Below are 115,343 nucleotides of genomic sequence, written 5' to 3' on the forward strand. Positions count from 1 at the left end.
GAACCATTGCTGGAAACGGTGGAACCTCATACCGGCAAAGCGCAGCATTGCACCGAAGGGAATCCGCCTTTTGACCAAGGTACGCTGAATAAATTGATCGTCGCCCAGGCTATGCCTTATGTAGAAAACGCGCAAAGCAAAACGTTCTATTTTGATATCCAAAATACCGACCGCTCTGTTGGCGCCTCCCTCTCTGGTGAGATTGCGGCTCGGTATGGCGATCAAGGGCGCGCTGCCGATCCGATCAAGCTACATTTCAATGGAACAGCCGGGCAAAGTTTTGGCGTCTGGAATGCTGCCGGTGTCGAACTGACGTTAATCGGTGATGCCAATGATTATGTTGGCAAGGGTATGGCTGGCGGCTGTATTACCATCCTTCCTCCTGCCGGCTCCGCATTTAAAAGTCACGAAGCCACTATTATCGGCAATACCTGCCTTTATGGGGCAACAGGTGGGAAACTTTTTGCTGCCGGACGCGCCGGTGAACGCTTCGCAGTACGTAATTCAGGTGCCATCAGCGTTATTGAGGGGATCGGTGACAATGGCTGTGAATATATGACTGGCGGGATCGTCTGTGTCCTGGGTAGCACGGGCGTAAATTTTGGTGCAGGTATGACAGGTGGATTTGCTTACGTCCTTGATGAATTTGATGACTTCCGCAAACGCGTCAATCCAGAACTGGTAGAAGTTCTCTCAATGGATACCCTTGCCATTCATAAAGAACATCTGCGGGGATTAATCACCGAACATGTCCGTCTGACAAACTCTCAACACGGTGAAAGCCTATTGGAAAATTGGTCTCAATGGGTCAATAAGTTTGCTTTGGTTAAACCTAAATCCAGTGATGTCAGTGCGTTGTTGGGACACCGTAGCCGTTCTTCTGCCGAATTGCGAGTTCAGGCACAGTAAGGAGTTAAGAATGAGTCAGAATGTTTATCAATTTATCGACTTACAACGTGTCGATCCACCTAAGAAATTATTGAAAATCAGAAAAATAGAATTTGTTGAGATTTATGAACCCTTTTCTGAAATTCAGGCACAGGCACAAGCAGATCGCTGCCTCTCTTGTGGTAATCCATATTGTGAATGGAAGTGTCCCGTACATAACTACATTCCAAATTGGCTGAAACTTGCCAATGAAGGACGCATCATCGAAGCAGCGGAATTATCACACCAGACCAACAGCTTGCCAGAAGTCTGTGGTCGGGTCTGTCCACAAGATCGCCTGTGTGAAGGCGCTTGTACCCTGAATGATGACTTCGGTGCTGTCACTATCGGCAACATTGAACGCTATATCAATGACACAGCTATCGCGATGGGCTGGAAACCAGATATGTCGCATGTCATCCCAACAGGTAAACGGGTTGCTGTGGTTGGGGCGGGGCCAGCAGGATTAGCTTGTGCAGATGTCCTGACGCGTAATGGCGTACAAGCGGTGGTTTACGATCGCCATCCTGAAATTGGTGGTTTGCTTACATTTGGCATTCCCGCCTTTAAACTGGAAAAAGAGGTAATCATTCGCCGCCGTAAAATATTTGCCGAGATGGGGATTGAATTCCGCCTCAACACAGAAATAGGACAAGATATCACTCTGGCTGAACTCACCAAAGAATTTGATGCCGTATTTCTTGGGGTGGGTACCTATCAATCCATCCGTGGTGGACTGGAGAACGAAAACGCTGACGGGGTCTATGACGCCTTACCCTTTTTAATTGCTAACACCCGTCATTTGATGGGTTACCCATCTCTGCCTGAGCAGCCTTATGTTGATATGAAGGGTAAACGTGTTCTGGTGCTGGGCGGCGGTGATACAGCAATGGACTGCGTCCGTACTTCGATTCGTCAGGGTGCAGCTCATGTTATCTGCGCCTATCGGCGAGATGAGGAAAATATGCCTGGCTCCCGCCGTGAAGTAAAAAATGCGAAAGAAGAAGGTGCAGAATTTCGTTTTAATCTGCAACCCATTAGCATTGAGATTAATGGTGCGGGACGGGTTTGTGGCGTCAAAGTGGTGAAGACACAACTAAGCGCCCTGGATGAAAAAGGCCGTCGTCAGGCTGAGATTATTCAAGGTTCCGAGTTTTTGATAGAAGCCGATGCAGTCATTATGGCCTTTGGTTTCAAGCCTCACACTATGAGCTGGCTGGATGAACATCAAGTCAAGATCGATCAAAAAGGCCGCATTATCGCGCCTGCATCCAGTGACCTGCCTTTCCAGACCAGTAATCCTAAAATATTCGCCGGCGGGGATGCCGTACGTGGTTCTGACTTAGTAGTAACCGCCATTGATGAAGGCAGAAAAGCCGCTTTCAGCATCCTCGACTATTTTGAAGTCTAAACTCTATTCTTTTTTAATGACTTCTCCGACCTCTTAGTCGGAGAAGTTCTCAAAGATAAAAATCTCATCATTTTTTTATTTTCTTTTACTTCCAGATTAGTTGTATTTTTGGGATTTATGCGACTATTCTTATATTCTAAAGTCAAATATATCGATTTAATCTCCTGCTCATTATAGCAATACAGCAATAGTGCAATACCGTAATACGGCAATAAGATCTATTTTTTTTGCTAAGAAAATTGCTTAACAGAACTGATTAAATAGATATGAAATAAAAAATTATTAAAGTGATAATAATAGGTAGAAATATATGCGCTTACTTTCCCAGATACTCTTCTTCTCTTTTATCTCCTTAGCAAGCTTGCCTTCACTTGCCAAATTCTCTACTCCCGCCGAAATTATGAAGCAAGTACAAGAAAGAGGAATAAATTCTGTTGTGGCAGAGATAAACGCAGAATATAAACAAGACAAAATTATCCAGAATATTGCGACTGGTGATAAACAATGGCTGCAAGTTGCCTTTAAGCTATACCCTAATATCCATCCAGAATTTTCCCGACAAATTATTAATGCTTTATCAGTTGCTTTAATTGAAAATCCTGTAGAGGTATTATCACTGACAAAAACACACCGCACTCTCTCATTCATTGATATATGCAATATGCCGTCAACAATCAAAGGCCTGAACCAACAAAAATTATTTATCAAGAGAATAATAAATAGCCTAAGAGCAACGGAACAATCTAATAAAGGAAAAGACCAATACAATATCGAAGCCTGTATATGGGAATTTGAGAGAGCACTTAGTTACATGTAGCTCTAACTTGCTATACCAATCGCCTTTCAAGATGCGTCTTATATCTCCCCGCTATGCGGGGAGATATAAACAATCACATTGATTTACAAGCTGCAACTTGAAGTTAGATTGGTATAAAATAAAGGAGATCAATGTCTCCTTTATTTCTCACGAAACCCCTTCGACTGCCAAGCTGCGGCCTTATTGACTGCAACTTGAATCTACTATTGGGTATGAGCTTTGAAAGGTTATTTTACGACGCGCAAAGTTGGGCGACCTTTTGTCGGTTGAGGTGGTTCGTCATCTGGCGAATCATCATCATGAGATGCTTTTTTACTATGCTTACTATTGTGGATATGCACCAGATTATCCGCTGCTGGCATATCCGTTTCTACTGACTCAGCACTATCCGCGTCATAGGCAAGTTCTGGCTCAAACATCATTCCTGCGCCATTTTCACGGGCATAAACGGCAATCACAGCTGCCATTGGAACAGCTACCTGACGACCAACACCACCAAATCGGGCATTAAATCTCACTTCATCGTTCGTCAATTGCAAATTGCCAACCGCTCTCGGCGAGATATTCAAGATAATTTGCCCATTTTGTGCATATTCCATCGGGACGTTAACGCCATAACAGTTAACATCCACAACAATATGCGGGGTCATGTCATTATCCAACAGCCATTCATAATGTGCCCGCAGTAGATAGGGGCGGCGTGGAGACATTTGAGTCATCTCCATATATTAACTCCGTGATTGTAAACGCATTTCACGTTCTGCTTCCGTCAACGAGGCCAGGAATGCATCACGTTCAAATACACGCTGCATATAGATTTGAAGATCTTTGGCGCCTGGTCCTGACAACTCAACACCCAAGACAGGCAAACGCCACAGAAGTGGAGATAAGTAACAATCCACCAGGCTGAACTCTTCACTCATAAAGAAGGGCATTTCTCTGAAAATTGGCCCAATCGCCAGTAATTCTTCAGCAAGCTGTTTACGTGCAGCATTCGCTTCCTGCACGCCACCTTCCTGAATTGTGTACATCAGGGAATACCAGTCTTTTTCAATTCTATGCATCATCAGACGGCTGGAGCCTCGTGCGACAGGATACACAGGCATGAGGGGAGGATGCGGAAAACGTTCATCCAGATATTCCATAATGATGCGAGAATCATACAGGGTCAGTTCACGATCAACGAGGGTAGGAACAGATTGATAAGGATTCAAGTCAATCAAATCCTGAGGCAAATTACCCGCTTCAACGTGTTCAATCTCTACGCTGACCCCTTTTTCCGCCAGTACAATTCTCACTTGATGGCTAAAAATGTCGGTCGGGCCGGAAAACAGAGTCATTACCGAACGTTTGTTGGCAGCGACAGCCATGAAAACCTCCAAGTTTATCTAAAAAAAGGAACGAACAGCCCTTCAATGAACAGCGGCTATTCTCGCTCATATTCTCATCCTGTTTCGCACTTATTATCCGAGGTATCCCCCTATCTTCCAGTGACTGCTCTATTGGCTGTAACAAGAAAATATTTTGGAGTATATTTTACCTCTGCCAAATCAGGCAAACTCATGGATAAGGCAAAAAATTGTTACTAGTCTACCAGATTTTGCACATTTTGTGGGGAAGTACATTGAGAATTAATGATGAAATATTAGAGTCTGGGAATTATTTTGCCAAAAATGTTCTTTTTCCGCCAAAAAGAGAGAATTATCGAAGAGTGAAAAATCGGCAAGAAAAAAAACCCGCCATAAAAATGACGGGTTTTTAACTTTAACCCACTGCCACAGTTGTGGCAATAAATTAACGTTTGGAGAACTGTGGACGACGACGTGCTTTGCGCAGACCCACTTTTTTACGTTCAACTTCACGAGCATCGCGAGTAACGAAGCCAGCTTTGCGAAGTTCAGAACGCAGAGTCTCGTCATAAGCCATCAGTGCACGGGTGATACCGTGACGGATTGCGCCTGCCTGACCAGAAATACCACCACCTTTAACAGTGATGTACAGATCCAGTTTGTTCAGCATATCAACCAGCTCAAGTGGTTGACGAACAACCATGCGCGCAGTTTCACGACCGAAGTAAACTTCGAGGCTGCGTTGGTTGATTACGATGTTACCGCTACCTGGCTTAATGAAGACACGAGCGGAAGAGCTTTTGCGGCGACCAGTGCCGTAGTATTGATTTTCAGCCATTGCCTATAATCCCGATTAAATGTCCAGAACTTGTGGTTGCTGTGCCGCGTGGTTGTGCTCGCTGCCCGCGTAAACTTTCAGTTTACGGTACATTGCACGACCCAGTGGCCCTTTTGGCAGCATGCCTTTAACCGCGATTTCAATGACACGCTCAGGACGGCGGGCAATCATCTCTTCAAAGGTCGCTTGCTTGATACCACCGATGTGGCCAGTGTGGTGATAATAAATTTTGTCAGCACGTTTGTTGCCGGTTACAGCAACTTTTTCTGCGTTAACAATAATGATGTAATCACCAGTATCAACGTGCGGAGTGTATTCCGCTTTGTGCTTGCCGCGCAGGCGACGAGCTACTTCAGTTGCAAGACGGCCCAAAGTTTTGCCGTCTGCGTCAACAACATACCAGTCGCGTTTTACGGTTTCTGGTTTAGCTGTAAAAGTTTTCATTAAAGCTTACCCAATTATAAGTTACACGTTGGTGAACACTCGATGTTCAGAAACTGTTTTTGAGGTTCACACGACTCATGTCCAGCAAACCTACCCCTTCGAATAGCCTATGCCGGCACTAATGCAAGTTTTTTGGGAAATAAAAAATCCTGCTGTAACGTGGGGTCGCAAGATTATAGAGAACTCATCATAAAAAATCGACCCCAAATTCAATAATTATCCCAAAGGATAAAGGAATCAGGGTAAATGTGGAAGTTTTAAGTATTCCTCACTTTGCATTTCCTGCAAGCGAGACAGGCAACGTTGATATTCAAACGCCAACAACTCCCCCTGATAAATCTGTTCCATCGGCGCGTCGGCATTAATGATAAGTTTTACCTGGCGCTCATAGAATTCATCCACCAGGGCAATGAAACGTCGGGCGGCATTTTCATTTAATGCCGTCATAATCGGCATATCGTGCAACAAAACCGAATGATAAAGCTTTGACAAAGCAATATAGTCCAGCTGGCTACGCGGATCTTCACACAATGTTTTGAAATGGATTGCCAATACCCCATCAACACTACTGATTGCGGGCATATTACGGTGATTGATCTCCAATATTGGATTCGGCTCTCCTTCTCGTCCAGCCAAGCGCTGGAACATATGACGCATCTCCTGTCGATTTTCCTCTGACAATGGCGTCAGATAGAGATGAGCCTGTGTTAATGTCCGTAGGCGATAGTCGATACCGGCATCGACATTCATCACATCACAATATTTTTTGATCAGTTCAATGGCTGGCAGAAATCGTGCGCGCTGCAATCCATTTCGGTATAACTCATCAGGCGGGATATTGGATGTCGCTACCAAGGCAATTCCCCGTGCAAATAAAGCTTCCAGCAAGGTACCGAGGAGCATAGCATCCGTAATATCGGACACAAAAAACTCATCAAAACAGAGTACATCCGTCTGTGCCTTGAAACCATCAGCAATTATCTCTAAAGGATCTTCATGGCCTTGTAACGTTGTTAATTCTTCATGTACCCGTAACATGAAACGGTGGAAATGGAGACGCAGTTTTCGCTCAGTGGGTAAACTTTGGTAAAACATATCCATCAGCCACGTTTTACCACGCCCGACACCGCCCCACATATAAAGTCCCTGAACAGGGTGGAATTGGGCAGAAATTTGCCGACCAAACAACTTACCCAATATGCCTTTCAGTCCACTTGCTTTTGGAATATGGCGCAGTTGAGCATTGATGAGGTCGCGATGAATAAGATCAAGGCGTTCAACCGTCTTGCGCTGTACTTCGTCAGGTTGATACTGCCCCTCAGACAAGGCTGATTGATAGAGAGATGAAGGTGTAATCGGTGACATGAAAATAACAATCCTTAAAGTTTTTTATTCTCAATACGTATATACGCATTAAACTTCAAGTTGCAATTTACAACATGATATGAAACCTGATTTCCCCCGCATCGCGGGGAGAAACCACACGCATCTTGAAGTTAGATTGGTATAATAATTTACCAATAAGAACTATACGCATTAAACTTCAAGCTGCAATTTACAACACGATATGAAACCTGATTTCTCCCCGCTTCGCGGGGAGAAATTACATTCATCTTGAAGTGAGATTGGTATATACCAATGCCCACTACTGTGAATTGAGGGATATGATTTTGCCTACCTACTTTGGGAAATCTGTATAAAATTAATATATTAAATTACAAATAAATGAATTAATTAATAATCAATATTCCACTCTGACTAAATTAACGGTTATAGTGGTCACCATGAACCAAGAGCCTATCCCAATTAGTTGTATATCCTTGCAAACAGAACTGCCTAATGGGATAACGCTCTAAGAACATTGCAGAAACGATATTGCAGAATTAACGCTGTTACTAAAGGAGTTGCCATGACTTGGGAATATGCCCTGATCGGATTAATCATCGGTTTTATCGTCGGCGCACTGGCTGTCCGCTTTGGCAGCTCAAAGCTACGCCAACAAAATACCCTACAGGCTGAATTGGAGAAAAATCGGGCGGAATTGGAAGAATACCGCAAAGAGCTGGTCAGCCATTTCGCCCGTAGTGCTGAATTACTTGACAATATGGCACGCGATTACCGCCAGTTGTATCAACACATGGCGAAAAGTTCCAATGAACTGATGCCCAATATGCCTGTGCAGGATAATCCTTTCAATTATCGTCTAAGCGAATCCGAAACTGAGAAAAATAAAGTGACTGCTAATACGCCGCCACGGGATTATTCTGAGGGTGCATCTGGCCTATTCCGTCCGATTCAAGATAAGTAATTAATGCACTTTGCCGTGGTAATAATCGCTACCACGGCCCCCTTTCATCCCCTCCATCCTATGGAAAGATTTTTGTTTTTTATTTTTGATTCACGTAAATACCTGTAAAGAAACGCATTGAAACGACTTTATTAGTGAACTTTGCTGAATAATTGAGAGTCATAACAACATTGAAACTATGTTGCTTAAGACCTATATAACTCCCAGGAATAAGTGATTTCTCAGGTAGTAACACCTTGACAGGACAGGTCTCTTAAGCACAATTTCCTTTTCTAGCTTAGGTATTAAGAGAACGTATTCATGAAAAGAAAAAATACATTACTCAGCGCACTCGCTATTAGTATCGGATTATCTTTAGCTTCAGTTCCAATGGTAAGTAATGCAGCCTTACCTGCTGTGTCTGCTCAAGAATTACCCAGTCTCGCTCCCATGCTGGAAAAAGTGCTGCCTTCTGTTGTCACTGTTCATGTTTCAGGTACAGAAGTACAAAGCCAGCAGCTCCAGTTACCTGACGATTTTCAGTTCTTCTTCGGACCTGCATTCCCTCCGCAAGAACCAAGAAAACGTCCATTCACTGGATTAGGCTCTGGGGTAATTATTGATGCTAATAAAGGTTATGTCCTGACCAATAGTCATGTCATTAATAATGCAAACAAAATACGCGTTCAATTAAATGATGGCCGTGAATATTCAGCAAAACTCCTTGGACGTGATCCACAGACCGACATCGCTCTTTTACAATTGAAAGATGCCAAAAATCTGACTGCCATCAAGTTCGCTGACTCAGACCAACTGCGCGTCGGAGATTATGCCATTGCCATCGGTAACCCATTTGGCTTGGGGCAAACCGTCACATCTGGGATCATTTCTGCTCTTGGCCGTAGCGGTCTGAATCTGGAAGGTTTGGAAAACTTTATCCAGACCGACGCCCCGATTAACCGCGGTAACTCTGGTGGTGCATTGATTAATCTGAAAGGGGAACTGATCGGTATTAACACTGCTATCCTCGCACCAAGCGGGGGTAACGTCGGTATCGGTTTTGCCATCCCAAGTAATATGGCTAAGGTCCTTTCCGCTCAGCTTATTTCCCACGGCGAAGTCAAACGCGGCATACTCGGTATCAAAGGCACCGAGATGACAGCAGACATTGCCAAAGCACTCAATGTTGAAGCACAGCAAGGGACATTTGTCAGCGAAGTTCTGCCTAAATCGGCCGCAGCTAAAGCCGGTATCAAACCAGGGGATGTCCTAATCTCCTTTGATGGCAAGAAAATTAATAGCTTTGCTGAGCTACGCGCGAAGGTTGGTACAACAGTTCCAGGTAAAGAAGTCACAATTGGTCTGTTGCGCAAAGGGAAACCACTTGAAGTCACCGTTACACTGGATAACAGTGATGGAGAGCCAACGAAAGCAGAAAACTTGAGTATTGCCCTGCAAGGCGCAACCCTGAGTAATGCCGTTGTCAAAAATACCCAAGGCATCAAAGTAGATTCGATTACGCCGAACTCACCTGCTGCAATATCAGGCTTGCAGAAGGATGACTTAATTGTTGGTGCCAACAATGTGCGTGTACGAAATATCAGCGAATTACGTAAAATCACTGAACAGAAGCCAGCCATTATCGCATTGAACGTCTTACGTGGTGACGATAATGTTTATCTCTTACTACGTAATTAATCGATACGCATTAAACTTCAAGTTGCAATTGACAACACGATGTGAAACCTGATCTCTCCCCGTTTCGCGGGATGAGATCACACGCATCTTGAAGTGAGATTGCTATATATCCACCACAGACGCAGTATGATTGCTGCGTCTGTCCACTTCTATGCTATTCTTCTTTCAATCAATTACTAGGCTGAATAATGTCATGCTGATCAAGTTATTGCGCTCTATACTCATAGGCTTATTGATTGCCGCTATTTTGCTGGTCGCTATACCGTCCCTGCGTCCCAGCGGCTTAAAAAATTTCCTGAGCGATAACAACAGCAACGATACAATATCCAGTTTCAGCAAAGCAGTCCGTCGGGCTGCGCCTGCGGTAGTCAATATTTACAGCAGCAGCATGGGCAGTTTTTCCCATGAAAGTCGGGAGCTCCTTCCCTTGGGTTCCGGCGTGATTATGAGTGAACAGGGCTACATTCTCACAAATCGGCATGTTATCAATAAGGCAGCGTCCATTATTGTCGCTTTGCAAGATGGACACTTTTATGAAGCCCTGCTCGTCGGCTCAGATGGTCCAACCGATCTGGCCGTTTTAAAAATCAACGCCACAAACCTGCCTGTGATCCCAATTAATCCTAAACGTGTGGCCCACGTAGGCGATATCGTATTAGCTATCGGCAATCCGTACAATTTGGGACAAACCATTACACAAGGCATTGTCAGTGCAACCGGACGTGTCGGTCTTAGCCCAACGCGTCGCCAGAATTTCCTGCAAACTGATGCATCAATTAACCAAGGCAACTCCGGTGGCGCTTTGGTCAATACGCTGGGAGAATTAGTGGGTATCAATACGTTGACATTCGATAAGTCTGAGTTTGGTTCAACACCAGAAGGATTAGGATTTGCCATTCCAACAAAACTGGCTACAACCATTATGCAGAAATTGATCCGTGATGGCCGAGTTATCAGGGGATATATAGGCATCACCGCCAGAGAATTGCCCTATATTCGCTCATCAGGCAGTAATATCAATCAAATTCAGGGGTTACGCGTTTTCCAAATCGCACCCAATGGCCCTGCTGAAAAAGCGGGGATCAAAGTGGGAGATATCATTACCCGCGTTAATCACCAACCGGCCATATCACCAATGGAAACAATGGACCAAGTCGCGGAAATTCGGCCGGGCAGTGTCGTTCCTGTCACTGTGCTACGCGATGGAACTTCCCTCACATTTAACGTCACAATCGATGAGTTTGATGGCTACTAATCTTTTCTTTCTCGCCCACTCTTTTTTCACCGACAACGTGGCGGGCGAGAAAGAATATTTAATTCCGTTTAGCCAATTGTCTTAATGCGTTCAATATTTGCCCCAAGACCACGCAGCTTATCTTCAATATGTTCGTAACCGCGGTCAATATGATAAATACGGTCCACGACGGTCGTTCCTTCGGCAATGCAACCCGCTAATACTAAACTCGCAGAAGCACGCAAATCCGTTGCCATTACCTGAGCGCCAGACAATTTGTCAACACCATGACACAGCACGGTATTGCTCTCAATTTCAGCCCGCGCACCCATACGAATCAGTTCAGGAATATGCATGAAGCGATTTTCAAAAATGGTTTCGGTGATCATACCTGCACCATCCGCAACCATATTCAACAGGCTAAATTGCGCCTGCATATCAGTTGGGAAACCTGGATGCGGTGCCGTGCGGAATGTCACTGATTTCGGCCGTTGACCATGCATATCAAGGCTAACCCAATCCTCTCCCACGTTGATATCCGCCCCGGCTTCACGCAGTTTGGCTAAAACAGCATCCAAGGTATCAGGTTTCGCATGACGGCAAACCACCTTACCACGCGAAACCGCCGCAGCGACCAGGAAGGTGCCAGTTTCGATACGATCAGGCAGTATACGATGAACCCCTCCGCCCAAACGCTCAACGCCTTCAATCACAATGCGATCGGTGCCTGCACCTTTGATTTTGGCTCCCAGCATATTGAGAAAATTAGCCGTATCTTCAATTTCAGGTTCGCGTGCAGCGTTTTCAATGACAGTGGTGCCTTCTGCCAAGGTTGCCGCGGTCATAATCGTAACCGTTGCTCCAACACTGACTTTATCCATCACAATGCTGGCACCTTTCAAACGTCCATCCACAGTGGCTCTGACATACCCTTCATCCAGCACGATTTTCGCACCAAGTTGCTCCAGGCCAGAAATATGAAGATCAACAGGACGCGCTCCAATGGCACAACCGCCTGGCAAAGAGACTTGCCCCTGACCGAAACGCGCTACCAACGGCCCCAATGCCCAGATGGACGCTCGCATGGTTTTAACCAGTTCATAAGGGGCGCAATATTCATTGACTCCACTCGCATCAATAAAAACAGAACCATTACGTTCCACTTTTGTCCCCAAACGATTAAGCAATTTGATCGTGGTATCAATATCTCTCAATTCAGGCACATTCTGTAATTCAACCGGCTCTTCTGCCAGTAACGCTGCGAACATAATTGGTAAGGCGGCATTTTTTGCCCCGGAAATGGTCACCTCTCCCGACAGGCAGGTAGGCCCTTTCACACGAAATTTATCCATCTGTCACGATTCTCTTATTTAATTCAAAATGCGCTGTTCGAAACAGCCTTAAAGTCCCTGAAGCTTACGGTCACGCTGCCACTGTGCCGGTGTATAGGCTTTGATTGACAACGCGTGAATGCGGTTATCAGCGATATATTCCATCAAAGGAGCATAAACAGCCTGCTGTTGTTTAACTCGGCTCAGGCCATCAAAAAATGCGCCAACGGCAATAACCTGAAAATGGCTGCCATCACCGCTGACGATGACTTCATCAAGTGCCAATTTTTCCATCAGCACTTTTTTAATTTCATTCGTATCCATAGTTCTGCTCACACTTGTCTTTAGAAAATAATAATAGTAAATGCCTATCCTAATGGAATACAGGCAACTCTTAAACCAAGAAAAACGCCCCTGTAAGTTGATGGCTTACAAGGGCGCTGATGATCAAAAAAAGGAATTACGTCTTGGGCTGACTATCATCAAGAAGAGCTTGCAGGCCATATAGCGTTACCAACGTGTTCAACTGTTCCCCTATACCTGACAAGGTCAGTGCCTTGCCACGTTTCTGGCATTCTCCTTTAAATTGGACAAACAGAGCCAACCCCGTAGAATCCACACGGCTTAACTGGGAGACATCAATATTGTCAATGCCCGCCAGAACCTGCTCTTTTTGTTGCCAAAGGGGTAACAAACTATCACGATCCAATGTGCCTTGCAGAAACAATGTATTACCGGCCTTTTCCCAGCTAACCGTTCCCTGATTGACGTTTTCGTTAATCATCATAGCGTTATCAACCGTCGCTTTTTCCATATCACTTTTTCTTTTCTAAAGTGATCGGTGCTTTTGCACTGATGGCTAATTGTTCAGTCAAGCCATCAATACCTTTCTGACGCAGGATATCCGCCCATTCGTTCTGCTTGGTCGTGATCATACTCACGCCTTCTGCAATCATATCGTAAGCCTGCCAATAACCGGTCTTACTGTTTTTACGCCATTGGAAATCTAAACGAACTGGCGGCTGCCCGTTAGGATCGGTGATCGTGACACGAATAGCCACTATCGTCTTATCACCCAACGGCTGTTCTGGGGCAATCTGATAATCTTGTCCGTGATACATCGCCAAAGCCTGGCCATATGCCTGTTCCAGATAGGATTCAAACGCCTTGAAATAAGCATCACGCTGCTCCGGTGTCGCTTGTTTGTAGTAAGGCCCCAGAACCAGTGCTCCTGCATATTTTATCTGTACATAAGGCAGCAATTCTTGACGCACAATCTGGCGCAAGATGTCTGGATTGGCCTGAATCTGTGGTTGATCACTCTTCAAACGGCTAAACGTTTTTGCCGCCGCATCTTTCATCAATGCGTAAGGGTTAGTTTGATCTGTAGCGCTGGCCAATGGTGCAACCACCAGCAACGCAATCATAAGTAATTGCTTAAACATAAGTGTTATTTCTCCTGAGCAGTGGGCTGCTAACTTAGTGTGCTTGTTCCGGTGATTTTTCCTGACTTCCGCTACTACTCTTATACAGGAACTGACCAATCAAATCTTCAAGTACCATTGCAGGCTTGGTATCTTCAATACGATCGCCATCTTTCAACATGGCAGTGCCTAAATCAGGATCATCAAACCCAATATTGAGGGCAACATATTGTTCCCCCAGTAACCCTGAAGTTCGGATAGAAAGCGAACTGGTATTGGGAATATTGTCGTATTGCGTGAAAATATCCAATTCAACTTGCGGCGTATACGTTTTGTGATCCAACCAGATTTTCTCCACGCGACCAACAACAACTCCGCCAACTTTCACCGGTGAACGTACTTTCAGGCCACCAATATTGTCAAATGCGGCATATACACGATAAGTTGGCTGACTGCCGAAAGATCGGATATCTGCAACTTTGAGGCATAAAAATATGATTGCGGCCAGCGCAATCAAGACAAAAGCTCCCACCCAAATTTCATTTTTCTTGCTTTGCATCGACTTAGTTCCCAAACATCAGTGCTGTCAGCACAAAATCCAAACCTAATACCGCCAACGACGCATGAACTACCGTGCGCGTCGTCGCCCTGCTGATCCCTTCCGATGTTGGGATAGCGTCATAACCATTGAACAGTGCAATCCAGGTTACCGTAATAGCAAAAACGACACTCTTGAGAAAACAGTTGAGCAGATCTTTTTGCCATTCCACCGCAGATTGCATAGATGACCAGAAGAAGCCACCATCAATGCCTTTCCAATCCACACCCACTATTGCACCGCCTAAGATCCCCACAGCAACAAAGATCAAGGAAAGCAAGGGCATACTGATAAAACCAGCCCAAAAACGCGGGGCAATAACACGGCGCAGCGGATCAACCGCCATCATTTCCAGACTGGAAATCTGTTCAGTCGTTTTCATCAAACCAATTTCTGCGGTCAACGCTGAGCCAGCTCGCCCTGCAAACAGTAATGCCGTCACCACAGGCCCCAATTCACGCAGCAGTGATAACGCCACCATCATGCCAAGGCTGCCTTCCGCACTAAATGTGGTCAACACCAGATAGCCCTGCAAGGCCAACACCATGCCAATAAACAGCCCTGAAACCACGATGATCAAAAGAGATTGAACACCTACGCTATACAGTTGCTGACGCAATAGTGTCCATTGTTTGGCAGTTTCTGGCTTACCAATGATTGCATTAAACAGCATAAAGCCCGCACGACCGAATGAAGCCGTAACCTCAATCGTACGTCGGCCCATTGCTGCTAATGCCCGTGTTAACATTAACATTCCATCATCCTAATAACTCAGTTTTGTAATCCCCAGCAGGGAAACGGAAAGGCACAGGCCCATCAGCGATACCATCAAGAAACTGCCGTACCCGTTGATCCTGATTCATTCTCAGTTGATCTGGAGTACCTTCTGCGATCACTTTCTTCTCAGCCACGATATAAGCATAATCGGCAATACTCAGCACTTCAGGCACATCGTGGGAAACCACGACACACGTGACACCAAGTGCATGATTTAGCTCATCAATCAGCTTCACCAAAACGCCCATCGTGATGGGATCTTGACCGACAAAAGGTTCATCAAACATGATCAAGTCGGGATCGAGTGCAATCGCCCTTGCTAATGCTGCTCGCCTTGCCATACCGCCAGAGAGTTCCGATGGCATCAAGTGCGCAGCGCCACGCAACCCTACCGCTTCCAGCTTCATCATCACGGTTGTGTGAATCAATGCTTCTGGCAGTTGGGTATGCTCACGCAAGGGAAAAGCCACATTGTCAAAAACATTCAGATCAGTGAACAAGGCACCAGACTGAAATAACATGCTCATTTTTTTGCGGGCAGCATACAGGCGTGGACGGGACAATGCCGGAATATTATCACCATCAAACCAAATTTCACCGCGCTCAGGGCGAATTTGCCCCCCGATCAGACGCAGCAACGTGGTTTTTCCGATACCAGAAGGTCCCATAATGGCGGTAATTTTTCCTTTCGGAACGGTCAGATTAATATCAGCAAAAATCGGGCGTTGGCCTCGGGTGAAATGCATTCCGCAGATCTCAATAAGATTTGCTGTTTGTTGACTCATTGTTGATAGCCCCTAACCGTTAATAGAACTGTATTCATGACTGTATTTAAATAATTAATCATGCATACTACAAAAAATTGCCCAATTTTGCGTTAGCAAAGTTGTGACAAATTTTACTTTTTATCGCTTGATCGTCAGAATGTATAAGTCTAGCTGAATAAACATTCCATGTTTAAAAATCAACCATTATTAGCATTATGCTCGGAATAAAACTTATTTAAGGGACACTCCATGTTTCTGACAATTGTACTGCTCATTACCGGGTTGATTTTACTGGTGTATGGTTCCGATAGATTAGTTTATGGTGCGGCTGTTTTTGCCCGCGCCATGAAAATTCCCCCTTTTATTGTCGGCCTGGTTATTATGGGAATAGGAACCTCGCTGCCAGAACTGATGGTCTCTGTCACAGCAATTTTAGACGGACAGCCAGACATGGCCATAGGCAATGCCATCGGCTCCAATATTACTAACCTGTTGCTCATTGCGGGAGCAGCAGCTTTCATTCGTCCAATCAGGGTAAAGTCAGAAATTCTGCGACAAGAAGTTCCCCTAATGTTGGCGATCACGGCATTTGCAGGGTATTTGCTATCCAATGGCTACCTGAGCCGGCTGGATGGTATTCTTTTAGTGCTTTCAGCCCTCTTCTTTATCTCCCTAATGATAAAGATGACCGCTTTTTCTCAACACAATAGGGCTGATAGCTATACCCAGGAACGAGATGCCGAATTGCCGCTCGAAGGCAACAAAGGAATTGCACTACTTTGGGTGGTTCTGGGGTTAATGATTCTTCCCATTTCTACCCGCATGGTGATTGATAATGCAACCGTCATTGCACGTATTTATGGTGTCAGCGAACTGGTGATTGGCCTGACAATGCTTGCCGTGGGAACCAGTTTACCTGAGCTTGCCACTGCTATTGCTGCGGCCATAAAAGGTGAGAACGACATGGCAATGGGCAATATTGTTGGCTCGAACGTATTCAATGCCACTCTTGTCTTGGGTATCCCCGCCATACTTTCCCCTAGTGCCTTTTCACCTCAAGCATTTTCCCGAGATTTTTGGGTCATGATGGCAGCGAGTATACTATTCACGGTATTTTGTCTGGGAAAAAAGCATCGATTGAACCGATTGAACGGCATCTTGCTACTGGGCTGTTTTATCGCTTATTTTGTCGTACTTTTTGTTTCTAATTATTACGGTACTGAGTAATTGCCGATTGAATGGGAAAAGAGTGGGAAGTAAAAATGCCTAAAATCGATTTTCAGCAAGCAGGTAAGCAAGTATTACATATTGAACTTGAAGGGCTGGTTGGCCTGGAACAATACATTAATGACGATTTCAGCCAAGCCTGTGAACTCATGTTTAGTTGTGAAGGAAAAGTCATTGTGATGGGGATGGGCAAATCTGGTCATATTGGGCGAAAAATCGCTGCGACATTTGCCAGCACCGGTACACCTTCGTTCTTTGTCCATCCTGGCGAAGCCAGCCATGGCGATCTCGGCATGGTAACCGCAAAAGATATCGTGCTGGCAATTTCCAATTCTGGTGAATCAAATGAAATTCTGGCATTAATTCCTGTACTCAAGCGACAAAAAGTCCCGCTCATCTGCATGACAAATAATCGCAACAGCAACATGGGCAAAGCCGCAGACATCCACTTGTGCATCAAAGTTCCACAAGAAGCCTGTCCATTGGGATTAGCCCCTACCACCAGCACTACCGCCACACTCGTCATGGGTGATGCATTAGCCCTTGCACTCTTGCAAGCGCGTGGCTTTACTGCTGAAGACTTCGCCCTTTCCCATCCAGGTGGAGCACTCGGACGCAAACTTCTGCTGTTGACCAGTGATTTAATGACCACCGGTGGTGATATTCCCCGTGTTCCCCGCACAGCGACTCTGCGTGAAGCGTTGGTGGAAATCACCCGCAAAAAATTGGGCATGACGGTTATTTGTGATGATGACATGCAGATCTGTGGTATTTTTACCGATGGCGATTTACGCCGTGTTTTCGATATGGGCATTGATTTAAACAATGCAAAAATCTCTGATGTCATGACTGCCGGCGGCATTCGTATTAAACCCAATGCACTGGCAGTTGATGCCTTAAATCTGATGCAATCACGCCATATTACCTCACTATTGGTCACAGAAGGTGACAAATTACTTGGTGTGCTACACATGCACGATCTTTTGCAGGCCGGTGTTGTGTAGGCCGGTCTTCTATAAAACAAGTAAACTGATACAAACAAGCATGATATAAATCTTAAGAGAATTTCTTAATGAGTCAAAAAGCGTACCTGGACACCTGTTATGGCCCAGTTAATAAAACAATTATCGAAAAAGCCCATCGAATCCGTTTGCTGATTTGTGATGTTGATGGCGTGATGTCTGATGGGCTTATCTACATGGGCAATGAAGGCGAAGAGCTGAAAGCCTTTAACGTTCGTGATGGTTATGGCATCCGTTGTTTAATCACCTCCGGTATTGAAGTTGCCATCATTACTGGCCGCAAAGCAAAACTGCTGGAAAATCGGGCAAAAACACTCGGCATTACACATCTTTACCAAGGACAAAACGATAAGGTTTTGGCGTATAAGGAACTGTTGGATAAACTAGCGTTGCAGCCAGAGCAAGTCGCCTATATTGGCGATGACCTTATTGACTGGCCTGTCATGGCACAAGTTGGTTTATCCGTTGCAGTTGCTGATGCCCATCCTTTACTGTTGCCAAAAGCAGATTATGTGACTCAGATTGCCGGCGGACGCGGTGCAGTCAGGGAACTTTGTGATTTGGTGCTCTTCGCTCAGAACAAGCTCGAAGATGCCAAAGGGTTATCCATATAAATTAAAATTGAAAAAAGAATGAGCAAAATTCAATCCTGGCTGATCGCAATACTGGCACTGATCGCGCTTGCGCTGATTGGCTGGAATTTCTCGAATGTCAATGATGATGCCTCATCAGCCATTGTGGATGATGGTTATCCGACTTACCAAACACAGGAAGCCATTACTTTTGTCTATGATCCGGAAGGTAAGTTGACTTACAAGCTGGTTGCTGACGATGTTAAAAACTATACGGAAACCAAATTGACCTGGTTTACCAACCCCGTATTGACAACATTTGCCCCCAATAGCCTCCCTGGCACCCCGATAGCGACATGGACAGTGCGTGCTAACAAAGCCAAACTGACCAAAGATAAAATGCTTTATCTGTACGGGGATGTCCAAGTGGATAGCCTGAACGATGCGTCACAATTGCAGCGGATCACAACAGATAATGCGATCGTCAATCTGACAACCCAAGATGTCGCATCCGATGACCGAGTCACGCTTATTGGTGTCGGTCTGAAATCTGTTGGCATGAAAATGCGCGGCAATCTGCGAAACAAAACTGCTGAACTGATTGAAAAGGTGACCACTCAATATGAGATTCCACATGAACAACCTAATCCGTAATTCCGTTATTGCCAGTACACTTTTTGCCGTCAGCCTGCCCGTACTGGCCTTAAAAGATGATACAAAAAAACCCATTACTATCGACTCAGCAAGACAGTCATTAGATTTAACGGGAAACATTGCCACCTTTACGGATAATGTCACCGTAAAGCAAGGTTCGATCGACATTCATGCAGATAAGGTCGTTGTTACCCGCCCGGATGGGAATTCTGACAAGACAGTGATTGAAGCATTCGGTAATCCTGCCACTTTTTACCAATTACAAGATGATGGTAAGCCCATCAAAGGTCATGCATCAAAGATGCGCTATGAGATGGATAGAGAGCTGGTCACCCTGACAGGGAACGCCTATCTTGAACAGCTAGACAGCAATATCAAAGGCGATAAAATCACTTATCTGGTACCAACACAACAAATGGAAGCATTTAGTGATAAAGGTAAACATGTCACCACCGTCCTGTTACCTGCCCAGCTACAAGAAAAAGGCCCTGGTATTAACGGTGCTGACGCTCAGAAAAAGGGTAAATAACGACTGATGGCAATATTAAACGCAGAAAATCTGGCGAAAGCCTATAAAGGCCGTAAGGTCGTTGAGAACGTCAGCCTAAATGTGAAATCAGGGGAGATTGTTGGCTTGCTTGGCCCCAATGGAGCGGGCAAAACCACGACTTTCTATATGGTAGTCGGCATTGTTCCACGTGATGCTGGCTCTATCACCATTGATGAAGAAGATATCAGCCTGCTGCCCCTGCATGAACGTGCACGCCGTGGAATAGGTTACTTACCTCAGGAAGCTTCCATCTTCCGTCGTTTGAGTGTATTCGACAATTTGATGGCAGTACTGGAGATCCGCAAGGATCTGACCCAAGAGCAGAGAAAAGTGCGTGCCGAAGAGTTGATGGAAGAATTTCACATCTCTCACCTGCGTGATAACCTTGGCCAATCACTTTCCGGTGGTGAGCGCCGTCGGGTGGAGATTGCCCGTGCATTGGCTGCCAATCCCAAATTCATTCTGTTGGATGAGCCTTTTGCCGGCGTTGATCCCATTTCCGTACTGGATATTAAAAAGATCATTCAACATCTGCGGGATTACGGGTTGGGTGTACTGATTACTGACCACAATGTGCGTGAAACACTGGATGTCTGTGTACGTGCCTATATCGTCAGCCAAGGCCATTTGATTGCCCACGGTACGCCGAATGACATCCTGAATAACGAGCAAGTCAAACGCGTCTATTTGGGTGAAGGTTTCCGCCTTTAACTTTTATCCTTCTGTCAGGCGCGATTCAAGGAACTCTTCAAGCTAGGTTAAGGAGAAAGTGGTAACGCTATGAAGCAAAGTTTGCAACTCAGGCTCAGTCAGCAATTGACGATGACGCCACAACTCCAGCAAGCCATCCGTTTGTTGCAACTGTCTACGCTTGAACTTCAGCAAGAGATCCAGCAAGCATTGGAAACCAACCCACTGCTTGAGCAAGATGATCTGCATCAGGAAGTGGAGAACCTGGCCCTTTCTGATGCCGACACTGAAGTCATGGATACCCGTGAAGCACTTGAACAGAGGGATATGCCTGAAGAGCTACCGTTAGATGCCAGTTGGGATGAAATTTACACCGCTGGCACGCCTTCAGGAACTCACAGTGATTATAGCGCTGATGATTTCCCCGTATATCAGGGAGAAACCACCCAAACTTTGCAAGATTACCTCATGTGGCAGGCAGGATTAACGCCATTTACCGAAACGGACGCTGCCATTGCCACTTCAATCATTGACGCCATTGATGACACCGGATATCTGACCATTTCTATCGAAGAGATCCTTGCCAGTATTGGTGATGATGAACTGACTTTGGCAGAGGTCGAAACCGTTCTCAAACGCATACAACATTTTGATCCGATTGGCGTTGCTGCCCGTGACTTACGCGAATGCTTGCTTATCCAGCTTGCAATGCTGCCGCCAAAGACGCCCTATCTGAATGATGCCAAACTTATTGTCAGTAACTACCTGGCACTACTGGGTAATCGAGACTTCCGTAATTTATTACGTCAGAGCAAATTAAAAGAGAGTACCCTGAAGGGGGCAATTGATATCATCCAATCACTGGAACCAAAACCTGGCCTGGTAGTCAATACTGGTGAATCCGAGTATGTTATTCCCGATGTATTGGCACAGAGAGAAAATGGACGCTGGCAAGTCAGGCTAAATACCGATAGCATCCCTCGTCTGCGCATCAACCAACACTACGCAGCACTGGGACAACGGGCCAACAATGAGAGTGACAGCCTGTTCATACGCAATAACTTGCAAGAGGCCAAATGGCTGCTCAAGAGCCTCGAAAGCCGTAATGAAACATTGCTGAAAGTCGCCCGCTGTATTGTTGAACGACAACAAGACTTTTTTGAATATGGTGAGGAACACATGAAACCACTGGTATTGGCTGATATCGCCTATCAGATTGACATGCATGAGTCCACCATTTCCCGCGTGACAACCCAGAAATACCTGTATAGCCCACGAGGGATTTTTGAACTTAAGTATTTTTTCTCCAGTCACGTCAACACCGACAGTGGTGGTGAAGCTTCTTCTACCGCGATACGTGCTCTGGTGAAAAAACTGGTCGCGGCAGAGAATCCGGCTAAGCCACTGAGTGACAGTAAATTGACCAGCATACTCGCTGAGCAAGGTATTCAAGTGGCTCGCCGGACTGTCGCAAAATATAGAGAGTCGTTATCCATCCCGCCTTCAAACCAACGTAAAAAATTGGTTTGAACAACACAGAGAAGGAAAACACCTATGCAACTCAAAACCATGCAACTCAATGTTACAGGCCACAATATTGAAATTACCGATGCACTTCGCAACATTGTGAACACCAAATGCGGCAAATTGAATCAATACTTCGATAAAATTAACCTCATTCAGGTCATCCTCCGGGTGGAAAAGGTGCAACGGATCGCCGAAGCTACAGTGTATGTTAATGGAGGTGAGTTGCATGCAAGCTCAGAACATGAAGACATGTATGCGGCAATTGATGTACTGGTAGATAAGCTAGCGCGTCAATTGACCAAACACAAAAGTAAATTGAGACAACATTAATCGCTTTTAGGCAACGGGGCTGTCATAAAATTATCACTGTTCTATCTATAACACCGTCTATAACGCCCTGTACTTAGTGCGATCTGTAGATCGGTTTTAGAGCGGCAGTGCATTAATACCGGATGCCTTATCAGGCATCTGGTATAACAAGGCCCTAAGTGAATAAAGAAATGAACAACGAAACAGATTTACCACTAAGCTCTGTGCTTTCACCCGCATGTACACGCAACAACGTACCTTGTTCGAGTAAAAAGCGCGCCTTAGAGATTATCAGTGAGCTGGCATCAAAACAGCTTGAAGTGCCGGAAAATGCCGTCTTCGAGGCTATTCTTTCGCGCGAAAAAGTCGGTACAACAGGAATTGGCAACGGGATTGCAATCCCTCACGGCAAATTGGATAAAGAGTGTTCGGATAATGCCGTAGGGGTATTTTTACACCTGGAACAACCCATTACCTTTGACGCCATCGATAATCAACCTGTTGACTTGCTGTTTGCTTTATTGGTGCCGTCAGACCAATGTCAGACTCATTTACACTCACTATCATTGATTGCAAAGCGCCTTGCAGATAAAAATCTCTGCCGTCGCCTGCGCTCAGCGCAGAGTGATGAAGAACTGTATAAAATTATTACTGAATAAATAGCGATTATAATTATAAACATTTAGGGGGAGTCGCCTCATGGTGCTGATGATAGTCAGTGGTCGTTCAGGTTCTGGGAAATCCGTTGCTTTGCGGGCACTGGAAGATATGGGCTTCTATTGCGTGGATAACCTACCCGTTGTGTTGCTGCCAGAATTGGCAAGCACACTGGCCGAACGTGATATCTCGGCGGCGGTTAGCATTGATGTCAGAAACATGCCGGAATCGCCAGAAATTTTTGAAGAAGCCCTGACGCAATTGCCTGATAGTTTTTCACCACAATTACTGTTTCTTGATGCGGATCGTAATACCCTGATCCGCCGCTACAGTGACACACGCCGTCTGCACCCACTCTCCAGCAAAAATCTGTCACTGGAAAGTGCCATTGACCAAGAAAGCGATTTGCTTGAACCCCTGCGCTCACGTGCTGACTTGATCATTGATACCTCTGAAATGTCTGTTCATGAACTGGCGGAAATGCTCAGGACACGTCTATTAGGCAAACGGGAACGAGAATTGACGATGGTGTTTGAATCCTTTGGGTTCAAACATGGTATCCCTATCGACGCAGACTATGTTTTTGATGTGCGTTTCCTGCCAAACCCTCACTGGGACCCGAAACTGCGCCCAATGACGGGTTTGGATCGTCCTGTGGCCGCGTTTTTGGATCGCCATACAGAAGTTCATAATTTTATTTATCAAACCCGTAGCTATCTTGAGCTTTGGCTACCTATGCTGGAAACCAATAATCGCAGTTATCTGACCGTCGCTATTGGTTGCACAGGCGGAAAACATCGTTCAGTCTATGTGGCAGAACAGTTGGCTGATTATTTTCGTTCCCGTGGCAAAAACGTGCAATCACGCCACCGCACACTGGAAAAACGCAAATAATATGAATAACACAAGCCATGACAGTCAAACAACGACTTGAAATTAAAAATCGGCTCGGAATGCACGCTCGGCCTGCGATGAAACTGCATGATCTGGTACAACAGTTTCAATCAGAAGTGATTCTGCGTAACAGCAGTAACTTACAGGCCGAGGCCCGCAGCGTCATTGCCATGCTGATGCTGGATTCTGAACAAGGCAGCCATATTGACGTTGAAGTCAATGGGCCGGATGAACAACAAGCACTGGCGGCCATTATCGAACTCTTCAATGCCGGGTTTGACGAAGAGTAACACGCCCATTTTATATGTTATAGATAGGCCAATCACTTTTCATATATACCAATCCAACTTCAAGATGCGTGTGATGTCTTCCCGCGAAGACATCAAGTTTCATATGGTGTTGTCAATTGCAGAGAGTGCCGCCGATGGGTTCGGGCTGACTATACAGAGCAAACCATTAGGGAGCGCTTCGGTGTGGCCTCTTGCCAAGATAAACGCAAAATCAGTTATTAAAACTGACCAAAGGTAAAAAATCATTAATATAAACTATTTGTTAAATTCTCACAAAGAGTAAAAACAAGACGTTTTAGTTATTAACTTAGTTAATTAATCTAATTATTTATAAATAGTACAATATAGATAATAAATGTTAGCTTTCAATAAGTTAACCATGTGAAATTAAATTAGAAAAAACTTATTATTAAAACGCAATTACACGAAGAACATTATGCATACAGTTCCTAAAATGGAGATTTACTTCATGCGTTTTAATAAAACCACACTGGCAATTCTTCTTGGTTTGAGTCTGTCTCAAGGTATTGCCCAAGCAGCGCCTGTGCTCTCTTTAGATAACACCCATGCAGAAAGCATCGCAGCAACCAATAACGCTTGGGTTGAAATCAATACCACGACTTTCGAAAATAATATTCACACTCTGCAAAAGAAACTGAATAAAGGCACCAAAATGTGCGCGGTTTTGAAAGGCGATGCTTACGGTCATGGTATTGATCTGCTGATGCCCTCCATCATCAAAACTGGCGTGCCTTGTGTAGGGATCACCAGTAATGAAGAAGCCCGCATCGTGCGTGAAAGCGGCTTTAAAGGGCAACTGATACGTGTCCGTACGGCTGACATCGCTGAAATCGAAAGCACATTGGGCTATGACATGGAAGAGATGACCGGCGATTTGGAACACGCCCAAGCGATTGATGCTCTGGCACAAAAACATGGCAAAGCTATTCACGTTCACCTGATGCTGAACACTGGTCTTATGAGCCGCAACGGTTTGGAAATGAAAACTGAGCAGGGCAAACAAGACGCTTTGAAAATCGCTCAATTATCTAATCTGAAACTGGTTGGTATGATGAGCCACCATGCATTCACCGATCTGGATGCAATCCGTGACAGCATTAAAAACTTCAAAGAACAAACTTCCTGGCTGATCAAAACAGCAAATCTGAACAGGGACGAAATCACACTGCACGCATCAAGCTCTTTTGCATCACTCAGCATTCCTGAAGCGCAGTTCGATATGGCACGCGTTGGCAGTGCGCTGTACGGCATTCTGACCACCAGCCACCCAGAATTCAAACCCTTGATTCAAATGAAAACCCGCGTTGCTTCTGTTAAAACATATCCTAAAGGTAATGGTGTCGGTTACGACAACACTTTCATCCTGAAACGCGATTCCAAACTCGCTAACTTGCCGGTTGGTTTCTCTGATGGCTTTAGTTCTGCCCTATCAAACAAAGCTTACGTTCTGATCAATGGTCACCGTGCCCCTGTTGTCGGTAGCGTGTCCATGAACACCGTGATGGTCGATGTGACTGACTTACCAGAAGTGAAGAGCGGCGATGAAGTGGTCATTTTTGGTAAACAAGGTAACGACGAAATCACTCAGTCTGATATCCAAAAATGGGGAGGAATGCATGTTGTTGAGCTTTCTTCCATTTGGGGTGAAACCAACCCACGTATCGTAACCACCGGCTTATAATCTGTGGATCAAAATGATGGCAGACTGTTCTTTTTTCCATTACGAATAGGCTCTGTTTCATTAGCAATGCAAAACAGTTCGTGATCATGATCTCTTTATTTTCGCGGCAGAACAGCCTAATATCATTTTAATGACTTTGAAAATAACACCCCCCTCCTTGCGATGTGGGGTGTTATTTTGTATTGAGCCTAATTTGGAGTGTGGTATGAAAAAACCTAAAATCATTATCAATGAATTGGATGCCGAACGTTTAGATTCCCTGTTGGAACAACCTGCTTTTGCCAATACCCGCATCGCAGATGCCTTGAATGAAGAATTGGATAGAGCAGAAATAGTGGCACCGGTAGATATCCCAGCAGATGTTGTCACCATGAACAGTGAAGTTCGCTTTATTGATCAGGGTAGCAATGAAGAGCGTGTTCGTACGCTGGTCTACCCTGCTTCCCTGCAAGACAGCACCAAACATCTGTCCGTTATGGCGCCTTTGGGTGCTGCTCTTCTGGGCTTGCGGGTGAATGATGAAATCACATGGACATTGCCAAACGGTGAAAAAACCCGCATAAAAGTACTAGAAATACTTTATCAGCCAGAAGCCGCAGGCGAATATCACCGCTAATTTCCAGCCAGCTCAGTGATGCCGAACTGGCTGCTGTTAATTGAGTATCCCTATTGACCGGCGATACTCATTTCCGGCAGCAACACCGAACCACACTGAATATTGCTACGTGTTTCGATATCATTACCAATTGTTACCATATTCGCCCACATATCTTTCAAATTGCCGGCAATGGTGATCTCACTGACAGGATATTGAATCTCACCATTCTCAACCCAAAAGCCGGATGCGCCGCGAGAATAATCCCCCGTCACCGCGCTAACGCCCTGTCCCATCAGTTCAGTGACGATCAGGCCAGTGCCCATTTCACGCAACAAGCCAGCAAAGTCCAGCCCCTGGCCTGCAATACGCCAGTTATGAATTCCTCCTGCATGGCCCGTGTTCACCATTCCCAATTTACGGGCAGAATAGGAAGTCAGTAACCAAGTCTGCAAAACCCCCTCTTTAACAATATCACGTGGTATCGTACGCACACCTTCGCTGTCGAATGGCGTTGAAGCTAACCCACGCAATAAATGCGGTTGTTCTTCAATCGTCAGCCATGAAGGCAAGATCGGTTTACCCAGGCTATCCAACAAGAAAGAAGATTTACGATAAATACTGCTACCGCTGATCGCGCCAACCAAATGACCGAACAACCCTGTAGCCACCTCCGCAGCAAAGATCACTGGCGCTTTCATGGTTGGTAACTTACGCGCCCCCAGACGAGAAAGCGTACGACGCGCGCACTCTTGCCCCACCCATTCAGGCGATTTCAACTCGTCAAAATGGCGACTCACGGTATAAGCATAATCGCGTTCCATATTGCCATCTTGCTCGGCAATCACACAGCTTGACATAGAATGACGACTTGAGCAGTAGCTTTGCAGCATACCGTGGCTATTACCAAATACCCGAATACCATAATGGCTGTTGAAACTTCCGCCTTCCGTATTAGTAATGCGCCCATCTGCCTGCAATGACGCTTGTTCAGCGCGGGCTGCCAACTCAATGGCTTTATCTGCATCTAAATCTGCGGGATGGAAAAGATCTAATTCAGGCGCTTCAAATGCCAATAACGCTTTATCGGCCGGGCCAGCATAAGGATCAGGCGAGGTATAACGCGCAATATCAATGGCGGCCTGCACAGTACGAGCAATCGCTTCTGGGCTGAGATCTGTTGATGAAGCACTACCTTTGCGTTGCTGGTGATAAACCGTGATCCCCAATGCGCCGTCACTGTTAAACTCAACATTTTCGACTTCACTAAAACGGGTACTGACGCTAATTCCCGTCGTTTTATTGACCGCGACTTCCGCAGCATCACAACCGGATTTAGCCAATTCCAGCGCATGGGCAACCGCTTCTTCCAGCAGTTTACGCTGCTCCGCGATTTGTTGATTGGTGACTATCATTAATTAACGTAATCCATTGAATTAAAGAGAGAATTCGTCAGAAAAAATGCCTGCTTCCGGTTCATGACACGAATGTCGAGTGGTAATCCGGCAATTTTCCCAGTTACAATACACAATATTAGGATGTTAACACCCACCGGACGATAGGTCATGCTCCAAAACGCACCTTATCCGGCCTTTTTAGAAGGAAAACAATTATGGCAAAGCAGCCTGAAGATTGGCTCGACAATTATCCTGCTGAAGAGGAAGAAGAAGAGATAATCTGGGTCAGTAAAAGTGAAATCAAGCGAGATGCAGAAATTCTGAAAAAATTGGGCGCAGAACTGGTTGAACTGAGTAAAAGCCAACTGGAGCGCATTCCACTGGATGAAGATTTGCGGGCAGCCATTGAGTTGGCACAGAAAATCAAGCGTGAAGGACGTCGCCGTCAATTGCAGCTCATTGGCAAACTGTTGCGTGCCCGTGATCCTGAGCCAATTACCACGGCGTTGGATAAACTGAAAAACCGTCACAACCAGCAAGTCATTGTTTTACATAAACTGGAAGAACTACGTGACAAATTGCTTGAAAATGATGATGCCTTTGAAGAAGTCATCACATTGTATCCACATACTGATCGCCAGCAACTTCGCACATTGGTTCGTAATGCGAAAAAGGAGAAGGCAGCTAACAAGCCACCTAAATCTTACCGTCAAATTTTCCAATATTTGAAAGAGTTATCGGAATCCGCTTAATCCATCTTCACCGCCATTTCATTAAGAATTGGCGGTCATTTCCGGCTTTATTCAGTCCCAAATGGGAAAGATCATAATCGCAATTCAATACAGTACGGCGATGGAATGCTGCCCCTATTTTTATCTAAATTTCTTATTAAAAACGGTCGACATCCCCATATTTCGCCAAAATCAGCTGAAAATTGAATCTAATTAGTTAATTAATTTGACCTATAGACATGTACAATAAACGTGCTTTGCTGATCGATCTCGCATTTTATCTCACTGATATTCAGCATGACACCGAAACCCTATTGATAAAACATAAGTCAAATTCAATGAAAAACGAAAAGGAATCGCTTTATCTAAAAGAACGCGCTTACCTGCGAGAGCTGGCTGAGCACATTGCGAAAGAGTCGCCGCATCTGGCTGAATTTCTGGTTTCCTCTCATGATCCCGATATTGTCCGTGTTTTCGAAACCTTTGCGTTTTTGATTGCCAACCTGCGGGATAAGCTGGAGGATAATTTTCCCGAAATTGTTCACGGTATTCTCTCCCGTATCTGGCCGTTAGCCCTGTCTCCAATCCCACCGACAACGATAGTGCAATTTACACCCACGGATGATGAACATCAGGGTACGGCTGAGATCCCTATCGGTACATCGGTGTCTGCCAGCCTTAACGGGCAGTTGCTCGACTTTAAAACCTGCCGTTCTTTGCATATTGAACCCTTGATTGTGCAGGAACGCGCCGTCAGGAAAACGGGTACCCACAGTGAAATTATCCTGACACTATGCCAAACCGGTTCGGCGTCTTCTTTCTGGCAAAGCGGAGCCTTATCTTTTTTCCTTGGCACCGATACGAAACGCGCCGCCCAGCTCAGCCTGTGGCTGGATCAGCATATCTGTGATATCAGCCTGAACACACAGGGCGAGCGGCGAACAATTAAACATTTCCCTTATGGCTGGCATGGACTGCTTGACGAACCGTTGCTGCCCACCGCCAAAAGTCCCTATTCCGGCCTGCAACCGTTGGTGGAATATTATGCGTTGCCGGTGCTTTATAACTTTGTCACGCTGGATATCAGCCGCAGTTGCTCAAAAGTTTCGCTGAATGACGAGGGCACGTTTGAGCTAATTTTGCGTTTCGAGGGTGAATTGCCGTTGGATGATGTCGAGGGGGCGTTTTTGCTGGGTTGTGTTCCGGCGATTCATCTGGAAAACCAAACCAGCCCGCCTGTCCGGTTGGAAGCCGGTAATCACCGCTATCCGCTGCCATTGGGGGGATCGGTGTGCCTGTACCGGCTGCGGGAGGTTCAGGTGGTGGTGCAGCCCGAAGACAGCGAGCAACGAGGCACACCTTATCACTGGCTGCCGATTGAGCAGTTTGTTCCCGCCGGCCGTGTTTTCGATGACGATGAGCAGCCCGCCACGTTTTACTACCAGCTTCAGACTGAGTCTGATTTTCTGGGCAGAATCCGGCACTGGCTGTGCTTTTTTGATTTGACCGGCAACCCGGCAAACAACCTGCCGGAGATTGCTGTCTCGTGCTCTTTCATCGGCTACCATAAGCAGGCACTGACGCTGGAACAAGGCGCCATTACCGTGACGCCGGAAAGTGCACCGTCTCATCTTAATGTGCAGAATATTATTCCGGTGATGGCCGATTATCCACCCTTGTTACAGGAAAATAACAGCTGGCCGCTGCTCTCCTGCCTCTCCAGCCCACCGATGATGTTATTTACCACCCACAGCCTGAAACAGTTTCTCCGTCTGTTTGACCCACATAGCGAGACCAACCGTCCGCTGAGCCGCCAGTTCCAGCAACACATTGACGGTATTGTGCAGGTAAAAGAACGCCTGACTGACCGCTTAAGGCGTGGGCAACCGGTTCGGGGGTATGTGTTATCGCTCACATTGAATCCCGATTGTTACCGCACACCCGGCGAAATGTACCGCTTCAGCCGGTTAATCAATCAGGCGATGGCCTGTTTTATCAGCCAATCCACGTTCGTCATGCTGGAAATTTTTACGCCGGACAACAGTGAAGTGCTGTGGCAGTTCTGGCACGTCGATGGATTACGCCCGGCCCTGTAAGGTATTCATGTCATAAACGATAAGGAATAAAAATGAAAAGTGGATTACGTTTTACCTGCCGTATCGCGGGTGTGCCGGAAGACACCTTTGTGGTCGGCGATTTTTCTTTGCAAGAACACCTCTCTGAGCTGTTTACCCTCAATCTGACGCTGGTCAGGGCCGGTAACGCGAACCCCTTTAAGCCGCAGGCGGAGATTGATTTGGCTTCACTGCTGATGCAGGAAGCGGTGTTGCAGGTTTTTTATGGTGAAACAGAACAGCGCAAAATCACCGGGATTGTCTCTCACGCTAATTGGGTAGGCACCGATGGTAACAAGACGCTTTATACTATGACAGTTCGCCCTGCCTGCTGGCGGTTGACACTGAATCAGGACAGCCGGATTTACCATCAGCAAAATGCCCCGACGATATTAAACCGCCTGCTGAAAAAACACCGGGTAAAAGCCGATTCAAAACTTTACGATGCGCATCAGGATCGGGAATACGTCACCCAGAAACGCGAATCCGATTATGCTTTTTTCAGCCGGTTAGCCGCGGAAGAGGGGATCAGTTTCTGGTTTGAGGATGAAACGCTGTTTTTCAGTGACAGTCATCTCGGTATGACCGCCGGTCTGCCATTACAATACCAGCCCCAGCCGGAAACGGCACACGGAGTCGATACGCTTTATCAGGTGCAGTTGGGCGTCGGGATGAGCCCGCAGCGCAGTTTCCACAAAGATTTCAACCCGGAAAAACCGCGCTATCACCTCTCCCATATGCACAGCAGCGAAGGCTTCCGCGACTTCGGCAGCCAGACCCCTTACACCGTGTTTGAAAGTTACGGGCGATTCCAGAAAGATGCGGCCGCCATCCCGTTTTTGAAATACCGGCAGGAAGCGCTGGATAATCAAAAACAGACCGGAACTGGCAACAGTAACTGCATCAAACTCAGGCCGGGCAAAATTTTCGAGATAAAAAATCACCCGCACAAGCCGCTGAATGTGCGCTGGCAGATTGTCGGTATCAGCCACCACGGGCACTGCCCGCAGGCACTGGGTGACAGCAGTGGCACCGGCACGACACTCAGCAACACGTTCAGTTTTATCGACGGCCTTGCCGACTGGCGGCCACCATTCCACTACAAACCGTTAGCCGATGGCGATGAAACGGCGATAGTCGTTGGCCCGGAAGGGGAAGAAATTTTCGTCAATAAAGACGGCGCAATTAAAGTGCATTTTCACTGGAACCGCTATGACGAGGTGGATGACAGCGCTTCATGCTGGGTACGGGTGGCACAGGGCTGGAACGGCAACGGCTATGGCTTTATGGCGATACCGCGCATCGGGCAGGAAGTGATTATTTCTTACCTCAATGGGGATATTGACCGTCCGATTGTCACCGGTTGTGTCTACAACGGCCTGAACCGTCCGCCGCTGGATTTGCCGGCAGCCAAAACCCGAACTACGTTCAAGACCAAAACCCACAAAGGTAAAGGCTTTAACGAACTGCGCTTTGAGGATGCGAAAGGCAGTGAAGAAATCTATTTTCACGGCCAGAAAGATTTTACTGCGCATATCGAAAATGATGCGTACTGGTATATCAAACATGACCAGAAGAGCCGCATCGATAACAACCGTTACCACGATATTCGCGCCGATGACCATCATCAGGTTGCCGGTTCACGCAAAATCACCACCGAAGGGGATGTTTCCCACCAGATTGCCGGCAGCCAGCATACCCAGACCGGCGACGCCACCGTGATTGACAGCGGGCAGGAAATCCACCTGAAAAGTGGCGGCAAGGTCGTACTGGAAGCGGCAGCAGAAATCACCCTGAAAGTGGGTGGTAGTTTTCTGAAAGTCACACCGGGCGGCATCTTATCTTCACCGATAAGTGTCGGGCAGGGTTCGGCAGGCAGTGGACGCGGGCTGACACTGCAATTGCCGGAAGGTGTGGCGCCATTGCCAATGGTGGAATTTCCGGCGAAACCGCCTTGCGCCATTCTAGCGCAGCAAGAAGAAAACTGGATTATCACTGGAGCAGAAGAAGCATGATGGAACCGACTGATTGGAAAAACTGGCTATCACATCAGGACAGAGGCAATTGCTATTTTTTGGTTAACAGCCTAGCTGAGCCGAATCCCGTCCAAACCTTTTACCTTAACGGCTGGACAGCGCAGGCGTTTCCGCTCTACAGCGGTACACCAATGAATGCCATGCTGGAACAAAGCCCGTGGCTGATTCAACCTAAAGCCAATAGCCTGCCAGAACTGGCTTTGCTGCTGGATAAACACGAACTCAGCGATACCAGTTGGGGCTGGGGATATCGCAGCACCTTACCGTGGTCATTTCAGTTAGAGCACTGGCGGTTGCATCAACAGGTGTTGCTGCGGGGTCAGGTTGTGGTGTTGCGGCTGATGGATAACCGTATTTTCGCACCGTTGTTGCCCGCTCTAAAACCGGGGGACTGGCGTGAACTGTTAACACCGGTTAATGAGCTGATGATCGATACACCTGACCCGATTTGCTATTACCGACCAAAAAATTGCCCTCAGGAACTGAATACGAGTTTGTTTGTGTTGGGTGATCATCTGATTGAAGCCCGTTACTCAACTAATACGACTCTCAAGAATCTAGCTTACACGTTAAGTTGTCAACTTTGGGAAGAAGATCCCGAATTTGCATTGAAACTGGATGAACCAGCAGGGCAATTGCAGATCAGCCTTGTAACGTGGCTGCAACAGACGAGAGGTGAAAAACGCAAACTGGACAAGTTAACAATTGATCATTTTATTACCGATAACCAACAGGTTGCTCTCAACGCACGCATTGACGGATAAATAAAATATAAGGAAGACAAAAATGAAACGGTTAGATCCAACAGATTGCATTGATTGCCAGAAGATACTGAAAAACTGGATTGAATTTCAGCTTGTGGATGAGCAGGGTAAGCCACTGATAGGGATACCTTATAAGCTGAAAAGCAGGGGAAACAAAAGCATTGTGCGGGCGGGTACCACGGATGGAAAAGGAATATTGCGTGAAGAAGATCTTCCTCCCATGCCTGTGACACTCTCTGTTTCAGCACAGCCTCTTGCTGATAAAGTGACACAAAGCCTTCCTCGCCGAGATACTGGCCGTAGAGGTAATCTATATGTTAGAAAGAATAGCTTCGTCAATAAATATGAATATCAGTACATTACGTTAGGAGAGATCAGCGATAGTTTTCCTAAAGTAAAAGGCTGGCAAGACAAGAAACTAAAAACATCTGTACACTTTAAAGACTCGACATTAAAAGGATTCACTGCTCACCCCCTTAATCGGCGGTATGTACTAGAGATCCAAGCAATAGAAAGTGGTATCAATTTGACCATTGGTGTCTTTTTTGATGGGACGGGAAATAATGTGGATAATACCGATGAACGTCTCTGTGCCAAAGAAAAGAATGATCTCACTCCAGAACAACTTGATAAATTTATCTGTTCATTTAACAAATATGGTGAACCTGGTGATGTCTCACGGCTGAGTTACGACAACTACTATACCAATGTGCTTTTTTTATATAAGATATATTCAACAGATGAAATTAGTGAGGGAAATCATCAGATTAAAGTATATATTGAGGGAGTTGGAACAATGTCAGGCGAATCTGACAGTGTTTGGGGTTATGGAACAGGAAGATGGCTTACCGGAGTTATAACCAAAACTGACATCGCTATCCAAAGAATAAAAACCGCATTGTCAGAATACTTAAAAGGAACAAAGGATAATATCAGATCTCTCCAGTTCGATATTATTGGCTTTAGCCGAGGTGCTGCATCATCCCGCCATTTTGCTAACCGTGTCTTAAAGCAAGATGCAGACTTATTAAACGTAATTAATGAATGTTTCTCCAATCATCGATATCTGGCAAAATCACGCTACCCCACGGGGTACACCCGCCTTCTAGGCATTTATGATACAGTTACCGCGATTGCTGAACCAAACAATGCTCTTAATCCCCACGATTCTTCCGTAACAGGTCCAGCCAATATCTTTTTATCGAATAATATTGCAAAACATGTTTTCCATATTACTGCCAAAAACGAATGCCGATATAACTTTTCCTTAAATAGCGTTAAACCTTCGTGGCCAGAACTCGAACTCCCAGGTGCTCACGCCGATGTTGGTGGAGGCTATGACCCAATGACTATAGAAACATTATGTATTACCCGCCCTAAGGTCACAATAGTGGAAACCTCAATCCCAGATCACACTACTAACGTTTATAAAGATGCTCAGGATGAATTATCCAAAATGAAAAAATCTCCAACGATTGGCTCATTACTTACAGACAAAGATGTCAAATTAGTTACATGGAGTGAATATAAACCTAACGTCCAATATCCTAAACCTATTAAAAATGTCGCAGCTGCTGCCGTACTTTCCCGTACAATATTTAATGATTGGTCTAAAGTCGGGATGCTAGTTATGCTCGATTTTGCCAAAGAAGTTGGAGCAATTTTTGACAAACCTGATGATAATGATAAAAATTATCAACTCCCAGCAGAACTTCAACCACTGTCAGAAAAAGCCATTACACAGGGACGAGCCATTAGGCAGGGACAACCATTGATACCTTTTACACCTGAAGAGCTTGCCTTAATACAGTCAAAATACGTCCATTTTTCAGCTCACTGGAATGGCGTAAAAACAGTAAATAATAAAATTCATGGGGATACTTATCCCGCTGCGATTTTTTACGCTAACCGACCTTGTGATGATTGGCTCAGAGTAATTTTTGACATCAACGGTAAGGAGATCTAAAAATGAAAAGAAAGTCATTAACCTTACTGCTAGTGTTAAGTCTGGTGATATTGCTGCTAGGCTACTTCGGTTGGGCGTATATAAAAACTTTTGCACGCGCCTTTTCTACTGGTTCACATAACATTAAAACTGTGACTTATAAACCGATTGAACACAAAAATGAATTATTGCCTTATGAAATGTGGGAATTTCAATTTACCACCGCCAAAGAACTCCCTGTTCGCATTAACTTGATTCATTTTCTTGATGAAAATAACCATATTGTGCAGACATTTACACCTACTCAATTTTATGCAGATCACGGGGCTGTAGAAAGGGATGCTACCATTAAAAATCATGATAAAATTTTGCCTTACACATTGATAATCTGTTGGAATTCAATAGCTGAGAAGAGAGATATCCAAACAAACTTCCTTTTTAAACAACAAATTCAGGAATTTATTAGAAACCCTGTTACCAATTCCAGTGATGAAACGCAATCATCTGATTACCGAAATAATATTGATATTATGTTGTTATCATGGGGAAGTTCCCTCGCTAAGTTACACATTATTGATAAAAATAATCAGGATCCTATCTTGGTCGCCACCGGTGAATCGATTTATGGCGATAAAATGACTTTATGTCAGGACAAAAACCATCCTGAGAAATATTCTGAGAGCAGAAAAACCTTTATCAAGGGAAAAGAATACCGTTAAGGGGAATTCTTGAAGTTATTTCAAATTAAAGGAGAAATTAATGGAACATATACAGTTATTTCACAGGGAGCAATACTCTCAGGTTTCACATATAAAAATAAAGAAGGTAAAGAAATTGAGTTTAATGAAAATTGACATGCTTATGATGAAAAAATAGGTGATTGCATCTGGAAATAGGAGCTTGTATGTATTAGTTCAGACTAGATCTGACACTTCGGTTTGAAAAGAAGAGAGTTACCGACTTTGATTAAAGGTGATGAATCCATAATCAAAGACTAAGAGGTAACTCTCATGCTTTATACTAGCAATCCAATCATCAAACACAAGGCGGGTCTGCTTAATCTCGCTGAAGAACTCAGTCATGTCTCAAGAGCCTGTAAAGTGATGGGGGTATCCAGAGATACGTTTTATCGTTATCAGGAACTCGTTGAAACAGGCGGGATTGATGCGTTAATCAACCAAAGCAGAAAAACCCCTAATTTGAAGAACCGTGTGGATGCGGAGACTGAACACACCGTTATCAACTCGGCCATCGAATTCCCGGCCTATGGGCAAGCCAGAACAAGTAATGAACTCAGAAAAGCAGGCATCTTTGTGTCTGCCAGTGGTGTCCGTTCTATCTGGCTCAGACATCATCTTGAGAACTTCAAAAAGCGTCTGGCAGCCCTTGAAAAGAAAGTGGCTGACGAAGGCATTATCCTGACTGACGAGCAGGTTGCCGCCCTTGAACGTAAGCAGCATGATGACGAAGCTTGTGGCGAAATTGAAACCGCTCATCCTGGCTATTTAGGGTCGCAAGATACCTTTTATGTCGGTAATCTTAAAGGCGTGGGACGCTTGTACCAACAAACTTTCGTCGAGACTTACAGTAAAGTGGCTTTCGCGAAACTCTATACGAGTAAAACGCCCATTACGGCGGCGGATTTACTGAATGACCGTGTGCTGCCGTTCTTCAGCGCTCATAGATTGCCGATGTTACGTATTCTGACAGACAGAGGCATCGAATATTGCGGGCGTGTTGAGCACCATGATGACCAACTGTATCTGGCTGTCAATGATATCGACCATACCAAGACAAAGGCGATGTCACCGCAAACCAATGGCATCTGTGAACGGTTTCACAAAACCATCCTGAATGAATTTTACCAAGTGACGTTCAGAAAGAAATTGTATGGCTCATTGGATGAGTGACAAAAAGATCTGGACAAATGGATGGACAATTACAACAATCACCGCACTCATCAAGGAAAAATGTGTTGCGGCCGGACACCAATAGAAACCCTTCAGGATGGGAAATCTATTTGGGCAGAAAAAAATCTGACCCAAATATAATCTGACAGTCGCCGATAACAAAGTGGGTAACTGTCATATATGGACGTCCCATAATATTCAACTTTTTTAGTGACTCAGTGTATTGCTAATTTCGGTTCACGGTCATATATCCGGCGTCTGGCAATCATTTAAATTTGCTGCGCCATGGTGAAGTCCGAACCTTGCCTCCTCATCAGATCAACGGATTAAAAATCCTCGACAGTCTCAGGTTTTTGCAAGGCCGGATAACCGTTTAGCTCATCAACTGTAGTCAACTCTATTGAAAATGAAACCGGTTTATTTAAGCAAAGGCTTTGCTCATCTGGAACGCATCTTTATTAACCATAATTGACCAGCATATCCTGGCACATTTATTGGCATAAGCGACACACGCCTTATTAAATCCCCGTCGGTTAACCAAAGACTGCATCCAATCACCGAGGGCATCATGCCGTAACGCTCTGCGTTGTATAGCAGCTCTGGCGCCATGAATTAAAATCCCGCGTAGGTACCGATTACCCTTTTTAGTGATTTTGCCTAATTGTGTTTTCCCACCACTGCTGGCCTGTCGAGGAACGAGTCCTAACCAAGCGGCCATTTGCCTGCCGTTATTAAATTGTTTTCCATCACCAATATACGCGACCATTGCGGAGGCAATCAGGGGGCCAATACCGGGAATAGATTGGAGTTGCTGCCACTGAGCCGTTTGCGATGATAGCGACTTGAGGGTTTCTTCTATTTCTTCTGTCTGCTGGATCAGCTTCAGCCATTCTTCATAGAGTTGTTTCAGAACCCTGCGTGCAATCATCGTTAATCCATTATCGGCATCTTCAAGTGCCTCGTACAGTGACTCTCTAAGAGCCGCAGAGCGTTGCGGAAAAATAATGCCATATTCTGCTGCCAGTCCTCTGATTTGATTAGAGAGAGCAACGCGTTTTTGAACTAATGACTGCCGGACATTATGGAGAACACAGAGGTCTTGTTGATACAGATTTTTGACCGGAACAAAATGCATACCCGGCCGATTCGCAGCTTCACATGTTGCCAACGCATCATTGGCATCATTTTTATGGTGTTTAACGAAAGCTTTCACATGCTGAGGGGGAATAAGGCAAACTTTAAAACCTAGATTTTCAATCGTTCGTGCCCAATAGTGGGCGGTACTACAAGCCTCCATAGCAATCAAAGTCCCGGATTCCATTTGTCTAACAGCATCCAGTAATCGACTTCGGGTCATTTTTTTATTAAATATAATGTGATTATCGTTAAGCAAACAAAGCTGAAAAACAGATTTAGCGAGATCAATACCGAGAATTTTATGATACATGATGGACGCTCCCATAAAATGAATATGCTTATTTCATTTTGGTACAATTGACGCCATACGGGACGTCCATCTCATCAGATTAAATTCGGAACGCCTAAGCTAATAGCTTCAATAGGGTCATTTGATGAAATAATACATCATAACGATGTCTATCTGAATTATTGAAACGCGCTCTTGAGCAATATAAGGAAAACACCCATGAAATCTCTATGCAATAAAAGCGTATTATCCTCCCTACTTGCTGTGTTTTTCATACAAGGGTGCGCCCAAAGCGAATCATTTTCACCACCGATTAATGGAGAGAATATTCATTTTATGGCAACGATTCCTGATGAGTTGGATGCCTTACCCATCTCAGCCATGTATCGTTCTGAAATTTGCCGCAAAGAACGCCGAACCGCGAATATGAAGTCGTATTCTGTTCCGGGTTTTCATCGTGCCACCTACCCGCTCTCAATTGGTCTGGCAAATCAAGTTGAAGTCAGTGTCCCTAAGGAGGGAGGAGGGCAGTGTGATTGGAAACTGAGTAATATTACTTTTGAAGTCAACCTGAAAGATACGTCAACAATTGCACCTCTTATTAAAAATAATTTTGGATTTAGAACGACATTTGTTATTGATAGTAATGCCCCCCAAGAGTTCGATGGTGGGTATATAAAAAAAACAGGTAATTTAAATGAAGAAATTACTCTATTTCCTTTACTAAGAGAAAGGTTCTTAGGAGGGGGAAGTAAATCATTTTATTTGGTAGGAAAATATGATGTTATGACATATAAAATGGATAATGGTAAAAAAATTCATCTTAATGTCTTATATGAAAAAAACTTTTTAACTCATTGGCAGGGAAGAAAAAATCAGGGTGCAGATACATCAATGACTTACCCTGACGGAACAATAATATACAATGGTGATGTAACACCAGACTTTGATAAATTAATGCGTATTCTTGAATCAAGAAACAGCAAAAAACCTAAGATGTAGTCATTCAGACTTAATCTGGCAGTCGCTCACTTTGATTTAGTGCCTGTCAGATTAAATTCGGAACGCCTAAGCTAATAGCTTCAATAGGGTCATTTGATGAAATAATGCATCATAACGATGTCTATCTGAATTATTGAAACGCGCTCTTGAGCGATACAAGGAAAACACCCATGAAATCTCTATGCAATAAAAGCATATTATCCTCCCTACTTGCTGTGTTTTTCATACAAGGATGTGCGCAAAGCGAATCATTTTCTCCCCCTGTTAATAGAGAGAATATTCATTTTATGGCAACGATTCCTGATGAGTTGGATGCCTTACCCCTTTCAGCCATGTATCGTTCTGAAATTTGCCGCAAAGAACGCCGAACCGCGAATATGAAGTCGTATTCTGTTCCGGGTTTTCATCGTGCCACCTACCCGCTCTCAATTGGTCAGTCAAATCAAGTTGAGGTCAGTGTCCCTAAGGAGGGGGGAGGGAGGTGTGATTGGAAACTGAGTAATATCACTTTTGAAGTGAAGCTGAAAGATACGTCAAAAATTGATCCTCTTATTAACAAAAGCTTTGGATTTAAAACGACATTTGTTATTGATGGTAATGCACCACAAGAATTTGATGGCGGTTATTTAAAAATAAACGGGGATTTACATGAAAAAATAATTTTATTTCCCCTTCTAACAAAACTATTTTTAAATGGCAAGGAGTTTTCATTTGACCTTATAGGGAAACACGATCCGTTAACGTATAAAACAGGAACAGCTAAAAACATTAACCTAAATTACATATATATAAAACAAATGCTTTCAGTTTGGACTGATAGAAAGAATAATGACAGGCCATTTATGACATATCCTAATGGCGATATTGTTTATGGCGAGGTTAGACCTGAATATAAAAAGTTAATGGGCATTCTTGAATCCAGAAACAGCAAACAGACTAAAATGTAGTCATTCAGACTTAATCTGGCAGTCGCCCACTTTGATTTAGTGCCTGTCAGATTAAATTCGGAACGCCTAAGCTAATAGCTTCAATAGGGTCATTTGATGAAATAATACATCATAACGATGTCTATCTGAATTATTGAAATATGCTCTTGAGCGATACAAGGAAAACACCCATGAAATCTCTATGCAATAAAAGCGTATTATCCTCCCTACTTGCTGTGTTTTTCATACAAGGATGCGCGCAAAGTGAATCATTTTCTCCCCCAGTTAATGGAGAGAATATTCATTTTATGGCAACGATTCCTGATGAGTTGGATGCCTTACCCCTTTCAGCCATGTATCGTTCTGAAATTTGCCGCAAAGAACGCCGAACCGCGAATATGAAGTCGTATTCTGTTCCGGGTTTTCATCGTGCCACCTACCCGTTCTCAATTGGTCAGTCAAATCAAGTTGAGGTCAGTGTCCCTAAGGAGGGGGGAGGGAGGTGTGATTGGAAACTGAGTAATATCACTTTTGAAGTGAAGCTGAAAGATACGTCAACAATTGCGCCTCTTATTGACGATAATATTGGATTTAAAACGACATTTGTTATTGATGATAATGCACCAGCAGTATTTGATAGCGGTTATTTAAAAATAAACGGGGATTTACATGAAAAAATAATTTTATTTCCCCTTATAACAAAAAGCTTTTTAAATGGCAATGAGAATACATTTTATCTTATAGGGAAAGGAAGTCCGTTAACGTATAAAATAGGAACGGCTAAAAACATTAACCTAAATTACATATATATAAAACAAATGCTTTCAGTTTGGACTGGTAGAAAGAACAATGACATGCCATTTATGACATATCCTAATGGTGATATTGTTTCTGGCGAGGTTAGACCTGAATATAAAAAGTTAATGGGCATTCTTGAATCCAGAAACAGCAAATATCACTGACGCGCTGCGCTTGCCTTCTCCGATTGATCGTTCTAATACATTAACCCGATCAATCGGAAAGCTGAAAAACACCTGCCAGAAAAAACCTTTTTGATTATCCTTCTATTAAAGAATTAGGGATAAAACTGTTCACCTTTAAGCATTTTTATTTAATTAATTTACTTTAGTAGACCATATTATACCAACGTGACTGCTCCCCGCCCTGTCGAGGGTTTACGGCGGATTTTGCTAACTTCAAGATGCATGTGACTTCTCCCCGCGTCGCGGGGAGAAGTCACGTTTCATATCGTGCTGTAAATTGCAACATGAAGTTTAATGCGTATAGATTTCAGTTTTATACCTCCCATCTGCACAAAACCAGCGTCCTAATTTACTTGGTTCATTGTAATGTGCGGTCAGATTAACCGTTACCTGATAACACCCCCAGGAACGAAACTCTCGCTGCACTTCCATTTTCCATCCCCGCTGTATGGCAGTTTCTTCTGCTGCTTTCTGCAAATCAATCTGACCTGACAAACGTTCATACTGTTCCAACTGATTATGAGCATATCGTACTGCCTTAAGCTGCCCCCAATATTGTTGGAAATTAGCTGACAGTGCTTGATGGTAACGCATTAAACCCAATAAAGAGATCGCAAATACGGCTGACGCAATCATGACCTCCGGTAAGCTCATCCCCTCTTGTCGTTTGGTTTTCATAAACAAAACTCGACTTGAGCAACAGGGCAAAAATCCAACCAACCGCTTTCAATAGGAATAAGTGTCTCTTGATTTAACGGTTTCACCTGTTTCATCCATTGATAAAGTTCGAGCTTTTCTCCTGATGCAAATTGAGCAATACCTTTTAATAAAAAAAGATTGTCTGAATAGTGTTTGAGACAACTTTGCAAATGAAATTCAGTATGTTGAAGACAAACCCAAGCACCCATTTCTGGCTGATTGATCTGCCATGATTGCGCCTTTCCCCATATCAATGATGATTCAGCACGCCAAAAAGCCTGCAAATAATTTTGTTCATCCATCATCATAAGCATCGCATTTTCCTGGTGGTAATGGAGCGCTTTCAGCATCATCAAACTCAACGCCAAGAGCATCATTATCGATATCAGCAGAATATTTCCCCGTTGTTTATCTGCCATCTATTTTCTTTTCCCAATATCTTTATTTTCGGATATTACGCAGCCGGATTGTGGCTTGGTGGCGGTACACAATAGACGGGGATTTCAACCAATGGGCATCAATAGACAAAGTGACAAAAATCACCCCACCTTTTGCTTGTGATTTCTCAAGATGAAAAGCATCAATGGCAATCTCTTTTGGATCAAATAACCTTTCCCAACCACTTTCCTGACAATCGCCTGCCCCTCTCCCCCACTCAAGAGCTCGGTTATTTAAGCGATAACCAAAAAATTCAGATTCAATGTGTCCCGATTTTTCCCATTGATTATTTAAATTGAGATCAAAAGCAACAATAAAACAGGAGTTGGTCATTTCTGTATTTTTATTGCTAATTATCAATGGATCACCTTTGCATTTTTCTCTATCCCGACAATAACCTGCTCGCCTAATATCTTTCTCCAGCAAATGGGCCGTTCTGTTTACCAAATAATGCAATCTATATTTACGATAGAGATCGAGAATTTGGCCTGATAAAACCGGATACGTTTTTGTCATGGTAATAAAAATTACGCTACTGATTAGCAGAGCTACCATTATTTCTAATAAAGAAAATCCTGCTTGTGTTTTTTTGTGGCAAAAGTTAGTCAGAATCATGGGGTTTTATTCCCTCACAATTGGGAAATGAGTTAATTGTATTGCTGCATGTTCTAATTCTCCCACGTCCAGAAACAATGACACTAACTTCACCTGCCGAATTTGCCAGCGTGAAACTGGCTGGCATTGCGGTATTTCTGATCCCGTAAAAATCAATGCGATCAATCGTAGAAAATGACACAAACACATCTTCGTGAGGAGAATCAACGCGTTCCCCATCGCCTTCATCACAAGCAACGATTTTGGTGACAGACGATATTAAACACCAAGGCTGACCTATCACTAACCATAAGGTACGATCCCGATTTAAATAATTTGCTAACGCCTGCTGTCTTTCCATAAAAGACAACACATTATGTACTGCCGATTGCAAACGCTGGCGACTTTGATATTTCCCCCAATGATATAATCCCCAGGATAAGCTAATCGAAATAATGAGTATTGCTATCATAAGTTCTAATAAGGTAAATCCATTGTGATTGTTAATATTTTTATATTCCATTATTTTCTGGCGTCTATATTCAGCTCAATTTTATTCAAGGGGAATATCGACGATTAGGAACTAAATGAACAGTGTCACGATTTAATTATGCGAAGCGCTTTGAAAGGAAAATAGATATTTTATTTTGTTGCATTTTAATTGCGAGATGCTTCACAAAATTAATAAGGTGAACTATTGATTCGGATTAAATTAATTTTCCATCCCCAAATTTGAGGATGGAAAAAGAGGATTAAATGGCAACGGGGGCTTTAATACCGGGATGCGGATCGTAATCCACAATTTCAAAGTCTTCGAATTGATAATCAAACAATGAGTCTGGCTTGCGCTTAATAACTAATTTAGGTAACGCACGTGGCTCACGGCTTAATTGCAGTTTGGTCTGTTCCAAATGGTTGCTGTAAAGGTGAGTATCTCCCCCCGTCCAAACAAAATCACCGACTTCAAGATCACATTGTTGAGCCATCATATGTACCAATAAAGCATAGCTGGCAATATTGAATGGCAACCCTAAGAACACGTCACAAGAGCGCTGGTAAAGCTGGCAGGAAAGTTTTCCGTCCGCCACGTAGAACTGGAAAAAAGCATGGCATGGCGCCAACGCCATTTTATCCAACTCCCCAACGTTCCATGCAGAAACGATGATCCGACGTGAATCAGGATCACTTTTCAACTGCTCAATAACCTGGGTTAATTGATCGATTTGACGACCATCCGCAGAACCCCAGGCTCGCCATTGTTTACCATAAACAGGCCCCAAATCGCCATTTTCGTCAGCCCATTCATCCCAAATAGACACACCGTTATCATGCAGGTATTTAATGTTGGTGTCGCCATTCAAGAACCACAGCAACTCATGGATAATAGAACGAATGTGGCAACGCTTGGTTGTTACCAACGGAAAACCTTCTTGCAAATTGAAACGCATCTGATGACCAAAGATAGACAGGGTTCCTGTCCCCGTGCGGTCGTCTTTTGCCGTACCCTCTTCCAGCACTTTTTTCATTAAATCCAGATACTGTTTCATTTTGCCTCTTGTACCTTGTTATTACGAGTTTTATTGCCAGGGCATTTATACGCCCATATCATCAAAAGTATTCCCGCTAAAATCATGGGGACAGAAAGGATTTGCCCCATACTTATCCCTTCAAACAGCCCAAGCTGTGCGTCAGGCTGGCGGAAAAATTCGACTATTATGCGAAATGCACCGTAACCAATCAGGAATAAACCTGAAACACTCCCCATCGGGCGCGGTTTACGGATAAATAAGTTGAGGATGATAAATAATACGATGCCTTCCAACACCATTTCATAAAGCTGTGATGGATGGCGGGGCAAAACACCATATTTTTCCAGAATTGGCCATAGCGAAGGGTTGGTGGTAGCCATTGCGATATCTTCACTGCGAGAACCTGGGAATAACATCGCCCACGGTGTATCAAGCGTAACACGCCCCCACAATTCTCCATTGATAAAGTTACCGATGCGCCCCATTCCCAAACCAAAGGGAACTAATGGCGCAATGAAATCTGCGACTTGCAAGAAGTGACGCTTGGTGCGGCGCGCAAACCACCACATGGCGCAGATAACGCCTATCAATCCACCGTGGAAAGACATTCCGCCATCCCAAACTTTAAACAGATAAAGCGGGTTATCAAGGAACATTGGGAGATTATAAAACAGGACATAACCGAGGCGCCCACCGACGAAAACCCCGACAAACCCTGCATACAGTAGGTTCTCAACTTCAGTTTTGTTCCAGCCACTGTTTGGTTTTGCCGCACGGCGATTTGCCAGCCACATGGCAAAAACAAAGCCAACCAGATACATAAAACCGTACCAGTGGAGGGATACAGGCCCGATTGAAAATATGACTGGGTCAATATTAGGAAATGCCAGATAGCTAGTGCTCATCGTTCCCCACTAAAAATATGTTATGTGAATGAATGATCTTGTGCGAATAAATTATATGACTTGAACGGGTTAAGACAAATAATCGCAGATAATAACACAGGCAAGTGATTTGCTCCCACCATTAGACCACAAGTGACTGTCGTGGCACTTCTTATGAACCTTGGTAGAGACTACAAACTCGGTTAAGGGTCATGCTCCCAATGATTAGATGTTGTGGTAATCCGAAGAGATGCACGATAAAGTGATAGGAACGTTTATTGAGCGTGAATTCTATCTCAGGTAATAAATCTAACTATTGGGAGCATGATCTGGTTTTTATATGCTTTATACCAATCTAACTTCAAGATGCGTGTGATATCTCCCCGCGAAGCGGGGAGATATCAGGTTTCATATTGTGTTGCAAATTACAACTTGAAGTTGCATGGGTATAAACACTATTTAGCATTATGAAAAACAATAAAAAAGCCCCTGACATTCAGAGGCTAAACTTGCGAAAACACGAGGACAGAATATTTACAAACTTTTTCATTTACACAGTGATAAATCTTTTACATAGGTGGTTGGTGACATCCACGATAATTTATCGCATGTCAGATAACCATCACTTTTTAACTTATAATCAACATAAAAAGAGATAGGAAAACCAATTATAAATGATGCAATCATCAACCTACTAAGATATTTAACAACTATCTTGTTAAATTTAGGTAGTCTATCAAAGATAAAGAAAAAAACAGAGCCTGATAACGAATATAATAATAGAGGTGAAGACATAACAACCATGACAACAGTGGCAGAAAATCTTATTTCATCTTTCATTAATATTAATGAAATAGCATCGTCAATAATGAAAGCAACTATAAATGTCATTAACAATGATAATATCAGCACACCTAATGCTTTAAGGTATTTACTATTCACCTAAACCTTCCTAATTCATTAAAAAAATGCTGTAAATCCGCTTCCGGTGTTCTTGGTTTTCTTTTCATTTCTTCTTTTATGAGTGCTATTAATTTTTCACTTATCCCATATTGCTTATCAAGAGCATCTAAAATATAAGCCACTGCAAAACCAGCAAGTAGAACTATTCCCGCAACAGCAATTATACTGCCACCTAAAGCGGCTGTAGCAATTAAAGTTGAACCGACAGCCCAAGAGGCTGTCGCGATAATAGCAGTTTTAGCCATATCCATGGTTACATTTCCAAGAAAATCGGCTAGCGTATATTCATCCTTAAAAATACTTTCTATTACTCGATATCCAATAGAAAAAATGATGGAGAATCTAACTCCTTGAACAACGCTTGCATTAAGACCCTGCTGCCCAATTCCCATTCCAAGCATTTGGGGATTTTGGGCACGATATCGTGTCCCCATGATACGACTCCGAAGACCTGCATGCCCTGATATGTGAATATACCTTTCCCCATTTTTTCCTACATGTTCTGCCGCTTTAATGCCTAAGCTCTTAAATTCTCGAACAACATCATGGAATCCACGTGAATCATAGATATTTCCTGCGTAGGTAGATATGGGATCAGTGACAGAAAATACACGCGCCATAGGATTTTTTTTCTTGTTTCCTGCGTCCATACCTCTTGCAAATGCTTCTCCATGATTTGGACTTTGTGGACGGCGGGGACTGATATCCTCAATAATGCTTTGAGCTTCTGATAATGTGAGAACAAAGTGATACTGGGTATTATCCCTCAATACTTTTTCTAGACCAATAGCATCAAAAAATTCATGTTGAGGCTTTAGCTGATTAATTCCCACATTCCCCCTTAAAACATCCCCCATATAGCCATCCCAAGTGGGATTATATTTCTTATGTATCATTCCTCAATTCTCCATAATATTCGTCATGAATAATTTCATTAATTACTATTAATGACATGTGACAATCAAGTGATTTGTGTCACGATTTCCATATAGCATCAATTAAACAGGATATAACAGTAAGCCTTATCTATTCCAGCATAAATAAAAGATCACCAGAAAAATTGTAATTAACCTCTCTTCTTAAATAAAGTCAGATAATTACCTAATTTAAATTTCAGATAGTACCCTAATAAAAAAACAAATTGATACACTAAATTTAGCTTCTTAGATTCATCTGGCTTTTATTTACCTGCCAGAAGATACCCCCCTGAAAATCTTTTTGTCCCTCTCAATTACGATTGCCTGCCTGAGGAAAAACACCTCACAGGAAAGAAATTTACCCAACGCATCGAGAGAACTAATCTTACCCTACGTATTCGCATCAAAAGACTGAATCGAAAAACGATAGGTGACTCCAAATCCGAAGAGATGCACAATAAAGTGATAGGAACTTTTATTGAGCGTGAATTCTATCTCAGGTAATAAATCTAACTATTGGGAGCATGACCCTCGAATCAAGCCCCCCAAACCTCGTGATTCCATAAATTCGGCTGACAATGCTTTTACTTCATGGCTGGTTTCAACTTGCAATGCCAACTCAATAAAACGCTCAAGTTCTTTGGCATCCAAATGGCGCAATAAATACTTAATACGCGGAATACTGTGACCACTCATGCTCAGGCTACGGTAACCTAAGCCGAGCAATATGAGTGTCCCCATTGGTAAGCCTGCCATTTCTCCGCATATGCTAATCGGGAGATTAAGACGCTGACATTCATCAAAGGCGAGTTTCAAGGCCCTAATCACCGCAGGATGCAAATTATCATATAGCGAAGCAACGTGTGTATTATTGCGATCCACCGCAAGCAAATACTGGGTTAAATCATTCGTGCCAATAGAAACAAAATCAATCCGTTGCTTTAATTGGGGCAGCAAAAAAAGGGCAGAAGGAACTTCAAGCATAATACCAATCTGAGGCATTGTGATTGTCTCAGCTAACGTCTGCTCTACTTCAATTTTCGCTCTCTCAATCAGTTTTCGGGCTTCATCAATCTCTTCAATACTGGTTACCATCGGCAAGAGTATTTTTAAATTGCCCGTCTGTGCATTGGCTTTTAGCATCGCACGAAGCTGAATCAGGAATATTTCCGGTTGATCCAGTGTGATACGAATTCCCCGCCAGCCCAGACAAGGGTTTTCTTCATTGATGGGCATATAGGGAAGTTGTTTATCAGCGCCAATATCCAGTGTTCTCAATACCACTGGCTTATCAGGAAAAAGTTCCAGTATCTCTTGATAGCGATTTTTCTGCTCATCTTCTGATGGAAAACCGCTATGCAACATAAAAGGAATTTCTGTGCGGTACAGCCCGATGCCATCAATATTGTCTTCCATCTGCCGTTCATGTTTCAAACTCAAGCCCGCGTTGAGCTGTACCAGAACCCGTTCTCCACTTTTTAACCGCGCTTGCTTCTGCTGTTCATATTCAGCCAGCTTGCTGAGAACCTGTTCCTCCTCGATGATTTGTTGGTATTCCTGGGTAATCAGAGGCTCTGGCTCAATAAAAATTTCTCCACGATAACCATCCAGGATGAGTGTCCGATTGTGTAATAACTCAGGCTGGATATCCGCCCCCATGATCGCGGGGATCCCCATCGCACGGACCAATATTGCAGAATGAGAATGAGTCGCGCCATCTCGTACAATCACACCAACCAATTGATCTTGTGGCAATTCAGCCAACAAATTAGCACTAAGCTCATCAGCAACCAGTATAAAGCGCTCCGGCCACTGCCTGCTCCCCGTGGAAGAACCAATCAGATGAAACAGCACCCGCTGACCGAGCGCGCGCAAATCAGATGCCCTCTCGCGCATATAAAGATCTTGCAAACGGGCAAACTGCTCAGCATATTTTTCAATCACCGTTTTAATTGCCCATTCCGCCACAAAACCGTTATCAACGGCACAAAACAGATCCCGCTTAAGCTGAGGATCATTTAATAGATGGGAATAGAGATCAAAAATAGCGGCGCTTTCTTTCTGTGAATTGGCAGTAAAGCGTTTGCTGATACGACGGCATTCAGCGGTTGTTTCTTCAAGAGCCAAAGTTAGCCTGGAACGTTCAGCCTGACAATCCAGCGTCAATGCTTCAGTCACTTGTTCCAACAGAGGTTGGGAGCGATCTTGCCATCCCTGCGCCATCACAATGCCATTAGAAATGGCAAGCGCCTTAATACGAGTTTGTCGATATCGACCGAATAACCCTTTGGTTTGCGCCTGAGCGAGAACGGCAGCAAGCTGCATCGCCAGTGTCACCATGAAAGATTCTTCACTTTCATTAAATAACCGTCGTTCATATTGCTGGACAACGAGTATTCCCTGCAATTGGCGACGATAAATAATCGGTACACCTAAAAAAGCCCGCAAACTTTCTTCTCTTACTTGGGGAATATATTTAAAACTGGGATGTTCACGGACATCAGCGAGATTAATTAATTCGGACAGACGCCCAACTTGCCCCACAACGCCTTCATCAAAGGAGAGACTAATTGCTTGCCCCCTAGGTTTTCTCAACCCTTTGGTTGCCATCAGGTAATAACATTGCCGCTGATGATCCGCCAAATAAATAGAGCAAACATCCGTGTTCATTGCCAGGCACGTTTCATTGACCAATAACTCAAGCGCTTCAGATAAATTAACGGCCATCGCAACCTTTTCGACAATTTCCCGTAAGCGCATGAGCATAACAATGACCTAACTTTTTCTACGACGATGTAAATAAGGTGAATGGAATAATGAAGCTGGCTCCTGCGTTGACATTACAATAGAAGAGAATTCTTTCATCACGCGTCGATAGACATCTCGTTTAAAAGAAACAACCTGCCGGACAGGATACCAATAACTCACCCAACGCCAACCATCAAACTCCGGAGTCTTACTGCGCTGCACATTAATATCCGCTTCATTACACAATAACTGCAATAAAAACCAACGTTGCTTTTGCCCAATACAAACAGGCTTTGTATCCCAACGCACCAAACGCTTGGGTAATTTGTAACGCAACCAACTCCGGGTTGAGGCAAGAACCCGTACATCTTTGCGACTTAAACCAACTTCTTCGAACAACTCGCGATACATCGCTTGCTCTGGTGATTCCCCTGGATTGATACCCCCTTGAGGAAACTGCCAGGAATGCTGCCCATAACGGCGGGCCCACAGAACCTGCCCTTGGCGATTACAAATTACAATTCCTACATTCGGGCGGTAGCCATCATCATCGATCACCAGACTACCTCTCGATATAACAAATTTAAAAAGATAGCTAATTGTTTCACACTCATCTCAAGCGGTAAACCTCTATGATGAGACTTTGCAGACGTAGCCGAAGTCTCTACAATACCGCTATCTCAACGGGGTGCGGCTGTCGCAAAACAGTGCTGCTGAGAACAAACCCGTCGAACCTGAACCGGTTAGTACCGTCGTAGGGATTTGAGACGCTACTCATTGATATAATAGATGTCATTTTCATTTAGCACCTTCTCAGATCCTTTGCTGTCTGCTAATAACAAATATTAAGTAACTGATATATATACCAATCCAACTTCAAGTTGTAGCTTGCAAATCAAAGACGCATCTTGAAAGGCAATTGGTATACAACTATCAATATTTTTAACTATTGATATATGCAACTACAGGAGAGCAAAGTGTTTACTAAATTATTTTCCCGCTTTATGGCTATCAGCCTACTGTCTGTTTCTGCCAGTGTTTTTGCTCAGTCAGGCCAGGCAAAACCTACCCTGACAGTTTATACTTATGATTCATTTGCCTCTGAATGGGGACCAGGACCTGCTATCAAAAAAGCCTTTGAGGCAGAATGTGACTGTGAACTGAAACTGGTTGCGTTGGAAGATGGCGTCTCCTTGCTGAACCGTTTGAGAATGGAAGGCAAAAAAACACCCGCAGATATTGTATTGGGGTTAGATAACAACCTGATTCAAGCCGCTCAGCAAACCGGATTATTCACACCAAGTCACGTCGATACCTCAAAACTGAAATTACCCATTGCATGGCACAACACGACGTTTATTCCTTACGATTACGGTTATTTTGCCTTTATTTACAACAAAAATACCCTGCCTCATCCCCCCAAAAGTATGGACGAATTAATCAATAGCCACCAGAATTGGAAGATTATTTACCAAGATCCACGTACCAGCACACCAGGTTTAGGGTTACTGCTCTGGATACAGGAACTCTATGGCGACAACGCCGCTCAGGAGTGGCAAAAAGTGGCCCAAAAGACACTCACCGTCACTAAAGGCTGGAGTGAAGCCTATGGCCTGTTTCTGAAAGGTGAAGGTGATATGGTGCTGAGCTATACCACATCACCTGGCTATCACATTATGTCAGAGAAAAAAGATAACTACGCCGCCGCTATCTTCAAGGAAGGACACTACTTGCAAATTGAAGTGGCTGCTCAGTTGGCCTCAAGCAAACAACCAGAACTGGCACAGAAGTTTATGAATTTCATGCTCTCTCCGGCATTTCAGCAAGTCATTCCAACAACCCAATGGATGTATCCTGTCATTGATATCCCTTTACCCGACGTTTTCAAACAACTTCCTGTTCCTGAGAAATCCCTGCTATTCAACGCAGATGATGTGGCAAAACACCGTACAAAATGGATACGTACATGGCAAAGCGCAGTCAGCCGTTAATCGCGGGTTGGTTATTGCCGGGGGTTATTGCCTCTGGCCTGTTAATTATAGTTGCCCTGTCAGCATTCGGGACGCTGTGGTTCAATGCACCTGAAAGCCATTGGCAGGAATTCTTGCATGACAGTTATCTCTGGCATGTCATTAGATTCACCTTCTGGCAGGCATTTCTCTCTGCCGTCTTATCGGTAATCCCCGCTATTTTTCTGGCTCGGGCACTTTATCGGCGCCGTTTTCCCGGAAAGACACTCTTTCTGCGCTTATGCGCCATGACATTGATTCTTCCTGTTTTGGTTGCTCTATTTGGCATTCTTACTGTTTATGGTCAGACCGGCTGGCTGGCTAATATTTCCCAATGGATAGGCGTTGAATATCGTTTTACACCATATGGACTACAAGGGATTTTGCTGGCACATATTTTCTTTAATATGCCAATGGCAACACGGTTATTGCTGCAATCTCTGGAGAGTATTGCTATTGAACAGCGCCAGCTTGCCGCCCAGCTCGGTATGAATGAATGGCAACATTTTCGTTTTATTGAGTGGCCTTATTTGCGCCGCCAAATTTTACCGACGGGTGCGCTGATTTTCATGCTGTGCTTTGCCAGCTTCGCAACGGTTCTTGCCCTCGGCGGTGGCCCAGCCGCAACGACCATTGAACTTGCCATTTATCAGGCGCTTAGTTACGACTACGATCTTGGTCATGCCGCCCTACTTGCCTTGATACAACTTTTTTGCTGCCTCGGTTTGGTGCTCCTTAGCCAAAAATTGAAAGGCGCACTTGCTGTTGGTTATGGACATCAACAACAATGGCGTAATCCACAGGATTCATGGCTGCAAAAATTATCTGATGGTTTACTGATTAGCATCGCGTTACTGCTGTTACTTCCCCCTTTATTAGCAGTCATCGTGGATGGCCTGAAGCGTGATATTTTTGCTGTCTTAAGCCAGCCCGCTTTATGGCAAGCCTTTACGACATCTGTCGTTATTGCAGTAGGAGCAGGATTGCTGTGTGTTATTTTCACCATGATGTTGCTATGGAGCAGCCGCGAATTACGCTTACGCCATTCCCCGCGTTGGGGACAGGCAATGGAAACCAGCGGGTTGTTGATCCTTGCTATGCCGGGGATCGTCCTCGCCACAGGCTTTTTTCTCTTGCTGAACACAACCATAGGTATACCTCAATCACCTTACGGGTTAGTTATCTTGACCAACGCATTGATGGCGATCCCCTACGCGCTAAAAGTATTGGAAAACCCAATGCGCGATCTGGCAGAGCGTTATAATCCCCTATGCCGTTCCCTCAATATTCAAGGAATGCACCGCCTGTATTGGATCGAGCTTAAGGCATTAAAAATTCCATTGGCACAAGCATTGGCTTTCGCCTGTGTATTATCCATTGGCGATTTTGGTGTGATCGCCTTATTTGGCAATGAAGATTTCCGCACTTTGCCTTATTACCTTTCCCAACAAATTGGGGCATATCGCAGTCAGGATGGTGCCGTGACCGCATTTCTGTTACTCCTACTGTGTTTTGTTTTATTCACTGTGATTGAACGCTTACCGAGCCGACACCATGATTAAACTTGAGAATGTCATTTATACTTATGAACACCTTGCCATGCATTTTAATGTGAGCGTCAAAGCCGGAGAACGTATTGCAATCCTCGGCCCTAGCGGGGCAGGTAAAAGCACCTTGTTAAGTTTGATGGCGGGTTTCCAGTTTCCAGCACAAGGTAATATTTGGCTGGATGGTGAGAATCATACGCATACCTCACCTTCCAAGCGGCCGGTTTCGATGCTGTTTCAGGAAAACAACCTGTTTTCCCATTTAACCATCGCACAAAATATTGCTTTGGGATTACACCCTGGCTTGCGGTTAAATGCTGAACAAAAGAAAACGCTGCAACAAATTGCTTCCCAGGTGTCATTAGAAGCGTGTTTATCACGCCTGCCCGCTCAACTTTCTGGCGGACAACGCCAGCGGGCAGCGTTGGCACGTTGTTTAGTCCGCCATCAACCAATTTTATTACTGGATGAGCCATTTTCAGCACTTGATCCGGCTTTACGCAATGAAATGCTGGAATTATTGGATCAAATATGCAGCGAACGACAAATCACTTTACTTATGGTGTCCCATAATCTTGATGATGCCGCCAAAATCGCCCCACGCTCTTTGCTGATTGTGGATGGAAAAATTTATTATGATGGTGCAACGGCGAAGTTGGTGAGTGGGGAAGCCGCTGAGTCAGTGGTTTTGGGGATAATCGCTTAAATAGAGCTTGTTATGATCTAAATTGGAGAATCGAAAATAACTTCTATACTGCCCGCACAATAGCGGGCTTTTTTATATTTAACGTATCATACCTTCTGTATTATCCATCCCCACTTTCTTATAAACAACTAAATTCTCTTTATTGCGAGTTGGCCTATGTCCATGCCAAAATAGCGCCATTCCCTTGGGAGCAGGTTCTATCTCTTCGGATAATACAATCAACCAATCACATTTTTCAGGAACCTCAAATTTACGCTGTTGTTGATGCAGAACCTGAGCAAAGTAATAAAGCATTGGCGCTTCCGATTCTCCAATATAATACGATGCCATACAGTCGTTCTCTTTATACACTCCCGCCAACTGCTGTTTTAGGTCAAGAAACGCCTCTTTATATCCTTTAGTGTAATCAATCCAGCCAACAAATAATGTAAATACTAATCCCCAAACCGTAGCAATACCCAAAACCCAATTTTGGGCAGCACGCAAGTCTGGTGATTTAGAGAGAAACCTATTTTTAGCAATCCATATCGCAGTGATAAAAGCAGCGGCAACAACGATAAATCCCGAAAAATGCATTTGATAACTCATTGGCAGCCATCGGCTAAATGGCATTAACCAATGTTTGTAATCAGGGGAAAGGGATAAAAAATAACAAGACCATAAAAATATAATCAGGACAGACCAAAACAGAGAAGAAAATAGGGTTAAATATTTATAGATGAGTTGCGGTATTTTAATAAAAACCCCTGTAGCCAGGATCGCCATGGGTGCAATAAAAGGCAGCAAATATAATGCTCGGCCAGAGGCTGATATTTGCAATAGAACAACCCCTAATACAACAAAGGCAGCACACAAGAAATAATGCTTATCCGATAAAATCTTAATTGGGTTAGTTAATATAAAGAGAAAAGCCAATATTCCTGATGGCAAGGCAAACAACAGCACCGCTTCAGGGATCATGGTCAAATTCCCCCTTGCCCCAAGATCTTCAACAGAAAAACCTAAGAAGCGACCAATATTGTTATCCCAAATCCAGATCTTAAATAAATCAGGATGTTCAATAAGCAACATAATTGGCCACGGCAAGATTAGAACCAGTGCAATGATGCCTGACAACAAAGCCCTTAGCCAATATTGTTTGGTTCGGCAATGTTTAAGGAACACGGGAGCTAAAACAAGGCAAATCCATAATAGCCCCGGAATAAATACTCCTTTTGATAAGAGTGTTACAGCCGTACCGATAATCAACCATAAACAGGAGTAATTTGTCTTTTCGTTTTTGATTAATCCCAGTAAGCCATATAATCCGATAGTTGTTCCTGTTATCAATGCGGTATCAGTAAACATATCGTGGCTGTGGCGAACTAATCCAGGTGCACTTGCATACAACGCAAAAGCTATCCATATTCGACTGTCGGTAAAGTTTTTGACATCAAATACACGCCGCGCCAATAGAATAAAAAAGGAAAAATTGATCACCGAAAAGAATAAAGAGGCGGTTCTGGCTGCATCATACATCGGCAGCCAATGGGATAACAAATGAATAAATAAAGTGGCTGTCCAATAATATAAGGGAGGCTTTTCCATAAAAGGTTGTCCGGCATTTATGGTTACCAACCAATTCCCTGTTTCATACATGGTATGAATAATGCCAAAACTGTAATTTTCATCTTGTTTCCAGGGTGTATGTCCATAAACGCCCGGCAACAAATACAGCAGAGTAAAAGCAATAAATAATAGTAAGGCTTTGATATCTGTTTGAGTCAATTTATTGGGATTATTCATCAATATTTACCAGATTCAATTAATGTTTCATTTTTTCAGTAAAAAATCGATAGAATATTACTCAATTAATAATAACAACAAAAGTGACTAAAATATAAAAAACAATTTATCTTTCTGATAATTTAAAATAGTTAATATTTCTCTGGTGAAAATTCATTTATTATATTTGGGTTAGATGAATAAGTGCAATTTCTAAGAAAGGCAGTCAATTGCTATAGTAAACATCTTTTTCGCCAACACTATGGTTTATACGCATTAAACTTCAAGTTGCCATTGACAACACTCTATGAAACCTGATTTCTCCCTGCTTCGCGGGGAGGAATCACACCATCGACTGACAGTTTTTATGCCTAACATGATTCTGAGCTTAACCCCCGATAACAGCCAGCATCTCTTCAACTTCCTCATCCATACCTACTTCAACGAAACCCAAGCTAGCATAAAGATTTTTCGCAACGAGATTATTTGGATTATAACTGATTGCTATTGCTTTCAACGGATCTGAGCATCTAATTTCATTAATTGCCAGCGATAGTGCTTTACGCCCAATCCCCTTATTTTGATGATTTTTATCCACCATAAACCGCCAAATTGTTATTCTTTGGTCATCATCGGGCACCCACATGAAAAAACCAACAGGTTCTCCATCCAGACAAATAGCCCGTGTTTGGTATGAAGGAAAAAATTTGGATTGGGCAATGGAGTACGCATTTTCTGCAATATAGTCAAGTTGGTCATCAGCAACTGATAGTTCGCAGACAGCGTCATAATTGTTCTTATTGACGTCAGTTAAGGTAATCAACATACATCGCTCCTTAGTGATGCACAATATTGGATTTGCAAGCCGTTTTTTATCACAAATCGGATGTTTTCCGATAATTATCTGACATAATAAGCTATTAATGCTGAACGGAGAAGTTATACCCAAAATGGAGAGCTGTATTCCATTGGCCTGGCTGGATATGACGAAAGCTATTGTTTCTATCTCTGCGACTTTAGTAGTAGGAAAAATTATATCTACTGCTTATGTAATTACAGGTGTTAGTGTCATCGGTGTTGCGATAGGATTATTTGTTTTTGGTTTTGTTATTGCAGGAGTTTTGTACTATCTTGACGATAAATATCAATTAAGTTCGAAGCTTATAGAGGTCTTAAGAGATGAGGGAGCGAAAAAAAGAAAACAAAATACATGTAACTTTATGGAATAAAGTTTTTTGCGTTGTCATGTCAGTTTTTTTCTTGTTTATTACGACATTGTTTTTATATTTTTCCTGGAATGATATGTTGTCATTAATTAACATGAAGGAGACAATATACTTTTCTTGGCGGGTATTTGTTGCATGTTTTGGTTTGCCAATAGTTTATCATATTTTTATTTTAGCAATCAAAAATTGTTTGATAAATACGCCATCTCCATTTAGTGGTTTTTTGGTAAATTTGTTTGTGTTGATTTTTTTATTTTCTTTTGTATTTAGTTTTCCTGTGTCTATTTATGTTGATTTTAAGTTAAAAAATGCCGGGTATGTTAAATGTTATAGAACGTCGTTTGTTGCTCCAAATAAGTATGTTAAAGATATAAATTTGTGTCGCTAAACATATACCAATCTCACCTCAAGATGCGTATAAATAGTTTTCAAAATAGTAGATCACTTGGAGGGAACCCAGTCCAATTTTTGCGATCTGATTAATCGCCAAATCAAAAAAATCCCAAAATGGACTGAGTCTTGCGAATCATAGCACCAATCCCCCGAAGTGAACGACGCCAGATGAAAAAATTTATTCATAGAGTGTATCGTTATTATGAAAGCTTATTTAGCTATAGAAAATAATCCAACACAAAATACTGTATAAATAACCATAACTGATGCTATGATTGAAATGCCCCTGTAAAGCTAAATATGGTTGGTTTCTCATAAGAGAAAAATTATGCAGATAAATCACGTTGAACAAGGCTTTATCCTGACCCGTCACTGGAAAGATACACCAACGGGTATCGAATTGGTGTATTGGCTGGCGACGGAAGCAGGCGCACGCCGCATAACTATTCCTCACCAAAACGCGGTTGCCTTTGTCCCTCAACATGATCTGCCTAAAGTAAAACCTTTACTCACACAAGAGCGAAACTGTGAATTAACAGCATTGCCATTGAAAGATTTCAATCGCCAACCTGTTGCTGCGCTGTATTGCCGGCATTACCGCCAATTGCAACACTTAGAGCACATTTTCAAGGAACAGAATATTTCTCTCTACGAAACCGATATCCGCCCACCCGACAGGTTTATGATGGAGCGCTTTATTACCGCTCCCGTTTGGTTCAACCAGAAACCCGACGGCAGTTATCAGATGAAACCCAATCCCGCTTATCGGCCTAATTTGAAATGGGTGTCACTGGATATCGAAACCAGCCAACATGGAGAGCTATACTCCATTGGCCTGGCTGGATGCGGCGAGAAAACCGTATTTATGTTAGGGCCAGAAAAGGGTCACCAACAATCTCTCGATTTCAAATTAGAGTATGTTGCCAGTCGTCCAATGATGCTGGAGAAACTCAATGCATGGCTGGCACATTATGATCCTGATGCCATTATTGGCTGGAATCTGGTTCAGTTTGATTTAAAGGTGTTACAGCAACATGCTGAGCGCTATAACGTGCCATTAAAATTTGGGCGCAATCAGACTTTGCTCGAATGGCGAGAACACGGTTTCAAACCAGAGCACTTTTTCGCCTCAGCAGAAGGCCGTTTGATTATTGACGGCATTGACGCACTAAAAACCGCAACCTGGAATTTTCCTTCTTTCAGCCTTGAATATGTTGCACAAGAACTTCTGGGAGAAGGAAAAGCTATCGATAATCCTTATGATCGCATGGATGAGATCAACCGCCGCTTTCAGCAAGATAAACCTGCCCTCGCCCACTATAATTTGCAAGATTGTATTCTGGTTAATCGTATCTTTGAGAAAGCAGATTTGATGGCCTTCTTATTGGAACGTGCCACGGTAACAGGGTTAGCGGTAGATCGCAGCGGTGGATCTGTAGCGGCATTCACGCATCTTTATTTGCCCAAAATGCATCGGATTGGCTATGTTGCGCCCATCCAGCCAACATACTTCGATGATAACAGCCCCGGCGGTTTTGTGATGGATTCATTTCCGGGGTTATACGATTCAGTGTTGGTACTGGATTACAAGAGCCTCTATCCTTCGATTATTCGCACGTTTTTGATTGATCCAGTCGGGATGGTTGAAGGCCTTGCCAATCCAGACAGTGAATACGCCGTCCCTGGCTTTCGTCAGGCATTTTTTTCCCGTACACAACATTGCCTACCGGATATCGTCACACAAATCTGGCAGGCGCGCGATAAGGCCAAACAACAACAGAATGCCCCCCTTTCCCAAGCCCTGAAAATTATTATGAATGCCTTTTATGGTGTGCTCGGTGCCTCTGGCTGTCATTTTTTTGATCCTCGCCTGACTTCATCAATTACAATGCGCGGCCACAAAATCATGCACCAAACCCGTAAGCTCATCGAATCACAAGGCTATCAGGTTATTTATGGCGATACGGATTCCACGTTTGTCTGGCTAAAGCGCTCCCATTCAGAGAAAGAAGCCTGCCAAATCGGGCATTCTTTAGTGCAATTTGTCAACCAATGGTGGCGAGATCATCTCAAAACCGAATTCAATCTTGAAAGCACGCTGGAGCTGGAATTTGAGACACATTATCGACGTTTTCTGATGCCAACAGTACGCGGGGCAGAGCAAGGCAGTAAAAAACGTTATGCCGGATTAAGCGGTGATAAGGTAATTTTCAAAGGGCTGGAAACGGTAAGGAGTGACTGGACGCCGCTGGCACAAATATTCCAGAAAGAATTATATACTTTGATTTTTCAGCAACAACCGCATCAAAATTATATTCGTGAATATCTTGCCAGGACGCTGGCGGGTGAATTTGATGATCGTCTGGTTTATCGCAAACGACTACGCCGTAAGTTGTCTGATTATCAGCGCAATGTCCCGCCCCACGTTCGGGCAGCACGTTTAGCAGATGAGTATAATCAATTACATAATCGTCCACTACAATATCAAAATGGTGGCTGGATCAATTATATCATCACTCAAGCAGGCCCTGAGCCACTAGAGAACCAAACCTCTCCTCCCGATTATGAACACTATCTCAATAAGCAATTGAAGCCGATTGCTGACGCTATCTTGCCATTTGTTCAAGATGACTTTATGCCTCTGCTGACAGGGCAAATGAGCATCTCTTTCGAATAATGGATATTTTTGCAGGTGACGGCTTGCTCGGCTTCAATTAACATATCGCCCCTCTAATGGGCCATTGTACTTTTACGATCCTTTTATCAAAAAACAGGGGTTGTAAAATGCAATTGAAAACTATCCCTATCGATAATCAATAACGATCGATATCCAACAAAAGCAGCCATCCTGCAACCATAAATAATATTGTCTAACAGAAAACTGAGCCAAAATTTATGCCATTTACTCTTGGTCAACGCTGGATAAGCGATACAGAAAGCGAACTTGGATTAGGAACAGTCGTGGCGCTTGATGCGCGCATGGTAACGTTGCTCTTCCCTGCCAGCGGAGAAAACCGCCTTTACGCACGCAATGATTCCCCCATCACCCGCGTTATGTTTAATGTGGACGATACCGTAACCAGTCACGAAGGCTGGAAACTCAAGATTAATGATGTCCAACAAGATAATGGCCTGCTGATCTATGTTGGTACACGTCTGGATACGGAAGAAGAAAATATCTGCTTGCGGGAAGTTTTTCTGGATAGCAAGCTGACGTTTAACAAACCACAGGATCGCTTGTTTGCAGGTCAAATTGACCGCATGGATCGCTTTGCGTTGCGTTTTCGCGCCCGTAAGCACCAAAGCGAGCAGTTCCGTCTGGCGGAAAGTGGGCTGCGTGGTATCCGTGCCAGTTTGATCCCTCACCAGTTACACATCGCCAATGAAGTGGGTAAACGCCACGCACCACGTGTATTACTGGCAGATGAAGTCGGCCTGGGGAAAACCATTGAAGCCGGGATGATTATCCATCAGCAATTAATGGCCGGACGGGCTGAACGTGTGTTAGTTATTGTGCCAGATAGCCTGCAACACCAATGGCTGGTGGAAATGCTGCGCCGTTTCAATCTGCGTTTTTCGCTGTTTGATGATGACCGCTATAGCGAAGCACTGCATGACAGCGATAATCCATTCGAAACCGAACAGTTGATTATCTGTTCCTTAGATTTTGTTCGCCGCAATAAGCAACGTTTTGAGCTTCTGCTGGAAGCAAGCTGGGATTTGATGGTGGTGGATGAAGCTCACCATCTGGCGTGGAGTGAAAAATCGCCAAGCCGCGAATATCAAGTTATCGAACAATTGGCAGAACAAATCCCGTCCGTCCTATTGTTAACGGCAACACCAGAGCAGTTGGGGCAAGAAAGCCACTTTGCCCGCCTGCGCCTGCTGGACCCAAATCGTTTCCACGATTATCAGGCTTTTCTTGATGAACAACAGAAATACCGCCCTGTCGCAGATGCTGTGACGTTGCTGTTATCCGGTGACACCCTAAACAATGACCAGCAAAATGCCATTGTCGAACTGATCAGCGAACAGGATATCGAACCTCTGCTGAAAGCCGCAAACAGCAATCAGGATGGGGAGAGCGAAGATGCGCGCCGCGAACTGATCACTATGTTGATGGATCGTCACGGCACCAGCCGCCTGCTTTTCCGTAACACCCGTGGTGGTGTGAAAGGTTTCCCACATCGTGAATTGCACGAGATCAAGTTACCATTGCCGGCCCAATATCAGACGGCAATCAAGGTTTCTGAAATCATGGGTGCCAAAAAGACAGTGGAGTCTCGCGCCAAAGATATGCTCTATCCTGAGCGGATTTATCAGGAATTCGAAGGGGAAAATGCCACATGGTGGAATTTCGATCCCCGCGTAGAATGGCTGATGGGTTTCTTGATGGCAAACCGCGATGAGAAAGTGCTGGTGATCTGTGCCAAAGCAGAAACGGCACTGCAACTGGAACAAGTTTTGCGTGAACGCGAAGGCATCCGCAGTGCTGTGTTCCACGAAGGTTTGTCTTTGCTGGAGCGTGACCGTGCCGCCGCTTACTTCGCTTCTGAGGAAGAAGGCGCACAAGTGCTGCTTTGTTCTGAAATTGGCTCAGAAGGACGTAACTTCCAGTTTGCCAACCAGCTTGTCATGTTTGATTTGCCATTCAACCCTGATTTGCTGGAACAGCGTATCGGTCGTCTGGATCGTATCGGGCAAAATCGCAATATCAAAATCAGTGTGCCTTATCTGGAAAATACAGCGCAATCCATTCTCCTGCGCTGGTATCACGAAGGGCTGGATGCCTTTGAGCATACTTGTCCAACAGGCCGCGCCATCTATGATAAGTATTATGAAAACCTGCTCAATTTCCTGGCTAAACCTAATGAACAAACTGGCTTCAGTGAGTTTATTATCGAATGTCGCGGGCATCATGAGAAGCTTAAACAGCAATTGGAACAAGGACGTGACCGTCTGCTGGAGATGAATTCCAACGGTGGCGAGCAAGGCCAGAAGCTGGCAGAAAAGATTGCGGCGCAAGATGACGACACGGATCTGGTGAATTTTGCCCTGAATTTGTTTGATATCATTGGTATCAATCAGGAAGATCGCTGCGACAATATTATTGCCTTGCATCCATCCGATCATATGCTGGTACCTGATTTCCCTGGATTACCAAAAGATGGCTGCTCGATTACGTTTGACCGTGAAAAAGCCCTCTCCCGCGAAGATACTCAGTTCCTGAGCTGGGAACACCCAATCATTCGCAATGGCCTGGATTTAATCCTGTCGGGAGATACGGGAAGCTGTGCCGTTTCCATCCTGAAAAACAAAGCGCTGCCCGTTGGGACGCTACTGGTTGAGTTGATTTACGTTGTTGAAGCCCAGGCACCGAAGCACCTGCAATTGACCCGTTTCTTGCCACCAACGCCAGTGCGCCTTTTGTTGGATCTGAAAGGCACCAATCTGGCGCCCCAGGTTGAGTTTGAAAGCTTCAACCGTCAGCTAAACGCGATTAACCGCCATAACGCCAGCAAGCTGGTTAATGCGGTACAGAAAGAGGTTCATGCTATCTTGCAACAATCGGAGCCTCTGATCGAAGAGCAAGCGCGTGCGTTGATTGAGAAAGCGAAGAAAGAAGCTGATGAAGCGCTGTCGGCTGAGTTGTCACGTCTGGAAGCGCTGAAAGCGGTTAACCCGAATATCCGTGATGATGAGCTGGAAGCGATTAGCTCCGAGCATAAGCATCTGCTGCTCAATCTTGATCAGGCCAACTGGCGTCTGGATGCGATTCGTTTGGTGGTTATTTCTCACCAATAAGCAGACATCAATAACCTGTCATTCGGTAAACTCAGGGGTGTTTTTCGCAAAATGCCCCTGGGGAAGCCAATTTTTTCCGACCCATTGGAGCCACTATGCTGGAGTCTTATAATCCCCCGACAGATCCTTGGTTATATGTGCTGTATCAGGACGAGCACATTATGGTTGTCAACAAACCCAGTGGATTACTCTCTGTGCCGGGTAAAGCAGAAGAGCACAAGGACAGTATCATGACGCGGATACAAGCTGAATTTCCTACCGCCGAATCAGTCCATCGATTGGATATGGCCACCAGTGGTATTATGGTCGTGGCGCTGACGAAAGCCGCCGAGCGTGAGTTGAAACGCCAGTTCCGTGAGCGTGAGCCGAAAAAAATCTATATCGCGCGGGTATGGGGAAAGCTGGAGCCGGAAAAAGGCTTAGTGGATCTGCCCTTAATCTGCGACTGGCCGAATCGCCCGAAACAAAAAGTCTGTTTTGAAACAGGCAAATCCGCACAAACTGAGTATCAGGTACTGGAATATGAGGGCCAGGCAACGCGCGTCAGGCTCGCACCAATCACAGGACGTTCTCATCAACTTCGTGTGCATATGCTGGCACTAGAGCATCCCATTCTGGGAGATAAGTTCTATGCTCATACGCAGGCAAGGGAAATGGCACCTCGCCTACAATTACATGCTCAAGAACTTTTTATTACTCATCCGGCTTATGGCACCCCCATGCATTTTGAGTGTAAAGCCGAATTTTAACGAGCGCTATTTAAAACCCCGCTCCTTTTTAATCAAATCGTAAGCCGACTGGATGGACTGCGTCTTTTGTTTCGCCAGTTCCATCATTTCTGGTGGTAAACCTTTTGCCACCAGTTTATCGGGATGATGCTCACTCATCAGTTTTCGATAAGCTCGCTTAATGGTGGTCGCATCATCCTGTTTATTGACACCCAATACCTTACAAGCATCTTCCAATGTTGCACGCTGCTGTTCACGACCTTGATGGCGGTACTGTCCATTGAAATGACGTCCGCCTTCCATCATGGCAAGGAATTGTTCAAATTGAATACGGGAAATACCTAATTCTTCGGCAATGACAAACAGAACTTTTCTTTCATTGGGATGCAGTTCGCCATCAGCAAATGCTGCTTGTAACTGAATTTCCAGGAACATGCGGATCAGGTCAGAACGACCGAAGCAAGCACGGCGTAACTGTTGCATTGTTTTACGCAAAGGAAATTGGGACTGTTTGCCTTCACGAAACGCCTGCTGCGCGGAAAGCCGTGCCTCACCATGCAGTTGCATTCTGTCCATCAATTGGGTGGCGAGCTGGATATCCGTTTCTGTTACCCGACCTTTTGCTTTGGTTAAATGCCCCAATACTTGAAAAGTACTGCGAAAAAACAGCGCCTGTCGGGTTGGGCCTTTCGTCGTCCCCCCCAATTTCTGCATCCTGATTTTGTCAAGGATGTGACCAAGCACTAAGCCAATCACAATTCCCCAAAAACCCGCACCAGATGCAATCCCAAATATCAATCCGAATAATTTTCCCCAATACTGCATATAGTCGTCAATTCCCCAATGCTCTGAGCGCAATTTTGCATTATCATACTATCCATTAAGCTCTGTGCCTAACAACAAGATTAGCAAAGTTAAACTTTACTCTGGCGCATATCTCTCAACTACGTTAGTCTCTGAGCGTTTGCCGGCACGATGCCACTGATGACGGAACCGCATAAACATCTATGAATAAATGTTATCCTACCCTGCTGGCCACAATGGTATGGGCAGCACTTTATAGTCAGCAAGCTCATGCTGACCTTGCAGCACAATGTATGCTGGGTGTACCTGTCTACGATAAGCCGATTATCACAGGCGATCCTAATAAACTGCCAGTCTATATTCAGTCCGATGATTCTCACGGTGAATACCCCAATGCGGCTGAGTTCATTGGCAATGTAAATATCCAACAGGGAAATAAAACACTGATAGCCGATAAAGTTCGGCTCGAACAGACACAAGAGCAGGATAAAGAACCTGTGCGCACTGTTACCGCAGTGGGTAATGTCAGCTATGATGACCCTCAGATCATTTTGAAGGGACCCCGCGCCTGGGCGAATCTGAACAATAAAGATACCGATGTGGAACAAGGTAAGTATCAGTTGGTTGGTCGTCAAGGACGTGGCAGCGCAGATAAGATGATGCTGCGTGATGAGAACCGCTATACCATCATGAATAATGGGATATTCACTTCTTGCCTGCCCGGTAATGACAGCTGGAGTGTCGTGGGTTCTGAAGTCATTCTTGACCGTGAAGAAGAAGTTGCCGAAATCTGGAATGCCCGTTTTCGCGTTGCCAATGTGCCGGTATTTTATACACCATATTTGCAATTACCTATCGGTAATAAACGTCGTTCTGGTTTCTTAATTCCAAATGCCAGTTTTTCCAACAAAGATGGCTTCCAATTTCTGCTGCCGTACTACTGGAACATTGCCCCTAACTATGATGCCACGATTACTCCTCATCTCATCACGATGCGGGGTTTGAAGCTCGATAATGAATTCCGTTATCTCACCAAAGCGGGGACCGGTACAGTTGCGCTGGATTGGATTGATCAGGATCGTCTGTATAAAGAGGATAAAAGGCTCAAGGCCAGACCTGAGCGGGATAGCAACAGCCGCTGGTTGTTCTACTGGAATCACAGTGGTGTCATGAATCAGGTTTGGCGTTTCAGTGCTGATTATACCAAAGTCAGTGATCCGAACTATTTCAATGACTTCAGTTCACAATACGGTTCCAGCACCGATGGCTATGCCACTCAGAAATTCAGTATTGGCTATGCCCAACAAAACTGGAATGCCACACTCACAACCAAACAGTTCCAAATTTTTACCCCTAGTGATAGAGGAAAAGCTTACCGAACAGCGCCTCAGTTAGATCTCAACTACTATAAAAATGATTTGGGACCGTTTGATTTTCGTACTTACGCTCAGGTGGCCAAATTTACCAGTGTTGGTAATCAGTGGCCAGATGGAACGCGCTGGCACCTGGAACCTTCCATTAACTTACCACTCTCCAATGGCTGGGCGAGCATCAATAATGAATTTAAGTTGATGGCAACCCATTATCAACAGGATCTTACTGAAACAACTAAATCCAACACTGAGATACCTGCATTGGAAAGATCGGTAAACCGTATTCTGCCGGTGTTTAAATCAGATGCGAAGATGGTGTTTGAACGCGCTATGTATTTTAACCAAGGCTTCACCCAGACGCTGGAACCGCGCGTTCAATATCTCTATGTGCCTTATAAGAATCAAAACAACATCAATAACTTTGATTCTTCTCTGCTACAATCGGATTATACTGGATTGTTCCGGGATCGCTTCTACAGTGGGTTAGACCGTGTTTCGTCTGCTAATCAATTTACCGCTGGCGTGACTACCCGTATTTATGATGAAGATTTAGTTGAACGTTTTAGCCTGTCCGTAGGTCAAATTTACCATTTTGAACGTCCACGTACCGAAGATACTGACTCTGTCTTAGGTAGTAAGGATATCATTGGGAACAAAAAAGGAACGGGGGCGACAACCTGGGCTGGAGATGTACACTGGAGAATCAATGATTCCTGGGGCATCAAAGGCGGGTTGCAATATGACAATCGTCTGGACGACTTCACTATGGGTAATGCCATCATGGAATACCGTCGTGACGCTGACCGCATGTTGCAGTTAAGCTACCGTTTTGTTGATCGCAATTATATTCAAGCCACACTCAAGGGTGGCGCGCCCGCTTACCAGCAAGGAATTTCTCAGATTGGTATGGTAGCAAGTTGGCCGTTGTCAGATCGTTGGGCGTTTGTCGGGGCTTATTACTACGATACCAAAGAGAAACAGCCTGCAACCCAAATGGTCGGTTTGCAATACAACACTTGCTGCTGGGCAGTCAGTGTAGGTTATGAACGCAAGATCACCGACTGGCGCTTCGATAGCAGTCAATATGACAACAAATGGTCATTCAATGTTGAACTTCGTGGCTTAAGTAACAATCATAGTTTAGGGAGTCAGAAAATGTTGCAGCAAGGTATTCTTCCATACCAACGTGCATTCTGATACCGATAAACGCAATGTAAACAAAATAACCCCGCCAAGGCGGGATTGATATGATGGGAAACGTATGAAGAACTGGAAATTGCTCATTTTCGGATTGATGTTTTCAGTAAACTCTGTCGCAATGGCGGCTCCACAAGAGCTGAATAAGGTTGCTGCCGTTGTTAACAATGATGTCGTACTGGAAAGTGACGTTAGCAGCCTTTTACAATCCGTTAAACTCAATGCAAAACATGCAGGCCAGCAATTACCGGATGAAAAAACATTGCGTCACCAAATCCTTGAGCGCCTGATTATGGATGATATTGTTCTGCAAATGGCAAACCGGATGCAGCTAACTATCCCTGATCAAGCCTTAGATTCTGCGATCACGAATATTGCGGCTCAAAACCACTTGAGCCTTGCCCAGTTAAAACAAAATCTGATCGCAGAGGGAATGAGCTTTGATACTTACCGTAATCAGATCCGCAAGGAAATGATGATTGCAGAAGTACGTAACAATGAGGTACGCCGCCGCATTACTATCCTGCCACAGGAAGTTGATTCACTGGCTAATCAAATCAGCAACCAAAACAGTCAGGACTCTGAGATAAATCTCAGCCAGATCCTGATCCCTCTGTCGGAAAACCCAAGCCAGGAGCAGGTAGAAAAAGCGGCAACCACGATTAAAAAAATCTTATCTGAACTCCACAATGGTGTCGATTTCGGCAAATTAGCGCTTTCCTATTCCAGTGATCCCCAAGCCCTGAAAGGGGGAAATATGGGTTGGAGCAAACTGCAAGAATTGCCATCCCTGTTTGCTGCACAGCTTCAATCTGCTCATAAGGGACAGATTATTGGCCCAATTCGTTCCGGCGTTGGCTTTCACATTCTGAAAGTGAATGATATCCGTGGTGGTCAGACGTCTATTGCCGTCACTGAAGTGAATGCTCGCCATATTCTGCTGAAAACATCACCTATTATGAATGATGAACAGGCACGTAACGAGTTGCTGAAACTCAGAGAAGAGATCTTAAATGGCAAAACCTCATTCGAAGAAGCCGCAAAAGCACATTCTGAAGATCCAGGTTCAGCCATGCGTGGTGGAGAACTGGGTTGGAATTTGCCGAGCGCTTACGATCCTGCTTTCCGTGATGCGTTGATGACGTTGCAAAAAGGTGAGATCAGCCAGCCTGTTCACTCCTCTTTCGGCTGGCACTTAATCCAACTGCTGGATAGCCGCAAGGTTGACAGAACAGACGCTGCACAGAAAGATCGCGCCTACCGCCTGCTGTTTAACCGTAAATTCAATGAAGAGGCACAAAACTGGATGCAGGAATTACGCGCCTCTGCTTATGTGAAAATTTTAGATGGTAGCAATGCACAATAATAAACCCATCGTCATTACCCCCGGCGAACCAGCCGGGGTTGGCCCTGACTTAGTCATTGCCTTGGCTCAAAAAGCGTGGCCTAGCCAACTGGTTGTCTGTGCTGATCCAGAGCTGATGCTTTCCCGAGCTAAGCAACTGAATTTACCCCTACAACTGCAAACTTATTCTCCAGAACACATTTCTTCATCACAGGCAGCCGGAACCCTAACCATCCTGCCCGTTAACCTCCACTCCCCGACGATGACAGGGGAATTAAACCGGAAAAACGGTACTTACGTCACGGAAACCTTAGCAAGAGCTTGCGATGGTTGCCTGAATGGGGAGTTTTCTGCATTGGTGACAGGACCTGTACATAAAGGTGTCATTAATGATGCAGGCGTGGCTTTTACTGGACATACCGAGTTTTTTGCTGACCACAGCCAATGCTCGAGGGTGGTCATGATGTTGGCAACGGAAGAGCTACGGGTAGCGCTGGCAACCACGCACCTGCCGATTCTGGATGTCCCCAAAGCAATTACGTTTGATTCCCTGCGGGAAGTTATCACCATTCTTAATCATGATCTAAAAACCAAATTCGGTATTCCCCGTCCCCATATCTATGTTTGCGGCCTGAATCCTCATGCCGGTGAAGGTGGGCATATGGGACATGAAGAAATAGATATCATCATTCCTGCCTTAGATAGTCTGAGAGCGGAAGGGATATGGTTGGAAGGTCCATTACCTGCGGATACCCTGTTCCAACCCAAATATTTAGATCATGCTGATGCCGTGCTTTCGATGTATCACGATCAAGGGTTACCCGTGTTAAAATACCAGGGTTTTGGCAGGGCCGTAAATATTACGTTAGGGCTGCCATTTATCCGAACTTCTGTCGATCATGGCACAGCACTGGAGCTGGCGGGGACAGGTCAAGCTGATGTGGGTAGTTTTATCACCGCATTGAATCTAGCAATTAAAATGATACAAAACAGTAATGAATAACAAAGTCCATCAAGGGCACCATGCCCGTAAACGTTTCGGGCAAAACTTTTTAACCGATCAATTTATTATTGATAGCATTGTCAATGCGATGAACCCACAGGCTGGCCAAGCCATCGTGGAAATCGGCCCAGGTCTGGGAGCATTGACAGAACCCGTGGGTGAACGCATGGATAAGATGACTGTCGTCGAGCTTGACCGTGATTTAGCGGCTCGTCTGCACATCCACCCCAAACTGAAAGATAAGCTGACAATCATTCAACAAGATGCGATGACCGTTGATTTTGGTCAGATTGCTAAAGAACATGGGCAACCCTTGCGTGTATTTGGTAACTTGCCTTATAACATCTCTACACCGTTAATGTTCCATCTTTTTAGCTATACTGATGCTATCGCTGATATGAACTTTATGTTGCAGAAAGAAGTTGTGAATCGTCTTGTCGCGGGACCTGACAGTAAAGCCTATGGACGCTTAAGTGTGATGGCGCAATACTACTGTCAGGTGATACCTGTGCTTGAAGTACCGCCAACGGCATTTACACCCGCGCCAAAAGTGGATTCTGCTATTGTGCGTTTGATCCCACACAAGAGTATGCCTTACCCTGTTCAAGACATTCGCATGTTAGCCCGGATCACAACTCAGGCATTTAACCAACGGAGAAAAACGATCCGCAATAGCCTTGGGAATATTTTTTCTGTTGAACAGTTAACTGAATTGGGTATTGATCCAAACACGCGGGCTGAAAACATCTCTGTCGAGCAATACTGTAAGATGGCGAACTGGTTATCATCTCAACCTGAAATTGCCTAAACAAATAAACAGGCGTTGCAGCAACAGGAGGTACCTATGCTCAATGAACCAAGAATTCATATTCAAGTACAAAGTACTTACGTAGAAAGTCAATCACAGCCGGAACAACAACGTTTTGTGTTTGCTTATACTGTATCAATTCGTAATCTTGGGCATTCCCCTGTGCAACTTATTAGCCGTTACTGGCGCATTACCAACAGTGATGGTCACCAAACCGAAGTTCAGGGTGAAGGGGTTGTGGGAAAACAACCTTTGATCCCACCGGGAACAGAATATCGCTACAGCAGTGGCGCTATTTTAGAAACACCTCTGGGGACAATGGAAGGCCATTATAACATGATCGATCACGATGGTCGTCCATTCCGTGTCGCCATTCCGGTGTTCCGGCTGGCTATTCCAACACTGATAAATTAATTATGGCTACATACCTTATTGGCGATATTCACGGCTGTTATCGTGAACTTCGCGCCTTGTTAGAACAAGTCGATTTTAATTCCAGTGAAGACACTTTATGGTTGACCGGCGATCTGATCGCTCGTGGCCCTGATTCATTGGCAGTCCTTCGCTACATTAAGCAACTCGGCTCCGCAGTAAAACTGGTATTGGGCAATCACGATCTGCATCTGTTAGCGGTTTACGCTAAAATCAGCCGCAATAAGCCGAAAGATTTGCTGGATGAATTACTCGCGGCACCGGATGTCGATGAATTAATAAATTGGTTAAGAAAACAGCCAATGCTGCAAATCGATGAAGAACTGAAACTCGTCATGGCACATGCCGGGCTAACCCCACAATGGGATCTGGAAACAGCCAAAATATGTGCCCGTGAAGTGGAAGCGATTCTTCGCAGTGACAGTTATCCTTTGTTTCTCAATGAAATGTATGGGGATATGCCGAACAATTGGACGCCAGAGTTAAGCGGACTTGCTCGATTGCGTTACAGTACCAATGCTTTGACCAGAATGCGTTATTGTTTTCCAAATGGTCAATTGGATATGAATTGTAAATCTAAACCGGAAAATGCACCTGCCCCACTCAAACCCTGGTTTGAATTACCACGCAGCATTCCTGAAGACTATTCAATCGCCTTTGGTCATTGGGCAGCTCTGGAAGGTCAAGGTACACCTTCTGGTATCTACGCCTTAGATACGGGGTGCTGTTGGGGAGGTAAATTAACCCTGCTTCGTTGGGAAGATAAACAATATTTCAGCCAAGGATCATTACTCAAATCATAAGTCTGATAAATAATAAACCTGCCGGTGACACTGGAGTGCCCCAAGGCACTCCGCACGTAAGATAAACTCACTCTCGGCGTTCCAGAATTTCAAAACAATAGCCATGAGAATTGTTTTCATCTGCATCGTGATATTCGGTAAACGTTGAATTCCATTCATCAGGTTCATAATCAGGGAAATGCGTGTCACCAATCACTTCTGCATCAATGTGAGTCAGGTACATACGATCAGCCAGAGGAATAAATTGCTCATAAATTTTTCCCCCTCCCATTACCATCACTTCTTTAACATCGCCAACGGCGGCTAAAGCGGCTTCGATAGAGTTAACCCAAGTCACCCGATCATCATTTGCAGGTTGACTGCTAATAACGATATTCAGGCGCCCAGGCAAAGGACGGCCAATCGATTCATAAGTCACTCGCCCCATTACAACCGGCTTTCCGAGTGTATTGCGTTTAAACCAGGCTAAATCACCCGGCAAAGTCCATGGCATGGCATTTTCCATACCGATAACTCGATCCATAGCCATCGCAGCAATCAAGCTGATAATCATTAAATCACCTTACAGCCAAGTAGTATGAAAATTTGGGACACTATACGGAAAGGGTTACTCGCAGTCGATATGATTAACAATTTATTACAAACAAATAGTTAGTTTACCCACTAATTGTTAAACAAGCCGCTGTTTAACAGCTTATTACTTAACAGGCAGGCAAAAAAATAACAACTTTATTCAATTTTACAGAGCATCTATCTAAAACAGTGCCAAAAATGAGTAAAGCTAAAGCAAAAATTTCATTTAAAAACCAGCAGGATCAACAACTAACTGTCCGGCAACCCCACGATCAGCCATCTCTAATATCTGGCTGTAATACATGAAAGGAAAATGTTCATAAGACGGTTGCATCATATTAACCAACAATTCTGCCCGACTATCGATCCAAACGGTATCTTTCCAGCCATAATCCTGTGGCTCTGGGCGGTTGCCATTCAGGTTGATGACCTTAAATCTTACCCCTTCAATATGGAAAGGCTGGGGCACTGACGTTGTGACTATCCAACGTTCCCATGCGCCTTGTTGACTTGTGATATCAATTCGATGTGCATTCAGCAGTGAACCATTAATTCCTTGAGAATAATCACCCAAATCAATCTGACGACTTTGAATGGTGGAGTTGATCTGTGGATTATCAACGATAAGCTGAGTTGGTAGTTGATCTGTCACCAAAGGGAGCAATCCGCTGGCTTTCAGGGTTAACACCGTCGTTGACAGCAGCTTGGTCGAAGGTTCAAACAAGCCTTTCAAACGATCGATGACACCGGCAGATTCTCCCGCAGTAACGGTAACACTTTCCACTTTTGACATATCAATCAAGACTTCTCGACGTTCCCCTGGCGCAAGTGACAATACTTGTACCGCCACGGGAGCAGGCAATAAGCCTTGATCAGTGGCAATCATGTAAAAAGGACGCCCATCACTGAGCTGCAATTGATATCGTCGGGCATTAGATGCATTCAGGAAGCGTAACCTAATCCAACCTCTGGCAACCTCCACAAAAGGATTTTCGACACCATTAACAATTAGGGTATCACCAAGAAAACCTTGATTAGCCGGTGGGTTATATTGCGGTACACCAAAATTGTCCAATCGCTTATCTTGCAAGATAACCGGAAAATCATCGACACCATAATGTCTGGGTAAAGGCAGGTTGCGGCTACTTTCGTCTTCCACCAACCACATACCAGCAAGGCCGGCATAAACATGCTGTGCCATGCGATTTGGCGTATTGGCGTGATACCAACAGGTCGATGCAACTTGATCTATCGGGATAACCGGCGACCAATTTTCCCCTGGCGCCATCAAACGGGCCGAACCGCCCATCAAAGTGCCAGGCACCAGTAAACCCCCGACGGTCATCGAAACCGGTTCGGATAACCGATTGCTATAGATCAATTTGACATCATCCCCTCGGTAAACCCGAATGGTTGGCCCTAAATAATGTCCGTTGATGCCCCAGACTGGCGCTTTGTTATGACCATTAAACGACCAAGTGGCTTTTTGTATGGCTAAAAACAGGGGTTGCCCTCTGCGGGATTCCAGTAAGGGAGGGAGCGGCAATTTTGTTTGTTGATTCTTGTTGGCCCGAACGACAAAAGGAAGCGCCCCTAAACACATAGCCAAACCAGAAGCCTGAATAAATTGGCGCCGACTCAGTGACATACTTTCTCCACAGAAGATCTCCACAGAAGGAATAGTCTCTTACGATAGAAAGACAACCCGAATAGCAATTCCCAATGATTGCCTGATTCAAATAATTGCAGGGATGAATACTCTGATATTGTGGCTATCAGAATTTATTATTCTATCGATTGCGTTTAATAAAAACGTTAATTTATTAAACGCAATCATATCGCGAATAGGAGAAAATTTCTAAAATTATCGAAAAATTATAGCGATAATCAGTCCAACTGGCTATCTACGCTGATTAAGTGCCTCGACTTCTTTATCCAATTCTGCAATTTTAGTTTGCATTATTTGTCGGCAGTGTTCTGCCAATTCACGAACTTGATCTTTGGTATATTTCGTGGTGTCAATCGGGGGCAACATTTCAACAATAACGGTGCCATTGTCCCAACGATTTAGTTTTATTTTATCGTGTGTTGTAGAAACACAAACCGGTACAATAGGTGCACCTGCGGCAATGGCGGCATGAAAGGCACCTGTTTTAAAAGGCATCAATCCACGGCCACGACTCCGTGTTCCTTCTGGAAACATCCAAACCGAAATTTGATTTTTTTTGATCTGATCGACAACCTGTGAAATCGTGCCATGAGCTTTTGTCCGATTATCCCTGTCGATCAAAATATTACCTGTCAACCAATATAGCTGGCCAAAGAAGGGAATAAAGACCAGGCTTTTTTTGCCCACGGTAACAGTTCGTGGCTGCACCGCATTCGACATCGTAACCATATCGTAATTATTTTGGTGATTGCCAATATAAATACTTGGCCCATACTCCCGTGCTTCCTCTGGAACACGTTCCAGCAGCTTAATGCCAAGCACTTTATGCAATTTGCCAAACGCACGCCCGAAAGTCATAACATGACGTGGATTACGTGGGCTGAATAAACAGTAGATACAGCCAAAAATAACGATCAGTATCCCAAGCAGAATAACAATAATTCCCCGAATGATTGCTAGCATAGCGGCCCCTTGTTGAAAGGCCAGTGCATTCATTACACTGGCCTAAAATTACGATTTATACCAATCTAACTTCAAGATGCGTGTGATTTCATCGAGTGTTGTAAATTGCAAATCAATGTGATGGTTTATATCTCCCCGCGTAGCGGAGAGATATAAGACACATCTTGAGAGACGATTGGCAGATGCCTTTCTTCACTCTGCAATTTGCAGCTTAATCGCTTGTATTACAAACCACTTCAACGCGCTCAACACGCTGTAACCCGCGTGGCAGAGACGCTCCCTTGCGCCCTCTCTCTGCCCTGAATTTCTGTAAATCCTCAGAGCGAAGCAGTAACTTGCGTTTGCCAAAGTAAAGCGTGATAGAAGATTGTGGTGGCAAGACCAGTAACCAAGCCAGCATATCTTCGCCTGATGCAGCCTGTGCCGCCGGAATAGAAACAATCTTATTGCCCTTGCCCTTTGAAAGCTGTGGCAAATCAGTCACTGGAAACATCAACATACGGCCCGCTTTGGTAATTGCCAGTAACATGTCTTCCTGTTCGTTGTTAATCTCCAACGGCGGCATCACTTTAGCATTCTCGGGCAAAGTAATCATGGCCTTACCCGCACGGTTCTTGGCAATCAAATCATTGAAAGTACAGATAAAACCATATCCCGCATCAGATGCCATCAAGAATTTCTGATCTTCTTTCGCCATCAAAAGATGCTCAACCGATGCCCCAGCCGGCAACGCCAGTTTGCCCGTTAACGGTTCTCCCTGCCCTCTGGCTGATGGCAAATCCAACGGATCAACGGAATAACTGCGCCCTGTGGTATCAATAAAGACCACGGGCTGGTTACTCTTGCCACGCACTGCACTGCGGAAGCTGTCACCAGATTTGTAATTTAAGCCGGCCGGATCAATCTCGTGCCCTTTCGCACTACGTACCCAGCCCATCTCTGACATGATGACAGTAATCGGCTCAGACGGCAGGATATCGTGATCACTCATAGCCTTCGCTTCCGTGCGCTCTTTCAGCGGGGAGCGACGGTCATCACCGTAGCTTTCTGCATCGGCAATAATTTCTTTTTTCAGTAAGGTATTTAACTTACGTTCAGAACCCAAAATCGCCTGAAGCTTGTCACGTTCTTTCGCCAGTTCATCCTGTTCGCCACGGATTTTAACTTCTTCCAGTTTCGCCAGGTGACGCAATTTCAGTTCAAGAATGGCTTCGGCCTGCGTTTCGGTTAAGTCAAAACGCTGCATCAATACTGACTTCGGTTCATCTTCATTACGAATAATATGGATAACTTCATCAATATTAAGATAGGCCGTCAGCAAACCTTCCAAGATATGCAAACGCTTAAGCACTTTTTCCAGGCGATGGTTCAGGCGATTACGCACGGTTTCACGGCGGAAAACCAGCCATTCACTGAGGATCTCAACCAAACCCTTAACCGCAGGGCGGTTATCCAGACCGATCATGTTGAGATTGATGCGATAACTTTTTTCCAAATCAGTGGTTGCAAACAGGTGGTTCATTACCTGCTCGACATCCACGCGGTTAGTACGCGGAACAATCACCAAACGAGTTGGATTTTCATGATCAGACTCGTCACGCAGATCATCCACCATCGGCAACTTTTTCGCCCGCATTTGGCTGGCAATTTGTTCTAATACCTTCGCGCCAGATACCTGGTGAGGCAAGGCGGTGATCACTACGTTACTGTCTTCTTTTGACCAAACCGCCCGCATCCGCACCGAACCACGGCCATTTTTATAGATTTTGCGGATATCTTCTTTTGATGTGATGATCTCAGCTTCTGTTGGATAATCCGGCCCTTTGACATATTCCATCGCCTCATCAAGCGATAAATCAGGTTTATCCAGCATGGCAATCAGTGCATTCGCGACCTCACGCGCATTGTGTGGCGGGATATCGGTCGCCATCCCCACGGCAATGCCTGTGGTGCCATTGAGCAAGATATTGGGCAGACGTGCAGGCAAACACTTAGGCTCCTGCAATGTACCATCAAAGTTTGGCACCCAGTCTACGGTTCCTTGCCCCAACTCAGACAGTAACAATTCAGCATATTTAGACAAACGGGATTCGGTATAACGCATCGCCGCAAAGGATTTTGGATCATCCGGCGCCCCCCAGTTGCCTTGTCCGTCGACTAACGGATAGCGGTATGAGAAAGGTTGTGCCATCAAAACCATAGCTTCATAACAAGCTCCATCGCCATGCGGGTGATATTTACCGAGAACATCACCGACAGTACGGGCAGATTTTTTAAATTTGGCACTGCTGCTCAGCCCAAGTTCTGACATCGCATAGACAATACGACGCTGAACCGGCTTTAAGCCATCACCGATAAAAGGCAACGCCCTGTCCATGATGACGTACATGGAGTAATTCAAATAGGCATTTTCAGTGAACGCATGGAGCGGCTGACGCTCCACACCGTCGTGAGTTATCTCACTCATGTAATAATTTCCTCAGGATCTGTATTGACTACCTTTGCGCTATCTTTCTCTGTGTGCACTTTATCTTATGCACTAAATTCATGCGCTAAACTTCGATATCGATGGAATCACCCTTCTCTTGCAGCCAATTACGGCGATCTTCTGAACGTTTCTTCGCCAGAAGCATATCCATGACTGAGAGGGTTTCTTGATAATTTTCATCGTCGATAGTCAATTGCACCAGACGGCGAGTATTAGGATCTAACGTGGTTTCACGCAACTGTATTGGGTTCATTTCACCCAACCCTTTAAAACGCTGAACGTTCGGTTTGCCCCGCTTGCGACTCAAACGATCCAGGATGGCGCTTTTTTCCCCTTCGTCCAGCGCATAATGTACTTCTTTGCCGAGGTCGATGCGATATAGCGGCGGCATGGCCATATAAACATGTCCGCGTTTCACCAATGTCGGGAAATGACGGACAAACAAGGCGCACAGCAATGTTGCAATGTGTAATCCATCAGAGTCTGCGTCCGCCAGTATGCAGATTTTACCGTAGCGTAGCTGGCTTAGATCGTCACTATCCGGATCAATACCAATCGCAACAGAAATATCATGAACTTCCTGCGAAGCCAGAACTTCATCCGAAGAGACTTCCCATGTATTCAGGATTTTTCCGCGCAGTGGCATGATCGCCTGAAACTCACGATCACGAGCTTGTTTCGCAGAGCCTCCTGCGGAATCCCCTTCCACTAAAAACAATTCAGTAACATTGAGATCTTGCGCAGTACAGTCTGCCAATTTACCCGGCAACGCAGGGCCATTGGTCAGCTTTTTGCGTACGACTTTCTTCGCCGCACGCATTCTACGCTGCGCACTGGCAATCGCCATTTCAGCGAGTTGCTCCGCATCTTGAATATGCTGGTTCAGCCACAAGCTGAATGCATCTTTTACCACGCCAGAAACGAAAGCCGCAGACTGGCGAGAAGAAAGACGCTCTTTGGTTTGGCCGGCAAATTGCGGATCTTGCATTTTAAGCGATAACACGTAAGCACAGCGATCCCAGATATCATCGGCAGAGAGTTTAACTCCACGTGGTAATATATTGCGGAATTCGCAGAATTCACGCATGGCATCCAACAATCCCTGACGCAAGCCGTTAACATGGGTGCCGCCTTGTACCGTTGGGATCAAGTTGACGTAGCTTTCCGTCAATAATTCTCCACCTTCCGGTAGCCAGAGCACGGCCCAATCAACCGCTTCCGTATCTCCACTTAATGTGCCGACAAAAGGGGCCTGTGGCAATGTTACCAGCCCGTTAACCGCTTCCAGCAGATAATCTGTCAACCCGTCGGCATAACACCATTTCTGCTCGGTATCGTTCAGTTTGTCCTTAAAAACAATCTCCACACCTGGGCACAACACCGCCTTGGCTTTTAGTAAATGCGTCAAGCGGGTGGCAGAAAAACGGGGCGTGTCGAAATAGCTTTCATCTGGCCAAAAATGGACACTCGTGCCGGTATTGCGTTTGCCACAACTGCCGATGACTTCCAATTCTTGTACTTTCTCACCATTTTCAAAGGCGATTTGGTGTACCTGACTGTTACGACGAACAGTCACTTCCACGCGCCTGGACAGGGCGTTGACCACCGAGATCCCAACTCCATGTAAGCCACCAGAGAATTGGTAATTTTTATTGGAAAATTTTCCGCCCGCATGTAGGCGGGTCAAAATCAATTCAACAGCAGAAACTTTTTCTTCAGGATGGATATCAACCGGCATACCACGGCCATCATCTATCACTTCCAGAGACTGATCGCTGTGAAGGATTACTTCAATATGCTTCGCGTGACCAGCCAGAGCTTCGTCCACACTGTTATCGATCACTTCCTGTGCCAGATGGTTCGGGCGGGCTGTATCGGTATACATTCCGGGACGGCGACGAACTGGCTCCAGGCCACTGAGGACTTCAATGGCCTCTGCGTTGTAACTAGATTGAGTCATGTTGTAATTCTGTCGGTTGCTTCGTTATTAGAGGGCCAATCAGTATTGATATACTGTTGATAATACCAGTCGTTTACCTATTTTTGGCAATTTTTTTACTATTGCCACTGGTTAGCCCTAAGAAGTCAATGATTTGAGGGAAATAATATTCGAAGCCAATAAAAGCATGATTTCCACCAGATTCAACCGTCTGTCGGCACTGCATCAGGTAAGCAACGGCTTGACGGTAATCAAGTACCTCATCCCCTGTTTGCTGCAATAACCAAATAAGATCCGGTGATTCCAGCGGGTCAATGTGCATCACTTTGAGATCATGTATATGGCTTGGTTTGAGAGTATAGCGCTCTTCGGTATAGGGATTCACGTTTTCCCCAAGATAATTCTGAAGCAAGTCGAAAGGACGTACCGCAGGATTGACAACCACGGCGGGCAAACCAAAGCACTGAGAAAGCCAGATAGCCAGATACCCCCCCAAAGAAGAACCCACTAGTCCGATATTTTCACCAGCAAGTTCCATGACCAGCTCTTCCAGTAAGATGGCCGCATCTTCGGGGTAAGGGGGTAATTGCGGCACCAGCATGTCAATTTCAGGATGCTGCTGGTGTAACCACGTTTTCAGCGCATTCGCTTTCGCTGATTGTGGGGAACTATTGAAACCATGTAAGTAGAGTAATGTCGACATTAATACCCGTCCGAATCTAAATCCGGGCAAAACTCGTTATTCTTAAGCCTGTGAACCTGTGTCTGCAATTGTGCTTCTTTATTATTGCCAGCCACAGACAGTTCGAGATAACGCCATCCCGGAGCCACTGTATCAAGCATAAAATTAGTACAATGTGGCTTAAATTGCACACAGGTTGATGGGGTTGCCATAACACGAATACCGTTCCATATGTCATCCACCTCTTGATGGATATGCCCACACAGTATAACTTTCACCTGGGTTTTGCCTTTCAAACATTCTGATAATTCGGGAGCATTACGCAAACTGTGTTGATCCAACCATGTGCATCCAGACGGAATCGGGTGATGGTGCAGCATAATTATTGCATGGCGATCACTGTGTTCATCCAGGCATTTTTTCATCCACTCAAGCTGATAATCCGTCAACTCACCATGAGGAACACCTTGCACTTGACTGTCCAGCATAATCAACTGCCAATGCTGACCGATAAATATCTGCTTGGAAGGTGAAATGCCTGCTGCTGCCAACGTGTCAACCATCGCGGGTTGATAATCATGATTACCGGGTAACCAAACACAAGGTGCAGGTAAACGCGCAATGCCCTCAGCAAAATGCTGGTAAGCATTAATGGTCTGATCCTGTACCAAGTCACCTGTCGCAACGATCAAATCAATATCGAGATCTTGCTGCAAAATCATATCCAATACCGCATGATAACTGCGATAGGTATTGACTCCCAGCAATGAATCTCCCTTATTAGCAAAAAGGTGCGTGTCGGTAATTTGCAGTATTCTGGCTGTGGCGCCTTCTGCCACAGGTATTTCAAGCAGGCTTTCCAAAAGGTTTCCTTTTCCTGTCGATCATAAGGATGATTTTAACGTGTCTTGGTGCAAAAGATCTGCTGGCTGGGGCACACTTCCCGTTTTCCAACATAAATTAGGAATGATTACCCAACCACTTTTTCCTAAGTTTTTCATGGTGCAATGCCAGCCACTGTATTGCAATAACTGAAGCCGCATTATCGATAATGCCCGCTTCTACCCATTGATAAGCCTGTTCACGACTCACAACCAGAACGCGAATATCTTCATGTTCACCTTCCAGACCGTGAACCCCTGACGCGGTGGCGGCATCGACTTCACCAACAAAGATATGCATACGCTCTGTCGTACCGCCAGGGCTGGAAAGATAACTTAATGCAGGCTGACAGCGCTTAACCTCAATTCCTGCTTCTTCTACGACTTCGCGACGGACGACTTGTTCAGCGTCTTCTCCCGCTTCGATCATGCCAGCAATCACTTCCAGCAACCACGGCGTATGACTGGTCTCAATCGCCGGAATTCGGATTTGTTCAATCAAAACAACTTCATCGCGCACCGGATCATAAGGCAATAAAACGCCGGCATGACCTCGCTCAAAAACCTCACGTTTAATGATTTCACTCCAACCACCGCGAAATAAGCGATGCCTGAATTGATATTCAGTCATGTTAAAAAAACCGCGGTAAAGCGTTTTTTGAGAAATCATTTCGACATCTTGTTTAGTAAAAGTATATGGCGAGACAAGATCTTTACTCATAAAATCACCTGATTAGTTTTTAAAATTTCCTATTATTAAAAGGTATTTTTTCATATTGATCTAAATAAATTCATTTTGATGATACAAACAAGCAGAAAAATGAGGCAATATGGCACAAACAGCCACCCTACCCTGCTGGCATTCTCTGCTAGAATCTGTGGTATTAGTTTTTATGCAGAGGCAACTTAAGCAAAATAGCTGCACAACAAGGAACGCAAATGAAAAAATTGCTCTCTCTTTTTATCGCTATGAATCTGGTAGGTTTTAGTACTTCAAGCCATGCTGCGGATTTACTCCAAATTTATCAGCAGGCAAAAGAAACAAACCCTGAATTGCTTAAGGCACAGGCCGACCGTAATTCAGTAGTTGAAAAGATTAATCAAGCTCGTAGCTCTTTATTGCCCCAATTAGGTCTGAATGCGGGTGTCAATTATGGCAAGGGTTTTCGCGATGCCAGAAATTCAGAATCTCATGGCACAAATGCGAGTCTGCAACTGACGCAAACCATTTTTGATATGGCAAAATGGAATCAGCTGAATCAAGCAGAGAAAAATGCGGGTATTGAAGACATCAAATATCAAGCAGCTCAACAGCAATTAATCCTCAACACTGCACAAGCCTATTTTGACGTTCTGAATAAAATTGATACATTGACATTTACCGAAGCGCAAAAAGCTTCATTGTACCGTCAACTGGATCAAACCACTCAGCGTTTTAATGTCGGTCTGGTTGCCATTACTGACGTGCAGAATGCCCGCGCTCAATATGACTCGATTCTGGCAACCGAAGTTTCTGATCGCAACAATCTGGAAAATGCGCTGGAAAAACTGCGTATGATTACAGGCAATTACTACCCACAGTTGGCTGCACTAAATATTGATCTGTTCAAAACCAAACAACCAAAATCAGGTGATAAAGTGCTCAAAGAAGCAGAAGTCCGTAACCTGAACCTGCTGTCAGCCCGCTTAATGCAAGATCTAAGACGCGAACAAATCAAAGAAATGCAGACAGGCTATATGCCAACGGTTAATTTAAGCGCAGATACAAGTATTTCTAACGATCATACGCGCGGAAATAAACGAATGGACGAATATAGAGGCGGCAATAGCGTTAAGCTTTCTTTGAGTTTACCGCTGTTCAGTGGTGGAGCGACCTATTCTCAAGTAGAGCAAGCGAAATATAATTTTGTCAGCGCTAGTCAGGACTTGGAAAATACGTATCGTAAAGTCACACAAGAAGTGCATTCTTCTACCAATAACATTGCTGCTGCTATCAGTAGTGTTGACGCCAACAAGCAAGCGGTACTCTCTGCGCAAAGTTCATTGGACTCAATGGAAGCCGGTTATCAGGTAGGAACCCGCACAATCGTCGATGTGCTGGATTCGACAACTAAACTTTATCAAGCCAAGCAGAATCTGTCTAAAGCACGTTACGACTATTTGCTTTCCCTGTTACAAAATAAACAGGCACGCGGCGTTTTGAATGAAAATGATTTGATAGAGTTGAATAAGATGCTAGGCGCGCAGATCTCAACCTCTGCCAGCAATATCATTAAAGAGATGAAAACACCATCAATTCGCTGAATTAATGCACTATCGTTCTCCATTGAAAAACGTTATATTAAAAACGCTATACTAATAGAAAACAGCCCGCAATTTCTCGGGCTGTTTTTTAGCACATCCCTGAGAGCCGTTCCCATTGAACACAATAAAATGGGGTAAGGCTCTTAATCTTAATCAGAGACCTTCAAGATGGATGCCCCTATGACAATGAAACGGACAAAAGAGATAAACCGCGATTCTTTCCGTAAAACGTGGAGAAGCTATCGCCTGACACCTGTCGCGCTTGCTGTCAGTGCTGTTTTTATGCTTGCTGCCTGTGAACAAAATGATGAAACGGTATCACTTTATACGAATGCCGATGAGTGCTCCCAGGCGAATCCTTCTCAAAGCGAACAATGCAAAACTGCTTACAACAACGCCCTGAAAGAAGCGGAAAAAACCGCACCGAAATATGCGACTCGCGAAGAGTGTGTGGCTGAATTCGGTGAACAACAATGTACGCAAACCCCAGCTCAGGCGGGTGTCGGTCAGCAAGCTCAGGCACAAAACAGTAGCGGCAGTTTCTGGATGCCTTTGATGGCAGGCTATATGATGGGGCGCTTAATGGGCGGTAGCTCTGCACCATCACAACCGCTGTTCACATCACAATCGGCTTCCAGCCCAGCAAATGGTAAGTTTGTCGATGCAACAGGTAAAAGCTATGGCCCTGCCACCGCAGGTGGTCGCAGCATGACCGTGCCAAAAACGGCGATGGCGCCAAAACCTGCAACCACAACCACGATTACCCGTGGTGGGTTCGGTGAATCCGTGGCGAAACAATCTGCCATGCAGCGTTCATCTGCCAGCTCAAGTTCCAGTTCTTCCCGTTCGATGGGTGGTTAAGCAAAGATGAAACGCATTGGTATTACCGAACGCCCGGATTGGCGCGAAAAAGCAGCAGAGTTTGGTTTTAATTTTCACACCATGTATGGTCAGCCTTACTGGAGTGAAGATGCTTATTACCAGTTCACCCTGGATCAAATTGAAGAAATTGAAGATGTAACGGCAGAACTGCACCAAATGTGTTTGCAGGTTGTGGAAAAAGTGGTCGATAGTGAAGAGTTGCTGACTAAATTCCAGATCCCAAAACACTGTTGGGAATTTATCCGTTCTTCATGGGTAACCAGCCAACCTTCACTCTATTCCCGTCTGGATTTGGCTTATGATGGCAAAAATCCCCCAAAATTACTGGAAAACAACGCCGATACCCCAACGTCACTGTATGAATCAGCTTTCTTTCAGTGGATCTGGCTGGAAGACCAGATGAATGCCGGTAATTTGCCGTCAAACGCCGATCAGTTCAACAGCCTGCAAGAAAAGCTGATTGAACGTTTTGCACAGTTACGTGAAAAACATGGGTTTGGCCTGCTGCACATGGCCTGCTGTCAGGATACTGAAGAAGATCGTGGCACCATCCAATATTTGCAGGATTGTGCTGCGGAAGCCGGTATTCCTACCGAATTCCTGTTTATTGAGGATATCGGGTTGGGTGAGAAAGGGCAGTTTACTGACTTGCAGGATCAAGTGATCAGTAACCTATTTAAGCTGTACCCGTGGGAATTTATGCTGCGTGAGATGTTTTCCACCAAGCTGGCTGATGCGGGCGTCCGTTGGCTGGAGCCAGCATGGAAAAGCATTATCTCCAACAAAGCACTGCTGCCAATGCTGTGGAAAATGTTCCCAAATCATCCTAACTTGTTGCCTGCCTATTTTGCGGATGAACGCCCTTCAGACATGAACAGCTATGTCATTAAGCCACTGTTCTCCCGTGAAGGTGCCAATATTCGCATCATTGAAAACGGCCAAGAAATCGCCAGTGCGGATGGCCCTTATGGGAAAGAAGGCATGATTATCCAACAGTTCCACGCATTGCCAAAATTTGAGGGTAACTATGCGCTGGTCGGTAGCTGGTTAGTGGATGATCAATCTGCGGGTATCTGTATCCGTGAAGACCGAGAATTAATTACTCAAGATCTGTCACGCTTCTACCCGCATATTATTTTGGATTGATTCAATCAGCCAAGCTGAATCGATAACATACTTAAAGAGCCGTCTTCAATTCCTTCAACGGGTGTTGAAATTGGCTCTTTTTTATTCCATGTCCCCATCACATACAGCAATGGCAAAAAATGTTCTGGTGTTGGGTTAGATAATTGACCATCTTCCCTGTCCAAAGCATTAAACAAAGGATGAGGCTCTTCCAGGCTGGTTAAACTTTCACGCACAAACTGCTCAAAAGAGCTGGCCCAAGGAAAAGGCTCTGCCCCCAGTTTTGCGGCCGGCAGGTTATGCACAATATTTCCACTCCCCAGGATTAAGACGCCTTCGTCTCGCAATAAAGTTAATTTTTTACCTATTTCATAATGAAAAGAAGCTGGTTGATTACGATCCATGCTCAATTGGACAACCGGAATATCGGCATCAGGATACATTTTTGCCAATATCCCCCAAGAGCCATGATCCAATCCCCATTGTTCAAAATCAGTCTCAACCTCAATCGGTTCAAGGATATCCTGTACCAATACAGCCAGTTCAGGAAATCCCTTAGCCGGATACTGTTTTTCATGCAATTCTCTGGGAAAATTACCAAAATCGTGGATAGTTCGGGGCCGTGCCATCGTTGTCACGGCTGTACCCTTCGTGTACCAGTGCGCAGAAATAACCAAAATCGCCCTTGGCCTGGATAATTTCTTCCCCAGTTCAAACCAGGCACGTGAGTAACAGTTATTTTCAATAGCATTCATTGGGCTGCCATGACCAATGAATAGAGCAGGCATTCTCAGGAGACTCATTTTCGCCCCTTATACAACAAATTGAACATTCGAATAATGAATTCGGATTATGACAAAAAAATTATGACAGGATTAGGACATTCCTTCCTTGAATATCGTCAATCAAAAATGATGGAATGCCTTAGAAATATTGAAAGGCTACAGGGTGTGGACTGTAGCCTTTCAAAGTACATGCGTATGTCTTCCAGTATTATTTAGGGACTCTTTTAAAACCCGTTAGCTGGCTACCTTTGCCATGTTTAAACGGTAATCTACCAAATCTTCAATCGTGACTACCGGCATATTATGTCGCTTTGCGAATTCAATCACTTCAGGAGCTCGAGCCATTGATCCATCGTCATTCGTCAATTCACATAACACTCCTGCTGGTTTGAACCCCGCCATTTTAACCAAATCAATAGTCGCTTCGGTATGACCGCGACGGGTTAAAACCCCTCCCGATTGCGCGCGCAGAGGAAAGACGTGTCCAGGTCGGCTCAGATCACTGGGTTGTGCATCATCGGCAATAGCGGCCTGGATCGTGGTGATGCGATCTGCCGCAGATACCCCTGTTGTCACGCCTTGTGCGGCTTCAATTGAGACGGTGAAAGCGGTTTGATATTGGCTTGAATTGTTTTCCACCATCATGGGCAGTTTTAACTGCTGACGGCGCTCTTCGGTCAAGCACAGGCAAACAATTCCACTGCCGTGGCGGATAGTTAATGCCATTTGCTCTACCGTCATTGTTTCGGCGGCGAAAATCATGTCACCTTCATTTTCACGGTTTTCGTCATCCAGTACCATCACGCCTTGACCTGCACGCAAAGCAGCAAGCGCACGTTCAACACGTTCAAATGGCGTCCCATATGAGGAAAGTAGCGTCTGATTCATGGTAAAGAAACCTCTTTAAATGTATGGATTACCAGAATCAGGGCAATTTTGAGGAGTTCGTGCTGCGCAAAAATATGGCAACAGAAACAACAGACGAGCGCAAGCACTCGATTGATGCTGTTATTCTCTCCCATCCGGACTATCACCGTCGGCTCCAGAATCACACTGGATCTGCTGACCTCTGTTTTACCCCAAAACAACAAAGGGATAATGACAAACAGAGCGCTCGCGGGCTGCATAAAATGATTATTCGACATTTTACGTTACCGCCGGTAGGGACTTTCACCCTGCCCTGAGATAAACAATTTCACTATAGCGCTAATAATCGGCAGGAGCAATCAACAAAATCAAATATGAAACCTGGCTCGCAATCATTTAAGCTTTCGTCATAAGGGTATTAAAATAGTGCCAATACCGTTACGCTATAAAACATCATTACATTATATAAAGGATGATCATCATGCTCGATCCAAAGAAAATTGAACAAATTGCTCGCCAACTCCACAACGCCATGCCAAAAGGTGTCAAAGAATTTGGCGATGATGTGGAAAAAAAATTGCGTGCTGTTCTGCAATCCCAGTTGAGCAAGTTGGATCTTGTTAACCGCGAAGAATTTGATGTACAGACACAAGTCTTGTTGCGCACCCGTGAAAAACTGGCCGCAATGGAACAACGCCTGAATGAATTGGAAGCTCACCTTGAAGAAACAGGTAAGAAAACACAGCAGGCTGAATAATGTGGCAAGAGAGAATGCCATGAAGACAATTGTGTGAGGTGATATGCCGCTATGCCCCAAAAGCATAACGGCACATGATGCCAAACTTACTGGCTCTTAATGGTCTTGATGATATTGGTTGTGGAAATACCATCTTCGAAGTTTAATACCTTAACCTCACCACCCGCAGCCCAAACTTCTTCGCTACCGGCAATCTCTTCAGGTTTGTAATCCCCACCTTTGACCAAAATATCTGGCAAGATACCCGCGATTAAGCGCTGCGGTGTATCTTCTTCAAATGCCACAACCCAGTCCACAGATTCCAGCGCTGATAATACTGTCATGCGTTGTTCCAGCGGATTCACCGGACGGGTTTCCCCTTTCAGGCGCTTAGTGGATGCATCACTATTGACGGCAACGATCAAACGGTCCCCCAATTTACGGGCGTTGGACAGGTAAGAAACATGTCCCGCATGGAGGATATCAAAACAACCATTCGTCATGACAATCCGTTCACCACGCTGACGCGCCTGTGCAACGGCTTCTTTCAGTTTGGCTTCACTCATTACACCAAATCCAGTTTCTGCACGTCCACGCACCGCATTTTCCAGTTCAACCGGCGATACAGTGGACGTACCCAATTTACCCACCACCACACCGGCCGCTGCATTGGCGAGGTAACAAGCTTCGTTTAACGGCTTACCCGCAGCTAATGCCGTTGCCAATACACCTATCACCGTATCTCCCGCACCCGTGACATCAAAGACTTCCTGTGCCTGAGTTGGCAAATGCAAAGGCGGCTGTCCAACTTGCAATAAACTCATACCTCGTTCAGAACGTGTGATCAACAGCGCTTTTAGATCCAAATCCTGCACTAGCTTCATGCCTTTCTGTACCAGATCATCATTATCCTTGCAGTGCCCTACAACGGCTTCAAACTCTGACATATTTGGCGTCAGCAATGTTGCTCCACGATAGCGGCTAAAATTGCTGCCTTTTGGATCGATAAGTACAGGAACATTCGCTTCATTGGCGAGCTTAATCATCGCCTGAATCTGGTTTAGCGCACCTTTAGCGTAATCCGACAGTACCAAAGCGCCAATATGAGGCAAGGATTGCTGAATTTTTTCCAGCATCGGCTGAGCATCTATATTCTGGAAGCCCTCTTCAAAATCCAGACGCAACAATTGTTGATTACGCGATAAGACACGCAGTTTCGTGATAGTTGGATGAGTTGGAACAGAAACAAAATCACAACGGACTTTCACACTGCTCAGTTTCTCACTCAATGCCCGCGCTGCATCATCAATGCCCGTCAAACCGACCAAACGTGAATTCGCCCCCAAGGAAGCAATATTCATGGCGACGTTAGCCGCACCACCAGGGCGCTCTTCTATGGTTTCTACCTTAACGACCGGAACGGGCGCTTCCGGTGAAATGCGGCTCGTTGGGCCATACCAATAGCGATCTAACATCACATCGCCAACAACCAAAACACCTGCGCGGTGAAAATCCGGGAGTGTTACTTTCATCCCATGCTCCAAATATCAAAATAAACTGTTGCGGATATTACCATAACCAGACTTAGCACCAGCAAACGCGATCAGGAAAAACGGCTACTCTAGCTCAGATCATTTATGCATGGTCGTTCTCCAACCATTTTTGCCAGCTATCACGCACCAAGGCTTGCTGCTGGCTGAAATGTCCAACGGCAACTCGGCTGGATAACGCTTGCAACGCTAAATTATGCAATGCATCACGCATGGTAATGTAAGCCTGCGTCAGCGCCATCGCCTCCTGCTCATCCATAATATTATGCTGCGCCATTAGTTCGAAAATTCGCACGTTATCAGACCAGCGAGTCAGCCTGATATTTTCCGGTGCATAACGCAGCACCTGATATTGCGCAATAAATTCAATATCCGTGATCCCTCCTGGATCAGCTTTGATATCAAATTGATCTTGTTGACGGCTACCCAAATGCCGATACATTTTTTCTCGCATCTCACGCACCTGTTGGCGCAAAAGATCGGGATCACGGGGAAGACATAAGGTTTCACGGCGAATGCGTTCAAAATCATGACGCATTTTCTCGTCACCGAAAACCATGCGTGCACGAACCAGCGCCTGGTGTTCCCAGGTCCACGCTTCATTTTTTTGGTAATCATCAAAGGCTTCAAGAGTGCTGACCAACATGCCCGATTCACCGGATGGCCGCAAACGGGCATCAACATCATACAATACCCCCGACACAGTTCGGGTACTGAACAAATGCAAAATGCGTTGAGTCAGGCGCAAATAAAACTGGCGCGCCTCAATGGAACGGGGGCCTTCTGTCATCACTCCCATTGGACAATCCAGCAAGAACACCAGATCCAAATCAGAACCATAACCCAGCTCCCAGCCACCTAATTTGCCATAACCAATAATGGCAAAACCCAACCCCTGCCGCTGGGATAAATGAGTAGGTGCGCCATAGCGTTTTACCATTTGATTCCACGCCAGTTGCACAACAGCCTCAATAATGGCTTCCGCCAGATAAGTCAGGTGATCGCTCACTTTCATCACTGGCAAGACGCCCGCAATATCTTCTGCTGCAATCCGCAATAGTTGTGCCTGCTTAAATTGACGTAACGCCTCCAGCAATTGCTCTTCATCATCTTCAGGCAGGCGCAATAAATATTGATAAAGCTCATCACGATAAGCTTCCATCGGTAACGGTTGATACAGTGATTTGGGATCGAGTAACTCATCCAGCAACAACGGATGTCGGGCAAGCTGGCTGGCTATCATCGGAGAAGCAGCACAAAGCCGGATAACATGGATCATAACCTGCTCTGATTCCAGTATCAGCTCCAGGTAAGTCGTGCGGCTGACGATGCTGAGCAACAGAGAAGTAATCCGCGCCAAAACGGTATCGGCATCTTCCCTGGCTGCAATTTTTGCCAACAAACGTGGCATCAACTGATCCAGCACATCCCTTCCTCGTGGGCCAATAGTTCGCTTACTGACGTCCTGACGGAAGATCGCCATAACATCAAGCATTTTCTGGGCTTTTTCTTTATCAAGATGAGGAATCAATGCGATAAGTTCATCTGTGTGCAAAGCTTCATGCCATAAGCTCTTGAACGGGATATGGCCGGACGCTTCACTATGCTCTTCTATTTCATCGCCAATCAACTGTTGGAAAATACTTCGCACCGCACCCATTTTGCGCTCGGTTTCTGCCAGTAACTCATCCCAATTGGCAAAATTCATGCCCCAGAAGAGACGGGCACGATCCAACTCATTATCCGGTAAGGTCTGCGTTTGTTGGTCACGAATAGATTGCAGCAAGTTTTCAAGCCGCCGTAAAAACAGGTAACTGTCTTCAAGCTGCTTTAATTGTTCCGTTGGTAATAAAGCCAAATCGTCGATAGCCTTTAATGTCGGCAGCAATGAGCGGGATTGCAGGCTCGGCTCCCTTCCTCCACGGATAAGCTGAAAAACTTGGGTGATAAACTCAATTTCACGAATTCCACCCGCACCTAATTTAATATTGTCTTTTAATCCCCGACGACGGACTTCCCGTTCAATCATGCCCTTCATATTGCGCAAAGCTTGAATTGCACTGAAATCGATATAACGACGGAAAACAAATGGCCGCAACATCTGGCGTAATTCCTGACAATAGACCCGATCATCATTGCCCAAAATACGCGCTTTCACCAAAGCATAACGCTCCCAGTCACGCCCTTGTTCCTGATAATAATCTTCCAATGCCGGAAAACTGAACACTAAAGGACCACTGTCACCAAATGGACGTAATCTCATATCGACACGATAAACAAAACCGTCTACGGTTTGTTGATCCAGTGCCTTAATCAATTTCTGCCCTAAGCGGGTAAAGAACTGGGAATTATCCATTTCCCGACGCCCGCCTTGCGTTACGCCATTTTCTGGATAAGCAAAAATAAGGTCAATGTCAGAGGAAAAATTAAGTTCTCCACCCCCCAATTTTCCCATGCCCAAAATCAGCAACGGCTGTACTACTCCATCACGATTGGCAGGTGTTCCCCAATCCTGACAACAACGCAGATAAAGCCAATCACGGGCGGCTATAATCAAGGTTTCAGCCAACATGCTTAATTGCTGCAATGTCTGTTCTGTCGTACTGCTTTGCAATGCCTGCGACCATGCAATTCTGACCAGTACCCGATGGCGGAAAAGACGTAAGCATCGCATTAAACCATTTTCATCATTTACCGCCAGCAGCGCTTGTGCCAGCCAATGGGAATAATGTTGCCACTCTTCCGGTTGGGGCGGATTTTGGCGAATATCCTCTAGCCATGCGGGATGTGATAACACGTTTTCTGCCACAAACTCACTCAATGACAGCACCGCCTGCTCATCAGGTGAAAAGGGTGTGATTGTCTCCCCTAATGGCGGAAGATCCGCAACGATATGCTGTAATTGTCGGGCTAAAGGCGATGAAAGTGGCCGCATAACTGGTTTTCCTTATGACCGTTTTTTTAATAAAAGGGATTATCGGGACTGAGCCAGCAGCCACTGCATTAATGCTAGCTTACATTGCAACCAAGAAGTGCTATAAGACAATGTTTCAGCCTCCGCATTGTTCATAGATAAAGCCGCCTTTAATTCCAGTAATAAATCCAAGATCGGTAGACGTTCAGTTTGTCTTTCAATCAGCTTTATCACCCACTGCAAAACCTGCGCTAATCCCGTCTTACCTTCTGAAAAACCCGCCAGCCATCCTTCTTCTTGCTCCTGCCATTGCGCCAAAATTTCAGGTAAAAGCACAGACAACGGCTGCCGCCATTCCAACTCTCTCGGTACTTTTGGCAATGTCTTATGGGATAAACCAACAAGCGCATACCCCCGTGCCGCCTTGCTTTGATTTGCTAAACGCAGACCATTTTGCGCAGCAAGTCTGTTTGCCAATGACAGAATATCGATGATATTTCCATTTTTTAGCTCCAGTTCAAACTCACAAATAGGTGACGTTTGATCTCCTGAATCTTTATTGCCAGAAAAAATAATTCCCTGATCCAACACCACTTCAATTTCGCTTTCTCCATAGGTCACAAGCCATTTTTCACGGTTAAAGTCGGTGCTGAATAATTTCGTCAATTGTGCCTGTAGATGGGCGAGATCGGTATTTTCAGGCCAGATAGGGGCGGGAAATAGGGTCAGGTCTAATTTAGGTTGGGATAAAGGAATGTTGAATTCAGGGCGTTGGTGTAACCCACCTATTACTTTACCTGCAGTTTTGATGGTCATCTCATAGTGTCCGTCGAAACCACGGATACGCAACCCCATATCCCAACGCCGCAATTGATTATCAGGCGTCTCAAAATAAATATTAGTCAGGTGTTGTGGGGAAGTGTAATCATGAGGAAACTGCAATAACTGCTGGCGAACTGCCGGTATCGCGTCAGGCTTCACAGACAGCTTCAATTCTATTTCTACCGAACTCATATTTTTTATTCCTCAATGGATATTACAGAATTTTTTTTCTTAATCCTGTTTACACTTTCTTTCACAGAAGAGAAAAATAAACCACAATAGGGTGTTATCTCAACAAACATCACTTTCACTTCGCCAAAAAAAACCTCAAAAGGCGTGTATTCGGCCAGTTGATATCGCATTCATTCTGGTTTACTGATTGCACCCACAAACTTAACTCTTTACTATCCTTTAAGTAGTTTAAATTACGATTAGTCCATACTTGATTGATCCATACACAGAGAACAGTTGAGCACAGAATGCAAAAACTACATCGATTATTTATCTTGTTATTGAGTTTTACTCTTCCATTATCCGTACATGCTGAAGAAAAGCGTTATGTTTCCGATGAGTTATCAGCTTATATTCGTAGCGGCCCCAGCATTAAAAACCGTATCATTGGCTCATTGAATGCCGGCGAAGAAGTCATATTAGTCAGCCCTAAATCAGATAATGGTTTCCTGCAAATTCAGGACCGCAAAGGGCGTACAAGCTGGATACTCGCAAGTGAACTCAGCGCCATTCCAAGCCTGCGTGAACGCCTTCCTGCAATGGAACAAGAGATCAAAACACTGACTGAGAATCTGGCCACCATTGACGATAAGTGGAATAAACGCACCGCTGAATTGCAGAACAAAGTGGCAAACAGCGATAAGATCATCAGTGATCTGAAAAAAGAGAATACTCAGCTCCAGAGTAAATTAACCGTGGCTGAGAAAAAGGTCGAAGTTGCCAATTTGCAGTTGGATGATAAACAAAGAGAGATCATCTTACAGTGGTTTGCCTATGGCGGTGGCGTTGCGGGAATTGGCCTGATTTTGGGGCTTATCTTGCCACACATCATTCCTCGCCGGAAAAAGAAAGATCGTTGGATGAGCTGATTGAAGGAAATAAACGTGAAAGTCTATTTGGTTGGCGGCGCCGTTCGCGATCAATTATTGGGTTTGCCCATTACCGAACGGGACTGGGTTGTCGTTGGTAGCAACCCAGAGGAATTATTGTCTCAGGGATATCAAAAAGTTGGGAAAGATTTTCCTGTTTTCCTGCACCCTAAAACCCATGAAGAGTATGCGCTGGCACGCACTGAAAGGAAATCCGGTCAGGGATATACCGGTTTTACCTGTTATGCAGCCCCCGATGTGACGCTGGAAGAAGATCTGCTGCGCCGTGATTTAACGATTAACGCTATTGCACAAACTCATGAAGGCGAATTAATCGATCCTTATCATGGTGTCAATGATCTCAGCAATCGTATCTTGCGCCATGTTTCCTCTGCGTTTGCAGAAGATCCATTACGTGTGCTGCGTTTGGCTCGTTTTGCGGCTCGTTTTGCCCATTTAGGCTTTTCAATTGCACCAGAAACGCAAACGCTCATTACAGAGATGGTCGCCAGCGGTGAATTATCCTCATTAACACCTGAGCGCGTTTGGCAAGAAACGGAAAAGGCGCTCACTTCACAATCACCACAAATCTATTTTCAAATTCTGCGTGATTGCGGAGCGTTAGCTGTACTCTTTCCTGAAATCGATAAGCTGTTTGGCGTTCATGATACCGGACTTCATTCATTGCGCGTGTTGCAAATATCCACCCAATTGAGCGAAGAGACAGACATTCGTTTCGCCTCACTATGTAGCCATATCGCAATAAAGCCACTGCAACAAATGTGCGAACGACTGCGTATTCCCAACTCAGCTCGCGACCTAGCCACGATTGTGACGCAATATCACAATTGGGTACATACCGTAGAACAATTACCACCAGAAACCTTGCTGAACTTGTTTAATGCCGTGGATGCCTGGCGCAAACCACAACGCATTGAACAACTGATTACCTGTAGCGAAGCAGACAACCGTGGATACCCAGGGGCAGAAACTTCACCTTACCCACAAGCTGAGTATTTACGCAAAGTGTTCGCCATTGCCAGCCAAGTCAGCGTTCAGGAAGTGATTGCCCGTGGATTTCAGGGTGCCGAGATCCGCACAGAATTGGAACGTCAGCGACACATTGCCATCGCAGACTGGAAACAACAATCGATTGATTAAATTTCCCCATCAATTTAGCGTCCCAAGCCATTCATTAAATTGGGACGCTTTTTCAATTAGCCCGCACTTCGCTCAATCACTACGCCGACACTTTTTGCATGTGCAACCGCACCTGGTTTACTGACCTTAACCTTAACCCAAGGAGAGTGAAATTGGTGTAGCAAAATACCGGCCACTTCTTCTGCGACTCGTTCGACCAGAGCAAAACGTTGGCCGGCCACATGATTAATAATCGCCTCACTCACCTTGGCATAATCCAGACAGTGTTCAACATTATCACTGGAAGAGGCGCGTTTGTTGTCCCATCCCATTTCGATATCGAACACTAATTTCTGTTTAATTGTTTGTTCCCAGTCATAAACACCAATAGTGGTAATCACAGTTAATTCTTCAATAAATACGATATCCATCACGACCTTTTCCCCATTTTTCGGTTCGCCAGATACCACTTCCGACGAAATGTGCGTATTATCCATTGTTAGACTTAAGAAAACGACCCTTATTCATTGGAGATATCTTATGAGTGCAATCGCGCTTGGCATGATCATCTTCGCGTACTTATGTGGCTCTATATCCAGCGCGATATTGATCTGCCGTTTGGCAGGGCTTCCCGATCCCCGTCAGCATGGTTCCGGCAACCCTGGGGCAACAAATGTACTGCGCATTGGTGGTAAATGGGCTGCATTGGCAGTGCTGGTTTGTGATGTCCTAAAAGGGCTAATACCGGTTTGGCTGGCATACAAACTCAACGTTTCCCCATTTTATTTAGGTATTACCGCTATTGCTGCTTGTCTGGGACATATTTATCCCATCTTCTTCCATTTCAAGGGAGGGAAAGGCGTTGCAACCGCTTTCGGTGCCATTGCTGCCATCGGTTGGGATCTGATGGGATTGATCGCAGGGACATGGATACTAACAGTGCTGTTAAGCGGCTACTCCTCATTGGGTGCCATCGTCAGTGCATTAATTGCACCTTTTTACGTCTGGTGGTTCAAACCTGAATTCACTTTTCCTGTTGCCATGCTGTCATGTCTGGTACTTGTACGTCATCACGATAATATTCAACGTCTGTGGCGAGGGCAGGAAAGCCGCATCTGGCAGAAATTGAAAAAGAAACAGGCAATGACCGAAAAAGAGAAAACTCAAGCAGCTAAAGAGCAAGAGGAGTGACATGGACAAAGCCGATGAAAGCACTGGTTTATCATAGCGTCGGCAAAATTTTCTGCTTTCCGTGTCACCGGGTTAATACTTTGCCCGGTAACACGAAGAAGGCAAGCACAGTGCGTCAGAATTATCTTCTACAATAGGAAAGATTCCCTTGCATTTGGAGCCGTATTTTATCGATAGATTATAGTCTAATTTCATAGACGGATATGGTCTGAAAAGAAATTTTTGTGTATTAATATCCGACAATTTTTTGCGGATTAAATTAATATTGGTGAATTACTTCCAGATACAGTCTTGTTTTTCTTCATCATAAGCTTTCTTATTTTCCTCAAAACCAATATATTTATTTTGTTTATCTCTATATGTGAATGCAATATATTTATCACCTTTTAATTCAACAAGATAAGATCCACCTGGCTTTCCATTTATCATTTCATCCCATTCCATAATATATACCGATGTACCATTTTCAACTAATATTGTAAATTCATCATCATTAAGAATGATAGGTATGGATTTATCGGATTTTTCATATTTAACATAACCAAAAGCATCATCATACCCATGTATTTTTGAAATCATGTTAACAAAATTTATATTTATTGGCTTCTTTCCATGAAAAGTAAAGCACCCTACATTAGTAGTCCATTCATTATCAGACCATTCAGAAGAAAAAGAATCGGAACATAAAACAATCAGAGATAAAAAAATAATTTTCTTAATCATTTCAATTTCCTTCCAAAGCAATAATTCTTTTATTTATATGATTCAGAACGTCAGAATATTTAATTCCATATATTTTCGTTTCTTTTTTATTTAGGGCAAAAGGGTTTTTTATAATTAACTCCTGTGATCTTTTATAACCTCTCAATGCTTCATTTTTATTCTTCATTGTTCCTTTATATTCTTTTGCATCAGGATCTGTTATAGGCGTTGACGGCAGGTATTCTTCTCGTAATATCCCCTTTCCATCCGTTTTACCGGTGCGCTGATTCGCACGGCTTTTTAATTTATAAGGTATTCCTACTAATGGCTTACCTTGTTCATCTACAAGCTGAAACTCAATCCAATTTTTCAGTATCTTCTGACAATCATGACAATAAATTGAATTTTCGTTACTCATAATCTGTTGTTCCTGTTACTTTTCATTATTTTTTTGTAATGTTAGTTATCCGTAAGGTCAGTTTATTTTACACACTCATCAACAAAATTAATCAACCAATTAAATCCAATTTTTGCCTGATTTAATGGAGTACGGTGAGATTAGCGAGATATGCACGGTAATTCAGACAAAGTTCTCCGGTTAAAGCCATCAGATTTATACCAATCTCACTTCAAGATGCGTGTGATTTCTTCCCACGAAGCGGGAAGAAATCAGGTTTCATAGAGTGTTGTAAATTGCAACTTGAAGTTTAATGTGTATAAATAGCAGCCTAATTTAACCACTTTTAAATCCAATGGATTTTTTATTTTAAGATGACGATAAAACACAATAAATATTGTAAAAGTCACCACATTGATGAGAAACACCCCAAATTAGGGGCGCTGTTAATTATATGAATTCACTCCAACATTTCATACAGCTTCTTAATTTCCTTTCTCCAGCTCTCCTGATTTTTGGGCTTCTGGTGCTTCGGTTTCCTTGCCAAATCCTGCGCCAGATTTTGCTCCAATACCACAATGCGTTGCAGGATCTCTTCCTCATCTGCTAATGTTTCCACCCCATCAAGAGTGCTTTCCTGCTCCTTAACCACTGCTTTTTGATAAGGGATCACTTTTTCATTCAGAAACTGATAATACCCTTCACTGGATGTGACTTCTTCCAGTTTGCCATTTTTAATCAGCCAAAAACGATTAGCGACGTTATCGATAAACGCCCTATCATGCGAAGTGATTAATATTGTCATCTCGGTATTAATCAATTCATTCTCCAATTCCATTTTGCCAAAAATATCCAGGTGGTTTGTTGGCTCATCGAGGATCAGGAAATTATGTTTATTTAATTTTAAGATCAAAAACATTAATCTCGAACGTTCACCGCCACTTAATCGCCCCACCCGTTGGTTAAAATCGGCATATTTAAAACCTGTTGCAATCAGTTGCTGTTTACAGGTGATATCATCAATATTGGGCGTGTTATTCCTGACTGCATCGAAGATCGATTCGTTCAACGGAATTTTTTCCAATTCCTGATCGAGATAGCCCATATTACACTGCGGGGAGAAAATATTTCTGGTCTGGTTATAAGCCTCAACAAGCGTATGAATAAAGGTGGATTTCCCCACGCCATTATCACCTAACAGGGCTATTCTATCACCCGGCCGGATATACATGCCATTAATTGAAAATAAAGGATTAAACTGCCCATCCTGATGATAACCAATCCATTCCTCCCCAATTTGCAGCATATTTTTCGATTTTATTGAATCGGCATCCAATGATAATCGGTAAGTTTCCCCTTCAGTGATTTTGGTTTTACTCTTTTCGAGTTTTTCGGCCCGTTTTTCCATCGACTTGGCTTTTCTGGCAAACTTTTCGTTATCGTGGATTTTTCCCCACAATGCCAAACGCCTGGCACTTTCCTGTATACGCTGAATGTTCTTTTCTTCCGCTTTCAAACGTAATTCATCCGCTTTATCTTTCTCTTGTAAGGCAGTAAATGCCTGGCTAAATGGTAAAGAAAATGTGGTCAATTGTCGGTCTCGCAAGAAAATCGTCTGGTTAGTGACGTTATCCAGAAAGTTTCGGTCGTGGGAAACAATATTAAACGCGCTCTTTAAGCTATTATTAAAAAAATCCTCGAAAAATTTCAGGGTGTTGGCATCCAAATGGTTACTGGGTTCGTCAAATAAAATAATATCGGGTTCTACAATCGCACTCATGGCAAACATCAATTTTGTTTTTTGTCCACCACTGAGATCAGCAACTTTTGTCGTAAAATCAGCATCCTGAAAGCCAAAATCATAAAGCATAGATACCGCTTTGTAATCACCATATTCATCTATTTGTTTTACCTTCTGGGAAATAGATTCAAGTAAGGTCATCTCAAGCAATGCGTCATCAATAAACTGAGAAACCATCTCCAATCTCAAACCATTAGCATATTCGATTACCCCATCATCCGGCTTTTCCATACCCGCTAATAGCTTAAGTAAATGGGTTTTTCCCGTGCCGTTATAACCAACCAAAGCAATTTTGTCATTTTCTTTAATAGTTATGGAGAGATTGCTAAATAGTGGCTTTGAATTAATGCTAAAGTTAACTTTATTACACTGGATCAGCGTTGACATCTTTATGTCCCCATCATAAGACCTTTATTAATCTCAAGATATTGATTATTTTCAGCCAAAACTTATATATTCAAAGAAAAATAAGGTCAAGTTTTTATCATAATAAATGAAGGGATAACCACGAAATCTTATATCCACATATACCCATCACACGTATCTTGAAGTTAGATGGATATATATCTTAATGTGATTATTTATTTGATTAACTTATAAAAATAAACGCTGCTCATATTAAGGAGCAGCGTTTATTTTTATTTATCACCACGTTGTTTATATATCCCCACTACGTGGGGATATAAATAGGTATTCATAATACTGAGAGTATCAGATGTTGGAGTTCCTTACCCCGCGCGGAGCGCGGGGTAAGGAATACTCCTATCATTTTGAAACGCTATTTGTAAAACGCATCTTGAAGTTAGATTGGTTGGTATTAAAAAAATACGTCCTCAAAATGGAATGGCCGCTTTTAAGAAAATTTGAGAACCTGATGGGCGATTACTGACAACAAAATCTTTTTGCCACTTCAAAGTCAGCAGCCAGCCTTTATCATTGGCATAGCGAATGGAAGGACCGAAACCCACCGCCCTCGCTTTACCCTGTGCGGAGTTTGAGCCACTATCATTCGTGATCTGCTGAAAAACATAACCGCCAACGCCTGCGACCAGACCGTTGCCAAATCCCCAACCCAACGCATAATCTGCATGTAGTGCCTGGCCGGAGGTTGTTTTAGTGTCCTTGTTGCGGAAGTTGACATCATACATCACTTTTAAATCCGCATTGATACCGTCAACAGGGAAATAGCTGATTGCCCAGACGGGTTGCGCTGTCCAATAGTTTTTTCCCAGGCTGGAAAGATCGTTGCGGTCATAGTGGCCGGTCGGTGCATTGACATTCAAGCCAATAACATAAGCCAAATCAGGCGCGGGATGGTAACCCAAAGCAGGGCCAAAGGTGATATCCCCTATCCCTTTGCTGTTGTCATGTTTGCCAGCAGCATCAGCGGTAACATCCAATAATGGCACGATAGCATGATAAGCCAGCTGCCCGCCAAAGACTTGCGTCTCGGTCACCCAAACCAATCGCGGGGCAAGGACATTCACATTGACTTTAAAACCAGGAACAGGAATCAAATTGCCGTGATTGCCCTTAAGCTTGGTATAGTGAATATTGCCACCATAAAACAGGGTATGAAGGCCCGCAGGCGGTAAAGCACCGGATAAGTAATTATCCAGACCATCAGGATAGGCGCCGACACCACCTTCTGTTGCCATCGCGGAATGACTTATCATAGCCAAGAAACCTGGCAGTGATAAAACCGCTGCATAAAAGAGCCGTCTGAATTTAGACGTCATATAACCCTCCTCTCTGTAAGAGATGAATTGATAAAAAATGAAAATAATTGGCTACTTTGATCAGCGTCGCGCAAGTCGACGAGCGACAAGATAGCCGGAAGTCCCACTTAATCCGGGGCCTGGATGGGTTGAAGCCCCAATGTGAAACACGTTACGGACTGGAGTTTGATGCGCCTTGGCACCTTGCGCAGGGGCAAACGGGCGTAACCAGAAAAATTGATCAGGTGAGCAAATGCCTGAATAGGGATCTCCCCCTGACAAGTTACAGTTCAATGCCTGTAAGTCCGCCGGAGAATACGCTTTGCGGCCAACAATCGAAGATGAAAAACCTGGCATCACTGTTTCCAAACGAGCCTGCACCCGATCCGCAACCGCTTCGCGAATAGCCTCATTCCAATTGCCATCGACAGGAATGGGAATTTCTCCCAAAGCATCGCCTTTTAACTGCGTGGGTAATTCCTGCATTTGAATCCACAAAATCCAACAGCCTTTTGGCGCACGGGAAGGATCAAGAGCTGTTGGCTGTCCTATCGCCAGTGTCGGATGACTGGGTAGATAACCATTATTAGCCTGTGTCACGGATAAACAGACTTGTTCCATACTCTCCGTTAAATGAACCAGTGGCACATGGCACAATTCAGGCTCACACCACGGCGGTGGGGCGTTCAAGGCAAAATGAATCTGCATTCCTCCGCGCCCATAACGATAGTTCCGTGCTTGTTGCAAAAGAGTATCGGGAACCCTATCCAGCAAGTGACCATAAAGCTGTTGGGGGGTTACATTGCAGACTATCGCTTCGCTGGCATGATAAACCTGCCCCGCAACCATCACACCAGAAGCACGACGCTTTTTGCCCTGCCCTTGGGTGATGATACGGTCAACTTGAGCATGGGTGATAAGCTGACCGCCGTGTTGCTCAATGATCCCTGTTAGCGCTTCTACCATACGCATACTGCCACCTTTTACCACCGGCATCCCGCCGGCAACTACAGCAGTAAAGGTGAGTTTACCGATCAGAGCGGAGCTGGCATCATCCGGCCCTAACCCCGTATGCAATACCCACGGTGCCAGCAAAGCACGGCTGAAATCAGACTGTAACTCACGTTCAGCCCAGCGCCGGAAAGTTTCCAGCGAACTGCCGGCAAACCTAGCCAATCCATCCAGGCCACGTTTGCGCCATTCAGAGAACAATAATTTGAGTATCCCGCAACCATAGGGATTTTGCCCTAATAAACCAAAGATCAGCGCCGCATCATCATGGAAGATTTGTTGTGCCATGCGACGCAATATCTCTCCATCACCTGCCGCGATTTCATCAAGCCGCAAAGCTGAGGCCAGAATATCGTGCTTTAAGGCAATTCCCTTGCCATTAGGTTGTACCAACCCCGTTGAATAATCGCTTTGCAAAAACTCCAAGCCTGCCTTTTCCAACGCAGGCTTGAGTTCCTGATAGGCTGGGCTGCCTAAGAACAATGGATACCAGCAAGAGAGCACATCATGGGTATAACCGGAAAAAAGTTCTTCCGTGCGAATACAACCGCCAGGTACTGCGTTGCGTTCCAGTACCAAGACCGATTTACCCCATTTTGCCAACAAAGCGGCACATACCAACGAGTTGATGCCACTGCCGACAACGATCACTTGTGGTCTGGAATCTGTCATGGTATCGCTCCAGAGAAAGATTCAGCCAATGCCAGAACACGCAACGGACTTCCCGAACCACCACCAATTTTGAGAGGAGCAGCAATAATGACCACCCCCGTGGGAGGCAACAAATCGAGGTTTTTCAGACACTGCAAGCCATATTTATTCGCCCCGTGCATTAACGTGTGGCAGGGATATGCCACTGGCCAGGCATACGATTGCCCGGCATCCGTATTAATGGTTTCTACCCCAAACCCTCGAATATCCCGCTCGTGGATCAACCATTCCACCGCTTCCTGACTAGGACCTGGTGTATGGGCACCATCATCATGCAGGTTGAGAAAACGTACCGGATCGTCTGCCCATTTCGACCAATCTGTCCTGAACAGCAACCATGCTCCGGCGGGAATATGACCATGCTGCTCTTCCCAGGATTGTAAAAACTCAACCGTCAATATCCAGTCTGGATCTTGTGCCACCTGCTGGCTGGCATCCACCACCACAGCAGGCGCAACAAAATTATGCAAGGGAATAGTATCAACACTGTTATCCGGCTGATCTTTACCGCTGATCCAATGTATTGGCGCATCAAAATGCGTGCCGGTATGCTCACCACAACTAAAATTATTCCAGTACCAACCTGGGCCATTCTCGTCATAGTGAGAAATGCGTTCCACATTGAAGGCCCAAACTTGTCCAAATTGTTCAGGCAACTGCAAGGCCGGAAAATCCGGCGTCAATGTTTGTGTAAGGTCGATGATTTTCACACTGCCTTGATTTAACGCCATGACAAACGCATTTAACGGACTATTCATTAATCATGCTCTCCTGAATGTTTTCCAACAGAATCATTTTTTATATTCCGTGAATATCATGCAGACCGGTAAACATGCCGCCGTGAAAAACCAATGGCTTACCTTCGATACTGGCAATGCGTTTGACCTCTCCGATGACCAGCAAGTGATCACCAAGATGCGTTTGCTGGTGATTGGCGCACACCAATGTCGCTATCGCTCCTCCAATCGAAGGGATACCTTCGGGTGTTTCCTGCACCGAAATACCCTGAAATTTATTTTCTACCCGCGAACTGGCAAAACGCAGGGCCAATTCCTGATGATCACAACTCAGGATACTGATAGTGAAATATTCGCAATCACGGAACACGGACAGATTAGGTGAATGATTAACCAAACTCCAGAGCACCAAAGGCGGCTTCAGTGAAAGTGAAGCAAATGAATTGATGGTCAATCCCACATTACGTCCCTCAGCAGTACGAGTCGCAACAATGGCAACCCCTGTCGGATACTTCCCAAAAAGCGTGCGCAAATCTCCCGTTTCAAATTCCGTTGCACCCCATTCACTATCAAACAGCGGCATTTGGTTATTCAGGGTAGTTATGCTCATATTTATTTCCCCCGTTTATGCCCGAATTTCTTCAATCAGTTGTGAATGGATATATTCTTCACAGGCATTGGCATCTTCCCACCATGGGAACAGTACCGGAGGATGGTTGAACGCATTGGCAATTGTGCTGGCAAGTGTCGGTAAACGTTGGGCTGCCCCTAATAATTCCAGAACGTGTGGCTTTGGTGGGATAAGAAGGCTGTTTGTCCATTCCACAACGTAATGACCATATTGCCAAAATTGTTCAAACGTGTTGTTCATCCATTCAGCCGTAAAAGGTTTGTCGCCGTGGGCAAGAATGGCTTCGTAATAGACTTTGCAGGCTTTTGTTGCGTTATTCGAACCCTGCCCGGTCAGCGGATCATTGGTAACCACGGCATCCCCCAGTCCAAAAACCTGACGACCAGAAGGCAAAGTCAGCACGGGCTTACGCACTACTGGCGCAAAACGTCCCGCCAGAATGCCATTTTCATCGGTCAGCTCGATATGCTCACAACGTTCAAATTCCCACGGCAGGAAAGTTTTGAGGATCTGCTTGCTATAGGCCAGATGTTCTTGCGGTGTTCTTGCCTCTTGCCAGCCATCCATTGCCCCCCCAGGAATACCCTCGAAAACCATGATGTCGCAGGGACCACTGAGTGTCAGGGCAGGAAAAACGAAATATTCCCCTACACCCGGGATCAAGTTAAAAGAGACACGGGAATATTGAGGCGTTGGCAGCATACCATTCACATAGGTCAATGCCAGTGCACGCCGCGGTGTATCATATGGTGAGCGTGAAGCATCGCGTTCCAGCAATTTTACAATCTCCCCTTTGCCACCCGCCAGAATGACCAGTTCATGGCTGGCCGCCAGGCGTTCCAGTTCGGCAACGCCCACATCGCTAATTTCCAGATTACCGCCACGAGAAGCAAATAGTTCCAACCAAAATGGCATCTTGATGCGTTGATCGACAGCTTGCGCATATTTGTCGAGCCGTGCACTCCATTCAATGGCTTTGTCATGGGGAATTTCAGGATGTGGTACGGTGAAACCGATCCCTTCAACGGGCGGGCATTGCGTTTCCCACTGATTCAATCCCAAATCACGTTCAAACTGCAAAGAAACATCAAACATGCACTGACTCGACAGAACCCGACCATGACGAACATCATCAGGCGTGCGGTTGGTGACTACAGTGACTTGATAGCCCTTGTCAAGCAGACCAAGGGCCAGAGGCAGTCCGGCCTGGCCACCTCCGACGATAGCGATACGACGCATAGTATTTTCCTCTTTTGTTTTGGATGTCGGAACTGAACCTATTCCGCCAACCGTGGAATAGCGGGTTTCGCCTGTTCTGGTCCCATTACTGAATAGCCACCATCAACGGCATAATCCGCACCGGTTACAAAACTCGCTAAATCTGATAGGAGAAATGCCACGACCTGCGCAATTTCTTCGGGATCACCGACACGACCAAGCAGGTGATAATCTGCGGCAACGTTATCGGCTTTCTGTCGCTTCCCCTGGGTTAACTCATCCATAACCCGTGACCAAGTCCACCCTGGTGAAACAGAATTAACGCGGATGTGGTCAGCGGCATAATCCATTGCCATACTACGGGTGATTTGCAGTAATGCGGCTTTTGAAGCGGGGTATAACCAGCGGCCTGTCTGGGCAATTGAGGAAGAAATGCTGGTGAAGTTAACAATAGCGCCGCCTCCCGCCGCAGTGAGGTAAGGCCGGACAAATTGGGCTGCTCTGATGGCACTGATCACATTGATATTCAAGGCGGTCAGCCATGTTTCACGGCTGGAGTCGGCCCCCTCATCCAGATAAGTCGCTGCAAGGTTGATGAGGTAATCCAGACGGTGATAACAAGCAACAACCTCATGTATTCCCTGAGAAAGTTGATTATCGTCAGTAATATCAATATGCCAGAAACGGATGGATTCCGGTTGCAGACTGGCCGCTTTCGCCCCGCCTGCCTGATCAATATCAAAAATTGCAACCTTCACCCCATATTCACTCAATACCCTGGCAACGGTTGCCCCAATTTTGGTAGCCCCACCAGTGACAATAGCGACTTTATTGTTTAAGCCCTGCATAAAGGTTCCCCTTTTGTCATATGCTCACCAGAGTAATTAATCATGGAGGGTTATCATTACGTGAAACAGGGAGATGCAAGTAGCCGCTATATGCAAAAAAGATCCATTCAGTGCAGATTTGACATCTTATCTGCTTCAAAAACACAGGTAAGAGAACACGAAAAGGGAGATTAAAGATGTAATACCGCTCGCTTAAGCGTGAGCGGTTCTCTTTTTATAAGGGTAACGTGATGATTTGCAAAGCACTTGCCTGGGGATGGATTGGCGTTTTCGCTTTTGAGGTAAAACCAGCCTCTTACCATTTTCTCTGAGCGCTTTCAGTTTTTGCGGGTCGTGCCCGGGGCTGAACCCACCCACTGCTGAGCGTAGCTAATCTCACTTTGAGTGATGGGGCCAAATGCCACATCGGAGATAAAGGGTGTCCGTGCAGACATTAGCGTCACCGCCAACACCGAGGGAAAGGCGGCTTTGCCGCAGGCATAACCCAATTGTTGATTATCGCCGGTTTCAGGTAGCTTAAACTGAGTGCCATCCACACAGAAAATTTTCAGGCCACACGCCGAAATAAGCCGTGTCTTCTTTTTCCCCTTCAGTGGCGGTGGTATGAAAAAAATGCCGTAATGGTTCAACACCAATGCGGCGTCTGGCTTTCGCGATACTGCTTGACGCTAATGAAGACAGCTCTCCTTTCGCGTCAGGAAAAGCCAGATCTAATTTTGACGGCTTCAGTCACCCATGCCATGAGAATGTTTTGGCTAAACGCATCCAGGGATTCGGGGTAATTAAATGCTGCAGTGGCTTGGAGTTCACGAGAAAATTCAGACATAAAAATCAGCCTCAAACAATCAGTTGAGGCCGATTATGACTTATCTTGATTTGCTTAAGCGAGCGGTATTACGCTAACACGGCAGCCTTAGAAACGCTCAATATTGGTAAACCCGAAGAGGAAACTATTGCAATCCGACAAAGCAAATACCGCAATAATTTGATAGAGCAAGATCACCGTAATATCAAACGTCGAACACGCTCGATGCTTGGGTTTAAATCCTTTCGGCGAGCCCAAACGCTGCTAGCGGGCATAGAAATCATTCCGATGTTACGTAAAGGTCAATATGTTCAACCGAAAGGAAAGATCTTATCACCCGCAGCCACAGGGCGAGAGCATACTTTGATTAATATTTGCACTTAAAATGTCAGCATTGTTCTTTAACTCTTTTGTTAACTATAAATGTCTAAAGAACTGTAATTTAGTTTAATTATTACCCGATATAAAACTGTGATAATCAAATATTGAAAATTATTAATCTTTAAAAAGCAGTAAAAATAGTGTGATCGCGCCCTGGCTTCAATCCAGCGTCTCTATGGGTAAGGATGCCTATACCACGATGAGTTCCGCGCCTGATAAAGCACAGGCAACCACATTCGCATGCTTTTTACCCAGTTGTTTCGAACCCACTCAACAAGTCTACTCTTCTGGATATTCAAGCCGCATCATGAACGCGCGGGCGAACGGAATCAGGGTAACCTGCGCAAATTTTTGTCGCTTCGTTTACTAATACCCAGCAAGGTGGATTTGCCACCCGTACGATTTATCCCCATACACATGGGGAACAGGGTATTTGCCACCCCGTATTTCAGGTAGCACCCGGTTTATCCCCATACACATGGGGAACAGACCAACTCTATTATTATGTTTTTAAATAACTTTTTTAATAGAAAAAATCCCACCACGTTTTTTACTTAAAAACTTCATTTTATCAAATATAAAAACACTGATTTTTCATCATGTTAAAAAAACAAAACTAAAACCCATGCCAATCTACCAAAATTTCCAATACGAAATATTTTTATCTCTAACGCTCAGCAGCTATGTTACTAAGCAAATCCATATAACAGATCTCCCTCATATTGGATTACAAAGTCTTCGTCCACGCTTTCAATGATGACTCTTGTCACTAAAAGAATTTCCCAATCCCAAAAGGCTAGTCATCAACAATAAAATTCTAACCAAGCGCCAAAGAGAGTAAACCACATCCCATGGCTTTAGCTGGCCCAATTCCTTGACGCAAAAGAGAGGTGAAAACATCACCTTCCTGTACAATGAGTTGTCCTTCAAAACTTATTGGCTGAATTTTCCCCTTAATATCATCTTTGCAAAAATAGATTGGGGACTCCGGTGTCACCCATACCGTCGATAACAGCGCAGCTCCTGCCAATTTGCGTGATAACCACTGCAACTGCTCCTCCTCATGGATAAGCGGCACTCGGCAACATTTGACCCTTCCATTACGATCACGGCGCTGTTCCCCGTCTTTGATAGTCTTAACCGGATTAGCCCGTAGCTTAAAGCGTAACTTGGCACCATTGGGAATACTCCACTGAATAGGTTTATTCACGATAACCTGAGCCGCTTGTGCCGACGAAGGTGCCAGTGCTGATTGTAATAGAGCTTCCGCGCCACGACCAAAGTGCTGTGCCTCAATCCGAAAGAGAAAATCACGTGCCTCATTAGGACGATTGGGGAAAAGCTGCCATAAGGCCCGATGCAATTGATAGGGATCTTTCGCCCATCGCCAGTCGATCCAAACTTTACTTAAGAACATGACGCATCTCCCTGAACCACAAACCAATCATGCGCTGAAAATTGACGAGGCAAGGCAACGATAGGCTCATCCCGTACGCGTAAAGGATATCCTTTTGAATCGATAGCCTCTTCACTATAAATCGTTCCTCCATCACCAAATTGATTTAACGCTAATCGAGAATTGTCTGCCTCACACTGCCCCAAATAGAGTGGATGACTCAATGGACAACTACGTCTCCCCAAATAAGGAGTAAACCAAGGCTTTTGGACAGCAGTAACTAAACTTGCTAATTTGTAATGACTATCAGGTAAACACCAAACAGCGACAGTAAAGTGCGCATCACAGAGATATTCACGCCAGGTTTGAATGATGTCATGGCTTTTCAGACTAACGTAATCCACTCTGGCATCTTTGATGGTGTGATAATCCGTAATTTTGCTAACCTTCACAGACTTATTCTTCACAGAATCATCATCCAATTTATGTTCATCACAGCGCACTGCGAAACGAACACTGTCAGATAAAGCCTGAAGCGCAGTTTTATCATTTCGGCGTATCCCCAGACATGCTCCTAGCAACCCTAGTAAACCACTACGAGTGGGGAAATTAGCAGTAGGACGCATACCTTCAAATGTGGGTTGCCCCCAAAACTGCATAGGTCCAGAAAGGCGTAATATGAGATAAGAAACCATATTTAACCCTCACCGTTATTACGGATCCAAGTTTTCAGCTCTTCTAACCCTGATTTGGATACAACACCGTTTGCAAGTTCCGTATCCAGCAAAGAGAATTGTGCGGCTGGTCCAGTTAGTCCATAGACTTTAGCAACACGGTTCCAGTAATCGGTAAACGCTTTAATCGAAGGTTTGAGATAACCCTCTTGCTCTGCTCTGACAGGTGATTCAAAAGCATTAGCCATAGATATTGGCACATCGGAAAAGTTGACTATCACCAGATCCGCTGGGTTAAACGCTGCAAATGTACGCTGTTTAGCATTCGGGGTTTCCGTCGCCAGCATATGCGCCAGATGTGCAGCAATATCTAACGCCTTGCTGCGTTCAATACCGCCGAGATTTTCCTGTAATTGTGCAAAATTCAGGCTGGCATAACGGTAGAACACACCAGCAGAGAACTCCTGCGTCCCCAAATGAGCAGATCCTAAATCTTTTAAGTCATCAACGGCAGCAAACCAGTCAATATCCGATGCCACAGTATGGGTAGTGATGGCGTGTGCAATAGACATCGCCCCATCCACTTTACCCAATTCCTTCATCATACCGCTAGTCGCCATACGGCCACTTAACGCCAGATCAACGCCATTTTGTAAATTAGCGCGCATAGCCGCAATGTTTGATTTCAGTTGTTTTGTCAGTTTCTTGTCATCGACCCCTTCAGCATCTGCCTGAGCAACCTGTTCACAGAACCAGGCAACTTCGCCTACAACCCAGGGAGATATGGCACTCCCAAGAATTTCCTCCGAATCATCAATTGGTTCTCCAGTCAGTAGTGTCAGTGAACGATCAATCAATGCTGTTTCAAAGCGTGTCCCTAAACGTTCATGTAAAACATTTCTCAGTTCAGCCAGTTGGATAGTTCGAATACTCGACTCACCCAGATGCCGCATATAGTAGTCACTCTTACGCATCGTACGTTTAAGGCTTTGGCTGGAAATACGAACTCGACGCCTGCCACCAAAGATGGCATCTTTTTGCATATTCATATCATCACGGTTCAGGCAGGCCGGACTATGGGAGATTAATACGTGGAAGTTAATAAAATTGTTCATTATGTTACATCCTTATGCTTTTTTCTTTTGAGGAAGGGCAAGTATGAAATCTTCTAATATCCGACTGCGATCATGTCGGTTCCACCGGGTTAATTGTTCAGCTAAAGTTGGCCAATCAAGCTTAGGTTCAGCATGGATAAGCAAACGGCGCAACTGCACCATATCGTTAGGCCAGTCAGCTCGCAGCATTTGGTACAGCCGGCGTTCACTGATACGCCCACTATTTGCCAGCGCTTTACCCAAGGTAATCACTTTTTTATTCTTGTCATCTTCTGACTCAATATGTGTGATAACGTCTTTCCCTGCGCTCAGACAAAACACCATACGGAGCAATGGCAATTGATTCTTGGGGGCATGCCAGCCAAAATCTCTCACCAGATAGTAAAAAGCGGGAATATTTTTCAATTCTCTAGGTTCAGTCACACGCCTAAGTTGGGCAATGTCACCGTTATTCATTTTCTTCCAGGCCTTGTAGAGAGCCATAGCATCAAAATTAGGATCAGAATCAGACATAGGTTATTTTCCCTGAGGTTGACGAAAAGTGGCAAATTGTTTGCTTAAGCTGCGGCGTGCAACAGCAAGCGCCTTAACCCTCTTAGGATGATGACTATAAGGAGTGGTAATCTGTGCAAAAATATTCAAACACAAAATCTCTAATTTCTGTCTCAATTGCTCTTGGTAATTAACGGCATTGGCAAAATCAATAGATGCCAGCAAGTTAAGGATTAGCAAATCACTCTGCCGGTAATATTCTCTCTCCCCCTTTTCATGCACGGCTATTCCAGATCCTTTGATATCATGCTCTTTGATACCTTCAGCAAAGATGTAAAGCGCTTTACGCAAAGCTGTCTTGTGCTCAAGACCTATTTTGACAATTTCATTGATTACTTTAGGATGGTTTTGCCAGCCTTGATTAACAACCATCACATCATGCCGGCGCTCCAAAATGGACGCCTGATTATTACGATAACCACCGACAATCAGTTGCAATCGCGCATTGGGAAATAAGACTCTGCTTTGATCCACCACAGTGGCAGGAAGATGTCCTCCCGCATTTTTTTTCCTTTTTTCATCTTCCTTCTCCTCCAGCTGAACCTTGACCAGCAAACGGCTAAGATGGGTCCACGATGGAGCAAAGGTTGTAAAAGCCAGGAATTTCTCTTCCGCTGCCCCTTGTTTTACCTGTAATACACGGGGAGAGTGAGGATGTGGCCACACGCCCTCTACCGTGAAAACAAACTTTTCTTTCAGGAAGCCGGTATAGCGTTGTGCAACGTGTTGTCCGCAACCGCTGCATTGACCAGCCCCTATTGGCGGACATAATTCAATATGGTTAGGTTGCCAGAACAGCCCTCTGAGTAAACCAATACGTGCAGCAGGAATGGTTTCCCCTGCCTGAATCGGCTCCTGCCATACTGGCAATGGGTTAGTTTGCACATCCTCGCTAAACCATTTTTGCAGAGAAGGTTTAATCAATACATTCAACCAGACAGTTGTACGTAGATCCGCCCTGCGGTTATCTACTGCCTGTATCAACGTGGTAATAGGAGCACCTCCACGTAAACCACTTTTAAACCCGCCACCAAAACTGGGGGCATTATTTGCCTTGTTAAACAGGGCAACAGCGGTGCACCCACCGCATAATGCATTCCCTTGTCCCGGTTCATTAATGAAGGTACAGTTGGTGGCGCCTGTCAATCCGGCCAACAGCGTATCCATACCGGTTACATCCTTGGCTGACACACCTTTAAACTGCATAAATGGCTTTTCAGGATGATCAAGCTGAAAAGTATCACCCCAAGCAGAAATTCCCTGTACGAAATCATCTGGTGTTAGCGGCTGCGTTATACGCAGGCGCAAAGTCTGCTCATCTTGCGGTGTCCAAATTACCTGAGTAAGGCAAATCAGTAACTGGAGCGCAGCCAGCTCCATATCGTCTCTGGGTAAACATAACATCCATTGTTCGTCCGAACACAATAATGTTTGCAGAGAAATTGTAGTGGGTGTTCCCCCTGCCATCGGGCGGACAGGGATCCAATTATGAACCAGTAAATCCATCAACTTTCCTCCCTTAACCAAAAATTTTCGCTATTTCCAACAACAACGCCAACGCTGCCACCGAAAGAGATACAATCGCAATTCCCATAGGGGTGACTGAATTTATGGCATTGATTAATAACCTGATATTTTTGACAAACTCCCGCATGTCCAAATCTCATTCTGAATATTTGGCATTTAGGGTAGCGAAGAACGATATAAACGGCAATAAAAATAGAAGTCATTATGTACATTAAGTCATTATGTATTAAACATGTCAAATACCCTACTCTTGTAAGATTAAATTTATTGCCTACGACAAACCATAACGTATACTACTTCGCTGTGTATTCCCCGTGAGTACGGGGATAAACCGTCATTCTGTACATTAATAATGATGTTTATCATCAAGTTCCCAAACCCTTTTGGGATTTATTTGGGGATGACTAATATCATCCCCTGTTCATGACTGTAACGTAATCTGCCGTCCTGGCTACTCCAGGCCCAATCAGCACTATCTCTGTTTCCTTCCAACCAAACCCTGTTCCATTTATCCTGAACTAGGCCCAATTTTTTCTTCCATCCCAAAGGAATATTCACCTGATTACGCGTTAATGCTTCCTGCTGCTGATATTTCTCTAACTGCTCATAGATACTGCCATCTAACAACTGTCGACCAGCTTCGGTTGAAATAAAAGGCACCAAAGGAATACTCATAGCACCATCACGGGTGACCGCTCTTTCATTACCTTCAACGTCCTCCAACCCAACGACTTCAGCCCAATCCATTATTCGCTGTGCTTTCATACGCTGAGTAAAGTTATTTTCTTCAAAGAGTTTCATACCTTCTGTCACCCATTGCGGCTCAGGTTCAGAAATATCTTCCCGATAGATAGGTTCAATCCATTTACGGTAGGCATCAGGAAAGATAAGTGGTTTACCTTGCAGAGCTTCGATCCACTTTTGGGTACGCCACATCACGCGGGTATGACTGTAAATTTTGCCATGTAGCCCATAAGTGCCAGAAGCAGGGAAGAGCACCGTCGCTATGGGATCCTCAAAACCATAGGGACGCACTAGCCACCAATGACGATGCAATCTGCCCAGACGCTGGAATAAAAGATCCACCGGGCAGTGTTGAGTAATTAACCAATCGAAATCGACATCCAACGATTGTTCTATGACCTGAGTAGCCACCAGAATACGTCCATCACAACGATCTCCTCCTTTACCAAAGTAACTCAGTGCAGCGTTCTCTTTTTCTTGCCGGTCCACCAGACTAAAACGCGCATGAAACAACATAACGTCAACACTGCCTGCTGCCAGCTTTTTAAGTCGCCTCCAGGTCTGTTGAGCTACATCAACCAAATTACAGATCAGACAGACCTGAGCCCCCTTACGGGCAGCATCAACCATACGTTCCAGTAAAGCATTATCTGGCATAGCATCTTCAGTGTAATAAGGTTCAAGCTGGAGAGAGAATGAAGCAGGGTATTGTTCGGGTTGATTTTGCAAGTCAAAAAACCGCATTCCTTCATTACCAACCCAGCTAATCAGAGGATAAGGAACATCTTCTGCTGCCACTGTTTGTTTATTGCTATCATCATTTGGCTGGGGAGCATAACTGCTTAATAGTTGCTGTTTCTGCCATTGCGGTAACGTAGCCGACAGTAATATTGCCGAGCTTCCGGCACTCAACTGATTGTGCAAAACTGCATCCAGCAAGCCATACATGTATTGATCATAAGCATGTATCTCATCAACAATTAGCACACTACGGCCAACACCAAAGCCACGGATAAAACGATGACGGATCGGCAATACAGAAACTAGCACCTGATCGATAGTACAAACCCCTATTTGCCCTAAAAAAACCCGTTTTCGTCCCTGCGATAACCATTCGCAGCACTGGCTCCAGGCATCTTCTTCTTGAAGATTAATCCCTTGCTGTTTGATCGCTTGAAAAGTCGTATTAAAACGCGCATTACCATGAGCAAGAATCAGGTTCGG

Annotated in this window: 108 protein-coding genes, 4 pseudogenes and 2 riboswitches (2 of these 114 running past the window's edge); of the genes and pseudogenes, 53 read left to right on the forward strand and 59 right to left on the reverse strand. The window is 44.6% G+C overall.

Features of this window, described 5'->3' with window-relative positions:
- The 3 genes from gltB to WDV75_RS18645 form a co-directional block, all read left to right on the forward strand.
- Positions 1-909 carry the 3' end of a glutamate synthase large subunit gene (gltB, locus tag WDV75_RS18635; RefSeq protein ID WP_273559587.1) on the forward strand. Its footprint begins 3,549 nt before the window's first position, so only the last 909 of its 4,458 coding nucleotides appear in the window; its start codon lies off the left edge, out of view; its stop codon occupies positions 907-909.
- Between the two features lie 10 nt (positions 910-919).
- Positions 920-2,338, forward strand: a complete 1,419-nt coding sequence (locus WDV75_RS18640; RefSeq protein WP_273559589.1) for a glutamate synthase small subunit — start codon at positions 920-922, stop codon at positions 2,336-2,338.
- Positions 2,339-2,648: 310 nt separating this feature from the next.
- The gene (locus tag WDV75_RS18645; protein ID WP_273559591.1) at positions 2,649-3,155 is read left to right on the forward strand and encodes a hypothetical protein; all 507 of its coding nucleotides are present in this window, start codon (positions 2,649-2,651) and stop codon (positions 3,153-3,155) included.
- Between the two features lie 227 nt (positions 3,156-3,382).
- Here WDV75_RS18645 and sspB read toward each other — a convergent pair whose 3' ends face one another.
- The 5 genes from sspB to zapE all read right to left on the reverse strand — a co-directional run bounded on the left by sspB (position 3,383) and on the right by zapE (position 7,151).
- Entirely contained in the window at positions 3,383-3,880 is a 498-nt protein-coding gene (sspB, locus tag WDV75_RS18650; protein WP_273559593.1) for a ClpXP protease specificity-enhancing factor, read from the reverse strand.
- Positions 3,881-3,883: 3 nt separating this feature from the next.
- Positions 3,884-4,525, reverse strand: a complete 642-nt coding sequence (gene sspA, locus WDV75_RS18655; RefSeq protein ID WP_273559595.1) for a stringent starvation protein SspA — start codon at positions 4,523-4,525, stop codon at positions 3,884-3,886.
- A gap of 424 nt (positions 4,526-4,949) precedes the next feature.
- Positions 4,950-5,342 (reverse strand): 30S ribosomal protein S9, encoded by a 393-nt coding sequence (rpsI, locus tag WDV75_RS18660; RefSeq protein WP_045959780.1) that lies wholly within the window; start codon positions 5,340-5,342, stop codon positions 4,950-4,952.
- 15 nt (positions 5,343-5,357) lie between these two features.
- Entirely contained in the window at positions 5,358-5,786 is a 429-nt protein-coding gene (gene rplM, locus WDV75_RS18665) for a 50S ribosomal protein L13 (RefSeq protein WP_038236699.1), read from the reverse strand.
- Positions 5,787-6,023: 237 nt separating this feature from the next.
- Complete coding sequence (zapE, locus tag WDV75_RS18670) at positions 6,024-7,151, reverse strand: cell division protein ZapE (RefSeq protein ID WP_273559600.1); 1,128 nt, start codon at positions 7,149-7,151, stop codon at positions 6,024-6,026.
- A 544-nt stretch (positions 7,152-7,695) separates the two neighbouring features.
- On the opposite strand from zapE, the gene zapG reads away from it, so the two are divergent.
- The 3 genes from zapG to degS all read left to right on the forward strand — a co-directional run bounded on the left by zapG (position 7,696) and on the right by degS (position 11,026).
- The gene (zapG, locus tag WDV75_RS18675; RefSeq protein ID WP_189758739.1) at positions 7,696-8,094 is read left to right on the forward strand and encodes a Z-ring associated protein ZapG; all 399 of its coding nucleotides are present in this window, start codon (positions 7,696-7,698) and stop codon (positions 8,092-8,094) included.
- Between the two features lie 300 nt (positions 8,095-8,394).
- Entirely contained in the window at positions 8,395-9,771 is a 1,377-nt protein-coding gene (locus WDV75_RS18680; RefSeq protein ID WP_273559602.1) for a Do family serine endopeptidase, read from the forward strand.
- A 193-nt stretch (positions 9,772-9,964) separates the two neighbouring features.
- Positions 9,965-11,026 (forward strand): outer membrane-stress sensor serine endopeptidase DegS, encoded by a 1,062-nt coding sequence (degS, locus tag WDV75_RS18685; RefSeq protein ID WP_273559603.1) that lies wholly within the window; start codon positions 9,965-9,967, stop codon positions 11,024-11,026.
- 68 nt (positions 11,027-11,094) lie between these two features.
- On the opposite strand, the gene murA is transcribed toward degS, so the two are convergent.
- The 7 genes from murA to mlaF form a co-directional block, all read right to left on the reverse strand.
- Entirely contained in the window at positions 11,095-12,357 is a 1,263-nt protein-coding gene (gene murA, locus WDV75_RS18690) for a UDP-N-acetylglucosamine 1-carboxyvinyltransferase (RefSeq protein WP_273559604.1), read from the reverse strand.
- A gap of 48 nt (positions 12,358-12,405) precedes the next feature.
- A complete protein-coding gene (ibaG, locus tag WDV75_RS18695) occupies positions 12,406-12,660 on the reverse strand; it encodes a BolA family iron metabolism protein IbaG (RefSeq protein WP_074020576.1) in 255 nt (84 codons plus the stop codon).
- A gap of 136 nt (positions 12,661-12,796) precedes the next feature.
- A complete protein-coding gene (gene mlaB / locus WDV75_RS18700; protein ID WP_273559605.1) occupies positions 12,797-13,150 on the reverse strand; it encodes a lipid asymmetry maintenance protein MlaB in 354 nt (117 codons plus the stop codon).
- Position 13,151: 1 nt separating this feature from the next.
- On the reverse strand, positions 13,152-13,781 hold the full coding sequence (gene mlaC, locus WDV75_RS18705) for a phospholipid-binding protein MlaC (RefSeq protein ID WP_273559606.1): 630 nt from the start codon (positions 13,779-13,781) through the stop codon (positions 13,152-13,154).
- Positions 13,782-13,815: 34 nt separating this feature from the next.
- Complete coding sequence (gene mlaD, locus WDV75_RS18710) at positions 13,816-14,319, reverse strand: outer membrane lipid asymmetry maintenance protein MlaD (RefSeq protein WP_189758743.1); 504 nt, start codon at positions 14,317-14,319, stop codon at positions 13,816-13,818.
- A gap of 4 nt (positions 14,320-14,323) precedes the next feature.
- The gene (gene mlaE / locus WDV75_RS18715) at positions 14,324-15,106 is read right to left on the reverse strand and encodes a lipid asymmetry maintenance ABC transporter permease subunit MlaE (RefSeq protein WP_273559633.1); all 783 of its coding nucleotides are present in this window, start codon (positions 15,104-15,106) and stop codon (positions 14,324-14,326) included.
- 10 nt (positions 15,107-15,116) lie between these two features.
- Positions 15,117-15,920: a phospholipid ABC transporter ATP-binding protein MlaF gene (mlaF, locus tag WDV75_RS18720; protein ID WP_099130829.1), complete on the reverse strand. Its 804-nt coding sequence runs from the start codon at positions 15,918-15,920 to the stop codon at positions 15,117-15,119.
- Between the two features lie 231 nt (positions 15,921-16,151).
- On the opposite strand from mlaF, the gene WDV75_RS18725 reads away from it, so the two are divergent.
- The 13 genes from WDV75_RS18725 (at position 16,152) to rnk (ending at position 26,612) form a co-directional block, all read left to right on the forward strand.
- Positions 16,152-17,129 (forward strand): calcium/sodium antiporter, encoded by a 978-nt coding sequence (locus tag WDV75_RS18725; protein WP_273559607.1) that lies wholly within the window; start codon positions 16,152-16,154, stop codon positions 17,127-17,129.
- 35 nt (positions 17,130-17,164) lie between these two features.
- Positions 17,165-18,133 (forward strand): arabinose-5-phosphate isomerase KdsD, encoded by a 969-nt coding sequence (gene kdsD / locus WDV75_RS18730; RefSeq protein WP_189758746.1) that lies wholly within the window; start codon positions 17,165-17,167, stop codon positions 18,131-18,133.
- Positions 18,134-18,201: 68 nt separating this feature from the next.
- On the forward strand, positions 18,202-18,765 hold the full coding sequence (gene kdsC, locus WDV75_RS18735; RefSeq protein WP_273559608.1) for a 3-deoxy-manno-octulosonate-8-phosphatase KdsC: 564 nt from the start codon (positions 18,202-18,204) through the stop codon (positions 18,763-18,765).
- Positions 18,766-18,783: 18 nt separating this feature from the next.
- Entirely contained in the window at positions 18,784-19,377 is a 594-nt protein-coding gene (gene lptC / locus WDV75_RS18740) for an LPS export ABC transporter periplasmic protein LptC (protein ID WP_273559609.1), read from the forward strand.
- Positions 19,358-19,906 carry a lipopolysaccharide ABC transporter substrate-binding protein LptA gene (gene lptA / locus WDV75_RS18745; protein ID WP_273559610.1) on the forward strand — a complete coding sequence of 183 codons (549 nt, stop codon included), beginning with the start codon at positions 19,358-19,360 and terminating at the stop codon, positions 19,904-19,906. Before lptC ends, lptA begins: the two co-directional genes overlap by 20 nt.
- Positions 19,907-19,912: 6 nt before the next feature.
- Entirely contained in the window at positions 19,913-20,638 is a 726-nt protein-coding gene (lptB, locus tag WDV75_RS18750; RefSeq protein ID WP_273559611.1) for an LPS export ABC transporter ATP-binding protein, read from the forward strand.
- Positions 20,639-20,707: 69 nt separating this feature from the next.
- Positions 20,708-22,147, forward strand: a complete 1,440-nt coding sequence (gene rpoN / locus WDV75_RS18755) for an RNA polymerase factor sigma-54 (protein WP_273559613.1) — start codon at positions 20,708-20,710, stop codon at positions 22,145-22,147.
- A 39-nt stretch (positions 22,148-22,186) separates the two neighbouring features.
- The gene (gene hpf / locus WDV75_RS18760) at positions 22,187-22,474 is read left to right on the forward strand and encodes a ribosome hibernation promoting factor (RefSeq protein ID WP_189758763.1); all 288 of its coding nucleotides are present in this window, start codon (positions 22,187-22,189) and stop codon (positions 22,472-22,474) included.
- A gap of 170 nt (positions 22,475-22,644) precedes the next feature.
- Positions 22,645-23,112: a PTS IIA-like nitrogen regulatory protein PtsN gene (gene ptsN, locus WDV75_RS18765; RefSeq protein WP_193851264.1), complete on the forward strand. Its 468-nt coding sequence runs from the start codon at positions 22,645-22,647 to the stop codon at positions 23,110-23,112.
- 40 nt (positions 23,113-23,152) lie between these two features.
- Positions 23,153-24,004 carry an RNase adapter RapZ gene (gene rapZ, locus WDV75_RS18770; protein WP_189758752.1) on the forward strand — a complete coding sequence of 284 codons (852 nt, stop codon included), beginning with the start codon at positions 23,153-23,155 and terminating at the stop codon, positions 24,002-24,004.
- Positions 24,005-24,021: 17 nt separating this feature from the next.
- The gene (npr, locus tag WDV75_RS18775) at positions 24,022-24,294 is read left to right on the forward strand and encodes a PTS phosphocarrier protein NPr (protein WP_047768742.1); all 273 of its coding nucleotides are present in this window, start codon (positions 24,022-24,024) and stop codon (positions 24,292-24,294) included.
- Between the two features lie 469 nt (positions 24,295-24,763).
- Complete coding sequence (gene alr / locus WDV75_RS18780; RefSeq protein ID WP_273559618.1) at positions 24,764-25,996, forward strand: alanine racemase; 1,233 nt, start codon at positions 24,764-24,766, stop codon at positions 25,994-25,996.
- A 205-nt stretch (positions 25,997-26,201) separates the two neighbouring features.
- Positions 26,202-26,612 (forward strand): nucleoside diphosphate kinase regulator, encoded by a 411-nt coding sequence (gene rnk / locus WDV75_RS18785; RefSeq protein ID WP_273559620.1) that lies wholly within the window; start codon positions 26,202-26,204, stop codon positions 26,610-26,612.
- A 50-nt stretch (positions 26,613-26,662) separates the two neighbouring features.
- On the opposite strand, the gene pmbA is transcribed toward rnk, so the two are convergent.
- A complete protein-coding gene (pmbA, locus tag WDV75_RS18790; RefSeq protein ID WP_273559622.1) occupies positions 26,663-28,006 on the reverse strand; it encodes a metalloprotease PmbA in 1,344 nt (447 codons plus the stop codon).
- A gap of 197 nt (positions 28,007-28,203) precedes the next feature.
- Here pmbA and yjgA point away from each other — a divergent pair, with 197 nt between their 5' ends.
- The 8 genes and pseudogenes from yjgA to WDV75_RS18830 all read left to right on the forward strand — a co-directional run bounded on the left by yjgA (position 28,204) and on the right by WDV75_RS18830 (position 37,629).
- Positions 28,204-28,740, forward strand: coding sequence for a ribosome biogenesis factor YjgA (gene yjgA, locus WDV75_RS18795; protein WP_273559624.1), 537 nt, complete (start codon positions 28,204-28,206; stop codon positions 28,738-28,740).
- 218 nt (positions 28,741-28,958) lie between these two features.
- Positions 28,959-30,815: a type VI secretion system baseplate subunit TssF gene (locus WDV75_RS18800; protein ID WP_338860301.1), complete on the forward strand. Its 1,857-nt coding sequence runs from the start codon at positions 28,959-28,961 to the stop codon at positions 30,813-30,815.
- 32 nt (positions 30,816-30,847) lie between these two features.
- The gene (locus tag WDV75_RS18805) at positions 30,848-32,848 is read left to right on the forward strand and encodes a type VI secretion system Vgr family protein (RefSeq protein WP_273572143.1); all 2,001 of its coding nucleotides are present in this window, start codon (positions 30,848-30,850) and stop codon (positions 32,846-32,848) included.
- Positions 32,845-33,633: a DUF4123 domain-containing protein gene (locus tag WDV75_RS18810; RefSeq protein ID WP_273572141.1), complete on the forward strand. Its 789-nt coding sequence runs from the start codon at positions 32,845-32,847 to the stop codon at positions 33,631-33,633. The genes WDV75_RS18805 and WDV75_RS18810 overlap by 4 nt, the downstream gene beginning before the upstream one ends.
- 22 nt (positions 33,634-33,655) lie before the next feature.
- Positions 33,656-35,599 (forward strand): phospholipase effector Tle1 domain-containing protein, encoded by a 1,944-nt coding sequence (locus WDV75_RS18815; protein ID WP_273572139.1) that lies wholly within the window; start codon positions 33,656-33,658, stop codon positions 35,597-35,599.
- 2 nt (positions 35,600-35,601) lie between these two features.
- Entirely contained in the window at positions 35,602-36,297 is a 696-nt protein-coding gene (locus tag WDV75_RS18820; protein WP_273572137.1) for a DUF2931 family protein, read from the forward strand.
- 9 nt (positions 36,298-36,306) lie between these two features.
- On the forward strand, positions 36,307-36,432 hold the full coding sequence (locus tag WDV75_RS18825; protein WP_273572135.1) for a hypothetical protein: 126 nt from the start codon (positions 36,307-36,309) through the stop codon (positions 36,430-36,432).
- 156 nt (positions 36,433-36,588) lie between these two features.
- Positions 36,589-37,629: pseudogene (locus WDV75_RS18830) on the forward strand (IS481 family transposase).
- A 280-nt stretch (positions 37,630-37,909) separates the two neighbouring features.
- Here WDV75_RS18830 and WDV75_RS18835 read toward each other — a convergent pair.
- Positions 37,910-38,935, reverse strand: coding sequence for an IS110 family transposase (locus tag WDV75_RS18835; RefSeq protein ID WP_338860193.1), 1,026 nt, complete (start codon positions 38,933-38,935; stop codon positions 37,910-37,912).
- 198 nt (positions 38,936-39,133) lie between these two features.
- On the opposite strand from WDV75_RS18835, the gene WDV75_RS18840 reads away from it, so the two are divergent.
- The 3 genes from WDV75_RS18840 to WDV75_RS18850 all read left to right on the forward strand — a co-directional run bounded on the left by WDV75_RS18840 (position 39,134) and on the right by WDV75_RS18850 (position 41,804).
- Entirely contained in the window at positions 39,134-39,916 is a 783-nt protein-coding gene (locus WDV75_RS18840) for a hypothetical protein (RefSeq protein ID WP_273558391.1), read from the forward strand.
- Positions 39,917-40,086: 170 nt separating this feature from the next.
- Positions 40,087-40,863: a hypothetical protein gene (locus WDV75_RS18845; protein WP_273558392.1), complete on the forward strand. Its 777-nt coding sequence runs from the start codon at positions 40,087-40,089 to the stop codon at positions 40,861-40,863.
- Between the two features lie 170 nt (positions 40,864-41,033).
- Complete coding sequence (locus WDV75_RS18850) at positions 41,034-41,804, forward strand: hypothetical protein (RefSeq protein ID WP_273558393.1); 771 nt, start codon at positions 41,034-41,036, stop codon at positions 41,802-41,804.
- Between the two features lie 312 nt (positions 41,805-42,116).
- On the opposite strand, the gene WDV75_RS18855 is transcribed toward WDV75_RS18850, so the two are convergent.
- The 8 genes from WDV75_RS18855 to WDV75_RS18890 form a co-directional block, all read right to left on the reverse strand.
- Positions 42,117-42,503, reverse strand: coding sequence for a prepilin-type N-terminal cleavage/methylation domain-containing protein (locus tag WDV75_RS18855; RefSeq protein WP_273558394.1), 387 nt, complete (start codon positions 42,501-42,503; stop codon positions 42,117-42,119).
- Positions 42,500-42,877 carry a YgdB family protein gene (locus tag WDV75_RS18860; RefSeq protein WP_338805457.1) on the reverse strand — a complete coding sequence of 126 codons (378 nt, stop codon included), beginning with the start codon at positions 42,875-42,877 and terminating at the stop codon, positions 42,500-42,502. The genes WDV75_RS18855 and WDV75_RS18860 overlap by 4 nt, the downstream gene beginning before the upstream one ends.
- 88 nt (positions 42,878-42,965) lie before the next feature.
- Complete coding sequence (locus WDV75_RS18865) at positions 42,966-43,577, reverse strand: prepilin peptidase-dependent protein (RefSeq protein WP_273558395.1); 612 nt, start codon at positions 43,575-43,577, stop codon at positions 42,966-42,968.
- Positions 43,564-44,079 carry a prepilin peptidase-dependent protein gene (locus tag WDV75_RS18870; protein WP_273558396.1) on the reverse strand — a complete coding sequence of 172 codons (516 nt, stop codon included), beginning with the start codon at positions 44,077-44,079 and terminating at the stop codon, positions 43,564-43,566. The genes WDV75_RS18865 and WDV75_RS18870 overlap by 14 nt, the downstream gene beginning before the upstream one ends.
- A gap of 229 nt (positions 44,080-44,308) precedes the next feature.
- Positions 44,309-45,103, reverse strand: a complete 795-nt coding sequence (thyA, locus tag WDV75_RS18875; protein WP_273558397.1) for a thymidylate synthase — start codon at positions 45,101-45,103, stop codon at positions 44,309-44,311.
- Positions 45,100-45,990, reverse strand: a complete 891-nt coding sequence (gene lgt / locus WDV75_RS18880; protein WP_273558399.1) for a prolipoprotein diacylglyceryl transferase — start codon at positions 45,988-45,990, stop codon at positions 45,100-45,102. The genes thyA and lgt overlap by 4 nt, the downstream gene beginning before the upstream one ends.
- Before the next feature lie 525 nt (positions 45,991-46,515).
- On the reverse strand, positions 46,516-46,911 hold the full coding sequence (locus tag WDV75_RS18885) for a DUF1240 domain-containing protein (RefSeq protein WP_273558401.1): 396 nt from the start codon (positions 46,909-46,911) through the stop codon (positions 46,516-46,518).
- Positions 46,908-47,828 (reverse strand): hypothetical protein, encoded by a 921-nt coding sequence (locus WDV75_RS18890; protein WP_273558403.1) that lies wholly within the window; start codon positions 47,826-47,828, stop codon positions 46,908-46,910. Before WDV75_RS18890 ends, WDV75_RS18885 begins: the two co-directional genes overlap by 4 nt.
- Positions 47,829-48,173: 345 nt before the next feature.
- Here WDV75_RS18890 and WDV75_RS18895 point away from each other — a divergent pair.
- Positions 48,174-48,353, forward strand: a pseudogene (locus tag WDV75_RS18895) (IS1 family transposase); the annotation flags it as partial.
- A 9-nt stretch (positions 48,354-48,362) separates the two neighbouring features.
- On the opposite strand, the gene ptsP reads toward WDV75_RS18895, so the two are convergent.
- On the reverse strand, positions 48,363-50,615 hold the full coding sequence (gene ptsP / locus WDV75_RS18900) for a phosphoenolpyruvate--protein phosphotransferase (protein WP_273558405.1): 2,253 nt from the start codon (positions 50,613-50,615) through the stop codon (positions 48,363-48,365).
- Positions 50,616-50,624: 9 nt separating this feature from the next.
- Positions 50,625-51,155, reverse strand: coding sequence for an RNA pyrophosphohydrolase (rppH, locus tag WDV75_RS18905; protein WP_189761004.1), 531 nt, complete (start codon positions 51,153-51,155; stop codon positions 50,625-50,627).
- Positions 51,156-51,271: 116 nt separating this feature from the next.
- Positions 51,272-51,376, forward strand: a riboswitch (TPP riboswitch).
- Between the two features lie 225 nt (positions 51,377-51,601).
- Here rppH and thiB point away from each other — a divergent pair.
- Genes thiB through thiQ form a run of 3 tightly spaced genes read left to right on the forward strand, consistent with a single transcriptional unit; the run spans position 51,602 to position 54,859 of the window.
- The gene (thiB, locus tag WDV75_RS18910; RefSeq protein ID WP_273558536.1) at positions 51,602-52,588 is read left to right on the forward strand and encodes a thiamine ABC transporter substrate binding subunit; all 987 of its coding nucleotides are present in this window, start codon (positions 51,602-51,604) and stop codon (positions 52,586-52,588) included.
- Positions 52,564-54,168, forward strand: coding sequence for a thiamine/thiamine pyrophosphate ABC transporter permease ThiP (gene thiP, locus WDV75_RS18915; RefSeq protein WP_273558408.1), 1,605 nt, complete (start codon positions 52,564-52,566; stop codon positions 54,166-54,168). Before thiB ends, thiP begins: the two co-directional genes overlap by 25 nt.
- Positions 54,161-54,859 carry a thiamine ABC transporter ATP-binding protein ThiQ gene (thiQ, locus tag WDV75_RS18920; protein ID WP_273558410.1) on the forward strand — a complete coding sequence of 233 codons (699 nt, stop codon included), beginning with the start codon at positions 54,161-54,163 and terminating at the stop codon, positions 54,857-54,859. Before thiP ends, thiQ begins: the two co-directional genes overlap by 8 nt.
- Positions 54,860-54,937: 78 nt before the next feature.
- Here thiQ and WDV75_RS18925 read toward each other — a convergent pair whose 3' ends face one another.
- Together WDV75_RS18925 and WDV75_RS18930 are read right to left on the reverse strand one after the other, a co-directional pair.
- Positions 54,938-56,644, reverse strand: a complete 1,707-nt coding sequence (locus WDV75_RS18925) for an ArnT family glycosyltransferase (protein ID WP_273558412.1) — start codon at positions 56,642-56,644, stop codon at positions 54,938-54,940.
- 367 nt (positions 56,645-57,011) lie between these two features.
- Entirely contained in the window at positions 57,012-57,449 is a 438-nt protein-coding gene (locus WDV75_RS18930) for a GNAT family N-acetyltransferase (protein WP_273558413.1), read from the reverse strand.
- Positions 57,450-57,546: 97 nt separating this feature from the next.
- On the opposite strand from WDV75_RS18930, the gene WDV75_RS18935 reads away from it, so the two are divergent.
- From WDV75_RS18935 to rluA, 5 genes are all read left to right on the forward strand, one after another.
- A complete protein-coding gene (locus WDV75_RS18935) occupies positions 57,547-57,852 on the forward strand; it encodes a hypothetical protein (RefSeq protein ID WP_273558414.1) in 306 nt (101 codons plus the stop codon).
- A gap of 91 nt (positions 57,853-57,943) precedes the next feature.
- Positions 57,944-58,237 carry a DUF1240 domain-containing protein gene (locus WDV75_RS22220; protein WP_420497505.1) on the forward strand — a complete coding sequence of 98 codons (294 nt, stop codon included), beginning with the start codon at positions 57,944-57,946 and terminating at the stop codon, positions 58,235-58,237.
- Positions 58,238-58,570: 333 nt separating this feature from the next.
- Entirely contained in the window at positions 58,571-60,919 is a 2,349-nt protein-coding gene (locus tag WDV75_RS18940; protein ID WP_273558415.1) for a DNA polymerase II, read from the forward strand.
- A gap of 218 nt (positions 60,920-61,137) precedes the next feature.
- Entirely contained in the window at positions 61,138-64,047 is a 2,910-nt protein-coding gene (gene rapA / locus WDV75_RS18945; RefSeq protein WP_273558417.1) for an RNA polymerase-associated protein RapA, read from the forward strand.
- 95 nt (positions 64,048-64,142) lie between these two features.
- The gene (rluA, locus tag WDV75_RS18950; protein ID WP_273558419.1) at positions 64,143-64,796 is read left to right on the forward strand and encodes a bifunctional tRNA pseudouridine(32) synthase/23S rRNA pseudouridine(746) synthase RluA; all 654 of its coding nucleotides are present in this window, start codon (positions 64,143-64,145) and stop codon (positions 64,794-64,796) included.
- Between the two features lie 6 nt (positions 64,797-64,802).
- Here the strand turns inward: rluA and djlA are convergent, their stop codons facing one another.
- A complete protein-coding gene (gene djlA / locus WDV75_RS18955) occupies positions 64,803-65,600 on the reverse strand; it encodes a co-chaperone DjlA (protein ID WP_273558421.1) in 798 nt (265 codons plus the stop codon).
- 182 nt (positions 65,601-65,782) lie between these two features.
- Here djlA and lptD point away from each other — a divergent pair, with 182 nt between their 5' ends.
- From lptD to apaH, 6 genes are all read left to right on the forward strand, one after another.
- Positions 65,783-68,149, forward strand: coding sequence for an LPS assembly protein LptD (lptD, locus tag WDV75_RS18960; protein WP_273558422.1), 2,367 nt, complete (start codon positions 65,783-65,785; stop codon positions 68,147-68,149).
- Between the two features lie 64 nt (positions 68,150-68,213).
- On the forward strand, positions 68,214-69,515 hold the full coding sequence (gene surA / locus WDV75_RS18965) for a peptidylprolyl isomerase SurA (protein ID WP_273558423.1): 1,302 nt from the start codon (positions 68,214-68,216) through the stop codon (positions 69,513-69,515).
- Positions 69,505-70,497, forward strand: a complete 993-nt coding sequence (gene pdxA, locus WDV75_RS18970; RefSeq protein WP_273558424.1) for a 4-hydroxythreonine-4-phosphate dehydrogenase PdxA — start codon at positions 69,505-69,507, stop codon at positions 70,495-70,497. Before surA ends, pdxA begins: the two co-directional genes overlap by 11 nt.
- The gene (rsmA, locus tag WDV75_RS18975; protein WP_273558425.1) at positions 70,490-71,305 is read left to right on the forward strand and encodes a 16S rRNA (adenine(1518)-N(6)/adenine(1519)-N(6))-dimethyltransferase RsmA; all 816 of its coding nucleotides are present in this window, start codon (positions 70,490-70,492) and stop codon (positions 71,303-71,305) included. The genes pdxA and rsmA overlap by 8 nt, the downstream gene beginning before the upstream one ends.
- Positions 71,306-71,341: 36 nt before the next feature.
- On the forward strand, positions 71,342-71,719 hold the full coding sequence (gene apaG / locus WDV75_RS18980) for a Co2+/Mg2+ efflux protein ApaG (RefSeq protein ID WP_273558427.1): 378 nt from the start codon (positions 71,342-71,344) through the stop codon (positions 71,717-71,719).
- Positions 71,720-71,721: 2 nt separating this feature from the next.
- Complete coding sequence (gene apaH, locus WDV75_RS18985) at positions 71,722-72,540, forward strand: bis(5'-nucleosyl)-tetraphosphatase (symmetrical) ApaH (protein WP_273558429.1); 819 nt, start codon at positions 71,722-71,724, stop codon at positions 72,538-72,540.
- A 67-nt stretch (positions 72,541-72,607) separates the two neighbouring features.
- On the opposite strand, the gene folA is transcribed toward apaH, so the two are convergent.
- The 8 genes from folA to nudF form a co-directional block, all read right to left on the reverse strand.
- Positions 72,608-73,090, reverse strand: a complete 483-nt coding sequence (gene folA, locus WDV75_RS18990) for a type 3 dihydrofolate reductase (RefSeq protein ID WP_273558537.1) — start codon at positions 73,088-73,090, stop codon at positions 72,608-72,610.
- A gap of 249 nt (positions 73,091-73,339) precedes the next feature.
- A complete protein-coding gene (gene ftsP / locus WDV75_RS18995; protein ID WP_189760189.1) occupies positions 73,340-74,761 on the reverse strand; it encodes a cell division protein FtsP in 1,422 nt (473 codons plus the stop codon).
- 252 nt (positions 74,762-75,013) lie between these two features.
- Positions 75,014-75,745, reverse strand: coding sequence for a 1-acylglycerol-3-phosphate O-acyltransferase (locus tag WDV75_RS19000; RefSeq protein ID WP_273558431.1), 732 nt, complete (start codon positions 75,743-75,745; stop codon positions 75,014-75,016).
- Between the two features lie 211 nt (positions 75,746-75,956).
- Entirely contained in the window at positions 75,957-78,212 is a 2,256-nt protein-coding gene (gene parC, locus WDV75_RS19005) for a DNA topoisomerase IV subunit A (protein ID WP_273558433.1), read from the reverse strand.
- Positions 78,213-78,297: 85 nt separating this feature from the next.
- Positions 78,298-80,193: a DNA topoisomerase IV subunit B gene (parE, locus tag WDV75_RS19010; RefSeq protein ID WP_273558435.1), complete on the reverse strand. Its 1,896-nt coding sequence runs from the start codon at positions 80,191-80,193 to the stop codon at positions 78,298-78,300.
- Between the two features lie 73 nt (positions 80,194-80,266).
- Positions 80,267-80,875: an esterase YqiA gene (gene yqiA / locus WDV75_RS19015; RefSeq protein WP_273558437.1), complete on the reverse strand. Its 609-nt coding sequence runs from the start codon at positions 80,873-80,875 to the stop codon at positions 80,267-80,269.
- Positions 80,875-81,717, reverse strand: coding sequence for a 3',5'-cyclic-AMP phosphodiesterase (gene cpdA / locus WDV75_RS19020; protein ID WP_273558439.1), 843 nt, complete (start codon positions 81,715-81,717; stop codon positions 80,875-80,877). Before cpdA ends, yqiA begins: the two co-directional genes overlap by 1 nt.
- 97 nt (positions 81,718-81,814) lie before the next feature.
- Entirely contained in the window at positions 81,815-82,456 is a 642-nt protein-coding gene (nudF, locus tag WDV75_RS19025; RefSeq protein WP_273558441.1) for an ADP-ribose diphosphatase, read from the reverse strand.
- Positions 82,457-82,674: 218 nt separating this feature from the next.
- Between nudF and tolC the strand changes: the two genes are divergently transcribed.
- From tolC to WDV75_RS19040, 3 genes are all read left to right on the forward strand, one after another.
- Positions 82,675-84,039: an outer membrane channel protein TolC gene (gene tolC / locus WDV75_RS19030; protein ID WP_273558443.1), complete on the forward strand. Its 1,365-nt coding sequence runs from the start codon at positions 82,675-82,677 to the stop codon at positions 84,037-84,039.
- A 186-nt stretch (positions 84,040-84,225) separates the two neighbouring features.
- Positions 84,226-84,900, forward strand: a complete 675-nt coding sequence (locus tag WDV75_RS19035) for a DUF1190 family protein (RefSeq protein ID WP_189760207.1) — start codon at positions 84,226-84,228, stop codon at positions 84,898-84,900.
- A 6-nt stretch (positions 84,901-84,906) separates the two neighbouring features.
- Positions 84,907-86,067 carry a glutathionylspermidine synthase family protein gene (locus WDV75_RS19040; protein ID WP_273558445.1) on the forward strand — a complete coding sequence of 387 codons (1,161 nt, stop codon included), beginning with the start codon at positions 84,907-84,909 and terminating at the stop codon, positions 86,065-86,067.
- A gap of 5 nt (positions 86,068-86,072) precedes the next feature.
- On the opposite strand, the gene ygiD is transcribed toward WDV75_RS19040, so the two are convergent.
- Positions 86,073-86,849, reverse strand: coding sequence for a 4,5-DOPA dioxygenase extradiol (gene ygiD, locus WDV75_RS19045; protein WP_273558447.1), 777 nt, complete (start codon positions 86,847-86,849; stop codon positions 86,073-86,075).
- A gap of 216 nt (positions 86,850-87,065) precedes the next feature.
- Positions 87,066-87,719: a 3,4-dihydroxy-2-butanone-4-phosphate synthase gene (gene ribB / locus WDV75_RS19050; RefSeq protein WP_273558449.1), complete on the reverse strand. Its 654-nt coding sequence runs from the start codon at positions 87,717-87,719 to the stop codon at positions 87,066-87,068.
- A gap of 118 nt (positions 87,720-87,837) precedes the next feature.
- Positions 87,838-88,023: riboswitch (FMN riboswitch) on the reverse strand.
- Between the two features lie 156 nt (positions 88,024-88,179).
- Here ribB and ubiK point away from each other — a divergent pair.
- Positions 88,180-88,455: a ubiquinone biosynthesis accessory factor UbiK gene (ubiK, locus tag WDV75_RS19055; protein ID WP_273558451.1), complete on the forward strand. Its 276-nt coding sequence runs from the start codon at positions 88,180-88,182 to the stop codon at positions 88,453-88,455.
- An 86-nt stretch (positions 88,456-88,541) separates the two neighbouring features.
- On the opposite strand, the gene hldE is transcribed toward ubiK, so the two are convergent.
- From hldE to WDV75_RS19070, 3 genes are all read right to left on the reverse strand, one after another.
- Positions 88,542-89,966: a bifunctional D-glycero-beta-D-manno-heptose-7-phosphate kinase/D-glycero-beta-D-manno-heptose 1-phosphate adenylyltransferase HldE gene (hldE, locus tag WDV75_RS19060; protein ID WP_273558453.1), complete on the reverse strand. Its 1,425-nt coding sequence runs from the start codon at positions 89,964-89,966 to the stop codon at positions 88,542-88,544.
- Positions 89,967-90,069: 103 nt separating this feature from the next.
- On the reverse strand, positions 90,070-92,919 hold the full coding sequence (gene glnE / locus WDV75_RS19065) for a bifunctional [glutamate--ammonia ligase]-adenylyl-L-tyrosine phosphorylase/[glutamate--ammonia-ligase] adenylyltransferase (protein WP_273558455.1): 2,850 nt from the start codon (positions 92,917-92,919) through the stop codon (positions 90,070-90,072).
- Between the two features lie 39 nt (positions 92,920-92,958).
- A complete protein-coding gene (locus WDV75_RS19070) occupies positions 92,959-93,912 on the reverse strand; it encodes an inorganic triphosphatase (RefSeq protein ID WP_273558457.1) in 954 nt (317 codons plus the stop codon).
- A 287-nt stretch (positions 93,913-94,199) separates the two neighbouring features.
- On the opposite strand from WDV75_RS19070, the gene WDV75_RS19075 reads away from it, so the two are divergent.
- Positions 94,200-94,820 carry a TIGR04211 family SH3 domain-containing protein gene (locus WDV75_RS19075; protein WP_273558459.1) on the forward strand — a complete coding sequence of 207 codons (621 nt, stop codon included), beginning with the start codon at positions 94,200-94,202 and terminating at the stop codon, positions 94,818-94,820.
- 15 nt (positions 94,821-94,835) lie between these two features.
- Positions 94,836-95,981, forward strand: coding sequence for a multifunctional CCA addition/repair protein (locus WDV75_RS19080; RefSeq protein ID WP_273558461.1), 1,146 nt, complete (start codon positions 94,836-94,838; stop codon positions 95,979-95,981).
- A gap of 56 nt (positions 95,982-96,037) precedes the next feature.
- Here WDV75_RS19080 and folB read toward each other — a convergent pair whose 3' ends face one another.
- Positions 96,038-96,391, reverse strand: coding sequence for a bifunctional dihydroneopterin aldolase/7,8-dihydroneopterin epimerase (folB, locus tag WDV75_RS19085; RefSeq protein ID WP_189760208.1), 354 nt, complete (start codon positions 96,389-96,391; stop codon positions 96,038-96,040).
- A gap of 109 nt (positions 96,392-96,500) precedes the next feature.
- Here folB and plsY point away from each other — a divergent pair, with 109 nt between their 5' ends.
- Positions 96,501-97,151, forward strand: a complete 651-nt coding sequence (gene plsY / locus WDV75_RS19090) for a glycerol-3-phosphate 1-O-acyltransferase PlsY (RefSeq protein WP_273558463.1) — start codon at positions 96,501-96,503, stop codon at positions 97,149-97,151.
- Between the two features lie 273 nt (positions 97,152-97,424).
- Here the strand turns inward: plsY and WDV75_RS19095 are convergent, their stop codons facing one another.
- The 10 genes from WDV75_RS19095 to WDV75_RS19140 all read right to left on the reverse strand — a co-directional run bounded on the left by WDV75_RS19095 (position 97,425) and on the right by WDV75_RS19140 (position 107,557).
- Positions 97,425-97,874: a hypothetical protein gene (locus WDV75_RS19095; RefSeq protein WP_273558465.1), complete on the reverse strand. Its 450-nt coding sequence runs from the start codon at positions 97,872-97,874 to the stop codon at positions 97,425-97,427.
- A gap of 1 nt (position 97,875) precedes the next feature.
- Complete coding sequence (locus WDV75_RS19100) at positions 97,876-98,271, reverse strand: hypothetical protein (RefSeq protein WP_273558467.1); 396 nt, start codon at positions 98,269-98,271, stop codon at positions 97,876-97,878.
- A 439-nt stretch (positions 98,272-98,710) separates the two neighbouring features.
- Complete coding sequence (locus WDV75_RS19105) at positions 98,711-100,438, reverse strand: ABC-F family ATP-binding cassette domain-containing protein (RefSeq protein ID WP_273558469.1); 1,728 nt, start codon at positions 100,436-100,438, stop codon at positions 98,711-98,713.
- 446 nt (positions 100,439-100,884) lie between these two features.
- Entirely contained in the window at positions 100,885-101,790 is a 906-nt protein-coding gene (locus tag WDV75_RS19110) for a SphA family protein (RefSeq protein ID WP_273558471.1), read from the reverse strand.
- A 60-nt stretch (positions 101,791-101,850) separates the two neighbouring features.
- Entirely contained in the window at positions 101,851-103,452 is a 1,602-nt protein-coding gene (locus WDV75_RS19115; RefSeq protein ID WP_273558473.1) for a phytoene desaturase family protein, read from the reverse strand.
- Positions 103,449-104,249: a cyclase family protein gene (locus WDV75_RS19120; RefSeq protein WP_273558475.1), complete on the reverse strand. Its 801-nt coding sequence runs from the start codon at positions 104,247-104,249 to the stop codon at positions 103,449-103,451. The genes WDV75_RS19115 and WDV75_RS19120 overlap by 4 nt, the downstream gene beginning before the upstream one ends.
- Before the next feature lie 40 nt (positions 104,250-104,289).
- Positions 104,290-104,838 carry a flavin reductase family protein gene (locus WDV75_RS19125; protein ID WP_273558477.1) on the reverse strand — a complete coding sequence of 183 codons (549 nt, stop codon included), beginning with the start codon at positions 104,836-104,838 and terminating at the stop codon, positions 104,290-104,292.
- A 15-nt stretch (positions 104,839-104,853) separates the two neighbouring features.
- Entirely contained in the window at positions 104,854-106,098 is a 1,245-nt protein-coding gene (locus WDV75_RS19130; protein WP_273558479.1) for a styrene monooxygenase/indole monooxygenase family protein, read from the reverse strand.
- Between the two features lie 38 nt (positions 106,099-106,136).
- A complete protein-coding gene (locus WDV75_RS19135) occupies positions 106,137-106,925 on the reverse strand; it encodes an SDR family oxidoreductase (protein WP_273558481.1) in 789 nt (262 codons plus the stop codon).
- Between the two features lie 317 nt (positions 106,926-107,242).
- Positions 107,243-107,557: a hypothetical protein gene (locus WDV75_RS19140; RefSeq protein ID WP_273558483.1), complete on the reverse strand. Its 315-nt coding sequence runs from the start codon at positions 107,555-107,557 to the stop codon at positions 107,243-107,245.
- A gap of 266 nt (positions 107,558-107,823) precedes the next feature.
- On the opposite strand from WDV75_RS19140, the pseudogene WDV75_RS19145 reads away from it, so the two are divergent.
- Positions 107,824-108,114: pseudogene (locus WDV75_RS19145) on the forward strand (DDE-type integrase/transposase/recombinase); the annotation flags it as partial.
- Between the two features lie 186 nt (positions 108,115-108,300).
- Here WDV75_RS19145 and WDV75_RS22225 read toward each other — a convergent pair.
- The 8 genes and pseudogenes from WDV75_RS22225 to cas3 form a co-directional block, all read right to left on the reverse strand.
- Positions 108,301-108,509: pseudogene (locus WDV75_RS22225) on the reverse strand (hypothetical protein); the annotation flags it as partial.
- Between the two features lie 419 nt (positions 108,510-108,928).
- The gene (gene cas6e, locus WDV75_RS19155; protein ID WP_273558485.1) at positions 108,929-109,528 is read right to left on the reverse strand and encodes a type I-E CRISPR-associated protein Cas6/Cse3/CasE; all 600 of its coding nucleotides are present in this window, start codon (positions 109,526-109,528) and stop codon (positions 108,929-108,931) included.
- The gene (cas5e, locus tag WDV75_RS19160; RefSeq protein ID WP_273558487.1) at positions 109,519-110,202 is read right to left on the reverse strand and encodes a type I-E CRISPR-associated protein Cas5/CasD; all 684 of its coding nucleotides are present in this window, start codon (positions 110,200-110,202) and stop codon (positions 109,519-109,521) included. The genes cas6e and cas5e overlap by 10 nt, the downstream gene beginning before the upstream one ends.
- Before the next feature lie 2 nt (positions 110,203-110,204).
- Positions 110,205-111,296 carry a type I-E CRISPR-associated protein Cas7/Cse4/CasC gene (gene cas7e, locus WDV75_RS19165; protein WP_273558489.1) on the reverse strand — a complete coding sequence of 364 codons (1,092 nt, stop codon included), beginning with the start codon at positions 111,294-111,296 and terminating at the stop codon, positions 110,205-110,207.
- 12 nt (positions 111,297-111,308) lie between these two features.
- The gene (gene casB / locus WDV75_RS19170) at positions 111,309-111,809 is read right to left on the reverse strand and encodes a type I-E CRISPR-associated protein Cse2/CasB (protein WP_273558491.1); all 501 of its coding nucleotides are present in this window, start codon (positions 111,807-111,809) and stop codon (positions 111,309-111,311) included.
- Between the two features lie 3 nt (positions 111,810-111,812).
- The gene (gene casA / locus WDV75_RS19175; RefSeq protein WP_273558493.1) at positions 111,813-113,354 is read right to left on the reverse strand and encodes a type I-E CRISPR-associated protein Cse1/CasA; all 1,542 of its coding nucleotides are present in this window, start codon (positions 113,352-113,354) and stop codon (positions 111,813-111,815) included.
- 13 nt (positions 113,355-113,367) lie between these two features.
- The gene (locus tag WDV75_RS19180) at positions 113,368-113,502 is read right to left on the reverse strand and encodes a hypothetical protein (RefSeq protein WP_273558495.1); all 135 of its coding nucleotides are present in this window, start codon (positions 113,500-113,502) and stop codon (positions 113,368-113,370) included.
- Between the two features lie 263 nt (positions 113,503-113,765).
- Positions 113,766-115,343 carry the 3' portion of a CRISPR-associated helicase/endonuclease Cas3 gene (cas3, locus tag WDV75_RS19185; protein WP_273558497.1) on the reverse strand. The gene runs 1,107 nt beyond the window's last position, so the window shows 1,578 of its 2,685 coding nt (coding positions 1,108-2,685); its start codon lies off the right edge, out of view — the gene reads right to left on this strand; its stop codon occupies positions 113,766-113,768.

Source organism: Xenorhabdus griffiniae, assembly GCF_037265215.1.
Taxonomy (GTDB): domain Bacteria; phylum Pseudomonadota; class Gammaproteobacteria; order Enterobacterales; family Enterobacteriaceae; genus Xenorhabdus; species Xenorhabdus griffiniae.

What these genes read in the sequence shown, in the direction of transcription:
- WDV75_RS18640 (WP_273559589.1), top strand. Translation starts at nt 920, where the DNA reads ATGAGTCAGAATGTTTATCAATTTATCGACTTACAACGTGTCGATCCA.
- WDV75_RS18645 (WP_273559591.1), top strand. Translation starts at nt 2,649, where the DNA reads ATGCGCTTACTTTCCCAGATACTCTTCTTCTCTTTTATCTCCTTAGCA.
- sspB (WP_273559593.1), bottom strand. Translation starts at nt 3,880, where the DNA reads ATGGAGATGACTCAAATGTCTCCACGCCGCCCCTATCTACTGCGGGCA.
- sspA (WP_273559595.1), bottom strand. Translation starts at nt 4,525, where the DNA reads ATGGCTGTCGCTGCCAACAAACGTTCGGTAATGACTCTGTTTTCCGGC.
- rpsI (WP_045959780.1), bottom strand. Translation starts at nt 5,342, where the DNA reads ATGGCTGAAAATCAATACTACGGCACTGGTCGCCGCAAAAGCTCTTCC.
- rplM (WP_038236699.1), bottom strand. Translation starts at nt 5,786, where the DNA reads ATGAAAACTTTTACAGCTAAACCAGAAACCGTAAAACGCGACTGGTAT.
- zapE (WP_273559600.1), bottom strand. Translation starts at nt 7,151, where the DNA reads ATGTCACCGATTACACCTTCATCTCTCTATCAATCAGCCTTGTCTGAG.
- zapG (WP_189758739.1), top strand. Translation starts at nt 7,696, where the DNA reads ATGACTTGGGAATATGCCCTGATCGGATTAATCATCGGTTTTATCGTC.
- WDV75_RS18680 (WP_273559602.1), top strand. Translation starts at nt 8,395, where the DNA reads ATGAAAAGAAAAAATACATTACTCAGCGCACTCGCTATTAGTATCGGA.
- degS (WP_273559603.1), top strand. Translation starts at nt 9,965, where the DNA reads ATGCTGATCAAGTTATTGCGCTCTATACTCATAGGCTTATTGATTGCC.
- murA (WP_273559604.1), bottom strand. Translation starts at nt 12,357, where the DNA reads ATGGATAAATTTCGTGTGAAAGGGCCTACCTGCCTGTCGGGAGAGGTG.
- ibaG (WP_074020576.1), bottom strand. Translation starts at nt 12,660, where the DNA reads ATGGATACGAATGAAATTAAAAAAGTGCTGATGGAAAAATTGGCACTT.
- mlaB (WP_273559605.1), bottom strand. Translation starts at nt 13,150, where the DNA reads ATGGAAAAAGCGACGGTTGATAACGCTATGATGATTAACGAAAACGTC.
- mlaC (WP_273559606.1), bottom strand. Translation starts at nt 13,781, where the DNA reads ATGTTTAAGCAATTACTTATGATTGCGTTGCTGGTGGTTGCACCATTG.
- mlaD (WP_189758743.1), bottom strand. Translation starts at nt 14,319, where the DNA reads ATGCAAAGCAAGAAAAATGAAATTTGGGTGGGAGCTTTTGTCTTGATT.
- mlaE (WP_273559633.1), bottom strand. Translation starts at nt 15,106, where the DNA reads ATGTTAACACGGGCATTAGCAGCAATGGGCCGACGTACGATTGAGGTT.
- mlaF (WP_099130829.1), bottom strand. Translation starts at nt 15,920, where the DNA reads ATGAGTCAACAAACAGCAAATCTTATTGAGATCTGCGGAATGCATTTC.
- WDV75_RS18725 (WP_273559607.1), top strand. Translation starts at nt 16,152, where the DNA reads ATGTTTCTGACAATTGTACTGCTCATTACCGGGTTGATTTTACTGGTG.
- kdsD (WP_189758746.1), top strand. Translation starts at nt 17,165, where the DNA reads ATGCCTAAAATCGATTTTCAGCAAGCAGGTAAGCAAGTATTACATATT.
- kdsC (WP_273559608.1), top strand. Translation starts at nt 18,202, where the DNA reads ATGAGTCAAAAAGCGTACCTGGACACCTGTTATGGCCCAGTTAATAAA.
- lptC (WP_273559609.1), top strand. Translation starts at nt 18,784, where the DNA reads ATGAGCAAAATTCAATCCTGGCTGATCGCAATACTGGCACTGATCGCG.
- lptA (WP_273559610.1), top strand. Translation starts at nt 19,358, where the DNA reads ATGAACAACCTAATCCGTAATTCCGTTATTGCCAGTACACTTTTTGCC.
- lptB (WP_273559611.1), top strand. Translation starts at nt 19,913, where the DNA reads ATGGCAATATTAAACGCAGAAAATCTGGCGAAAGCCTATAAAGGCCGT.
- rpoN (WP_273559613.1), top strand. Translation starts at nt 20,708, where the DNA reads ATGAAGCAAAGTTTGCAACTCAGGCTCAGTCAGCAATTGACGATGACG.
- hpf (WP_189758763.1), top strand. Translation starts at nt 22,187, where the DNA reads ATGCAACTCAATGTTACAGGCCACAATATTGAAATTACCGATGCACTT.
- ptsN (WP_193851264.1), top strand. Translation starts at nt 22,645, where the DNA reads ATGAACAACGAAACAGATTTACCACTAAGCTCTGTGCTTTCACCCGCA.
- rapZ (WP_189758752.1), top strand. Translation starts at nt 23,153, where the DNA reads ATGGTGCTGATGATAGTCAGTGGTCGTTCAGGTTCTGGGAAATCCGTT.
- npr (WP_047768742.1), top strand. Translation starts at nt 24,022, where the DNA reads ATGACAGTCAAACAACGACTTGAAATTAAAAATCGGCTCGGAATGCAC.
- alr (WP_273559618.1), top strand. Translation starts at nt 24,764, where the DNA reads ATGCGTTTTAATAAAACCACACTGGCAATTCTTCTTGGTTTGAGTCTG.
- rnk (WP_273559620.1), top strand. Translation starts at nt 26,202, where the DNA reads ATGAAAAAACCTAAAATCATTATCAATGAATTGGATGCCGAACGTTTA.
- pmbA (WP_273559622.1), bottom strand. Translation starts at nt 28,006, where the DNA reads ATGATAGTCACCAATCAACAAATCGCGGAGCAGCGTAAACTGCTGGAA.
- yjgA (WP_273559624.1), top strand. Translation starts at nt 28,204, where the DNA reads ATGGCAAAGCAGCCTGAAGATTGGCTCGACAATTATCCTGCTGAAGAG.
- WDV75_RS18800 (WP_338860301.1), top strand. Translation starts at nt 28,959, where the DNA reads ATGTACAATAAACGTGCTTTGCTGATCGATCTCGCATTTTATCTCACT.
- WDV75_RS18805 (WP_273572143.1), top strand. Translation starts at nt 30,848, where the DNA reads ATGAAAAGTGGATTACGTTTTACCTGCCGTATCGCGGGTGTGCCGGAA.
- WDV75_RS18810 (WP_273572141.1), top strand. Translation starts at nt 32,845, where the DNA reads ATGATGGAACCGACTGATTGGAAAAACTGGCTATCACATCAGGACAGA.
- WDV75_RS18815 (WP_273572139.1), top strand. Translation starts at nt 33,656, where the DNA reads ATGAAACGGTTAGATCCAACAGATTGCATTGATTGCCAGAAGATACTG.
- WDV75_RS18820 (WP_273572137.1), top strand. Translation starts at nt 35,602, where the DNA reads ATGAAAAGAAAGTCATTAACCTTACTGCTAGTGTTAAGTCTGGTGATA.
- WDV75_RS18835 (WP_338860193.1), bottom strand. Translation starts at nt 38,935, where the DNA reads ATGTATCATAAAATTCTCGGTATTGATCTCGCTAAATCTGTTTTTCAG.
- WDV75_RS18840 (WP_273558391.1), top strand. Translation starts at nt 39,134, where the DNA reads ATGAAATCTCTATGCAATAAAAGCGTATTATCCTCCCTACTTGCTGTG.
- WDV75_RS18845 (WP_273558392.1), top strand. Translation starts at nt 40,087, where the DNA reads ATGAAATCTCTATGCAATAAAAGCATATTATCCTCCCTACTTGCTGTG.
- WDV75_RS18850 (WP_273558393.1), top strand. Translation starts at nt 41,034, where the DNA reads ATGAAATCTCTATGCAATAAAAGCGTATTATCCTCCCTACTTGCTGTG.
- WDV75_RS18855 (WP_273558394.1), bottom strand. Translation starts at nt 42,503, where the DNA reads ATGAAAACCAAACGACAAGAGGGGATGAGCTTACCGGAGGTCATGATT.
- WDV75_RS18860 (WP_338805457.1), bottom strand. Translation starts at nt 42,877, where the DNA reads ATGATGCTGAAAGCGCTCCATTACCACCAGGAAAATGCGATGCTTATG.
- WDV75_RS18865 (WP_273558395.1), bottom strand. Translation starts at nt 43,577, where the DNA reads ATGATTCTGACTAACTTTTGCCACAAAAAAACACAAGCAGGATTTTCT.
- WDV75_RS18870 (WP_273558396.1), bottom strand. Translation starts at nt 44,079, where the DNA reads ATGGAATATAAAAATATTAACAATCACAATGGATTTACCTTATTAGAA.
- thyA (WP_273558397.1), bottom strand. Translation starts at nt 45,103, where the DNA reads ATGAAACAGTATCTGGATTTAATGAAAAAAGTGCTGGAAGAGGGTACG.
- lgt (WP_273558399.1), bottom strand. Translation starts at nt 45,990, where the DNA reads ATGAGCACTAGCTATCTGGCATTTCCTAATATTGACCCAGTCATATTT.
- WDV75_RS18890 (WP_273558403.1), bottom strand. Translation starts at nt 47,828, where the DNA reads ATGATACATAAGAAATATAATCCCACTTGGGATGGCTATATGGGGGAT.
- ptsP (WP_273558405.1), bottom strand. Translation starts at nt 50,615, where the DNA reads ATGCTCATGCGCTTACGGGAAATTGTCGAAAAGGTTGCGATGGCCGTT.
- thiB (WP_273558536.1), top strand. Translation starts at nt 51,602, where the DNA reads ATGGCTATCAGCCTACTGTCTGTTTCTGCCAGTGTTTTTGCTCAGTCA.
- thiP (WP_273558408.1), top strand. Translation starts at nt 52,564, where the DNA reads ATGGCAAAGCGCAGTCAGCCGTTAATCGCGGGTTGGTTATTGCCGGGG.
- thiQ (WP_273558410.1), top strand. Translation starts at nt 54,161, where the DNA reads ATGATTAAACTTGAGAATGTCATTTATACTTATGAACACCTTGCCATG.
- WDV75_RS18925 (WP_273558412.1), bottom strand. Translation starts at nt 56,644, where the DNA reads ATGAATAATCCCAATAAATTGACTCAAACAGATATCAAAGCCTTACTA.
- WDV75_RS18930 (WP_273558413.1), bottom strand. Translation starts at nt 57,449, where the DNA reads ATGTTGATTACCTTAACTGACGTCAATAAGAACAATTATGACGCTGTC.
- WDV75_RS18935 (WP_273558414.1), top strand. Translation starts at nt 57,547, where the DNA reads ATGCTGAACGGAGAAGTTATACCCAAAATGGAGAGCTGTATTCCATTG.
- WDV75_RS22220 (WP_420497505.1), top strand. Translation starts at nt 57,944, where the DNA reads ATGAAGGAGACAATATACTTTTCTTGGCGGGTATTTGTTGCATGTTTT.
- WDV75_RS18940 (WP_273558415.1), top strand. Translation starts at nt 58,571, where the DNA reads ATGCAGATAAATCACGTTGAACAAGGCTTTATCCTGACCCGTCACTGG.
- rapA (WP_273558417.1), top strand. Translation starts at nt 61,138, where the DNA reads ATGCCATTTACTCTTGGTCAACGCTGGATAAGCGATACAGAAAGCGAA.
- rluA (WP_273558419.1), top strand. Translation starts at nt 64,143, where the DNA reads ATGCTGGAGTCTTATAATCCCCCGACAGATCCTTGGTTATATGTGCTG.
- djlA (WP_273558421.1), bottom strand. Translation starts at nt 65,600, where the DNA reads ATGCAGTATTGGGGAAAATTATTCGGATTGATATTTGGGATTGCATCT.
- lptD (WP_273558422.1), top strand. Translation starts at nt 65,783, where the DNA reads ATGAATAAATGTTATCCTACCCTGCTGGCCACAATGGTATGGGCAGCA.
- surA (WP_273558423.1), top strand. Translation starts at nt 68,214, where the DNA reads ATGAAGAACTGGAAATTGCTCATTTTCGGATTGATGTTTTCAGTAAAC.
- pdxA (WP_273558424.1), top strand. Translation starts at nt 69,505, where the DNA reads ATGCACAATAATAAACCCATCGTCATTACCCCCGGCGAACCAGCCGGG.
- rsmA (WP_273558425.1), top strand. Translation starts at nt 70,490, where the DNA reads ATGAATAACAAAGTCCATCAAGGGCACCATGCCCGTAAACGTTTCGGG.
- apaG (WP_273558427.1), top strand. Translation starts at nt 71,342, where the DNA reads ATGCTCAATGAACCAAGAATTCATATTCAAGTACAAAGTACTTACGTA.
- apaH (WP_273558429.1), top strand. Translation starts at nt 71,722, where the DNA reads ATGGCTACATACCTTATTGGCGATATTCACGGCTGTTATCGTGAACTT.
- ftsP (WP_189760189.1), bottom strand. Translation starts at nt 74,761, where the DNA reads ATGTCACTGAGTCGGCGCCAATTTATTCAGGCTTCTGGTTTGGCTATG.
- WDV75_RS19000 (WP_273558431.1), bottom strand. Translation starts at nt 75,745, where the DNA reads ATGCTAGCAATCATTCGGGGAATTATTGTTATTCTGCTTGGGATACTG.
- parC (WP_273558433.1), bottom strand. Translation starts at nt 78,212, where the DNA reads ATGAGTGAGATAACTCACGACGGTGTGGAGCGTCAGCCGCTCCATGCG.
- parE (WP_273558435.1), bottom strand. Translation starts at nt 80,193, where the DNA reads ATGACTCAATCTAGTTACAACGCAGAGGCCATTGAAGTCCTCAGTGGC.
- yqiA (WP_273558437.1), bottom strand. Translation starts at nt 80,875, where the DNA reads ATGTCGACATTACTCTACTTACATGGTTTCAATAGTTCCCCACAATCA.
- nudF (WP_273558441.1), bottom strand. Translation starts at nt 82,456, where the DNA reads ATGAGTAAAGATCTTGTCTCGCCATATACTTTTACTAAACAAGATGTC.
- tolC (WP_273558443.1), top strand. Translation starts at nt 82,675, where the DNA reads ATGAAAAAATTGCTCTCTCTTTTTATCGCTATGAATCTGGTAGGTTTT.
- WDV75_RS19035 (WP_189760207.1), top strand. Translation starts at nt 84,226, where the DNA reads ATGAAACGGACAAAAGAGATAAACCGCGATTCTTTCCGTAAAACGTGG.
- WDV75_RS19040 (WP_273558445.1), top strand. Translation starts at nt 84,907, where the DNA reads ATGAAACGCATTGGTATTACCGAACGCCCGGATTGGCGCGAAAAAGCA.
- ygiD (WP_273558447.1), bottom strand. Translation starts at nt 86,849, where the DNA reads ATGAGTCTCCTGAGAATGCCTGCTCTATTCATTGGTCATGGCAGCCCA.
- ribB (WP_273558449.1), bottom strand. Translation starts at nt 87,719, where the DNA reads ATGAATCAGACGCTACTTTCCTCATATGGGACGCCATTTGAACGTGTT.
- ubiK (WP_273558451.1), top strand. Translation starts at nt 88,180, where the DNA reads ATGCTCGATCCAAAGAAAATTGAACAAATTGCTCGCCAACTCCACAAC.
- hldE (WP_273558453.1), bottom strand. Translation starts at nt 89,966, where the DNA reads ATGAAAGTAACACTCCCGGATTTTCACCGCGCAGGTGTTTTGGTTGTT.
- glnE (WP_273558455.1), bottom strand. Translation starts at nt 92,919, where the DNA reads ATGCGGCCACTTTCATCGCCTTTAGCCCGACAATTACAGCATATCGTT.
- WDV75_RS19070 (WP_273558457.1), bottom strand. Translation starts at nt 93,912, where the DNA reads ATGAGTTCGGTAGAAATAGAATTGAAGCTGTCTGTGAAGCCTGACGCG.
- WDV75_RS19075 (WP_273558459.1), top strand. Translation starts at nt 94,200, where the DNA reads ATGCAAAAACTACATCGATTATTTATCTTGTTATTGAGTTTTACTCTT.
- folB (WP_189760208.1), bottom strand. Translation starts at nt 96,391, where the DNA reads ATGGATATCGTATTTATTGAAGAATTAACTGTGATTACCACTATTGGT.
- plsY (WP_273558463.1), top strand. Translation starts at nt 96,501, where the DNA reads ATGAGTGCAATCGCGCTTGGCATGATCATCTTCGCGTACTTATGTGGC.
- WDV75_RS19095 (WP_273558465.1), bottom strand. Translation starts at nt 97,874, where the DNA reads ATGATTAAGAAAATTATTTTTTTATCTCTGATTGTTTTATGTTCCGAT.
- WDV75_RS19100 (WP_273558467.1), bottom strand. Translation starts at nt 98,271, where the DNA reads ATGAGTAACGAAAATTCAATTTATTGTCATGATTGTCAGAAGATACTG.
- WDV75_RS19105 (WP_273558469.1), bottom strand. Translation starts at nt 100,438, where the DNA reads ATGTCAACGCTGATCCAGTGTAATAAAGTTAACTTTAGCATTAATTCA.
- WDV75_RS19110 (WP_273558471.1), bottom strand. Translation starts at nt 101,790, where the DNA reads ATGACGTCTAAATTCAGACGGCTCTTTTATGCAGCGGTTTTATCACTG.
- WDV75_RS19115 (WP_273558473.1), bottom strand. Translation starts at nt 103,452, where the DNA reads ATGACAGATTCCAGACCACAAGTGATCGTTGTCGGCAGTGGCATCAAC.
- WDV75_RS19120 (WP_273558475.1), bottom strand. Translation starts at nt 104,249, where the DNA reads ATGAATAGTCCGTTAAATGCGTTTGTCATGGCGTTAAATCAAGGCAGT.
- WDV75_RS19125 (WP_273558477.1), bottom strand. Translation starts at nt 104,838, where the DNA reads ATGAGCATAACTACCCTGAATAACCAAATGCCGCTGTTTGATAGTGAA.
- WDV75_RS19130 (WP_273558479.1), bottom strand. Translation starts at nt 106,098, where the DNA reads ATGCGTCGTATCGCTATCGTCGGAGGTGGCCAGGCCGGACTGCCTCTG.
- WDV75_RS19135 (WP_273558481.1), bottom strand. Translation starts at nt 106,925, where the DNA reads ATGCAGGGCTTAAACAATAAAGTCGCTATTGTCACTGGTGGGGCTACC.
- cas6e (WP_273558485.1), bottom strand. Translation starts at nt 109,528, where the DNA reads ATGTTCTTAAGTAAAGTTTGGATCGACTGGCGATGGGCGAAAGATCCC.
- cas5e (WP_273558487.1), bottom strand. Translation starts at nt 110,202, where the DNA reads ATGGTTTCTTATCTCATATTACGCCTTTCTGGACCTATGCAGTTTTGG.
- cas7e (WP_273558489.1), bottom strand. Translation starts at nt 111,296, where the DNA reads ATGAACAATTTTATTAACTTCCACGTATTAATCTCCCATAGTCCGGCC.
- casB (WP_273558491.1), bottom strand. Translation starts at nt 111,809, where the DNA reads ATGTCTGATTCTGATCCTAATTTTGATGCTATGGCTCTCTACAAGGCC.
- casA (WP_273558493.1), bottom strand. Translation starts at nt 113,354, where the DNA reads ATGGATTTACTGGTTCATAATTGGATCCCTGTCCGCCCGATGGCAGGG.
- WDV75_RS19180 (WP_273558495.1), bottom strand. Translation starts at nt 113,502, where the DNA reads ATGCGGGAGTTTGTCAAAAATATCAGGTTATTAATCAATGCCATAAAT.